This is a genomic window from Synechococcus sp. NB0720_010 (assembly GCF_023078835.1).
In the GTDB taxonomy this organism is placed as follows: Bacteria; Cyanobacteriota; Cyanobacteriia; order PCC-6307; family Cyanobiaceae; genus Vulcanococcus.
The window spans coordinates 1,720,177-1,830,530 of record NZ_CP090898.1; the positions used below are offsets into that span (position 1 = coordinate 1,720,177).

Sequence of the window (110,354 nt, forward strand, 5' to 3'; positions counted from 1 at the left end):
CATGGGTTGGCCCAATGCCGAGGCGGCTGACCTGCAGCGCTGGTACCCCACCAGCGTGCTGGTGACGGGCTTCGACATCATCTTTTTCTGGGTGGCCCGGATGACGATGATGGCCGGCGCCTTCACCGGCCAGATGCCCTTCCAGGACGTCTACATCCACGGTCTGGTGCGGGACGAGAACAACCGCAAGATGAGCAAGTCGGCGGGGAATGGCATTGACCCGCTGCTGCTGATCGAGCGCTACGGCGCCGATGCCCTGCGCTTTGCCCTGGTGCGTGAGGTGGCCGGTGCTGGCCAGGACATCCGCCTGGACTACGACCGCAAGTCGGACACCTCCGCCACGGTGGAGGCCTCACGCAACTTCGCCAACAAGCTCTGGAACGCCACCCGCTTTGCCCTGATGAACCTGAGTGGGGAAACCCCCTCCAGCCTGGGTGAACCGGATCCCGCGGCCCTGCAGCTGGCGGACCGTTGGATCCTCTCGCGCCTGGCCCGGGTGAACCGCGACAGCGCCGAGCGCTACGGCAGCTATGGCCTCGGCGAGGCGGCCAAGGGGCTCTATGAGTTTGCCTGGAATGAAGTTTGCGACTGGTATGTCGAGCTGATCAAGCGCCGCCTGAACCCGGGCGAGAACCCCAGTGCCGAAGCCCTGGCCGACCAGCGCACGGCCCGCCAGGTGCTGGCCAAGGCACTGAATGAATTGCTGGTGATGCTGCATCCCCTGATGCCCCACCTGAGCGAGGAGCTCTGGCATGGCCTGAACGGCGAGCCCGAAGAGACGTTCCTGGCCCTGCAGCCCTGGCCGGCCCTCGACGTCTCGGCCCTGGATGACGAGCTGGAGTCGTCGTTCGCTGAGTTGATTGAGGCGATTCGGGTGGTCCGCAACCTGCGCGCTGTCGCCGGCCTCAAGCCCAGCCAGGGCGTGCCGGTGCGTTTCGTCACCGGTCGCTCTGAACTGGCCTCGGTGCTGACTGCCGCCACCGCCGACATCACTGCGCTAACCCGCGCGGAGCGGGTGGAGGTGTTGGACCCGGCCGCCGCTGATGCCAACCCTGCCGCGAAGGCCCTGGCCGGCGTGAGCGGTGAGCTTCAGGTCTTGCTGCCGATCGACGGACTGGTGGATCTCGAGGCGCTGCGGGGCCGGCTGGAGAAGGACATCGCCAAGGCCGAGAAGGAGATCAAGGGGCTCTCGGGTCGCCTCTCGAACCCCAACTTCGCCTCCAAAGCCCCACCTGAGGTGGTGGCCGAGTGCCAGGCCAACCTGGCGGAAGCCCAGGCCCAGGCCGATTTGGCCCGCAAGCGTCTGGCCGACCTCGGTTGATGGATTGGCAGAGCTGGCTTCCGGTTCTGCAGTCCCCTGCGGGGGCGCTGCTGTTCATCCCCCTCTATGGGATTTGGGTGACGCTGTTGCTGCCGGGGGTCTGGGCCTCGATGCTGGCTGGAGCCTTGTACGGCACCTGGTGGGGCAGCCTGATCGTCTTCGTGGGGGCCTGCCTCGGGGCTGAAGCGGCCTTTCTGCTGGGACGGACCTGGCTGCGGGACTGGGCGATGCGCCGGCTGGAGGCCTTCCCCAAGCTGCAGGCGGTGGAGCAGGCGGTCAGCCGCGAGGGCCTGAAGCTGGTGCTGCTGACCCGCCTCTCGCCGGCGTTTCCCTTCTCCTTGCTCAACCTGGCCTATGGCTTGAGCGAGGTGAGCCTGCGCGACTACACGATTGGCCTGATTGGGATCATCCCCGGCACGATCCTGTTCTGCGGTCTGGGGGCCCTCGCCGGTGATGTGGCCCGCTTCGGCGAGGTGCTGAGCGGCGAGGCGGATCCCTTCACCTGGGCCCTGCGGGTGGTGGGCATCGCCGCGACGGTGGCCTCGGTTTGGCTTGTGGGCCGGGCCGCCCAGCGGGCCTTAAAAGCAGCTCAGCCTTCCGACTGATCCGGCAGCGGCCAGTCGCGCAGCGCCCCGATCAGCACGAACCAGGCCAGGCGCAGCTTGGCGAGGGGGCCGGGGCGCGCGGCGAGATCGGCGAACTTGGCGCGGCCGCATTCGGTCTTGATCCAGCGGTAGACGGCGGGTTGGCTCATGGGGCAAGCAGGGCTTGGAGGCTGGCTTCATCCAGCACCGGAATCCCGAGACTCTCGGCTTTGCTCAGCTTGCTGCCGGCTTCCTCACCCGCCACGACATAGCTGGTTTTTTTGCTGACCGAGCCGGTCACCTTGCCGCCCGCGGCCTCGATCAGGGCCTGGGCCTGACTGCGGCTCAGGCTCGGCAGGGTGCCGGTGAGCACGAAGGTCTGGCCGGTCAATGGCGCAGGACCGCTCGGCTCGGGTTGTTCCTCGTCGCCGCTGGCCAGGCTGAAGCCCAGGCGCTCGAGGCTGGTCAGCAGCTCCTGGTTGGCACCGGTGGAGAACCACTGCTGCAGGCTCTGGGCGATCTCAGCGCCGATGCCATAGACGGCGGTGATCGCCTCGGGGGTCTCGGTGGCGGCGGTGGCGAGGTCCGCTGCACTGGGGAAGGCCTTGGCCAGGGCTTTGGCGTTGACCTCGCCCACATGGTGGATGCCGAGGCCGTAGAGCTGGCGGTGCCAGGGCTGTTGCTTCGACTCCGCCAAGGCCGCCACAAGGTTCTCGGCGCTCTTGCTGCCCATGCGCTCCAGGCTGCAGAGCAGGGCGCCATCCAACCGGTAGAGGCCTGCGATGGAGCCCACAAGGCCCCGGTCCACCAACTGCTCAATCAACTTGCTGCCCAGGCCATCGACATCGAGGGCGCCTTTGCTGACCCAATGGCGCAGGGCGCCGCGCAGGATCGCCGGGCAGCTGCTGTTCACGCAGCGGGTGGCGGCTTCCCCTTCTTCGCGGACCAGCCCGGAGCCGCACTCCGGGCAGGTGTGGGGTAGCTCCAGTCGCTCAGCGGCAGCCGGGCGCAGCTCCGGCAGGACCCGTACGACCTCGGGAATGATTTCGCCGGCCTTGCGAACGACGATCGTGTCCCCGGCGTGGAGATCGAGCTCCAGCAGTCGATCGGCGTTGTGCAGGGTGGCGCGGCTGACGCTCGTGCCGGCCAGGGGTACAGGTTCAAACTCCGCCACTGGGGTGATGACTCCGGTGCGTCCCACCTGGCAGCTGAGACGCAGCAGTTTGCTGGGGGCCTCCTCGGCGGGGTACTTCAGGGCGATGGCCCAGCGGGGGGCCTTTTGGGTGAAGCCGGCCGCGTCTTGAAGGCGCAGGTCGTTGAGCTTCACGACGACGCCATCGGTGGCGTAGTTCAGCTGGCGGCGGCCCTCGTCCCAGTGCTCGAAGAAGGCCTCGACCGCTGCTAGATCCGGCAGTAGGGCGGCGTTGGGGTTGACCTTGAAGCCGGCCTGCTTGAGCCAGTCGAGGGACTCCCATTGGCTGGCGGGGCCCCCGCTCCAGTCCGGCGGCAGGTGCAGGGTGTAGGCGAAGAAGTCGAGTTTGCGCGCGGCAACCACCTTGGGATCAAGCTGCCGCAGGGTGCCGGCGCAGGCGTTGCGGGGGTTGGCGAAGAGGGCCTCGCCGCGGGCCTGACGCTCGCTGTTGATGGCCGCAAAGGTGCCATCGGGGATCAGGGCTTCGCCGCGTACCTCCAGCCAGGCCGGCGGGTTCTCCAGCTGCAACCGCAGCGGAACTGAGGCGATCGTGCGGACGTTGGCGGTGATCTCCTCCCCTTGCTCTCCATCGCCGCGGGTGGCGGCCCGCACCAACAGCCCGTTCTCGTAGCTGAGGGCCAGGGCATTGCCGTCGATCTTGAGCTCACCGACCATCGGCAGGGCGGTGCCGGCCTCGCGGTCCAGCACCTTGAGTAGGCGGCCGTACCAGGCCTCGAGCTCATCGGTGTTGAAGGCGTTGTCGAGGCTGAGCAGGCCGATGCGGTGGCGCACGCTGCTGAAGCCCGCCGCCGGCGCTCCCCCGACGCGCTGGGTTGGGCTATCGGCGCTGATCAGGCTGGTGTCGGCGATCTCCAGGTCCAGGAGTTCGCGATAGAGCCGGTCGTAGACCGGGTCCTCCATCACGGGGGCATCGAGGACGTAGTACGCGTGCGCGGCTCGGTTGAGCAGGTCACGCAGTTCGCTGGCGCGTGCCTGGGTACCGCTGGTGGTGCTGCTCACGGCAGGGCGTGATCAGGCAGCGGCCATCTTTTGGATGCGATCGACCTTCCAGTCGTCCTCGACTTTCACGAAGGTGAAGTCCAGGGGCAGCTCGGCGTTGTCTTCGGCCTTGAGCTTCACGGTCAGGGTGATCTGGTCTTCTTGGATCCGGGGACGGCCGGACTTGAGGTTGCGGTACTTGTTCAGCTGCAGGCCGGCCAGGAAGCGAATGAACTGCTGCCGGTTCACGTGGGAGCGGTAGTTCTTGGTGGTCAGCAGGTAGGCGGCGTCGATCCGGCCGGAGGCCACCTGGGTGAAGAACTGCTTGATGACCGGATTGATCCCCCGGGCATTCAGCACCAGCTTCACGGCGCTGATGGTCCAGTAGAGGAGGAGGGCCCCGGCGCCAGCCAACAGGGCTTTGGTGCCGATCTGAGAGATCAGGGCCGTATTGAGGTCCATCGCGCCCGGGACAGTTGTATGCGGCCCACGAGTCTGACTGACGGCCCCGTCAGAATGCGGCGCAGCCGTCCAGCTCCTCCGGCGTGCCCCTTGCACCGCTGCTGCCGCTGTATCACCGCCTGAACCGCGAGCACTTCGACGGTTCCCTGGCCAGCGCCGATGGCACCAGCCTGGTGAGCGTGCGCTGGAGTGACGGGCGGATGCGCCGCAGTGCCGGTCTCTACCGCTACGGGCCCGGCGTCAGTGAGATCGTTCTCTCGCGCCCCTTGCTGGAGCCGCTGCCGCTGGAGGCCTGCCTCAGCACGCTCTGCCACGAAATGATCCACGCCTGGATCCATCGGGTGGTCCGCGCCGATGAGGTCCATGGACCCCAGTTCCGGGCGCGGATGGCGGCGATCAACGGGGCCCAGCAGGAGTTCCAGGTCAGCGTGCGCCATAGCTTTCCGGTGCCGGCGCAACCGGCGAAGTGGCTGGCCCGCTGCCCCGGTTGCGGCCTGCAGTCCCCCTACCGCCGTCGCCGTCAGGGGGTGGCCTGCCGTCAATGCTGCGACCGTTTTGAAGGCGGCCGTTGGAGCGCCCGTTTCCAGCTGGTCTTCGAGCGCTCCGCCGCCTAAGTTCCGCCCATGGCCACGGTTCTTTGGGTTTGGCAACTCAGCGGCGTCTCGATCGCCCTGCTGGGTCTCGGGCGTGAGCGCTGGTTGCGTGCCCGCCGCCTGGGGCGGGGGTAGGCCTCACTAGCCTGATTGGATGCGCGACTCCTACGACGACTGGTCCCCTGAGCGACCGGAGCGCCCGGCCTACCGCCGCGGGGAGCGAGGCCTGGACCAACGGATGGACCAGTGGGTGTCAGCCGGCCGCCAGCTGGTGGACGGTGTCTCCGGCGCTCGTCCAGGTGGTCGCCGTGCCTCCTCGGGCCTTCGCCTGGATCAGGTCGGACGTTGGGTGGAGGACAAGATCGACTGGCTTCTGGAAGATGACGACGGCTGGCGGGAGTCCTGGGAGGAGCCCTCGGCGCCCCAGAGCCGTCGCCAACCCTTAGATGCGATCTCCCGCCGAGGTCGATCTGCTCGCCCCGCAGTGGCCCCCGCGCCCGTGCGCGCTGAGGCTCAGCCGCAACCCAGTGCCCCTGCCTCGTCCCAAGAACCCGTCGACCCCGACGCTTGGCCAGAAGACGAGAGCTTCACGCTGACCCGCTGGAAGCGGGAGGCCAGCCCACGGATCTCAGATCGCAGCGTGGAGGTGGTTGATCCTCAGCCGTTCGATGCGGGTCTGGGTAGATCGCTGCCCCGCTCAACCCGGCGACGCGTCCGCTGAACCTGGTGCTTGGAGCGCCGGGTGCCGGCTTTCCGATCCTGCACTTGGAAGGGGCAGCCCTGCTGGCGCAGTTGGGCGTTCACCGGCGCGATCAAATCGCGGGGAACGTCCTCGGCCATTTGCTCGACGCTGGTGCTGATGGAGGCGCAGCCGTCCGACAGCAGTTCCAACAGAGAGGCCCACTGCTCGACAAGGGTCCGCTGGGGAGGGCTGGTGCTGGTGTGGGGCCGTCTGCGAGAGCGGCTCCTGAAGGGAATCACGGTCATGACCATCCGATGCGTTAGGTCAATCATCCCGCCAGCACAAAACCCCGCAACCTGTCAATCCTTTTTTCGTTCAACTCGTAACACTTGTTGGAAAGTGTTATGGAGTTTTGTGTTCGGCAGGGCCCAGCCAGCGCTCCAGCAGTGGTGAGAACACCTCACGGATCACGGTGAGTTCCCGGCCTCCACGAAAGAAGCGGTAATGGCGGCTCCAGTAGGGGCCTGGGATCCCAAACCCCTCTTCCAGAGATGGTGCCTGGACCCGGGCCAGGCCATCGACCTCGCGGTAGAGCTCGGCGCGGTTGGCGGTGAGGCTGGTCCAGATCGGCTGGTTGCGGGCCTGGAGGTGTTGTTCGGCTTGCTCTTGGTTCCACCAGCTCTCAGCCCAGGCCAGGGTGAGGGGGCCGCAGCGCAGCCAGACCTGCCTGCGCACCAGCGGTGGCTCGAGCTCTTCCACCTCCAGGGGGGCTTCGCTGGCCACCTGCTGATCGGCCCGCATGGCGATCACCTCCACCTGGACGGGTTGTCCCGTTAGGGATTGCAGGTGGCGGGTGGGGCTGCCATCCCCCAGCAGCAGCAGGCGCCAAGGACCGCTGAGTTGGGGGCCGCCGCTGACGGCATCGGCGCAGAGGCCCGCGGCCACGGCCTCAGGCGCGGCTTGCCAGAGGGGCTGGGGCGAGGGCCAAAGCTCAGTGGCTTGATCCGAACTGCTCAGGGGCTTGGCTTTAAAAACCTGCCCCGATGCTGACGCGCCGGCGCACGCCACTGCGTTCGATCACGGCCCCATCGCTCTGAATCGAGACCAACCGCCAGCCGCTGCTGCCGATCTGCTCTCCGATCAGGGCGTTGCTTGAGCTCTTGCCCTGTTGAAAAATGGCCGAGCCCCGTTGGCCGGGGATCTGGACGACACCCACCAGCTCCGGCAAGGCTTCTGCTGGGGCCGCGGACTCGCTTGGGAGGGCCGAAAGAGGCGGGAGCTGCGTGATCCAGGCTTCCTCTGGCGGCGGTGGCGGCAGGACCTCGCTGCTGGCGGGTTCTTGGTTTGGAGTGAGGTTGCGCAAGTCGCTGAGCAGGCGGGCGTTGCGCTCGAGCCGGAGTTGCCGTTGTGCGCTACTCCAGCCCTGATAGAGGCCAAGGCCGGAGCCCAGGGTGCAGAGAATCAGGCCGGCCAAGAGCCACTGCCTGGACTGCAGGCGCAGGATTGGGCGGGTCCGGTTGGCTTCGGTCGACGTTGTCTCGCGAACGTCGACCTCAATGGCGTCGTTGAGCTCGGCCTGCTGCGCGGAGGCCGGTTGAAAGACCCGATCCATCACCTGCTCGGCCTTGAGCTCCCAGTAGGCCTTGGAGGTGTTGATGGAGCGGATCGGGCCCACGCGGCATAGCGCTGTGGGTGAACCCTATCGGCTTTGCGGAGTGCTGACGAGGGTGTTGTTGCGGCGACTGTCTAATTCCAACCAGAGCATCAGAGCCGTCACATCGGCATGGCTGACTCCAGGAATCCGTGAGGCCTGCCCCAGGTTGCTCGGTGCGATGGCGCTGAGTTTCTCGCGGGCCTCCCGCGAGAGGGTGCCGATCTGCTCGTAATCGATTCCCTCGGGGATGCGGCGCTCGGCTTGCTTTTTCAGTTGATCGATTTGCTGCTGTTGCCGGGCCAGGTAGCCGCTGTATTTGATGTCGATCTCGGCCCCCTCACGTACGTCGAGGGGGAGCTCGGCTTCGGCGAGGCCATGGCGCACGAGATCTGCGCTGTGGAACCCCGGACGCCGCAGCAGGTCCGCCAGGGTGATCGATCCCTTGATGGCCGCCTTGGTTTCCTCGGCGACGGCAGCCGCCACAGGGTCGCTGACCTTCAGGCGGACGCTCTCGAGGCGTTGTTTCTCGGCTTCGATTCCGTCCTGTTTGCGCTGGTAGATCTCCCAGCGACGGTCGTCGATTAACCCCAGCTCACGGCCCAAGGGCGTCAGCCGGCGGTCGGCGTTGTCTCCGCGCAGCACCAGCCGGTATTCGCTGCGGCTGGTCAGCACCCGGTAGGGCTCCCGCAGATCCTTGGTGATCAGGTCATCGATCATCGTGCCGATGTAGCTCCCTTCCCTGGGGAAGTGCACCGGCTCCTGCTGGCGCAGTTGACGCACGGCATTCAGGCCCGCCACCAGGCCCTGGGCTGCGGCTTCCTCATAGCCGGTGGTTCCGTTGAGTTGCCCGGCGCTGAAGAGTCCCTTGACCCGTTTGGTCTCGAGGGAGGGTTTGAGCTGGGTGGCGGGCAGGTAGTCGTAATCCACGGCATAGGCCGGCCGCAGCATCACGCACTGCTCCAGCCCGGGCAGGGTGCGCAGCAGTTCCAACTGCAGCCGCTCCGGAAGTCCCGTGGAGAACCCCTGGACATAGATCTCCGGTGTGTCTCGGCCTTCGGGCTCCAGGAAGATCTGGTGGCTGTCCTTGTCAGCAAAGCGCACGATCTTGTCCTCGATCGAGGGGCAGTAGCGGGGCCCTTTGCTATCGATCACCCCGCCGTAGATCGGCGTCAGGTGCAGGTTGTCTTTGATCAGTTGGTGCGTGGCCGCGGTGGTGCGGGTGATGTGGCAGCTCATCTGCTCACCGCTGACCCAGCTGGTGGGATCAAACGAGAAGAAGCGATCGGCGGCGTCGCTGGGTTGCTCCTCCAGTTGATCGAGGGCGATGCTGCGGCGATCCACCCGTGCCGGCGTGCCGGTCTTCAGGCGATCGGTCTGGAAGCCCAGCTCCTGCAGGGTCTCGGTCAGGCCCTCGGCCGCCTGTTCACCGGCCCGACCCGCGGACATCGATTGATGGCCGACCCAGATCTGTCCGCCGAGGAAGGTGCCGGCGGTCAGGATCACGGCCCCGGCGCTGTAGGTGCTGCCGAAGTAGGTCCGCACGCCCTGGATCGCGGCGTCCTCGACCACCAGTCCGGTGACCATGGCCTCGCGTAGGGCCAGGTTTGGGGTGTGCTGCAGCAGTTGCAGCATCTGCCGGGAGTACTGGCGCTTGTCGGTTTGGGCGCGCAGGGCCCAGACCGCTGGACCGCGGCTGGCGTTGAGGACCCGTTTCTGCAGCGCGGTGGCGTCGGCCAGCCGCCCGATCACGCCGCCGAGGGCATCCACCTCGTGAACCAGCTGGCTCTTGGCCGGACCGCCCACCGCCGGATTGCAGGGCTGCCAGGCGATCCGGTCGAGATTGAGGGAGAAGAGTGCGGTGCTGCAGCCCAATCGGGCGGCGGTGATCGCCGCTTCACAGCCGGCATGACCGCCGCCCACGACGATCACGTCGAAGTGCTCGATCGGGGCGAAGTCAGCGGACACCATCGTTCGACGCTACGGCGCCGCCAGGTTGCGGAAGCGGGTGAATTGCGGCTCAAACAGCAGCTTGACCGTGCCCACCGGCCCGTTGCGGTGCTTGGTCACGATGATCTCGGTGATGCCGCGATCGGGGGTGTCCGGGTTGTAGTACTCGTCCCGGTAGATCATCAGCACCAGGTCGGCGTCCTGCTCGATCGAGCCCGATTCCCGCAGGTCGCTGAGCATCGGCCGCTTGTTGGTGCGTGATTCCACGCCACGGCTGAGCTGGGAGAGGGCGATCACCGGCACGTTCAGCTCCCGGGCCATTTGTTTGAGGCCCCGGGTGATCCGCGAGAGCTCCTGGACCCGGTTATCGGATCCGCTTCCTTCCATCAGCTGCAGGTAGTCGATGATCACGACCCCGAGCTCCTTGCCGCTCTCGGCCATCAGCCGGCGGCAGAGGGATCGCATCTCCAGTACGCCGGCATTCGGCTTGTCGTCGATGTAGATCGGCATCTGCCCCAGGGTGCTGATGCCCTGGCCCAGCAGGGGCCATTCCTCCGGCTGCAGCCGACCGGTGCGCAGACGACCGCTTTCGATGCCCACCTCCATCGCCAGCAGTCGATAGGTGAGCTGCTCCTTGCTCATCTCCAGGGAGAAGACGCAGACCGGCAGGTTGTGGAGCTGGGCCACGTTCTTGGCCAGGTTCAGCGTGATGGCGGTTTTGCCCATGGCGGGGCGGCCGGCCACGATGATCAGGTCGCTGCGCTGCAGCCCCTGGGTCATGGCATCGAGGTCGTAGAAGTTGACCGGGATGCCGGCCACGGCCGTTCCCAGGGAGCGGCTTTCGATCTCGTTAAAGGTGGCCGTCAGGATTTCCGCCGTTGGGGTGAGGCCAACGCTGGGCTTCTCCTGGCTGATGGCAAAGATCTTCTGCTCGGCCTCATCCAGCACCTGCTCCATGGGCTTGCCCTGATCGAAGCCCAGCTGAATCACCTCGTTGCCGGAGCGGATCAGCTGACGGCGAAGGAACTTGTCCATCACCAGGCGTGCCACCTGGTCGATGGAGGCGGTCGAGAGGGTGCGCTCCACCAGCTCCACCAGCCGGCCGCTGCCACCCACCTTCTCCAGGGCTCCGGTGTCCGCCAGCCAGGCGGTCATTGCCGTGAGGTCCGTGGGCTTGCCCTGGCCATGGAGCATCAGGGCGGTGCGATAGATCTCCCGGTGGGCGGAGAGATAGAAGGCCTCCGGCTGCAGCACATCGGCGACGCGGCCGATGGCATCAGGGTCCAGCAGGATCCCGCCCAGCACGGCTTCCTCGGCCTCGAGGTTTTGGGGGGGCACGCCATCGGGCATCGCCTCGAAGCGTTCGTCCTCCCGCGGTCTGCCCCGGGGCGCCGCGCGACCGCCGCCGCCCTCATCGGCGTCGCTTTGGCTCAGGGGAACGCTCACCATTGCTTTGGCCGGGGCTTCAACGAAAAAGCCGCCAGTCCCGTTGGGGCCTGACGGCGAAGGGGTTGCTCATTGTGGCGGGAACGGGTCGGTTCGCCCAGACCACGCTGAACGGTTCTTAGTGGCTGACCACTTCGAGGTTGATCTCAGCGGTGACGGCGCTGTGGAGCTTGACCTGCACCTTGTAGGTGCCGGTGCGGTGGATTTCGGGGACGATGATGTCGCGGCGGTCCACTTCCTTCTTGGTGGCGGCCTCGATGGCCTCGGCCACGTCGGCGTTGGTCACGGTGCCGAACAGCACGTCATCGCCACCGGTCTGCTTCTTGACGGTGAAGCGGCCGATGGTGTCGAGGGCGGTGCGGAAGTCCAGGGCTTCCTGCTTGAGGGCAGCCTGACGCTCAGCTTCCTTGGCGCGGCGGTGCTCCACCTGCTTCAGGACCGCGGGGGTCAGGGGAACAGCCTTGCCTTGGGGCAGGAGGAAGTTGCGGGCATAACCGGGGGCAACGTCCACCAGGTCACCGTTCTTGCCCAGGCTCAGGACGTCCTCGCTGAGGACTACGGATACACGCTTAGCCATGGGGATGCAGTCGAACGATCATCGAATTTGGCGATTGATCAGACTACGCCACCACTTGCAGCCTGTGCTAGCAGCGGCCTAGGCAGGCGCACCTGGGTGGCGAGTCCCAGCCGTTGCAGCAGCCGGATGTGCATCCAGGTGAGGTCCGGTTCGCGCCAGCCCCAGCCGTGGCGCGCTGAGTGGGGGTAGGCGTGGTGGGTGTTGTGCCAGCCCTCGCCGAAGGTCAGGGCGGCCACCCAGGGGTTGTTGCGGGAGCCGTCGCCGCTGTCGTGCCGGATGTAGCCCCAGCGGTGGGTGGCGGAGTTCACCAGCCAGGTGCAGTGGTAGACGACCACCAGGCGGAGGGGAATGCCCCAGAGCACCAGGGCCCAGCCGCCGGCGCCGCTGACCGTGCCAATCCAGAAGAGCAGTCCCGCCAGGGGCAGCTGCAGCGCCAGAAACCAGCGGTTCAGCCAGCGGTAGTAGGGGTCCTTGGCCAGGTCCCCCGTGAACTGGGGCACGGCCTGCTCAGCGGGGATATCCCGGAACATCCAGCCCATGTGGCTCCACCAGAAGCCCTGGTGGCTGTTGTGGTGATCTGAATCCGTATCCGAAAACTTGTGGTGGTGGCGGTGCAGGCCCACCCAGTCAATGGGGCCGTGCTGGCAGCTCAGGGCGCCGCAGGTGGCGAAGAAGCGCTCCAGCCAGTGGGGCAGCCGCAGAGCCCGGTGGGAGAGCAGTCGGTGGTAGCCGATGGTGACCCCCAGGCAGGCCGTGACCCAATAGAGGATGGCCAGGGTGCTGGCGGCTTCCCAGCTCCAGAAGCGTGGCAGGAGGGCGACGAGGCCCAGGCCATGCAGGGCGGCCATGAAGCCGATCACTCCCCAGTTGCGGGGCAGCTGGTTGATGGGCGTTTGGGCGTGGTTGGCCCAGACGCTGCTGCGGCTGATGGTGGCAGTCATCTCCCTCCTCTCGATACGGACGCGATGTTCTCGCTAAAATGGTAGCAGTACGGATCCGTATCGAGTGAATTATCGGGACGAACTCGAAGCAGGCCGTGACGCGTTTGGGCATCTGATCAAGGTGTGGCACGAGCGGAACGGCTGGAGCCAAAGGGTTTTGCCCGCCCTGGCGGAGCGCCTGGAGCTCGGCCGTGTCCACAATTCCCAGCTCTCCAACCTGCGTAACCGCAAGTTGACCTCCCCCGGGCCGGAGCTGTTTGTGGCGCTGGGCCGGATCAATGAATTGCTGGCGGCCCAGGGCCCGGCTGGACTCTCGCCAGAACTCGAGCAGCAGATCAGCGATCAGCCGGAGTTGCTCGCGGCCCTGCAGTCCTCGGCGCTGCCCCTGTTGAGTGATTCCGATGAGGCCTTAGGCCCAGCCCAGCTCTTCGAGATCTTTGTCGGCCTGCGCCAGCCACCGGGGGCCTTTGACCTGCGCATTGATGTCGCCGAGGCGGCGGGCTTGAGTGCCGCCTTGGCGGAGCTGCTGACCGCTGGTCGTCCCTGGCGGCTGTGCAGAGAGCAATTGATCGCGGCCTACCCCGGGGAGAAGCGACAGAGACGGGAGCGCTTCGCTGAAGTGATGGCCGGCCAGCGGGAATACAGCGCCGAGGAGTTGGATGCCGAACTGGCGGACCTGCGCCGGACCCTGGCGGTGCTGGGGGCGGCGGATGAGCAGGAGCTCAGCGCCGATCAATTTTTGGATCTCCTGCGCCAAAAAGCCCGACTGCTGGAGCAGCCGGGCCAGGGGGAGGAGGAGTCCGATCTGGCGGAGGCGATCCGCCGCCAGTTGCAGGCTTAGCCGCTGTAGCGGGCTTCGCGCACCCGCTTCGCCCAGCCCAGCTTGCGCAGCAGCTTGATGTGCTGCCAGGTGATGTCGAACTCGAACCAGCGCAGGCCATGACGGGCGCTGGAGGGGTGAGCGTGGTGGTTGTTGTGCCAGCCCTCGCCAAAGCTCAGGATCGCCACCCACCAGCAGTTGCGGGAGAGATCCGGGCAGTCGAAGTTGCGATAGCCAAAGGCGTGGGTGGCGGAATTCACCAGCCAGGTCACGTGATAGACGATCACCAGGCGCAGGGGAATCGCCCAGAGCACCAGACCCAGGCCGCCGCCATGGACTTGGGCCGCTTCGCCGTACCAATACAGGGCTGCACCCAGGGGGATCTGGAGCAGGAGGAACCAGCGATCCAGCCAGCGGTAGAGCGGATCCTGGAGCATGTCGCCGGTGAAGCGGTGGATCTCCTTGATCGCTGGGATCTCGTGGAGCATCCAGTCGCTGTGGGCCCACCACAGGCCGCGGGCGGCGTCGTGGTGGTCGTTCGGTTGGTCAGAGAACTTGTGGTGGTGGCGGTGGAGGCCGACCCACTCGATCGGACCGCTCTGGCAGGCCAGCGTGCCCATGACCACCAGCACCCGCTCCACCCACTTCGGAGCAACAAAGCTCCGGTGGGCCACCAGGCGGTGCAGGCCCAGGGTGACGCCGATGACGGTGGTCCAGTACAGGACTGCGAGTACGGCAACCCCTTGCCAGCTCCAGTACTGGGGCAGCAGCGCAAAGACAGCACCAACGTGGATCGCCAGCATGAAGCCGGTGGTACCTGACTTGTATTTCCTCTGACTACGGGGAAGTTGTGCACGGGGCACCACCAGGGCGGCGCGCATCCGAGCCTCTTGGGCGGCGGTATACCCATTGGATCCGCTGGCTTGGTCCGACCCCTCGCGCTGAGAAGGGTGGGCCGCCGCAGCGGTGTCGGGGGCTTGGACCAAGATGAACTCCTTGAAGGGGCGCAGGCGTCGGGTCGCTGTGGTGCTCCAGCAAGGGAGCCTGCGCACCAATGGCCTGGGATGTCAGTCGGCTGTAGCCAAGACATCAGTTTGAAAAATCTAGACGGCTGGCCCACCGTCACGCGGGAGCAGCATGGGTTCACCTGTGGATGGCCATGACCTCTCCTCACCAGGCCTGGGCTGCTGATCAGTTGGCCGTTGCCCTGGAGCGCACGGCGCCGGTGGCCCAGGAGCGTCGGGCGGGCATCAAGCCCCGGTTGCAGCGGGTGCTCGACGCCTTTGCGGCGGAGCGATTGGGGGTGCACCATTTCGCCTCCGTCAGTGGCTACGGCCATGGGGACCTGGGCAGGGAGGTGCTCGACCGGGTCTTTGCCCGGGTGCTGCAGGCCGAGGCCGCCGCGGTGCGCCTGCAATTTGTGAGCGGCACCCATGCCATCGCCGCTGCCCTCTATGGGGTGTTGCGGCCCGGTGATCGGCTCTTGGCCCTGACGGGGCGTCCTTACGACACCTTGGAAGAGGTCATCGGCATCCGGGGCGAGGGGCAGGGGTCCCTGGCGGAGTTCGGTGTGGCCTATGACGAGCTGGATCTCCTCCCCGATGGGAGCGTCGATGAGGCGGGAATCGCTGGGGCACTGGCTGTGCCCACCCGCATGGTCCTGATCCAGCGCAGCTGCGGCTACAGCTGGCGCCCATCCTTGACCGTGGCGCAGATCGCTCGATTGGTGGAGCGGGTCAAGGCGGTTCAGCCTGGCTGCCTGGTGTTCGTCGACAACTGCTACGGCGAGCTCGTTGAGCTGCAGGAGCCCACGGCCGTCGGAGCGGACCTGATGGCGGGCTCCTTGATCAAGAACCTCGGCGGCACGATTGCTCCGACGGGCGGCTACGTCGCCGGGCGCGAGGAGCTGGTGGAGCAGGCCTGTTGCCGGCTGACCGCCCCGGGCATCGGTAGTGAAGGGGGAACAGGCTTTGACCTGCATCGCCTGCTCTTCCAAGGACTGTTTTTGGCGCCGCAGATGGTGACCGAGGCGCTGCTCTGCGCTGAGTTGACCGCAGCGGTGTTTGACGGCTTGGGCTACGCGGTCAAGCCCCTGGTGGGAGGGGTGCGCAGCGATGTGATTCAGGCGGTGCGCCTGGGGTCCCCCGAACCGCTGAAGGCCGTCTGCCGCGCCTTTCAGACCTGTTCTCCCGTGGGCTCCTACCTCGATCCGATCCCAGCACCGATGCCCGGCTACGCCAGTGAGTTGGTGATGGCGGGCGGGACCTTTATCGATGGCAGCACCAGTGAGTTCTCCGCCGATGGCCCCCTGCGGGAGCCCTACGTCCTCTATGCCCAGGGCGGCACCACCCAGGCCCATGCGGAGCTCGCCTTGGAGCGGGCCCTGCTGGCGTTAGCTGAATCCCATTACAAGGGTGGCCCTGGGAACAGCCGCGCCTCGGCAAATTCGACAAAATGAGAGCCACTTTTGCTGCGGCGCGGCCCATGGGTCTGCACTATCCCGATGACTGCCGCTATTCCGACAGTCACGAGTACGTGAAGTCCGAAGGGGAGCTGGTGCGCGTCGGCATCAGCGCCTTTGCGGTCGATCAGCTGGGGGACATCGTCTTTGTGGAGTTGCCCGAGGTGGGGGACAGCCTCAGCCAGGGCTCCAGCTTCGGTTCGGTGGAGTCGGTGAAGGCCGTGGAGGACATGCTCTCCCCGATCGATGGCACCGTGGAGGCCCGCAATGAGGCGGTCCTGGCGAGCCCCGAGGAGCTGCAGAACGATCCCTATGGCGAGGGTTGGTTGCTGTTGGTGCGTCCGAGCGCACCGGCCCAGATCGAGGCTCTGATGGATGCCGCGAGCTACGGCGCCAAGGTCGACGGTCACTGATGGAGTTGAGCGCCTTCGTTCAGCGCCACATCGGGCCCACGCCCGCTGAGCAGCAGTCGATGCTGCGGGATCTCGGCCTGCCTGACCTGGAGGCCTTGGTGCGCCAGGTGGTCCCCGAGCCGATTCGTCTGGAGCCTGCCCAGGCCCTGGAGGGTTTGCCGGCGGGTTGCCAGGAGTCCCAGGCCCTAGCTGAACTGCAGCAGATTGCGGCGGCGAACGAGGTCCGCCGTTCCCTGATTGGCCTGGGGTACTACGGCTGCATCACCCCGGCGCTGATTCAGCGCCATGTCTTTGAAAACCCCGCCTGGTACACCGCTTACACCCCCTACCAAGCGGAAATCAGCCAGGGGCGCCTTGAGGCACTCCTGAATTTCCAGACCCTGATCAGCGAGCTCACCGGCCTGCCGATCGCCAACGCGTCGTTGCTGGATGAGGCCACGGCGGCGGCGGAGGCCATGGCCCTGAGCCTGGGGGCTTGCCGCAACCGCAAGGCGCGCCGATTCCTGGTGGATGAGGCGGTCTTCCCTCAGACCTGGGCGGTCCTGGAGACCCGGGCGGAACCGCTGGAGCTCGAACTGGAGCGGGTCAATCCCCAGGCACTCCTGGAGCGGCCCGAGGCGTTCAGCGACGCCTTTGGTCTGCTGCTGCAGCTGCCGGGGACCTCGGGAGCGCTCTGGCACCCGGGTGAAGTGATCGCCGCTGCCCGGGCCGCAGGCGTGATCGTGACGGCGGCTGTGGATCCCTTGGCCCAGGTGCTGATGGCACCGGTGGCCGAGCTCGGTGTGGAGATTGCAGTCGGAAGCACCCAGCGGCTGGGCATTCCCTTGGGCTTTGGCGGCCCCCATGCGGCGTTCTTTGCCACGACTCCTGCCCACCAGCGCAAGATTCCAGGCCGTTTGGTCGGTCAATCGGTCGATGCCGAGGGGCATCCGGCGTTGCGCCTGGCGCTGCAGACCCGTGAGCAGCACATCCGCCGCGACAAGGCCACCAGCAACATCTGCACCGCCCAGGTTTTGTTGGCGGTGATGGCCAGCTTCTACGCGGTGCACCACGGCCCCGATGGCCTGACGGCGATCGCCCGGCGTCTGGTGCTGCTGCGGGAACTCTTGCGGCGTGGCCTCGAAGCCCTGGGCTATCCACCCGAGGCGGCCCCGGGCCTCGACACCCTGCGGGTGCACTGCCCGGATGCGGCGGACGTGATCGCGCGGGCGGCGGCGGCGGGCTTCAACCTGCGGCCTGAGGCCGACGGGTTTGCCATCAGCCTCGATGAGCTGAGCGACCTCGAGGAGCTGCAGCGGCTGCTCTCCGCCCTGGCGGCCCTGCCGCAACGGGCCCCGGATCTGGCCCAACTCGAGCACGCCCTGCTGCAGGAGAGCCAGGGACAACCGATTGAGGAGCGCCTCTGGGGAACCCTGGTGCCCCGTCGCTCGCGCCCATGGCTGCAGCAGACGGTCTTCCATCGCTACCGCAGCGAGACGGAGTTGCTCCGCTACATCCAGCGGCTCGTCTCCAAGGACTTCTCCTTGGTCCACGGGATGATCCCGCTGGGGAGCTGCACGATGAAGCTCAATGCAGCGGCAGAGCTGCTGCCGGTCAGCTGGCCAGGGTTTGCGGGTCTGCATCCCTTCGCGCCGGCGCACCAGAGCGCGGGCTACCGCCGTTTGGTGGCGGACCTCGAGCATTGGTTGTCGGCGATCACGGGCTTTGCCGGGGTGTCCCTGCAGCCCAACGCCGGCTCACAAGGGGAATACGCCGGCCTACTGGTGATTCGCGCCTATCACCGCAGCCGCGGCGACCAGCAGCGCCGGATCTGCCTGATCCCCACCAGTGCCCATGGGACGAACCCCGCAAGCGCCGTCATGGCTGGTTTGACGGTGGTGGCCGTGGCCTGCGACGACCAGGGGAACATCGACCGGGCGGATCTGCAGGCCAAGGTCGAAACCCACAAGGACGAGCTGGCGGCCCTGATGGTCACCTACCCCTCCACCCATGGTGTCTTTGAGGAGGGCATCCGTGAGATCTGCGCCTTGGTGCATCAGCACGGCGGACAGGTGTATCTCGATGGCGCCAACCTCAATGCCCAGGTGGGCCTGGCGAAGCCCGGGATTTATGGAGCGGATGTCTGCCACCTGAACCTCCATAAGACCTTCTGCATCCCCCACGGCGGTGGCGGTCCGGGGGTGGGGCCGATCGCTGTGGCCTCACACCTGTTGCCCTTCCTGCCGGGCCATCCGTCTTCGGAGGCCTGTGGGGGTGATCAGGCCATCGGACCGGTGAGTGCGGCCCCCTGGGGTAGCGCCAGCATTCTTCCGATCAGCTGGATGTATATCCGGATGATGGGCGGCGCGGGCCTGCGCCAGGCCAGTGCCGTTTCCCTCCTGGCCGCCAATTGGTTGGCCCATCAACTGGAGGATCACTTCCCGGTGCTTTATCGCGGCCAATCCGGACGGGTGGCCCATGAATGCATCTTTGATTTGCGGCCGCTCAAGCGCAGTGCCGGATTGGAGGTTGATGATCTCGCCAAGCGCCTGATGGACTACGGCTTCCATGCCCCCACGGTCAGTTGGCCGGTGGCGGGAACGGTGATGGTGGAGCCCACCGAAAGCGAGGGTTTGGCGGAGCTGCAGCGCTTCTGTGATGCGATGGCCGCCATCCGTGCAGAGGCTGCAGCGATTGAGTCTGGGGCGATGGATCCTGAGAACAATCCCCTTAAACGTGCCCCGCATACGTTGTCAGCGGTGACGGCGGATGTTTGGGATCGTCCCTATAGCCGTCAGCAGGCGGCCTACCCCCAGGGAGAGGCGCAGCAGCAGGGCAAGCTTTGGCCGGCGGTGGCTCGCATTGATAACGCCTTCGGTGATCGCAACCTGGTCTGCACCTGCCCATCGGTTGAGGAAATGGCCGTTTCCACCTCAACAGCAGCTTGATTAGGGTTTAAATTCTTTGGCAAAGGGAAAAGTGCAGAATTTCTTTCTGCATCGTCCCTTGATTTCCTCTCAAAATCTGCTGCAACTGCAGTCATCGCTGTAGTCCAGGGGGCCCATGAGCGACGAGACCAAAACAACGACCCTCGAAGATCAGCCGGCAGTGAAGTTGCCTTCTCTGCAGGGCAGCCTCCATCAAGCAGCCGTGACCGGTCAGACCCTGCGGGTCGAGGGCACCAACGTTGTGCGGGTTCCCTTCGGTGTTCGCCGCCCGCGCCGCACCCGTCCTGCTCGCCCTGAGCATTGGGCCACCGTGGTGCTGCCTTTCCAGGCTGGTGGTTCTACCCCGCCCCCGCCGCAGGCCGCCTAACTGGCGTTCTGGTCAAGGCGCCAGTCGATCAGCGCCTTGACGTCTTCCACTGAACTGGCTGGGGCCCGGAAGGGCAGCAGCTTCATGGGGCTGCGTTCGGGCCTGACCATCCAAGAGAGATCCTTCTGGGGGATCAGTACGAAGCCGCGATAGCGAACAATCCAGCGCTGAGAAGTCGGACTGGCTTTGGGCAGAGCTCCCATCCAGCGGCAGTGGCGTCAGATCTTCATTTCAGCCCTTGTCAGGCTGAGCCCCCCTGAATTCAGGTTTTCTTCCGCTGCAGATCACGAGATCTTGCAGGGCGCTCAGTAGTTGGCGCCGCTGCGGCGTTGGTGAACGGCGGTGGTGGCCTCCGCATCCAACAGTGCTCCCGATCCCACCTGGGCATAGATCAGCCAGTGGTCGCCGCATTCCATGCGCTGTTTGACGCTGCAGTCGAGCCAGGCCAGGGCCTCGGGAAGGATCGGTTGACCGCCAGGGCTCTGCTCGAGCTCCAGGCCTGCGAAACGATCGGCCCCCGGGGCAAAGGGCTGCAGGAATTGCTTCATCGGTCCGCTCTCGCGGCCGCAGGCCAGGACGTTGAGGGCGAAGGAATCACCAACGTGCAGCAGGGCCTCCACGGCCCGATCCTTGGCGACGGCCACAGTCAGGCCCGGCGGGCTGAAGCTCGCCTGGCTGACCCAGCTGGCCACCATGGCGCCGCTGAGTTGACTTTCGCCAGCACCCTTGCGCGTTGTCAGGACGCAGAGGGATCCCACGACGCGGCCCAGGGCGAGGACGGCCGGGTTGCTGCGGCTTTCGCTGAGGCCACCACTGGTGGAGCTGCGGCGTTGGGCCTTGCGTTGCGCTGTGATCAGGCTGCGGCCCAGGCCCGTTCCGGTTTCCTCCAGGGTCTTGATCGTGGCCGCATCGGGACTGAACTTCACCCGCACCGGCTCAAAGGCGAAGCTGAAGCCGCCGTCGCGCAACTTGCTCTCCAGCAGATCGATGGCTTCACCGCTCCAGCCGAAGCTGCCGAAGACCCCAACCGGCTTGGAGCGATCACCCTCTGCCAGCACCGTGCCGAGGGCGGAGACGATCGGCGTTGGGGCATGGCCGCCGAGGGTGGGGGAGCCGATCAGCAGGGCATCGCAACTGCGGATGGTCTCCAGCAGTTTTTCGGCCGGGGTGAATTCGCAGTTGACGCTCTCGACCCGCACGCCGGTGCGGGAGACCCCTTGGGCTAGGGCGTCGGCGATGGCGGCGGTGTTGCCGTAGGCGCTGGCAAAAAGCAGCGCCACCGAGAGGCTGGAGCGCTCCTGGGATTCACCCCAGCGCCGGTAGTCCACCAGCAGGCTGCGCCAGCTTTCGGCGATGGCCGGGCCGTGTCCCGGGGCGATGCAGCGGATGGGCAGCTCATCGATGCGGTTGAGCACCGCTTCCACCTGCCGGGCCATCGGGGCCATCAGGCAGTCATAGAAGTAGCGACGGTCTTCTTCGGTGCTGCTGCGGTTGGCTTCGGCCCACTCCTGGCTGCAGAGGTGCGCCGAGAAGAACTTGCCGCTCATCAGCAGGCCGGTGCTCTCCTCAAAGGCCATCAGCGCCCCGGGCCAGCGCGGGGTCGGAGCGGAGAGCAGGTTGATCCTGTAGCCGTCCGCGCGTTCAAGGCTGTCCTCACCGCGGACCACGGTCAGGGGCGGCAGCTCCGGCAGGGCGGGCGCTTCCTGTTCTGTGGGTTTGCGCTGGGCCCAGAGGTCCTGCAGCAACTTGGCGCCCGGGTTGGAGGCGATCAGCCGGAGCTTCTGCCAGCGGCGGGCCAGCTCGTGCAGCAGCGCAATCCGGTTGGGGTTGACGTGGCTGACGACCACCTGGAGCTCGCTGTCGCCAGGAACCAGCTCCGCCAGTTGCTCCAGGTAGGGCTCGGCGAAGGAGGCGCCGGGGGGGTGGACCAGCAGGGCAGCGGCTTCGCTGCTCGGGAGGAAGAGGAAGCTGTTGGCGCTGGTGCCCCGCTCGAGGCCGTACTCCACCTCAAAGCGCAGGCGCTTGGGGCTGAGGCCCCGCAGGCAGATCAGGCCGGGTTCGATCGGCAGCTGAATGACCTGCCGTTCTGCAGTGGCGCCGGCCATCAGTAGTGGTTCCCCACTTTGCGGTGGTGAACAGCCGTGCGCGCCTCGGTGTCAGAGACGTTGCCCTGCTCAACCTCGCCGTAGATGATCCAGTGGTCTGGGCCCTCCATCCGCTGGCTGACGCGGCAGCCGAGGAAGGCCAGGGCATCGCCCAGGACCGGTCCGCCGTTGGCGACGCCATCGAGGGTGTTGACCCCGGCAAAGCGATCGGCACCCGGTGGGAAGCGCTTGAGGAAGTGGCGCATCAGGTCCTGGTAGTTGTCCTCCCGCAGGATGTTCAGCACGAAGCGATCACCCACCTGCAGCAGCGCCTCGATGGCGCGGTCTTTGGCCACGGCCACGGTGATGCCGGGGGGATCAAAGCTGGCCTGGCTGACCCAGCTGGCCACCATCGCTGAGGCCCTCTCGTCCTGGCGTGCGGTCACCACATAGAGACCGCCAGAGAGACGCCCGAGGGCCTTGTCCAGGTCGCCATCAAGGGACTTCATCGCGGCGATGGTCTTGGCCCGGGTCAGGAGTTGTCCGAGGTCCGTGCCGGCTTCCTCGCAGCGCTGGTAGTCGTTGCCGTCGGGAACCTGGCGCACCCGCAGGGGCTCGAAGGCTTCCTTCTGGCCCATGCTGCGTAGCTGCGTGGCAACAGCATCAATCGGTTCGTCGTTGCCGCCGTAGGCGTCGTAGCTGCCGATCCACTGCTTGGGTTTGAGGGCCGCCAGCAGGGTGCCGATGGAGGCCTGCAGCTCCGGGTCGGGGTTGGCCGGCCAGGTGGGAACCACAACGGCGCTGGCCTCGCCGATCAGGGCGCTGAGTTCCTGGGCGTCGGTGGCCCGCAGGTCCACCAGTTGCACCTGGGCTTCGGCTTTGCCAATGCCACGGGCGATGGCCTGGCTGAGGCGGTCGCAGAAGCCGTATTGGCTCAGATAACAGACGGCGGCGTAGGCCTCGCCTTTGCTGCGGTCGCTGCTCCAGTCCTTGTAGTCCCCCATCCAGAGGTTGAGGTGGTGGCGCAGCAGCGGTCCGTGCCCGGTGGCAATGGTGTTGATGGTGCCCTCGAGGCCATCCATGCGCTTCATGGCCTGGAGGACGCTGCGGGCGTTGGGGCCCATCAGGCAGTCGTAATAGAAGCGGAAGTCGGGAGCGAGGGCGCCGGGGTCCACATCGAAGCTGTCCTCGGAGCAGTAGTGCATCCCGAAGGCATCGCAGGTGTAGAGGATCCCGGTGCCGTGGTCGAAGGAAAAGATCGTGTCCGGCCAGTGCAGGTTGGGGGCACTGAGGAACTCGATGCGGTGCTGAATGCCGCTCTCGGGGTTGGTGCCCAGGTCCAGTTCCTCGCCGCTTTTGACGGCCCGGCTCTTAAAGGGGCGATGCACCTGGTTCTCGAGGAACTGAATCGCCACCTTCGAACCCACGACCTCAATGTCCGGGTTGAGGTCAATGACGTGGCCGACTAGGCCGGAGTGGTCCGGTTCGGTGTGGCTGACGATCAGCACGTCGATGGCCTTGGGATCGATTTGCTCCTTGAGGAGCTCGAGCCAGATCCCTTCGAACTTGAGGTGGCTGGTGTCGATCAGGGCGGTGCGCTCACCGCGCACCAGAAAGCTGTTGTAGGTGGTGCCGTTGCGCAGGCCGAACTCAATGTCGAAGCGGCTGCGGTCCCAGTCCAACGAGCGGATGGTGCTGGTGTCCTTGGCGATGGCCTCGCACTGCAGGCTGAGCCGGGGCGTGCTTGCAACGACAGCCATGGGATCACCAGGTGGGCAGCTGAACTCTACGGAGCTTCTCTGGAGAGCTGGCTGATCCAGCCATCCCTTCCAGTCACAAAAAAGCCCTGGCTTGCGGCCAGGGCTGGGTCCCGTCTCTCTCTGGTTGGTGTGATCGTTCTGGTCGCTTAGCCCTCCACCTTCACCGAGACGGTGCTCATGGTTTGGGCCTTCGGCGCCGTGACCAGCAGCAGGCCATCGCGGTAGTGGGCTTCGAGGCCCTCCCGCTCGATGCCGGAGGGGAAGCGGAAGCTGCGGCTCCAGGTGCCATAGCGGAATTCGCTCAGGAGCGGCGCTTGGGCCTCGGCGGCCTCCTCGGGGGCAAGGCGCTCGGCGCTGATGACGAGGGTGCGATCGGTGGCTTTGACATCGATCGAGTCGCGCTTCACGCCCGGCAGTTCCAGGGTGATGGCGAAGCCAGCCTCGGTTTCACGCACTTCGGCGGCGGGCACGCGCTCGGCGGTGTGCAGTTGCTGCTCGAGTTGTTCGAACAGATCAAAGGGTGATTGGCGCAGGGTCAGCATGGCTGTTCCTCCAAGACTTGACTGGGCGGGGTGATGACCCGCAACGCCAATGTGGCTCCGCTGAATGACAACCAAGAGGGCGCAAACCGACCCTTTCAGTACGGCCCTCACCCCTCGGGTTCGGTTGCTACACCTTGGTTTTCGTAGGAGCCGAACCGCCCCTTAGAGCCACCACCAGTCGCTGAAGGCCGCGGCTTGACCGCAGGGCCGCCCATCGGCGTCCTGGAGGCACCAGAGCCGGGCGTTGTGGATCTGAAAGCGCCGGCCGCTGCGGCTGATGCGGATGCCGCTGTACCCCTCGATCGCTTGTTGGCTCAAGGCCTGCTGCAGCGCCAGCGCGCGGCTTTGGCGCTCCTGCGGTTCAGCGGTCAGTCGCGAGGGCATGCCGACCATGGCACTCCAGGGGCGCTCCCAGAGCTGCAGGGCTGCTGCGTTGGCGTAGGTCAGGCAGGGGTCGCTGCTGCCGTCATGGGCTAGGACGACGAGATCGGCTGAGAAGAGTTCCTGGGCCGACGCTGCCAGGGGCCGGCCAAAGGCTTGGTGGTGGGATCGCAGCAGTTGCTGGGCCAGTTGGCGTTTGCCAGGGGTAAGCCAGGGGGCCGGCGCCTGCTCGAGTTGTGGTCGCTGATCGCTCAGGGACACCTCAGTCGTCTTGCTTGCTGCCGGCAGCCATGGCGGTGGCCATGGCCGTGGCACTGAAGCTGGCGCCCTGGGCCTTGAGGTGCTCGACGAATTGCTTGCCGGCCTCCGGGAAGCGGCCGTCCTCCGCCAGGGGGATGGCTCCGGCTTCATCCAGGCCGGTGTCCCCCTCCATGGCCGGGGTGATGACCACCAGGCCGGGGTCGAGGGCGGCTCCGTAGCGCCACCAGCGTTTGGGCTCGCGGATGGAGATGGGCGCGGGGTGCAGTTGGGGCGCATTGGCCTGCTCTGCGTCGGGGTTGGCCTTGGCCTCCTTGGCTTTCTTGGCCAGCAGGGCCCGGCGCTTGACCGCCAGGTCGCTGAGCAGCTGGGCGCGGGTCCGGCCCCGAAGCTGGAAGAGGACGAAGGGGTCTTCGCTGAAGCGCTCCCCCATCAGGTAGTAGACGGCGCTGACGTGCTTGCAGGGGTTGACCTTGTCCGGGCAGGTGCACTCGCTGCGCACCTCCTGCAACTTGAAGGGAAAGAGCCGCTTGCCGCTGGCGGCGAAGGCGCGCTCGATGTCCTGGGGCATGACCCCGGCCAGCAGCTGGGCGGACCAGCGGGCCTTTTGACCGAGGGCCTCGAGGACGTAGTTCCAGTCCTCGTCGTTGAGGACATCGAGCCAGAGTTTCACCTTGTAGGGGTCCTCGCCGCTGCCCTGCACCCGGGCGTGCACACGGCGCCCCTCAAAGCGAATGGAGAGGACGTTGCCCTCGCGGGCATAGGCCCAGGCCCGCTCCAGGCGTTTCTTGAAGCGGTAGCCGTTGATCAGCTCCATCCACTGCTCAACCCACCAGGGCTGCTGGCTCAGGCCCTCATCGCCGAGCTGGGTGGTGATGCCGTTGGAGGGGGAGGTGAAGGTCACAAAAGATGAGCGAAGGCTCAAAGAAAGGTTAACGCGCGACTATTCATTTGAAATTCCCTCTAAGCATGGGATAGATCCAGGCTTTTCTGCGGTTTTATTTTTTCTGATCTATTTTCTTCAACATGGGGCGATTTCAGCGGATCCAGACTTGGAACCTCACGGATGATACTGATTTGCAGTCAACATTGCCGGTACCCACTGGTCGCACAACGCAAGTGGCATTTGCCAGGTCAGGTTTTAAAAGTGCTGTAATTCAAAAGATCGCTAAGATCGCAAATGTCTACCAGTTTGTTGATGTAGGCGCAAATCTTGGTCAGACAATGCTCGAGGTTTTCTCGAGTAATAACAACATTGAGTATTTTGGTTTTGAGCCAAATCCACAAGCATTTTCATGCCTGCAAGAGCTCGCCGCAACAATAAAAGTCAATGCTAATCTGTTCCCTTGGGCTTGTGGTACTGATTGCAGTCCAGCCAGCTTTTATAGCTCTTCAATTGAAGACTGCAGCGCGACCCTGCTCCCTGAGATACGCCCTGATACGTATTTAAAATCTAAGCCAACACATATCGCAAGCTATCCACTCGATATTTCTCTAAAGTCTCATCAACTCTCCTCATGCTTTATAATGAAAGTGGACGTAGAAGGTTTTGAGAATGAAGTCTTGTCCGGCGCTGAAAATTTAATAGCGGCAAAAAGACCATTTATCTTTTGTGAAGTATTGCATGCTCATCGTGACTCGGAAATAGGACTAAATAATGCACGCAAGGCATTGTTAGAGTCTTTTCTTGTGGGTGTTAACTACAGTATTTTTCAGATTCACCTCTCTGCAAGCGATCGCAATACTTTTCAAGGGTTAAACAAAATCAAGACTCTCCCAAAAAATCTGCTTTGGAAGAGCGCTCCACACACCTGTGATTTCATGTTCGTACCAAGTGAGCTTGAAGAAGGTCTACTTGCTTCAATTTAGATGTCTACTTTTGCTGGTAGACAGAGGTTTTGATATTCCCTCCAAAGCCATAGTAATTTAAAGTTTCTTTGTACAAAGTAAGATTGTGCTTGAATCCTTTTTGAGTGATGTCAACACCGCTCTTTAGCGAAAGTCGCGTGTGTGGTGTACCCGACTCAATATCTAAGTTCGCGACAAACTTATCAGATGGAATATGTTCTGTAATTGCCACAAAACTAGACACGCCGTCCAAATTTGACAGAATCTTCTGGATGTCACTATTTGACAAGTGCTGAAACACCTGACGGATGAAAATTATATCGCACTCTTCCGGGATAAACGTTCTTGCATCAGCACAAACAAAAGTAACTCCATTTTGAATGAATGAATTACGACAGTAGTCGATGACTTTCTGCGATATATCTATGGCCATGATAGATTTGCACTTTGGTGCTATTTTCGAACCGATATTAAAATCGCCACATCCTAAGTCAACTGCATTACATACTCCAGAAAGTCTTTCCGATTCTAGAAAAGCTCCGACTGTATCAATATATGCATTGACAAGTGGTTCATGCCAAGAACCTGGACCAGAACTTAGCTGTTTTCCCCAGAGACCATTAGCATAGATTTGGTCGAAGCGATTGGCTAAATCACTCATGCTTTAACAGCTCGAAGAACAAATGACTGGCCACCAATAATGTTATTGAATAAATACGCGTACGAGTCAAGCTTTCCTGGGTCAAAGCTACCTAGAACATTCTTGATGTGGTTAGCACAGTCAGGATCAATATAGCTCTGAGATGAAATAATGCGAAAATCGACATCGTATATTAAGGCCAAAGGTGTTTTGGCATCACCTTGTTGAATGAGTCTCTTGCAAAATTCCTTGTCTAGCATTTCTAGACCTTCACGGTCAATCGATTTCTGGTGCGTGAAATCGACAATCTGCCAACGGTGGAATGGGTGAGGGCATAAGACCTTTAGCTCGCCCTGGTCTTTCATTATTCGATAGATCTCTTTTAATATTCGAAAGAAATCATTCGGACGAGCAGGGAGATGTTCAAGAACTGAATTCATTATTATTTCATCAATAGATGATGACTTGAAAGGGTAAGGTGTGTTTTCTAGGTTTAAGAGCAAATCTGGCTCACAATGCTCTGATTGATCAATGTTGACATAGCCTCTTAGTTTCTTGTTCCCGCAGCCAAGGTTAAGCTTCATTTTTTAATCTCTTTGCTCTGTCATCATCATTTTAATCGCTTTATCTGGCTGTGCGCTAGGGCTAGCATCGTCTTGGGCCAGGACTAGGGGGGTATTTTTGCGTGAGTAGTGATTAATCATGTATTGGCAGTTTCTGTGAGTGTCAGAGCTTGTTGTAGTGGATACATTTAAGGGGTCAAGTAGATACTCTCGATCTTCGAAGATGGAGTAGACCAATCCCTCTTGATGGGGCATGATCACACGATAGCTCTTATTGCTAATTAGCGATTTTTGATTGATGTAGTCTTGGATTGCTCTCGAATAGGCTATCGGGCCAGTGAGCTCTAAAACAGCCATCCTTCCAAATGTGTGTTTTGACCATCTGGGGAATTCAAGAATATTACGTGTCACAGCTTTAATAGCAGATTCAAGAAACGGATGTCTTGGTCGGCCAATAATAAACCACTGTTGATATTCTCCGCCTTTGATGTCGTTCACCTGCTGGTGGAGACCCCATCCAGCATGTGGCTCTTGTGCACCGTTGTCCCACTGCCCGAGTATGTATTCATCACCCTTTCGGACTAAGTCTCTTAAAGGAACTTTTGATGTGGACTTGATGTCCAGATACATTCCTCCAAACTTATATATTAAGCAGTAGCGAACTAGATCGGCTCGTGCCGCGCCGTAGTCGGGATTAAGCCTCTTGTATGCTTCGTATACGCGTCCAGGGTAGTACTTGCCTAAGAACGAGTCGCAATCGTTGTCGCTCAAGCAACTGTATTCCCACTCGGAATTGCGCTGCAGCAGAGACTCTCTCTCTTGTCTGACTAAGTCAATTGACTGATGTTCGGCAGAGCAGGTTGAAAACAGAAGATAGGGGATATTCATTGATGATCCGAGTGTCTCACATGAAAAAATCGTCGAGCACTCTTGTGACTTCTGCAGAATCAACCTTTCGCATTCTTGGAGTTTCTCCCTGTTTTCTCATCTGCTTTTTGTCAAAGGTGTTTGACTCATGTGAAATGCAGATCATTGTCTTCTCAGGAGCAAGTTGCGCCATTGGAATTGTGTAGTTGTTTAGGAACTCTTTCTCTTCATTGCATGATGACTCGTTGTCATAAAAATGGCTTTGAGCAAACCTTCTGGTCATCGCAAATGTTCCTGCTGTGGCGTGGTTTGCGCCAAATGGACCAGAGAGCCAGAGCGTCCTGTCATGTAAGAAATAAATCAGTAGAGATGTGCTTCCAGCAAGTTCTTTGCCTTCTTGGATGAGGCGCTCGATTGCATGTCTGACTCTTTGGGGATGATAAAAGTCGTCATCATCCATGTAGACTATGTAGTCGTGGCTGCAAAGCTTGTGAGCAACATTCCGCTTCTTGCCCAGTTGCATTTTTTGCTTCACCCTCTGGTACTTAATCTTGATTCCAGTTGTACTCGTAAGTGTAAGGTTGTGTTTGTACTCACTGGAATCGTCCAGTATCAGCCATTCAATCTTTTCCGGTGGATAGTCCTGTGCCTCCACGCATTTCTGGAGTCGCCTAACATGCGACTCTCTGTTGTGAGTCAATGTGCATATTGATACGGTAGGCAAGTCCTTTTCGGCTGTTTTTCTTTTGTGCTGATCTGGAAATAGCTTGCTGTGCAGGGGTTTGGGAATAATGTAATTAGGGAAGCATCTCGAAGTGTTTCCGCGGTGAATTATGTGCAGGCAAATGCCAGATCCATCTTGAGTTAGATGTATTTTTTTCTTGGCGGCAATGAGTTGTTCGACAAATATTGTGTCCTCTCCAATATCTCTATCCGGGAAAGATGACCCAGTCCAGCAGTCTTTTTTGTAAAAGTAGCTGAATCCATAGCCTGTTAAGAAAGATCTGAGGGCGTTTTTGGTGAAAGTGTCCTTTTTGTTTTGGACATCTTCTGTTCCGCAAAAAATATGATGTGCAGACTTGAAGTCGGTTGTATCCCAGAAGCCGAGAGTGTTGCTTTCTTGGTGGAGTGCAAACCAGCCGCCAAGTTTCACAAAGTCGGCATGGTTGCTTTGCATTTCCCCATGCATCCAGCTGAGGTAGTTCGGCGCGTAGTAATCGTCGTCGTCGAAATGCGCAATGATTTCGCCTGTGCTTTCGCTGACAAGTGCATTTCTCTTGGTGCCAATGCTCAGCTTCTGGCTTCGATGCCAGTATTTGACGTCGCTGTGGCTTTTTGCGAGATCCTTGAAGTTTTCGTCTTCTTGCTCGCTGTCATCGAGTACAAGGAGTTCTTTGTTTGGCCATGTTTGATTTCTGTACAGCTCAAGGAGCTGTGGAAGAAATGAAGCCCTATTCCGCGTCGGCACGATGACGGAAATCTTGGGCATCTCGGTCATGGGGCGTTCCTCCTGGCTACTCGCCTGCAGTTAGTCATCACTGAGGGTGACGAGTTCTTTGAGTTGGCTTACGTCCATGCCGCCGAGCCAATCCTCACCGGAGCCAACGATGTCTTCGGCGAGTTTGGACTTCTCCTTGATCATTCGGTCGATGCGCTCTTCGACTGAGCCACTGGTGATGAACTTGTGCACCATCACCCGGTTCTGCTGGCCGATCCGGTAGGCGCGGTCTGTGGCCTGGTTCTCCACGGCGGGGTTCCACCAGCGGTCGATGTGGAACACGTGGCTGGCCCGGGTCAGGTTCAGGCCGACGCCGCCGGCCTTGAGGGACAGCAGGAACAGTTGCGGGCCGCGGGGGTCGTCCTGGAAGCGGTCGACCATGGCCTGGCGTTCGGTCTTGCTGGTGCTGCCGTAGAGGAAGGGCACCTCTTGGCGCCACTTGTGCTCGAGATGGGCCTTGAGCAGATGGCCCCATTCGGCGAATTGGGTGAAGAGCAGGGCCCGATCGCCCGCTTCCATCACCTCCTCGAGGATTTCCTCCAGCCGCTGCACCTTGGCGCTACGGGCAGCGAACTCCTTGAAGAAGCTGGCATCCGCGTCGGCTGGGTCCTGCTTGAGGGCCAGGGCCGGGTGGTTGCAGATCTGCTTGAGCTTGGTGAGCAGCGCCAGCACCTGACCGTGCTTCTGGCCCAGGGGCGACCGGGCGATGGCATCGAGGCTCTCGTCCACGGTCTTGGAGTAGAGCTTCTTCTGCTCGGGGGCCAGGCCCACCCATTCGCTCAGTTCCACCTTCTCGGGCAGGTCGGAAATGATCGATTTGTCGGTCTTCAGGCGGCGCAGGATGAAGGGGCCGACGCGGCCCTTGAGGTCCCGCAGCGAGGACATGTCGCCGTAGCGCTCGATCGGCATCCGGTAGCGCTGGCGGAAGAAGGGCTCATCGCCGAGCACCTTGGGGTTAAGGAAGTCCATCAGGGCCCAGAGCTCGCTCACCCGGTTCTCCACCGGTGTGCCGGTCAGGGCGATGCGGAAGCGGGGACCCTTGCCGGGGCGCCCCATGTCCCGGGCAGCCATGGACTGCTTGGCGGCGTGGTTCTTGATCGCCTGGGCTTCATCGATCACGACCCCCTGCCAATCGACCTTGTCCAGCAGTTCGCTGTCCCGCTGCAGCAGGCCGTAGGTGGTCAGCACCAGGTCCACACCCTTCAGCGCTTTTTTCAGGGCCTCGGGGCTGGAGGGGCGGCGGGGTCCGTAGTGCTCGTTGACCGTCAGATCTGGGGTGAAGGCGGCGGCTTCCCGCTTCCAGTTGGTCAGCACCGAGGTGGGAGCGACCAGGAGCACCGGGCGTTTGAGCTCCTCTTCAGCCTTGAGGTGCTGCAGGAAGGCCAAGAGTTGGATCGTTTTACCCAGACCCATGTCATCGGCCAGGCAGGCGCCCTGATCGAAGCGATGCAGGAAGGCCAGCCAGCCCAGACCGCGCTCCTGATAGGGCCGCAGTTGTCCGGCGAACCCAGGGGGCGCTGGCAGGGGATCGGGGGCTTTCTGCTGGTGGTACTGCTCCAGCACCGCCTGCAGGCGGGGCCCGGCCGTGAAGGCATGGACCGGCAAGCGGGAGAGGGTCTCCCCTTCATTGCCCGTGATCCGCAGGGCGTCATCGAGGCTGAAGGGGGGCTCAGCGGAGCAGAACTTCTCGGCGTTCTTGAGGTCCAGGGGCCGCAGTTCGATCCAGGCCCCCTTGTGCTGCACCAGCGGGCTGCGCTTGGCCGAGAGCTTCTCGAGGTCCTTCAGGTTCAACGTGACCCCGCCGATCATGAATTCCCAGCGCCACTCCAGGGTTTCCCCGAGAGTGAAGCCGCGGGACTTCTCGGGCAGCTCGGCGGTGATGGCCAGGCCCAGGCGGCTGGCCAGGCCACCGGAGAGGCTCGCGGGGAGCACCACCCCGACGCCCACATCCCGCAGGCGGGAAGCGGCGGTCCGCACCAGGACGAAGGCCTCCGCGGGGGTGAGCTGCATCGCCTCAGGGGTGGCGGCATCCAGGCCCCGCTCAAGAGGCTCAAAGGCCAAGAGGGCGCGGCCCAGACCCTCCAGCAGGAGCGCTCCGGGCTGCTCCAGTTGGATCTCACCCAGGGCCAGGTTGCTGTCCCCTGCGGCCCAGACCAGTCCAGCGGGCACCCGCAGGCTGGGGTCGGCTTCCGCCTGGAGGCCGAATTTCAGTTCCCAGAGTTCCTCCCCTTCCGGCGGCGTGAACAGCTCCAGGCAGGCCCGGGCGGGAGCCACCTTGCCGGCGACGGTCTCGCGCCAGTGGTTGCTTGCGCCGCAGAGGCGCTCTTGCTCCTCTTCATCGAGTTTGAGCTTGCCGTCGCGGCTGGCCAGGCCGTCTTCCCAGGCAGACAGCAGTGGATCGAGGCCGGCTGCACCGGGTTGGAAGGCTTCGCGTAGCTGGCCGTCCACCAGCTTGTCGACGATGCTCGCCACCAGCAGCCGGTTGGAGCGGGGGCGGCCGCAGGCCAACTGGGGATCTGGGCTGGAGGCCGCCACCACCTGGGGCATGCGCAAGGCCAGCTCCTCGAGCCGGCGGCGGTCGTCCTCACGGTTCAGCAGCGGGCGCCAGCTGGCCTTGCCATCCGCGCTCTCGGGTAGCCAGCGGCCCCGGGCGATCAGGCTGAGGCACCAGCGCTGGACGTGGCACCACCAGAGCAGGTCATCACCCAGTCCGGCCTCGTAGGCCCCCGAGAGGGGCAGTTGATTGAGCCAGGCGGCAGCGGGGCCCGGTTTGAGGAACCAGCCCTCGACTTGCCAGGGCCACCAGCTCAGATCCTTCGGCAGCGGTTCTCCTGATTGCAGCGGCAGGCCGCTCCAGGCACTGGATTCGCTGCTCTTTTGTCCTTTGCTCAGTTGCTGCCGGCTCGGCAGGGTCAGGGTGACGGTGGCCTGGCGCAGGTCCTCGGACCAGAAGTTGTTCTCGTCCAGCCAGGTGGCCAGATCGTCCAGATCCAGGCTGAGGGGGTGGAACGGCGCCTCAGCTGCCGGACTGAGCGGTTCGGCCACGCGCCAGGTGTCCGCCCAGATCAACAGGCCGGCTGTAGGCGCCTTGCCTTTGGCGAAGCTCCCCGCCGGAACGACGGGCAGCCAGGTGGCATGCAGCAGGCTCATGGAGGCGGGGCCTGGGGATCAGGGGCGCCGCTGGATCGGTTCAACCCGAGTCACGACAAGTCGCGATAGGGCCATCGATCCGTGCAACACCAGCGCGGCGCCGATCAGCGGCAACCAAGCACGAATGAACCCCATCATCACAGTTGGAGCGACCTGAGCCAAGCTCTCGGGCCAAGGTTCCTCCAGCGGCCAGGGCAAAAGGGCCGGTAGGCCCAGGCTGTGGATGCCGCAGACGGCCCCCACCAGGCCCGCCTGCAGGTGGCCGTCATCGGGGTCCACCCGCTGCAGGTGGAAGGCCAGCAGGCCATAGAAAAAGCCGCAGCCCCCGGCCCGGAGGGCTGACTCCAGTCCCAGGGGCAGGCCCAGGGTCAGTGCGCTGAAACCCGCACCGAGGGCCCAGGCGATGGAGCGCAGCCGCAGTTCGGCCCGGCTGTGCTCAGCGGTGGCGGGGGAGGCGGCGCTCATGCTGCGCGATCATGCCCGGTTCAGGCTCGTTTTGCTTCGCCATGGCCGCCGCTCCCCGCACTGGTGCTGAGATCCGTGCGGCCTTTCTCGACTTCTACGAGCAGCGGGGCCACAAGCCGATGGCCAGTGCCTCCCTGGTGCCGGAGGACCCGACGGTTCTGCTGACCATCGCCGGGATGCTGCCGTTTAAGCCGGTCTTCCTGGGGCAGCAGCCCCGCCCGTCGGCCCGTGCGACCAGCAGCCAGAAGTGCATTCGCACCAACGACATCGAAAACGTGGGCCGCACGGCCCGGCACCACACGTTCTTCGAGATGCTCGGGAACTTCTCCTTTGGTGACTACTTCAAGGAGCAAGCGATCCAGTGGGCCTGGGAGCTGAGCACCACGGTCTTCGGCATCAGCCCCAAGAACCTGGTGGTCAGCGTCTTCCGCGAGGACGACGAAGCCGAGGCGATCTGGCGCGATGTGGTGGGGGTGAACCCCAAGCGGATCATCCGCATGGATGAAGCCGACAACTTCTGGGCCTCGGGCCCCACGGGCCCCTGCGGTCCCTGCTCGGAGATCTATTACGACTTCAAGCCCGAACTGGGCGATGAGGGCATCGACCTCGAGGACGACAGCCGCTTCATCGAGTTCTACAACTTGGTGTTCATGCAGTACAACCGCGACGCGGAGGGCAACCTCACGCCGCTGGAGAACCGCAACATCGACACCGGGATGGGCCTCGAGCGGATGGCCCAGATCCTGCAGAAGGTTCCGAACAACTACGAGACCGACCTGATCTATCCGCTGATTGAGACGGCAGCTGGTCTCGCTGGGGTCGACTACCGGCAACTCGATGCCAAGGGTCAGACGTCTCTGAAGGTGATCGGGGACCACAGCCGGGCGGTGACCCAGCTGATCTGTGATGGCGTCAACGCCAGCAACCTGGGGCGCGGTTACATCCTGCGCCGCCTGCTCCGTCGCGTGGTCCGCCACGGACGTCTCCTGGGGATCGACAAGCCCTTCCTGACGGCGATGGGTGAGGCGTCGATTGCCCTGATGCAGTCGGCCTATCCCCAGCTGCTGGAGCGTCAGGAGGTGATCCTCTCGGAGCTCAAGCGCGAAGAAGCACGCTTTCTGGAGACCCTGGAGCGGGGCGAGAAGCTGCTGGCGGATGTCCTGGCGGCCAAGCCCAAGCAGATCTCAGGGGAGCAGGCCTTTGAGCTCTACGACACCTACGGCTTCCCCCTGGAGTTGACCCAGGAGATCGCCGAGGAGCATGGCCTCGCGGTGGATCTGGACGGCTTTGAGCAGGCCATGGAGGCCCAGCGCCAGCGGGCGAAGGCCGCCGCCGTCAGCATTGACTTGACCCTGCAGGACGCCATTGATCAGATGGCCGCCGATTTGGAGGCCACTCGCTTTCGGGGGTACGAGTTGCTGGACCACAGCAGCAGCGTTCAGGCGCTGGTGGTCAACGGTGAGCCGGCGGAGCGGGCCGAGGCTGGCGACAGTGTGCAGCTGGTGCTCGACACCACCCCCTTCTATGGCGAAGGCGGCGGTCAGGTGGGCGACCGCGGCGTGCTGAGCGGTGACGGCTTGATCGTCGCGATTGAGGCGGTGAGCCGAAACCGCAGCGTCTTTGTCCATAGCGGCCGGGTGGAGCGCGGCAGCGTGAGCGTCGGCGATGTGGTCCATGGCCAGGTGGATCGGACCTGCCGCCGGCGGGCTCAGGCGAACCACACGGCGACCCACCTGTTGCAGTCGGCGCTGAAGCAGGTGGTTGATCCGGGGATTGGCCAGGCCGGTTCCCTGGTGGATTTCGATCGCCTGCGCTTTGACTTCCACTGCCCCCGGGCGATTACGGCTGCTGAACTCGAGCAGATCGAGACCTTGATCAACGGCTGGATCGCCGAGGCCCATAGCCTCGAGGTGCAGGAGATGGCGATCGAGAAGGCCAAGGCCGCCGGTGCGGTGGCGATGTTCGGGGAGAAATACGCCGATGTGGTCCGGGTCGTCGATGTTCCCGGGGTCTCGATGGAGCTCTGCGGCGGCACCCACGTCAGCAACACCGCTGAGATTGGCCTGTTCAAGATCGTCAGCGAAAGCGGCGTGGCCGCGGGCATCCGCCGCATCGAGGCCGTGGCGGGTGCGGCGGTGCTCGCTTACCTCAATGAGCGCGATGCGGTGGTGAAGCAACTCGGCGAGCGCTTCAAGGCCCAGCCGGCGGAAATCGTCGATCGCGTCCTGACCCTGCAGAGCGAACTGAAGGCCAGCCAGAAGGCCCTGGCCTCGGCCCGTGAGGAGCTGGCACTCGCGAAATCGGCGGCCTTGGCGAGCCAAGCCGAAGCGATCGGCGACTTCCAGGTGCTGATCAGCCGTCTGGATGGCGTCGAAGGCGGCGGCCTGCAGAGCGCCGCCCAGGGGCTGGTGGATCAGCTGGGCGATGGTGCGGCCGTGGTCTTAGGCGGTCTCCCGGATCCCTCGGATCTGGGCAAGGTGATCCTGGTGGCGGCCTTCGGCAAGGGCGTGATCGCCAAGGGTCAGCAGGCCGGCAAGTTCATCGGTGCTGTGGCTAAGGCCTGCGGCGGCGGCGGCGGCGGCCGGCCCAACCTGGCGCAAGCCGGTGGCCGCGACGGTGCAGCCCTGGATGCCGCGTTGGAGCAGGCCAAAGGCGAGCTGACTGCAGCCCTGGGCTGATCCAGACAGCTCCGGAACCGTTCTCCTGGCGTTGCCAGGGGAGCGCCAGGAGGGGAATCCTGCAGGCAAGGACCGATGCGGGAGAGAACCGATGGCGAGTTCCTTCGAAATTCATGCCCGTCACCACTGGAGTTTCCAGTTGGTGCTGATGGGCAGTCGTCTGCAGCTGGAGGGTTGCCGCGACGGGGATGAACCCCTGCGCTGCTCCACCTGGCTGGAGCCCCAGGACACGCCCCTGGACATGGCCCATGAGCTGATCGCCCATCCCAGCTGCGCTGTTTGAGCGATGCCCACCGCGTTTTCGGTCCAAGAGCTTCAGGCCATTCCGTTTTTCAGCGCGATCAACGAGGAGGACGCTGCCGTTCTGCTGGATCGTCATCGCCTGGTGGAGGTGATGCCGGGGCAAACCCTGGTGATGGAGGCCGATTGGGGCGAAAACCTGATGGTGGTCATCAGTGGCCTGGCCAAGGTGCGCTCCTACAACGCTGATGGCGAGGAGTCGGTCTTGTCCTTGGTCGGTGCGGGGGAGTTGCTGGGGGAGCTGTCGGTCTTGGACGGTGATGCCCGCTCGGCGGATGTGGTGACCCTCTCTCCGGTGAAGCTGTTGAAGTTGCAGGGCACTGGGTTTCAGAGGGTGCTGCAGGCCAACATGAGCCTGGCTCTGGGAATCGCGCGACTCGAGGCTTCGCGCTTGCGGGATCTCAATCGCCGTTTCGGCGTTCAGAAAAGCGATGCGACAACGCGGCTACTGGATGCCTTGGCCTACCTGGCGCGCAAGAGCAGCGCTGAAGACAACCCTTTGGCACTGATGCCGCCTCTCTCCCAAGGAGAGATCGCGATCTTGGCGGGGTTGGCTCGGGAAACGGCCTCGCGAACGATGAGCAAATTGCGCAGCCGTGGGGTCGTGAATGAAGAGAACGGCTGCATGCAACTCACGTCTCTCGAGCCCCTGCAGAAACGTGGCTTGATCGCTTAGGCCTCCCCGATGCTTTCGAGGTGATCGGCTGCTAGGGCCATGGAGTGGCTGTATGCCCGTAGCGCCTCACAGCTGCGGGTCAGTTGTTCACGGTCTCCGGCCTGCACAGCAGAAATGCCATCGAGGAGAAGCCCCATAATTTGGTTGCTCTTGAGGCAGCGCTGGCAGATCAGGGCCAGGATCTCAATGGTGAGATCGGCATCAAACAGCATCGCTTGGAGCATCTCGTTGCCATCCACCGCGATCAATTTCGCGGGTCCATTGATGACGCGCACATCCGCGGAGTGAACCCCATTGCCGAAGAGCCCCATCTCGCCAAGGATCTCCTCGGCTTCGACAATCGCCAGGGTGTGTGGCTGGTTCTCTCCTTGCTTGAGCTGAACCGCGACCGTGCCTTCCATGAGCAGAAGGATGCGTTCCGCGATGGCGCCCTGCTCCATCAACAGTTCGCCCTCCTCGGCGATGTGTTCTCGTGCGGTCAGGTCATTGCCATGAGATGCCAACAGCAGCTTCATCCGCTCGCGGACGACACTGAGTTGTGGCTCAAGCCCCCACATCGTTAGATGAATTCAGCAATTGTGAATGGGCTGCTGCATTCAGGGGTGTCATTGCGGTTGGCTGTTGTGTAGCGGGTTGCTTCGGAAAGGCCTGAGGCACTGGGCTTATAGACAATTCCTGTTCCATTGGGATCTCTGCACACATAGGTGTACGTAACCACTTCTTCTTCAACGGGTTGTTCAACCACGGGTGGCTTGGGCAGCTTGTCCTCAGGAATCACGAGGTTGTTGTCTGCCCGCAGTCTTGGGAAGGGGGTTTGGGCCGCAATCATCCAGTCAACGCCGGTGATGGCCTGCAGGCTCGAGCTGGTGGAGCCATAGAGACGTTTGTAGCTCTCGGCGATCGCGTGACTCTCGGGGAGGAGGTTCTGCCCCTCGAGGTTGCTGACCACCAGCTTTGAGAAGCGTTCACGGCTGATGGCGCCCTTGCGGATCAGGTCGCCATTGCTGTTGAAGCTGGCTTCCTCTCCGGCCGCGATCACGGTTGCACCGGCTTGGCTCAGCAACTGCTCGCCCACGTCGCTATGCACCCGCTGTTGGCGTCCAATGGCGACCTGAATCGGCTGACCGTTGTTGAAGCTCTGGTTCTGCCAGGGCAGAGGCGACTTCTGCCTTGGGGAGGGCAGGTTGGGATCGCGAACAAACCGACCGGCCGTGGCAAATCGGTAGGTGATCTGGCCGCCGACCACCGTGTCCAGCAGCTCGTCGTACTGCCCGTAGACATTCATTTCCAGGGCATTGCCGACGGGTACGTTCACTCCGATCCGTCCACCGCCGTATTGGTTCCCTAAGCCGTGCATCACATAGGGCGCCAGGGAGAGATGGATGGAGCGCTCCCCGAGGTTCACAACGGGAATGCCCACCCGCGCGATCGCAAAGCCCAGGCTGTCCTCGCAGTTGTCTGAGGGGATGCCGCCATTGGCACTGAACTGCCAGCGGTTGAGCTCAATCTGACCGCCCACGGCGATCTGGGAGTGGAAGCAGCCGGGGATCTGCCAGCCGTCGTAGCCCACCAGGAGCGTGTTGGAGCTTTGGTTATTGGGGTCGTACCAGGTGTAGCCCACTTCGCTGCTGGCACCCCAGAAGCCATCGAAGTTGCTGGATCCCGTGCTGTAGCTGTACAGCAAGGAACTGCTGTTCTCTTGGATGATCGGCGTGAAGAAGCTCAGGTCGCCCAGGACCAGACCAGCCGCTTGGCCCAGGCTGGTTCCGCCTGCATTGCTTCCCCAGGCACTGGATCCCAGGCCGACCACGGGGCTCAGGCTCGGGTAGGTCGAGAGAATGTTGATCTCCTCTTCTGCCGCCATCGCGGTCTCGATCGCTGCGGCTTCGCCAACAGTGGCGGTCCCGGTCAGCACAGCCAGGTCGTAGCCGCCGTCCTCGGTGCTGCTCAGCACATAGGTCGTGCCGCGAACGCCCAAGACCTTGCTGCCGAGGCAGCTGGCCTGAGGGCCATTGACCAGCACGCGTCCACTGTTCAGGCGGAAACACTCCTGGCCCAGGGTGATCAGGCTGTTCTGACCCAGGAAGCCGATGGCTCGCTTGTCAAAGAGGAGTTCAGTCCGGCTGGAGCCGGTGCTGATTTGTTGTCCGCGATCGGCCGTCTGGTTGACCTTGGCCTGTTGTTTGTCGATGTAGACCTCGCGTCCGTCGATGATCCGGCGGACCGTGGCGCTGTCAAAGGGTGCGGCGAGGGCACTGCCCATGAGCAGCGGAGCCACAGCCAGACCTTGAATCAGGCGTCTGCTGAGACCCATCACTGCACCCTGTGGTGGACGCATTCAACTTCGATCAGCTGCCTTGGGCACAGGGTTGGTGACGCTTGCCAGCGCGTACACGTGTTGGGCGGTCTGGCCTCGGATCTCGAAGCGGCCCAAGTCCTCGAGGGGCCACTGGTCACGCACTAAGTCGGCGACCCCCTGACTCATCACGATCGTCCGCTGGCACTGTTTGGCGACGGCTTCCAGGCGGCTGGCGGTGTTCACCGCATCTCCGATCACGGTGTAGTCCATGCGGCGGCTGGAGCCGATGTTGCCGCTAATCACAGTGCCAAAGCTGAGCACGATCACCTGCTGCCAGCTGGTCTCGCCCTGTTGCTCCCAGGTCTGGTTCAGGCTGCGTAGGCGAGCTTCGATCTCCAGTGCGGCTTCGATGGCGGCTGAGGCCTCCGCTTGGTTGCCGCGGTGGATGGGGGCTCCAAACACCGCCAGGGTGGCGTCGCCGATGAACTTGTCCACCGTGGCGCCTTGCCCGTGCAGCGCCTCAACGACTTCGCTGAAGTAGACGTTCAGCCGCTCCACCAGTTCGACCACCCTGCCGCTGCTGGACATGGCTTGGGTGTAGGCCGTGAACCCCCGGATGTCGGTCATCAGGACAACGACCTCGGTCAGCTTCCCCCCCAGCAAGCCATCAGCTTCTTCCGGTTGATTGGCGATCTCGCTGGCCACCGCAGGTGAGAGATAGCGGCTCAGGCTGCGCTTGAGCCTGCGCCGATTGAGCTGCAGATTGACGGTGGCCTCCGCGCTGCTCACCACACCGACAGCGAGGGTTCCAAGGGACAAGCTGATGACGCGCAGGGCGATTCCCCACTGGCTGATCAACAGGACGCCGCTAACCACAAGGGCTGCAGCGATCGCACCTGTGATCCCCAGGCGCCTCAGGGGCCGAGTCCAGCGCTGACTCAGTAGACCGACCCCAATCACGCTCGCTCCTGTGAACAGCGACCAGGCGATCGAGCGGGGCTGGAGCCAGAGCACTCGTTGCTCAAGGCGGTTGCCTAATTCGGTGGCATGAATTTCCACCCCGGGCATGCCTTCCGTTCCGGCAAAGGGGGTGTGATGCAGGTCCTGGAAGATCGCTGCCGTGGGGCCAACGAGCACCAAGCGATTGCGCAAGCGCCCCGAGGCGTTCAGGTGTTGATAGCTACGGGGCTCCAGCAGTTCCCAAATCGGGATGGTCTCGATCGTGCGCGGTGGTCCGTAGGGGTCCAACAGCGGCCTCCAACCGGTCCTGGTCGTCGTCTCAATGGTTGGCTGGCTGCTCTGTTGCAGCAGGGCCGAGCCCAGGCTTGGTGGCACCTGGGGGCCCAGCGTCTGGCGCAGTTGCTCGGCGTAGTGATCTGGGCGAAGACGAATCGAGCCATCGGGGTTCAGGAACCCATTCAGCAGTCCCTGGGGTACTTGCGCGAGCGCTTGAACCGGGCTGGCCAGGCTCAATCCAGCCACTGAGCCGCGGCTTTCCAACACCTGCGCTCCGAGGACGACCTTGCCGCGATGTTTCCTGAGTCCTTGTGCGAAGGCCTGGTCGTCAGCAGGTCCGTACCCACTGGGGGTATCGAAGAGCAGGTCGAAGCCCACCGCTTTAGCGCCGCTCTCAAAGAGCCGGTTCAGAACCAGTGCATAGATGGCCCGGGGCCACGGCCAGCTCTGCAGGCGTTGCAGTTCCGCTTGCTCGGCCAGGTCGGCATTGGCGGTTTGTTGCAGGCTGAAGTCGTCAATCGCGACGATTGCCAGTTCAGGCGGGGCCGGCCGGGGGCCTCTGAGCTCCTGACTGATCTCGGTGAGCTGATACTCCGCTTGCTCGAGCGGTTCCGGCCACAACCAAGGTGCCGCCGCACTAAGGACTCCCAGTCCCAGGATCAGGCTCTTGCGCCGTAGCCAACCTCCAATGGATGTCGTAGCCAGGCGTGTCATCAACCCGTCCTTAGCTCTGCAGGTAGGTCGTTTGCCTCAGGCTCGTCTCCAGGTGATCCATCAAACGGCGGGCCTCCTGGATTTTGAGGGTTCCTTTTTGGATGGCTGACTCGCTGGTCACCCGGAGTCGCTCCAGCAGCACTTCCGGATCGTGCTCCATCGCCTCGAGCACCTCGGCATTGGTATCCCCGCGCACGACGTGGTCGACCTGGTAGCCGCCTCCTGGTGAGAGGCGGATGTGGACAGCATTAGTCGCGCCAAAGAGGTTGTGGAGATTGCCCATGACCTCTTGATAGGCCCCGCCGAGGAACATGCCGATGAGGTAGGGCTCATCGGGTCTAAGCGCATGCAACTCAAGCAGGGGCTTGCTTTGTCCCTGGGCGATGAAGCGCGCCAGTTTGCCGTCGGAGTCGCAGGTGAGGTCGGCGAAGTGCCCCAGCTGGTCCGGTTGTTCGTTCAGCCGGTGAATCGGCAGCAGCGGGAAGAGTTGCTCAATGGCCCAGCTGTCGGGGGCGGAGCGAAAGACCGACAAGTTGGCGTAGAAGGTGGCGGCCAGCTCGGCCTTGAGGTTGCTCAGCTCCTCAGGGATTGCTGCGTTGCTGGGGAGTTTTTGTGCAATCGCCTGGGCGCAGGCCCAGGTGAGCTGCTCGGCTACGGAGCGTTCCGGAAGGCTGAGGTAGCCCAGGCGGAAGGCGTTGAGCGCATCGTCTTTGAATTTGAGGGCGTCGTTCCAGGTTTCCTGCAGCTTGGAGAGATCCCGATCGCCCTGGCCATCGACAGCTTCGATCTCAGCAAGGGTCTGGCGCAGGTTGCGGACTGTCAGGGCTTCTTCGCCTTCAGCCTCAGGACAGCCGCTGGGCACGGTGCTTTGGCCCAGCACGTTGAACACCAGCACCGAGAAGTGGCTGGCAATGGCCCGCCCGCTCTCGCTGACAAGAGTGGGAACCGGGACTCCGTGGGGTTCGCAGCATTCACGAACCGTGGCGACGACGTCGTTGGCGTAGTTCTGCAGCGAGTAGTTCGTTGAGGCTGAGGTGGCCGTGCGGCTGCCGTCGTAATCCACCCCCAGGCCGCCCCCCACATCGAGGAAACCCATGGGGGCGCCAAGCTTGGTCAGCTCGACATAGATCTGTCCGGCTTCCTGCAGGGCATCCTTGAGCACGGCGATGTCGTTGATCTGACTGCCCACATGGAAGTGGAGCAGCTTCAGGTCGTTCAGCAGGTTGGCCTTCTTCAGGGCCTCGACCGTGGCCAGCAGCTCGGGGATGGCCAAGCCAAATTTCGCCTTGGCGCCAACGGAGCTTCCCCAGCGGCCGGTGCTGCGGCTGGAGAGCTTGGCGCGGATTCCAATGAACGGGGCAGCACCCAGCTCCTGGCTGGCCTGGATGATGCGCTCGACCTCGTCGGCCTGTTCGATCACCACAACGGGTTGGCGACCAAGCCGGCGGGCCAGGATCGCCGTCTCGATGTAGCGCTGGTCCTTGTAGCCGTTGCAGATCAGCAACGCCTCGGGGTCATCCACCAAAGACAGGGCGATCAGCAGTTCCGCTTTGCTGCCGGCCTCCAGGCCGAAGTGCCAGCGCTTGCCGCACGTCACCAGCTCTTCGACGACATGGCGCTGCTGGTTGCACTTCACGGGGAAGACCCCCTGGTAGCGGCCGGTGTAGCCGTATTGCGCGATGGCGCGCTCAAAGGCCCCGTGCAGTCGCTCAAGCCGGTCTTCGAGGATGTCGTCGAAGCGGATCAGCAGGGGAAGCCCCAGGCTGCGGCCTTCCAGTCCCTGGACGAGATCCAGAAGATCAAGGCTGCCGCCCCGCTCCCCCTTGGGTTGCACGCTGATGTGGCCGCGGGCATTGACCGAGAAATAGGGATCACCCCAGCGGTCGATGCCGTAGAGGGCTGCGCTGTCAGCTGCGCTCCAGCTGGTGTTTTCAGCGGAGACCATCAAGCCGGCGGCGGGGCAATGGCAGAAATCTAAGGACTCACGCCCGGGGTGCCAGCTGTGCTTGCCAAGCGGTAGGGCGGCCACGGACGATGGGCCGGATCAGATGTTTTTTTGTCATGGCTGCCGAGCGCACCTTTATTGCCATCAAGCCCGATGGTGTTCAGCGCGGTTTGGTGGGTGAGATCCTCGGCCGCTTCGAGCGCAAAGGCTTCAAGCTGGTGGGCCTCAAGCAGCTCACCCCCAGCCGTGAACTGGCTGAGAGCCACTACGGCGTGCACCGCGAGCGTCCTTTCTTCGCAGGCCTGGTGGACTTCATCACCTCCGGCCCCGTGGTGGCGATGGTCTGGGAAGGCGATGGCGTGATCGCCAGCGCCCGCAAGCTGATCGGCGCCACCAAGCCTCTCGAGGCTGAGCCCGGCACCATCCGCGGCGACCTGGCCGTCAATATCGGCCGCAACGTGATCCACGGCTCCGACGCCCCCGAAACCGCTCAGTTCGAGATCGGTCTCTGGTTCCAGGCCTCTGAGCTCAGCGACTGGACCCCCTCCGATCAGGGCTGGCGCGTCGAGGGCTGATCCCTCCAGCGATTTCAACCTTGCCCCCCGCGAGTGCGGGGGGCTTTTTTATGCCCAAAGACTCAGCAGTAGGACCCAAAGCAATTTGCAGAGCAGGTGGAGGCTCTGATCCACACCGATGCGATAGCGGTGCTGGCACTTGCCGTAGTCGATCAGGGTGTGGGCGCCCCATTCGGCCAGGCCCAAGGCCGGAACCCCGCTCAGGAGAGCCACGATCAGGCCATGTATGGCGGCATGGCCGGTGAGCCACCACTGCCAAGGGAGGGTGTTGTCCTGGCCGCGGCACTTCTCGGCGGCCATGCGGTCGCTCTGCAGTCCAAAGTCCCCCAGGAAATGGCCCATGGACAGGAGGGCCAGGAGTTCAAGACCGTCTTGAAGAGGCATCAGCGACGGATCTGCCAAGACCGAACAGCGTGCATAGGTTGACGGGGAGTTCCCCAACTGTCGCTGATGCAAGCGGAATCGCTGCAGTTGTTGCAGGCCATTGATGACGGGGTGGCTGGTGTTTTTGAAGGGGTTCAGGCCAGAACCTTTGCCGCAGGGGAAGAACTCGTCGCTGAAGGAGCATCCCTCGATCGACTGCTCCTGGTGTCCTCCGGGGTCTGCCGGGTCAGTTGGCAGGGCCTGCCCGAATCTCAGCGGCCCTGCCTGGGGCCTGGTTCCGTCATTGGTGACGTCTCGTTGTTGCTGGGGGGTGTGACGAGGGCGCGCATCGTCGCGTTGGAGTCCGTTGATTGCTTGGAGCTACCGAAGGCGTCTCTTGAGGAGGTCACGCGCAGCAATCCAGCCTTGGCTCTACGCATTTATCGGGCCTTGGCATCGATTAATGCCCAGCGATTGATCCAGCAAACACACCACCTGGGTCTGCTCCAATCGCCGCCCTTCGCTGAGCCCAAGCATTTGAACGCCAGGGTGGGTCAATCCATCCGTCAATTCAAAGATGCTGCTGCTGCCTTTGAGGCGGATCTGAGGCGTACACAGCGCAACCCTGATTTATTGGTCGCTCTCAAAGAAGCCTTCCGTGGCGTTGTGCTTGTCGTCCATGAGGTGTTTCCCGCCCTCTCGGGAGCTGAGCCGGCTTTGGATTGTGCGTCGCTCCAGATCCTGCGCACAGAGTTGCTTCCCTATTTGCTGCTGACTCGGTCTGCTGAGCGGATGTATCGCAAGCCGCGCGGCTATGCGGGTGATTTTTTGACGATTGACTGGATGTATGCCGATGAACCAGGAGGTGCTGGTGAATTGGGTGTGGAACTCGATCGCTGTTTTTTGGACGAGCCGGCTGCCCAGGCGGTGCGAAATCGGCGGGGGTTGCTGCGGGAAGAGTTGCAGCGCTCCTTAGATCTATGCGCGGAGAGGCCTCTGCGGGTGACGAGCTTGGCCTGCGGTCCGGCGGCCGAGATCTTTGATCTTCTCCAAGATCCGCAGTTGGCGAGCCAGTTGGAGTTGACCTTGGTTGATGTGGATCAGCAGGCCTTGGATCACGTCCGTGCGCGGCTGGACCGTGAGCAGATTGAGCAGCATTTGCCTTTGCCCATCCGACTGGAGCGGCGCAATCTCTTGCATCTCTGCATCGGACGGCAACGCCTGGAGCTCAAGCCCCAGCACTTGATGTATTCGATTGGCCTGATTGATTATTTCGATGATCGAATCGTGACCCGACTGCAGGCCTGGATTCATCAAAGCCTGGTGAGCGGCGGACGTTCCATCTTGGGGAACTTTCACCCAGACAACAGCACGCGCGGCCTGATGGATCAGCTATTGGATTGGCGCCTGATTCACCGCGACCAAGCGGACATGGAGCGCCTCGCTCAAGCGGCAGGCTTTGCCCCAGGCGCGACCGAGATGCGCTTAGAGCCCGCAGGAGTCAATCTGTTTGCGATTTCAACGCGCGGGTGAAACGGCGGTAGCTGAACGCCTCCAACAGCTCCTGCTCATTGGTTGTGAGCGGTTCTGACATGACGCAGGACTTGAGCAGCTGCGCAGTGATGGCCGCCAGCAGCACACCATTGCGGTGGTGTCCCGCCGCCAGCCAGAGGCCCGAGATGGAGCTGCCTCCCAGCAAGGGGCCTTCGTCGGGGGTGCAGGGCCGGAAGCCCCACCAGCGCTCCATCGGCGGCCAGTGTTTGGCCTCGGGGAGGAGCGCCGCAATGCCCGCCTGTAGTTGCCTCTGGCCGAAGGGCGTCAGCCCGGTGGTGAATCCAGCGTCTCGTTCGCTGGTGGCTCCGACCACCAGCAGGCCGTCTTCTCTGGGCACCAAATAGGTGCCTGGGCCAAAGATCACCCGGGGCAGGGCGTCTTTGGGGCCCTGCAGCGAGAGCATCTGCCCTTTGACCGGATAGATCGGCAGCTCTGGCAGCAGGTCGGCACTCCAGGCGCCGCAGCAGAGCACGGCCTCACGGGCATCGATGGTCTGGAGGTCGCCTTCGGCGTTGCGGACGCGGATCCCCCGAAGTGTCTGGTCCCGCTGGAGCAGTTCCAGGACTTCAACGCCCTCCTGGAAGCGGACACCCAGGTCGACACAGGAGCGCTCCAGCGCGCGCATCAGTTGCCGGCGGTTATCGATTTGTCCGTCCTGCTGGAACAGCAGTCCGGCCCGCCAGCCGGGTCCAATGCCGGGGATTTCGCGTTCGAGGGCTGCACGATCCAGTGCTTGGCCCCAGGGAGCGGTGGGATAGATGTCGCGCTCCGCTTCTGAGGCGAAGGGCACCACGATTCCGCAGTCCCGCAGACCGCAGGAGAGGCCGCTGTCGGCTTGGATCTGCTCCACCCAGCCGGGGATCCGCCGCAGGCTGTCTTGGCCGAGGCGCAGCAGATCACCGCTGAGCCCTTCGGCATGGGGCGCGAGCATTCCGGCGGCTACAAAACCAGCGGCTTCGCTGCGCTGGCGGCTGAGCACTTCAACGGAGCGACCTGCCCGGGCGAGCTGATGGGCCAGGGCGAGACCCATGAGGCCGCCACCGAGGATCAGAACTCCGTTGCCCTGGGCGGCTGTCATGGCCGATCCAACCCGAACCGCCAGTGTTTCAGGTGATGCGCAGGGCTGACCAGCGGCCCTTCCATAGGATCAGGCGATTGACGGAGTTGGGACATGGCAGCTGAGGCCGCCTGGGAAGCAGTGATCGGCTTGGAGACCCATGTGCAACTGGGGACCAACAGCAAGATCTTCACCGGCGCCTCCACCACCTTTGGGGACGATCCCAATACCCATATCGATCCGGTGGTGTGCGGCCTGCCGGGAACCCTTCCGGTCCTGAATCAGAAGGTGCTGGAGTACGCCGTGAAGGCCTCCATGGCTCTCAATCTGAATATTGCTGAGCACAGCAAATTCGATCGCAAGCAATATTTCTATCCGGACCTGCCCAAGAACTACCAGATCTCTCAATACGACGAACCGATCGCCGAGGACGGTTGGATTGAAGTTGAGGTGGCTGAGAAAGGCAAAGACACCTACCTCAAGAAGATCGGGATTGAGCGTCTCCACATGGAGGAGGACGCCGGCAAATTGGTTCACGCTGGTAGCGATCGTCTCGCCGGTTCAACCCACTCGTTGGTGGATTACAACCGGGCTGGTGTGGCCCTCGCTGAGATCGTGAGCAAGCCCGATCTGCGCACCGGCCGGGAGGCGGCGGAGTACGCCTCCGAGATCCGCCGGATCATGCGCTACCTGGGCGTCAGCGACGGAAATATGCAGGAGGGCTCCTTGCGCTGTGACGTCAACATCTCCGTGCGCCGCGGGCCGGATGCGCCTTTCGGCACGAAGGTGGAGATCAAGAACATGAACTCCTTCTCGGCCATTCAGAAGGCCTGTGAGTACGAGATTCAGCGTCAGATCAAGGCCTACGAAACGGGTGAACCGATCGTTCAGGAGACCCGCCTTTGGGATGAGGGCAAGCAGCTCACCAAGAGCATGCGCAGCAAGGAGGGTGCCAGCGATTACCGCTACTTCCCCGATCCCGATCTGGGCCCGATTGAGGTCAGTGCAGAACTGCGCGAGGGCTGGCGCTCTGAGCTGCCCGAGCTGCCGGCTGCCAAGCGCCACCGCTACGCCGAAGACCTCGGTCTGTCCCAGTACGACGCCCGTGTGCTGACGGACGAACGTCCGATGGCGGAATTCTTTGAGGCAGCTGTGGCCACCGGAGCGGACCCCAAGGGTGTGGCGAACTGGATCACCGGTGACATTGCTGCCTACGTCAATGCCAACCGTCTCAGCTACTCCGAACTGGCCTTCCGCCCGGAGCAGGTGGCGGAGATGGTGAAGCTGATCGACGGCGGCAAGATCAGCGGCAAGATTGCCAAGGAAATCCTTCCCGAGTTGCTGGAGAAGGGTGGCTCACCGGCCAAGATCGTCGATGAGCGGGGTCTGGGCATGATCAGCGACCCTGCCGCGATCACCGCGATCGTTGAAGAGCTTCTGGCTGCTCACCCTGAGGAGGTGGAAGCGTTCCGCGGAGGAAAGAACAAGCTGCAGGGCTTCTTTGTTGGTCAGCTGATGAAGAAGACCGGCGGTAAGGCTGATCCGAAACTGGCCAACCAGATCCTGAGCCAGAAGCTCAAGGGCTGAAGAAGACCCTCCAGTTGATCTCGTTATTCTTGATCTGAGCTGAATCGGAAAATAAAAATCCCCTCCTCAGGAGGGGATTTCGTCCTTTGCAGGTTGCTTAGTTGCAATTGGGTCGCGACTGAATATTGGAGGGCCTGGCGGACCTAGACCAAGTGGTGTTTTTGGTGCTTCCGGCGATGCGCTGTAGGCGCCCATTGGAGTAACGGAGAGTGGCGTTGGCTGATCTGTTGTCGCAGTAGTTTTTCCAGCGTCCTGTGATGGTGTTGCCCTTGATGGTTCCGTCGTAGAGGTTGAGAACGGAGCCATCGTTATTGAAGCCCTTCATCTGGAAGGTTGTGCCACTGGTCTGGATGGAGTAGTAGCCGCTGTTGTTGCCCTTCCACCAGCCATCAAGGCGTACTTGTTGTGTCTGTGGAGGCTGTTGTGTGACGATTTCGCCGCTCCAGTTGCCCCGCGGTTCGTCGTCGCAGTTCCCGTATTGACCTCTAAAGCCGCTTCCGCTGAACTCAAGGGTGGCTCGACCCCAGTAATAAGAACCTGAGATTGGATAGTTGCACCGGCGACTGCTGCCATCCTTTCGAATCCAGTGGCCTGAAAATTGACCTGAGCTCGATTTGCTCCCATACAGAAGGGCTTTGCCGTCGAGATAGGTTCCTCCCCAATTGTTGCCGTTAATTCGATTTATCTTTACGACGCCCCAATTGCTTGAGTAGGTCTCTGCTTGGGCGCTAGTCCCTAAACTCAAGAGCCCTGCGGTTGCCGTAATGCAAGCGACTCGAAGGGAAAAATGTTTAATGAGACGGGACTGCATTGTCTTGAGGCTTTGACCCTGTCACATTAAATACATATCTCGGAGGAGTTTCTTCGCTTTATGAAATCTTTGGATCAGCAAGTGTTGATATTTTGTTGCGTTTTAGTGTCTTTTCTACCGCTGCACTTAGTTGGTGGCTGTGCTGTCGGTTGTCGATGATGACGTCGGCGCACTTGCGTTTGACCTCTAGTGACCATTGGCTCGCGATCCGTTGTTGGGCCGCTTCCTGACTGATTGCATCGCGTTGTATCAGGCGTTCCAGTTGCTGCTTCTCGTCGCAGTCCACCAGCCAGATCTCGCTGCAGAGCTCTTGAAGTCCCGCTTCAAAGAGCAGGGGAATCATCAACACCACTGCTGATTCAGCTGCGAGTTCAGCGAGCGCCAGCTCAAAGCGCTGGCGGACCAGCGGGTGAACGAGTTGCTCTAGCCAGCGCTTGTCAGTCGGATTGCTGAAGACAATCGAGCCAAGGGCTCCTCGATCGATTGTTGGGCACTCGGGGCCTGTGCCACTGGTTCGAACCGCGTCGCCGAAGCGTTCCAGCACTGCTGCAGCACCGGGGCTGCCAAGTGCCAGGGCCTCACGGGCGTACTGGTCGGCATCAAGAACAGGTAGCCCTTCTGCTTCGAGCAGGCGCCCCACCGTGCTTTTGCCCGTGGCGATGCCGCCAGTCAGGCCAATGCGCCGTTGTTGCCCTTGCCAGCGGGGCCCCTGACCCATGGGGAGTCACTGATCTGCCTGCACTCAGAATTGCAGGAGTTGATGCGGCTCACCAGCTGTGACCTACGCCTGGCGGTTGATTGATGGTGGTGTGGCCGCACCTGCGGGCTTTCAGGCGTCGGGGATCACGGCGGGCCTGAAGGCCTCGGGGAAGCCGGACCTCTCACTTGTGCTGGCACCCGAGGGCGCGGTCTGTGCCGGCACCTTCACAACATCCTTGGTGCGAGCGGCCTGCGTGGATCTCTGCGCCGATCGCCTGGCCTCCAGAGGTGGTATCGCCCGAGCGGTGCTCACGAATTCCGGTCAGGCCAATGCCTGCACCGGCGACCGCGGCCTGGTTGACAGCATCCGTGCCACCCAGGCCGTGGCTGATCGCCTGGGGCTTTTGGCGGAAGAGGTCCTGATCTGCTCCACCGGGGTCATTGGTGTCCCGATCCCCATGGAGACCCTGCTGCAGGCCATTGACCCGTTGACGGACGCCCTCAGTTCAGAGGGTGGCGCAGCGGCGGCCACCGCGATCCTCACCACCGACCTGATTGATAAGCAGATCGCTCTGGAGGCGGACCTCGGTGGCCAGACCGTTCGCATCGGTGGGATGGCCAAGGGGTCGGGAATGATTCACCCGAACATGGCCACGATGCTCGGCTATCTCAGCTGTGATGCCGGCGTCCCCGCTGAGGTCTGGCAGGGGATGGTCTCCCGCGCGGTGCAGCGCTCCTTCAACGCCATCACGGTTGATGGCGACACCAGTACGAACGACACCTACCTGGCTTTTGCCGCTGGCGCTCCTTTAGATCCAGCCCAGTACGCGGCCCTGGAGGAGGGGGTCACCGCGGTCTCTCAACACCTGGCCAAAGCCATCGCCCGCGATGGTGAAGGGGCCACCTGCCTACTGGAGGTCCAGGTGGACGGGGCGGCCACGGAGGCCGATGCGCTGGCCATCGCCCGCACGGTCTGCGGTTCCTCCTTGGTCAAGACGGCTGTCCATGGCCGTGACCCCAACTGGGGCCGGATTGTCGCTGCCGCGGGTCGTGCGGGAGTCCCCTTCGATCCTGCTGCCGTCGCGCTCTGGCTCGGGGAGCATCAGCTGATGGCAGCTGGCCAACCCATGGCCTTTGATCGGCCGGCCGCCTCGGCCTACATGCGCGATCGGGCTGCCGGCGCTTACCTCTTGAATGACACCGTTGCGATTCGCCTCTCGGTCGGTGCTGGCCCTGGGAGTGGACGCGCCTGGGGCTGCGATCTCTCGGATCAGTACGTGCGCATCAACGCCGACTACACGACCTAAGAGCAGGCCTAGCATCAGCCACCAACGTCCCTGCTGAGATGGCCAAGGCCGGAGCACCCCAGAAGCAGGCTCCCAATGGTCTCCCCAGGATCTGGATGGGCCCTTTGGTCGCTGGGGTGAGCTTTGCCTTGGCCTACGGCATCACGCAGCGACTGGCCGCGATCAACCTCGGCGATGTCATTCGCCTCAGTCCCCGCTTTGAGCAGAAGCAGACCCCTGGGGTGACGCTCAAGGACATGCGCCTGCGCTACGGCGAGCAGCCCTCTGAACTGCGCTCAGATCTTGACCCCCAGCAGCTCGAGCTCTGGCGCAAGGCCCAGGAGCAGGCCGATGCTGACCAGAAGGCCAAGGCTGAGGCCGAGGTCAAAGCCGAGCGTGAAGCTGCTGCGAAAGCTGCGCCAGCTGTGGCCCCAAAACCAGTGGCTTCAACTGAAGAGCCCGCAGCGCCGGAGCCCAAGCCTGTCGTTGAGGCGCCTAAACCCAAGCCCACGCCGAAGCCGAAACCTCAGGTCCAGTCGCCTGCACCGCGTCCGCAGCCTGCAGCACCGGCTCCGCAGCAATCGGTTCCCCTCTTGGATTTGCCCCCCCTTCAGTAACTCTGATCTGCCACGATTTGGGTGACTCTCAAGCGGCCGGCCATGAGTGAGCCTCAGACCCTGGTGCAGGCGGCCCTCAATCGTCTGAGCGCCCGCCTGGGAAGTGGTTTGGCGGACGCCGCAGCTGGTCTGGCGGTCCTAGCCCAGGACGCCCCCGAGCGATTGCGTCAGGAATGGGACCTGTTTAAAGAAGAGGTGGAGCTCGAAGCCCAGCGGCTGGAGCACGGAGATCAGGAGGTGCCGGCAGCGGAGTCCCCGATGGCTTCGTCTTCACCAGCGGCAGATCCCCAGACGCAGATTGATCAGCTGCGCGCCCAGGTCACGCGGCTTGCCCGCCGCCTCGAGGAGCCCGCTTGATGCGTCGCCTTGGCCCGGCCCTGGCGAGCGCCCTTCGCTCCCTACGGATCTGGGGTGCCGTTCTGCAGTTGTTGGCCTTCCTCTGGTGGGATGCCCAGTCCTGGAGCTATCCAGGGGGCGTCAGTGAGGAGGGGCAGGAGCGTCGTCAGAAGCGTCGTGCCCGTTGGCTCACGGCCCAGTTGTTGGAACTGGGCTCAGCCTTCATCAAGCTCGGTCAGCTCCTTTCGGCCAGGCCGGATGTGCTGCCGGCCAGCTGGGTAGAAGAACTCTCACGGTTGCAGGACAGCGTCCCGGCCTTCTCCTTCGACACGGCCCAGTCGCTGCTCGAGCAGGAGCTGGGGGAGCGCTGCGCCGAGATCATTGATATTGAGGAGCAACCCCTCGGGGCCGCCAGCCTGGCCCAGGTCCATCGCGCCAGCCTTCGCAGTGGCCGGCAGGTGGTCTTCAAGATCCAACGCCCCGGGCTGGAGCGCCTGTTCCGCCTCGACCTCGAGGTCATGCAACAGGTCGCGGCGGTGCTGCAGCGCCATCCCCAGTGGGGCGTCGGACGCGATTGGGTCTCCATCGCTCAGGAATGTCGTCGTGTGCTCCTGCGTGAGCTCGACTTCCGTCTGGAGGCCGAGCACGCCGCCCGCTTCCGGCAGCAGTTTCTCGATGATCCGGGCATTCGAATCCCAGCGGTGGTCTGGGAACTCACCACCCGGCGGGTGCTCTGCCTCGACTACGTCCCCGGGATCAAGATCAACGACCGCCAGGCCCTGATCGAGGCTGGCATCGACCCTTCGGCGGTCGCCGAGAAAGGTGCTGCCAGTTACCTGCAGCAGCTGGTGCGCTTCGGCTTCTTCCATGCCGACCCCCATCCCGGCAACTTGGCCGTAGCCCGTGATGGGGCCCTCATCTACTACGACTTCGGCATGGTCGGGACCTTGTCTCAGCGCCTCCGCAGTCGCCTGGGGCGGATGGTCACGGCGGCGGCGGCCCGCGATGCCTCGGGCTTGGTGCGTGAGCTGCAAGCCGCTGGGGTGATCGCCCCTGACATCGATCCCGGTCCGGTCCGTCGCCTCGTGCGGGTGATGCTCGCGGAGGCCCTGACCCCTCCCTTCTCCGCCAACATCCTCGACAAACTCTCCGGCGACCTCTACGAGTTGGTCTATGGGCAGCCCTTCCGTCTGCCCCCGGAGCTGATCTTTGTGATGCGGGCCCTCTCCACCTTTGAGGGGGTCGGCCGCAGCCTGGATCCCAGCTTTAGCCTCGTCGCTATCGCCCGCCCCTATCTGCTTCCCCTCATGACCGCCAGCGGCAACGGCCCCAACGACCTCTTCAACCAGTTGGGTCGCCAAGCGGTGGAGGTGGGCAGCCGTGCCCTCGGTCTGCCCCAGCGTCTGGAGGACAGCCTCAGCCGAATTGAACAGGGCGATCTCCAGGTTCAGATCCGTGCCGGCGAGACCGACCGTCTGCTGCGTCGGTTGGCCCTGAGCCAGCAGAGCGCTGGCCAGTCGGTCCTGCTGGGTGCCTTTGCCGTCGCAGCGGCCCTGCTCGCCTCCAGCGCCAGGCCGCTGCTGACGATCATTCCCGTCGTGGCCGGGGTTCCGGTGGGTCTCAGCTGGTTGAAGCTGCAGGCCCGCCTGAAGCGCGATGCCCGCATCGACAAGCTCGGCAATTCCTAAGCGCCGCCCATAAAAAAATCCCGGGCTGGCTGATCCAGGTCCCGGGATAGCGATTGGGTTGGAGCCTGGCTCCGGTTGGCCTCAGGCCTTGCCGCGGGGGCCGCGGTCTTCGGCACCGGCGTAGACGGCCTGGCTGCCCAGTTCGTCTTCGATGCGCAGCAGCTGGTTGTACTTGGCCACGCGCTCACTGCGGCTGAGGGAACCGGTCTTGATCTGGCCGGCGCGGGTAGCCACGGCCAGGTCGGCGATGGTGGTGTCCTCGGTCTCGCCGGAGCGGTGGGAGATCACGCTGGTGTAGCCGGCACGCCCCGCCAGATCGATCGCCTGCAGGGTCTCGGTCAGGGTGCCGATCTGGTTGACCTTGATCAGGATCGAGTTGGCCACGCCCAGGTCGATGCCGCGCTGCAGGCGGGCACTGTTGGTCACGAACAGGTCATCGCCGACGAGTTGGACGGTCTTGCCGAGCTTCTCGGTCAGCAGGGCCCAGCCCTCCCAGTCGTCTTCGGCAACGCCGTCCTCGATCGAGGTGATGGGGAAGCGGTTCACCAGAGCGGCCAACTGGTCGACCATCTCGGCGCTGGTGTAGCTGCCGCCATCGAAGGCGTAGCGGCCGTCCTTGAAAAACTCGGTGCTGGCCACGTCTAGGGCCAGGGAGATTTGGTCGCCGGGGCGGTAGCCAGCTTTTTCGATCGCCTGAACCAGCATGTCGCCGGCTTCGATGTTGCCCAGGTCAGGGGCAAAGCCGCCCTCGTCGCCGACGGCGGTGCTCAGGCCCTTGTCCTTCAGCAGACCCTTAAGGGTGTGGAACACCTCGGTGCCCATCCGCAGGGCCTCGCGGAAGGTGGGTGCGCCGTGGGGCACCAGCATGAATTCCTGGAAGTCCAGGCTGTTGGCGGCGTGGGCGCCACCGTTGATCACATTCATCAACGGCACCGGCAGAAGGTTGGCCATCGGGCCGCCCAGATAGCGGTAGAGGGGCAGGCCAACGCCATTGGCGGCGGCGCGGGCGCTGGCCAGGCTCACCGCCAGGATTGCGTTGGCACCCAGGGCGCTCTTGTTGTCGCTGCCGTCGAGCTCGAGCATCGCGGCATCAACGGTGCCCTGGTCCAGGGCACTCAGGCCGCAGAGGGCGGGAGCGATTTTTTCTTCAACGTTGCTGACGGCCTGCAGCACACCCTTGCCGCAGTAGCGGCTGCCGCCGTCCCGCAGTTCACAGGCTTCGTGGGCACCGGTGCTGGCGCCGCTGGGAACGATGGCGCGGCCACTGGCTCCGCCCTCCAGCATCACCTCGGCTTCCACGGTCGGTGTGCCACGGGAATCGAGAACCTCCCGGGCCACGATGGTGTCGATGACGAGGTCGAGGGTGTCGATCACAGCGGCCTAACGCACAACATGAGTCCTTGCAGGGATCTTATGGGTCGCCCTGCCGGGGGCCTTGGTGACCGTTGGCACCAATCCGCTGACTTTGGTCAGAATGCGGCCGTCAAGAACAGTCCGGATGCGCCTTCTCCACACCATGCTGCGGGTCGGCGACCTGGAGCGCTCGATCGCGTTCTACACCGACATTCTTGGGATGCGGCTGTTGCGCCGGAAGGACTATCCCGGGGGGCGTTTCACCCTGGCTTTTGTGGGCTACGGAGACGAGAGCGACCACACCGTGCTGGAGCTCACCCACAACTGGGACACCAGCAGCTACGACATCGGTAGCGGCTATGGCCACATCGCCCTGGGTGTGGACGACATCGTTGGCGTCTGCGACCAGATCCGCGCCAAGGGGGGAAAGGTGGTGCGCGAACCGGGCCCGATGAAGAACGGCACCACCGTCATTGCCTTCGTCGAGGACCCCGACGGCTACAAGGTTGAACTGATTGAGATGAGCTCTCGCGCCCATGCGGCCTGATTCCTACGCCGCTGGCCCCGCCAGCCTCACCACGGTTCCTGATCGTTTCAGCGATGCCGGCTGGGACCTCCTGCTGGCCAGCCAGGAGCAGGCCCGCCGCTGGCGCCACGGCGAGATGAACGTGGAGCACCTGCTGCAGGTGCTGCTGAATGACGAGCGCTACGCCGCCTGGGTGGATCCCCTGCCCCTCGATGCCTCGCGTCTGCTGGATCAGCTGGATGACTTCTGCGCGGATCAGCCCACCAGCAGTGCCAGGGACCTGTTCGTCGGCGAGGACCTGGAACTGCTTCTGGAGGAGGCCGATCGCCAGCGGGGCCAGTGGGGTTCGCGCTTCATTGATGTCCCCCATCTGTTGGCGGCCCTGCTGGACGATCGCCGCATTGCGGGCGCCCTTCTGCAACAGCAGGGGTTGACCCAGGAGGACCTGCGTCGCTCCGTTCCCAGGCCTGCGCCCGCAGCCAGCAGTCCCCCGCCGCAACCGGTGGTAGAGCCGCCCGCTCCGGCGCGTCCCGCGCCCAGTAGGACAGTCGTTGAGCCCGTCCCCAACGGGGAGAACGGCCTGAAGCTTGAGCAGGAGCCCACGGCCCTCGAGCAGTTCGGACGGGATCTCACCGCCGCCGCCCGGGCGGGTGACTTGGATCCAGTCATTGGTCGCGACACCGAAATCCGGCGTCTGATGCAGGTGCTGTCGCGCCGCGGCAAGAACAACCCTGTCTTGATCGGCGAGCCGGGCGTGGGCAAGACCGCCATCGCTGAGCTGCTGGCCCAGCGGATCGTCGCCGGCGAAGTGCCGGATGCCCTTAAGGGCCAGCGGCTGGTCTCCCTGGACCTGGGCGCCCTGATCGCTGGCGCCAAGTTCCGCGGCCAATTCGAGGAGCGCCTTCGCAGCGTGCTTAAGGAGGTGCGGGAGGCCGAGGGCGCTGAGGCGGGCGGCGTGATCCTGTTCATCGACGAGCTCCACAACGTGGTGGGCCCGGAGCGCTCCAACAGCGACGCCGGCAGCATCCTCAAGCCGGCCTTGGCCCGGGGCGACCTGCGTTGCATCGGTGCCACCACCCCGGAGGAGTACAGCCGCACCGTTGAGAAGGATCCCGCCCTGAACCGGCGCTTCCAGCAGGTCCTGATCAAGGAGCCCAGCCTTGAGGAGAGCACCCTGATCCTGCGGGGCCTGAAGGAGCGCTACGAGTTGCACCACGGGGTGGCCATCACCGATGGCGCTGTCGTGGCCTCGGCTCGGCTTGCCGATCGCTACATCTCCGATCGCTGCCTGCCGGATTCAGCCATCGACCTGATCGATGAAGCCGCTGCCCAGCTGCGGATGGAGGTCACCTCCAAGCCGCGTCTGGTGGAGGAGGCCGAGAGCGATCTACGCCGCGTTGAGTTGGCCCTGCTTTCGGCGGAGAGCGCCCCAGAGGCCGAACGGGTGGCGCTGCAGCAGCAGCGACGGCAGGTCAGCGAGACCCTGCAGGACCTGCAGGAGCGCTGGTCAGCCGAGCGTGAGCAGTTGGCGGAGCTGCGCCAGCTCCTGGCCGATGACGAGGCCCTGCGCCTGCAGATCGCCGAGGCCGAACGCGATGGTGACCTCGAAGAGGCCGCCCGGCTCCAGTACGACCAGCTCCACGGCGTTCAGCAGCGCCGTCATGAGTTGGAGGAGCAACTCCAGGCCAGTCAGCAGAGCGGGCAGTCCCTTCTGCGGGAACAGGTGGAAGAGGGGGACATCGCTGATGTGGTGGCCCGCTGGACCGGGATTCCCGTTCAGCGCCTGCTGGCGGGTGAGCGCCAGAAGCTGCTGGAGCTTGAGCAGCGCCTGGCCCAGCGGGTGATCGGACAAGGGGAGCCCGTCGGTGCCGTGGCCGCGGCGATTCGCCGCGCCCGTGCGGGCATGAAGGATCCGCGCCGTCCCGTGGGCTCGTTCCTCTTCCTCGGTCCCACCGGTGTGGGCAAGACCGAACTGGCCAAGGCCCTGGCGGCGTCCCTCTTCGATGAGGAAGAAGCCTTGGTGCGTCTGGACATGAGCGAGTTCATGGAGCGCAATGCCGTGGCTCGCCTGCTCGGGGCTCCTCCGGGTTATGTCGGCTACGAGGAGGGCGGTCAGCTCACCGAAGCCGTCCGCCGGCGTCCCTATGCCGTGCTGCTCCTTGATGAGGTGGAGAAGGCTCACCCCGATGTCTTCAACGTCCTGCTGCAGGTCCTTGATGACGGACGCCTGACTGATTCCCAGGGCCGCACGGTCGACTTCCGCCACACCGTGGTGGTGATGACCAGCAACCTGGCCAGTCGAGCGATCTTGGATGCCGCCCGCGGCCAGGCCGACGCCTCGGCGCTCGAGGAGCAGGTGGAGCGAGCCCTGGCTAGCCAGTTCCGGCCGGAATTCCTCAACCGCATCGATGAGGTGATCCGCTTCCAGCCCTTGGGGCCGGCCGACCTGCAACGGATCGTGCGCCTCCAGGTGCTCGAGTTGGCGCAGTTGCTCCAAGAGCAGGGACTGGCGCTTCAGGTGGACGAGCCGGTCGTGGCCTGGCTGGCGGAGCAGGGCTACGAGCCGGAATACGGAGCGCGGCCCCTGCGCCGGTTGCTGCGGCGCCAGATCGAGAACCCCTTGGCCACCGAGTTGCTCGAGGAGCGCTTCCTGGGTGCGGCAGCCGTTCAGGTCAGCCTGGGCGAAGGCGAGCAGGCCCTCTGCTTCAAACCCATCTCAGGCCCTGAATAGGACATCCGTTAGTGTGTTTGTTTGCCGGCGCGTGGGCTCAACACGCCGCGCGGCCCGCTGAAGGCTCAGCAGGCTTCATGCTCTGCCCATGAGGCTTGGCCCTGATTTCCCCTGTGGAATCTTCATCCGTGGAATCCCAGACCGAACCACAAGTCAAGTCCGACGAGGCCGCCGCCACTGAACCGGTGAAGACCGGTTTCGTGGCAGACACCGTCGCTGAATTGCGCAAGGTGGTCTGGCCGAGCCGTCAGCAGCTGTTTGGTGAATCAGTCGCGGTGATCTTGATGGTCACCATTTCGGCTTTTGCGATCGCTGCCGTCGATCGCTTCTACAGCTGGGGAAGCTCCCAGGTGTTCCGCTGACCCACTGAATCTTTCGCCCTCTCCTTCCTTTGCCCGTGTCCGACGTCGACTTGACCACTGAAGAATTCGCCGCGGCGGATCTGGCTGCCGACGCCGAACCCGCAGCTCCCGCCGCTGACTCGGAAGGCCGGGCTCTGATTGCCCGCTGGTACGCCGTTCAGGTGGCCTCCAGCTGCGAGAAAAAAGTCAAGGCCACCCTCGAACAGCGGGCCGTCACCCTCGGCGTGGACAACCGCATCCTCGAGATCGAGATCCCCCAGACCCCCGCGGTCAAACTCAAGAAGGACGGCAGCCGCACCAGCACCGAAGAGAAGGTCTTCCCCGGCTACGTCTTGGTTCGGATGGTCCTCGATGAGGACACGATGATGGCGGTGCGGAGCACCCCAAACGTGATCAACTTCGTGGGTGCGGAAGATCGCCGTGCCACCGGCAAGGTCCGCGGTCACATCAAGCCTCGCCCCCTGAGCCGTCAGGAGGTGGATCGCATCTTCAAGCGGGCTGCCGAGAAGAAGCCTGTGGTGAAGGTCGATCTGGCCGAGGGCGATCAAATCTTGGTGACCGCTGGTCCCTTTAAGGACTTCCAAGGCGAAGTCATCGAGGTGTCGGGCGATCGCAACAAGCTCAAGGCTCTGCTCTCGATCTTTGGCCGGGAAACCCCGGTGGAACTCGAGTTCTCCCAGATCAGCAAACAAAGCTGATTCCCGTGCGGCCGTCTCCCTGCGGAGGGCGGCCTAAGGCGGTGCTTCGGTTTTCGGAGTCCGCCGCACACGCTGCCCTAGGGTCGCGGATCCGCAGATTGCTCAAGACGCCAGGACGATGGCAAAAAAAGTTGTAGCTGTGATCAAGCTGGCGCTCGACGCCGGCAAAGCAAACCCCGCGCCGCCGGTGGGCCCTGCCCTCGGTCAGCACGGCGTCAACATCATGGCGTTCTGCAAGGAGTACAACGCTCGGACGCAGGACAAAGCCGGATACGTGATTCCGGTGGAGATTTCGGTCTTTGAAGACCGCAGCTTCACCTTCATCACCAAGACCCCTCCCGCTTCCGTGCTGATCGTGAAGGCAGCCGGAATCGCTAAGGGTGCCGCCACCTCTTCCAAGGGTTCTGTCGGGGCCATCAGCCGCGCACAGCTCGAAGAGATCGCCAAGACCAAGCTGCCCGACCTCAACTGCACCAGCGTTGAGTCGGCCATGCGCATCATCGAAGGCACCGCCCGCAACATGGGCGTGGCTGTGAAGGACTGAGTCTCGGGTTCATCCCTCCCGGCTCATCCATCCTTTCTGTTCCTTAGCGGGGGAGAGCTCCTGAGCTCGTCTGCACCCCATTCCTGACATGCCCAAACTCTCCAAGCGCTATTCCGCCGCCGTCGGCAAGGTTGAAGAACGCGTCTACGCCCCGCAAGAGGCTGTCGACCTGGTGAAGGCCAACGCCACCGCCAAGTTCGATGAGACCGTCGAAGCCCACGCTCGCCTCGGCATCGACCCCAAGTACACCGACCAGCAGCTGCGGACCACCGTGGCCCTGCCCCACGGCACCGGTCAGAGCATTCGCATCGCTGTGATCGCTCGCGGTGAAAAGGTCGCTGAGGCCAAGGCCGCTGGTGCTGATCTGGCTGGTGACGACGATCTCGTCGAAACCATCTCCAAGGGTGAGATGGAGTTCGATCTGCTGATCGCGACCCCGGACATGATGCCCAAGGTCGCCAAGCTCGGTCGTGTCCTCGGCCCCCGTGGTCTGATGCCGAACCCCAAGGCCGGCACCGTCACCACCGACCTGGCCTCGGCCATCAGCGAGTTCAAGGCCGGCAAACTGGAGTTCCGCGCTGACCGCACCGGCATCGTCCACGTGCGTTTCGGCAAGGCCAGCTTTGACGCTGCCAAGTTGCTGGACAACCTGAAGGCACTGCAGGAGACCATCGACCGCAACAAGCCCAGCGGTGCGAAGGGTCGCTACTGGAAGAGCCTGTACATCACCTCCACCATGGGTCCTTCCGTGGAAGTGGATGTGTCTGCGCTGCAGGACATCAAGCAAGAGGGCTGATCGTCCCCGTCCCTCTGCGCAAAGCCCCCGCCCCGGCGGGGGCTTTGTTGTATGTTCTTTCTCTGGCTAATGCCAGAAGGGTTACGCGCCCTACCCAAGACAGCAGGTCGAATTCCTGTTCTGCTCGCAGAACCTGAGTCCTTAAACCCTGCCGAGGTGTCCGCGACAGTTTTTCTCACCAGGGCTCCCTCGGGAGTTCGGGTTGGGTGAAGCGAGCCGCAGCCCTCGAGTACCGCCCGGTACTGGGGTTGCGTTCCCGGCTTGTTCCCCTGATCCGATCCTTAACCATGGGCCGCACTCTGGAGAACAAGCAACAGATCGTCGAAGAGCTGAAGCAGCTCCTTGGCGAGGCCGAAATGGCGCTGGTCCTTGATTACAAGGGTCTGTCCATCAAGGAAATGTCTGATCTGCGGACTCGTCTGCAGGCCAGCAACGGTGTCTGCAAGGTGACCAAAAACACCTTGATGCGCCGTGCCATTGATGGCAATAGCGCTTGGTCGGAACTCGATTCCCTCCTCACCGGTACCAACGCCTTCGTGCTCGTCAAGGGCGACGTGGGTGGTGCCGTGAAGGCCGTTCAGACCTTCCAGAAGGAGACCAAGAAATCGGAGACGAAAGGAGGCCTTTTCGAAGGCAAGCTCCTCTCCCAATCCGAAATCAAGGCCATCGGGGATCTGCCCTCCAAGGAGGTGCTCATGGCGCAGATCGCAGGTGCGATCAACGCCGTGGCCACCAAGGTGGCTGTGGGCATCAACGAAGTTCCTTCCGGTCTTGCTCGGGCGCTCAAGCAGCACGCCGATGGCGAGGGCAAGGCCGACTGAGGCCTGCTCTGCTGAGCTCTCCGATCCGACTGTTTACACAGATCTGTTGCTGATTCCCAACCATGTCTGCTACTACCGACCAAATCCTCGAGCAGCTGAAGTCCCTCTCCCTGCTGGAAGCCTCTGAGCTTGTCAAGCAGATCGAAGAGGCCTTCGGTGTGTCCGCCGCCGCTTCCGCTGGCGTCGTGATGGCTGCCCCCGCCGCTGGCGGTGCTGCTGAAGCTGCTGAAGAGAAGACCGAGTTCGACGTCCACCTCGAGGGCTTCGACGCGGCTGCCAAGATCAAGGTCCTGAAGGCCGTCCGCGAGGCCACCGGCCTGGGTCTGGGCGAAGCCAAGGCTCTTGTCGAGGGCGCTCCCTGCAACGTCAAGGAAGGCGTGGCCAAGGCTGATGCCGAAGCCATGAAGAAGGCCATCGAAGAGGCCGGCGGCAAGGTCTCCCTCAAGTGATCCCGCCGTGGGCTGCTTCGGCAGCCCACTCCTTCAACGAAGCCGGCCCTTTCGGGGGCCGGCTTTTTTGTGTGTAGCGGCGGCTGAGCAATAAAAAAGCCCCGCCGAAGGCAGGGCTTTGAGCCGGAACGCTTCTGGGAGTCTGTCCTCGTTTCGACCCCGGAAGTGGTGTTCCGCACTCCTCACACACCAAAACCTTACCGCCAGAGAAAAAGACCGGGCCGCCGGTTCGGGCCGCTGTCTCAACTGTCCCTGATCAGAATCGTGGCGTCTGCCCGGCGTAAGGGATCACCTGGAGGGCGATGGGGCCATTGCTGCTGCTACTAAGGGCTACCGCTGCTGGACGGTCCTGGCGCCGTTCCGCCTGGGCGATCAAGCCATCGAGGGGTTTGGGGTTGGCGAAATAGACATGGCTCAAGCTGCGCTCGCCGTACATCCGCCGTTCGAGCTGCCAGCCCGGCTCCAGCTTGAGGGCGACAAATCCGCTGCGGTCTCGCAGGGGGATCGCCCCACGCCCCACGACGAGTTCGGTCGGGTGGCTGCCGGACATCGCCAGCAGCACCAGGGTGTTCCCTTGGCTCTCGAGCCTCAGGCGATAACGGGGTGAGACGTCGTCCTCGCCGACCCGCAGGGAATAGCCATTGCTGTCGAGGTAGCGGCTGCAGATCCCGCTGAAGTTGAAGCGGTTGAGGGCCGGATCAATCAGGCCGTCCCGGCGTTCTTCCCAGCACTTTGGTTGGGGTTTGAGCTGCTCGAGCACCAGCAGCTTCCAGTCCTGGTTGCCCACCGGTTGCCCCAGCACGGCCAGACGCTCCTGCTCGAGCGGCTGGCTTTGGAACACCCCTGCGGCGGCTTGGCTGCCCACCAGGCCTGCGCTCAGCAGAGCGAGGCCGGCCCACGGGAGGTAGCTTCGCTGCATGGGATGTCTCCTGGGCTCCTGACGAGAGCTGTGTTGTACCGGATGTTGGGGGACAAGCCCAGTGGTCAGTGATACGCCCAAGGTGGTTGCCGCCGCCTGCGACGGCGCTTGTAGCGGAAATCCCGGCCCTGGCGGCTGGGGTGCGTTGCTGCGTTTTGACGATGGCAGCGTTCAGGAATTCGGTGGGGCGGAGGCCAACACCACCAACAACCGCATGGAGCTGACGGCGGCGCTGACCCTGCTGGAGCGCTTGGCGGTTCTGCCGCGTCACCCCGACCTGAGCATCCGCACGGACTCCAAGTACCTGATCGACGGCTTCAGCAAGTGGATCAACGGTTGGAAGCGCAAGGGCTGGCGCACGGCCTCCGGTAGCCCTGTTCTCAATCGCGACCTCTGGGAGGCCCTCGATGGCGCCCGGATCCAGGGCTTGCCCCTGACCTACGTGAAGGGCCACAGCGGTGATCCCGACAACGACCGCTGCGATGTCATCGCCGTGGCCTTTTCCAAGGGCAACCCGATCCAGCTGGCGGCCGGGGAGGTGGTGGAGGCGGCCCCGGCCCTTGATCTGGCCCCTCCGGCCCTGCAGCAGCTGCTGACCCGCTTGGACTTGGCGGATCGGTTGGCCGAGGGCGACTACGGGTTGAGCCTGATGGAGCTGGCGCAGTTGGTCGAGAAGCCCCTCAAGACCCTGGAGGGACGCGATGGCCCCTGGCGGTGGCGGGATTGGCAGGTCCTTCCCCTGGACGAGGGGCGCTGGCGTCTTCGCCGTGACGCGTCAGGATCAGGGGAGCCCCAAGGCGAGGAGCGAGGAGATGGCTGAGGTCGGCACGGGATCGCTCTACCAACGTTTTGTGGGTCCCCTGCTCCGCCGTGATGACGGTGCCGATGCTGAGCAGCTGAGCCAACTCACACTGCAGGCCCTGGGGCAGGCCTCCCTGCGCCGCAACTGGCCCTTGGTCAGCAGTTCCCTGGCGGGCCTCGGAGCAGAGCTGCAGCGCAAGGACCTGCGGCTGGAGCAAACCCTTTTTGGCTGCCGCTTCCTCAATCCCGTCGGTCTGGCCGCCGGCTTTGACAAGAACGCCGTCGCCGCGGGCATCTGGCATCTGTTTGGTTTTGGCTTTGCCGAACTGGGCACGATCACCTGGCATGCCCAGCCTGGTAACCCCCGGCCCCGGCTGTTCCGTTTGGCGGAGGAGCGGGCCGCCTTGAACCGCATGGGGTTCAACAACCAAGGGGCCGAGGCGGCGCGCCGCACCCTGGAGCGCCAGGCTCTGCCGGCGGCCGGGCAGCGACCGGCGGTCTTGGGGATCAATTTGGGCAAGTCCAAGGTCACCCCCCTGGATCTTGCCCCGGATGACTACGCCTCGTCGTTGGAGTTGTTGGCTCCCCTGGCGGACTACGCCGTGATCAATGTCAGCTCCCCCAACACTCCGGGGTTGCGGGAACTCCAGGACGAAGTCCAGCTGCGTCGCCTGGTGGAGCGGCTGCGGCGTCTGCCGGCCTGCCCCCCGTTGCTGGTGAAGATCGCCCCGGACCTGGAGGACGACGCCATCGATTCCATTGCCCGCTTGGCCTACGAGGAGGGCCTGGCTGGGGTGATTGCCGTCAACACCAGCCTGGATCGCCTGGGCCTGGAGGGCAGGCGCCTGGCCCAAACCGGCAAGACCTTGGCGGAGGAGGCCGGGGGACTGAGTGGTGCACCCCTGCGCCAGCGGGCCCTGGAGGTGATGCGCCGGCTGCGGGTCACCGCTGGCCCAAGCCTGCCCTTGATCGGGGTGGGTGGCATCGACTCCGCCGCGTCTGCCTGGGAGCGCATCACCGCCGGTGCCTCCCTGGTGCAGCTCTACACCGGCTGGATCTACGGCGGGCCTGGCCTGGTTCCGGAGATTCTCGAGGGCTTGAGCCAGCAGCTTGATCGCCACGGTTTCCGCAACATCAGCGAAGCCGTCGGCTCTGGGGTGCCCTGGAGCTGAAATCTCGATAGCTTGCGGATAGAGCAAGCGGAAGGCGAGTGGTGCTCGCAGGAGTTCAAGAGCGCCTCGGCCCCTTGCAAGCCTGGCTGTTTCCGCAGCGGGTCTACCTCGAGCTGCAGGATCAAGCGATCACGGCAATGGTCCTGAGCGGCCGGGGCCTGAGCTGGGTCGATCAGTTGTCCCTGCCGCCGGGGCTCTGCCAGGGCGGACGTCCCGTGTCTGGTTCTGCCCTGGCGGATCTGTTGGGGGATTGGTTGGTGCAGTGCGGCTACCCCGGGGCCAGGATCTGGGCCGTGCTGCCGGGCAGCGCCTGCGAACTACGCCTTCTGCAGGGCAGCGCTCCTGAGCGAATGGCCATGCCCAAGGAGCTGGAGGCCCTGCGTTTGCCTTGGCCCCCGGAGACCGCGGTGGATCTGCTGAGCTGCCCTCTGCCCTCCTCCCCGGGCAGCCGTGTCTCGGTGGCGGTGGAGTCGGCCTTGCTGGAGGACTGGATCGAGGTCTTTGCCGATGCGGGCCTCGGTCTCGATGCCCTCGAGGCTGCTCCGGTCTGTGCGCTGCGCTGCGTCGAGGGCCAGAAGGGTTGGTTGTTGGGACTGGAGCCTGAGCAGAGCTGGTTGCTGCGCCTGGAGCGGGGGGCTCCGATCTGGCAGTGGCGCTTGCCGCCGTTGGAGGAGCTGGAGGCTTTGCAAAGCGAGCTCAACCAATGCCTGAGCTATTGGCAATCCCAGGCTCCTCAGCCGCGCTCGATGGATGTCGTGGTCTCAGCGGCCCTGCCGGCTTCGGCGCTGGAGACCCTGCAGAGTTGTCTTCCGCTGGAGCTCAATGGCCTGGATCCCTTGCGGAGCGACCCAGCGCAGTGGTCTCTGGGTCTGCTCTGGGGGCTGGCCGCGGCGGAGTTGGAACGATGAGCCCTCGTCTTGGCCCCCTCGATTTACTGCAGGAGCGCCGGCGTGCCAGCGGCATGGCTGAGCCAGCTGGGTCCATGCTTCCGGCCCGCCCGCTGTTGCTCAAGGGCTCGGCCATTGGCGGTGGCGTCCTTGCCTTGATGCTGCTCTTGCTGGTGGCGCTGGGGTGGCGCCAGCAGCAGGTGAACGCCGCCCTGGCGAACCTCGCCGGCATCAAGCTGCAGGTCCAGACCCTAGAGACGCGGGTCGGACGGGTGCGGCGGGCCAAGGCTCAGCTGCAGCGCAGCAGCGAGGGCTTGGCCAAGGGTCTGGTGGGGGTGTCTTCCGGCTCGGCCTTGCTGGCTCAGTTGTCCGCGGTCACCCCGGCCGGTGTGCAGCTGACGGAGGTGCGCTCCCAGAACAGCGGCTTACTGCTCAAAGGGGTCGCCGTTGATCCCCAGGCATTCCGACGGGTCAATGGGCTGAGTCTGCTGCTGTCCCAATCGCCTCTGTTTGATGCCGAGTCGGTTCAGGTGGTGAAGCTCCAGCGCGATGGCGCCAGCGGGGGGCCGGTGGACTGGGAGCTCTCCGCTCGCTTCGCGGCCCTGGCTCCGGATCAACAGTTGGCGGTGCTGCAGGCCCTGCAGGCCGACGGTTTGGTGCAGCGTTTGCGTTTGATGCAGTCCAAGGGGGTGCTGCCATGAGCCTGCAACTGCGGCGAGAGCAGGTGTTGCTCGGTGCACCCGTCCTTCTGGGGGTGCTGTTGGCTGCAGCGTTGGGGGGCCTGGTGGCCTGGCCCCGTTGGCAGCGCTTGCAGGCGGATCAGCAGGAGCTGCTGGTGCTGGAGGAGCAACAGCAGCGCTTGCCCTTGCTGCGCCGTCAGCTCGAGAGCTTGGAGCAGCAGCGGGAGCAAGCTGACCGCAGGAATGCCCAGATCCTGGGGTTGATCGCGGGCAGCGGCGAGCTGCAGACGTTCTTGGCCCAGCTCAGTGAACAGGCGGCCCAGACCGGCGTGCTGCTGGATGGCTATGAACCGGTTCAGGCCGTCGCACCGCCCACCAGCAAAAAAAGCAACAAGACCGCGGCTGAGACCCCGCCGGCGGATCCGTTGTTGGCCCCTGGTTTGAAGAAGACCTCGGTGCTGCTGCGCGCCCGCGGCAGTGGCCCGCAGCTGTTGGATTTTCTGCGGCGTCTGGAGCGCCTGAGCCTCCTGGTGGTCCAGAGCGATCTCTCGCTCAAAAGTGGCAACAGCAGTAAAGACAAGGATGGCCGGGTGGTCGTGGAGCCCACGGAATTGCGGCTGAATCTGGGCCTCTATGCGAGAGATCACAGCCCAAGTCAGAAGCCTGGAAAGCCCGGCTGAGCATCGATACCATCCGCCCAACTGGCAAAGGGCAGCGTGGGTTGGCGGCGCACTGGGATCTCAGCCCTGATGGCTGCTGCCGCGATGACGGCTCCAGCGCTGGCGCTGCCGCAGTCCAGCGCCTCTGCTCCCGCGCCGTCCGTCGCGCCGTCCGGGGGGGCTCTGCTGCTGCAGTTGCGCCGTGGCGCCAACAGCGTGGACGTGGTGGTCGAGGGCACCGGTGCGGCTCCGCTGCTGCGGCAACGCCAAACCGCGGCCGGTTGGCAGGGGCAACTGCAGCTGAGTCAATCCGCCTCCCTGAAGGTCGGCCCGCAAACGCTGACCCTGCCGGAGGCCGGCCTGAAGCGCGTGAGCATCAGGGGGAGCGGGCGCGAGTTTGAGCTGGAGGTGGTGCCGATGCCGGGGGCACCGGCCTCCAAACCGGTGGTCAGCGCCGATGGCCGCAACCTGATCTTGAGCTTCAGCGCCCCCAGCGAGTTGGTCTCGAAGACCGGCACCTTCAACCTCAATCAGCCCGGCTCGGTGCCCCAGCCGCGCTATGCCCCGCCCCTGCAACCCAGGGCGGTGGCGCCGCCCCTGGGCGACATGGCCGTGGGAACGATGGTGCTGCGCAACCGCAGCTACCTCAACCTCAGCGGCCCGCCGGTGACGATGACCCTGCGCAACGCACCGGCCAAAGACGCCCTGATGGCCCTCAGTCAGATGGGTGGCTACGGCTTCGTCTACGTCGACGATGAGGAGCGACCGGGTGCTCAGGCCAGCGCGGGCCCGACGGTTTCGCTGTCTTTCCGCGGTGAGGCCTACAGCAAGGCCTTGAACTCGGTACTGCTGGCCTCGGGTTTGCAGGGGCGGATGGAAGGGAATCTGTTGCTGGCGGGTCCCTCGGTCATGGGCAAGACCTTCGGCACCCAGATGTCCAAGGTCTATCGCCTCAACCAGGCCTCAGCTGAGTCGGCCGCCAAGTACTTGGCCAGCCTGGGGGCGCGCATCACCCAGGTCACAACGATCACCAATGCGGTGACCTCGGGGCAGCCCGTGGCGAACCAGGTGGCTGGTGGCGAGCAAACCCAGCAGACCAAGAAGGAGCAGATCACCACCACGGAGACCTATGGCGCCTCCACCGGTCCCCTGCGTGGCTTGATTGGGACGACCGATTCACGCCTGCGCACCATCACCTTGGTAGGTGATTCGCAGTTGGTTTCCGTCGCTGAGAACTACCTCCGGCAGATCGATCTGCGCCAGCGGCAGGTGGCGCTGTCGGTGAAGATCCTGGATGTCACCTTGAACAACGACACCAGCCTTTCGAACTCCTTTGCCTTCCGCTCCGGCAGCAACTTCGTTGTCAGTGATCGGGGTGAATTCTTGGGTGCCTTTGGTGGCTTGCTGCCGCCGCAAGGGGATCAATTCAGTACGATCGCAGGTGGCGCTGCGAGCGCTAAGTCTGAAACTGTGACGGCTACCGGCCGGGACGCAACAGTTGCGACCACTGAGATTCCTGCTAACAGTCCTGCCCCAATTAATCCAGGCTTTGCTTATCCATCTGGCAATGCCAACAACTACAACTACTTCGATTTCGTTCGAGGTCTGATTGAGTCGAATACGACCAAGGTGCTGGCTTCCCCGACCCTGATCATTAACGAGAATTCCGAACCGATCGTTTCCGGTAAGGCAGTCACCGTTGGTGGTTCGGGTACGGCCGCACTCAATACGGCCTCCATTGGTCGCCCCTTTGCCAATGAGTCTTTTGTGACTGTGGGGGCCCAGGAGATTGTTAGTTACACCGTGCAGGCCGGGCAAAACGGTGCCCCAAATAGCTGTCAGCCGGAGTTTGGGACGGCTGGTTTGACCTTTGGTGCGCGCGTCTCCCGCATTGATGACAACGGCTTTGTCACCTTCTCGATGTCACCGGAGATTTCGGCGGTGATTGCGACGGACGTGCGCATTGAAGGCTGCGGCACGGTCAATACCTTGACGACCCGTCGCTTGGATACGGGGGAGGTACGCGTGCGCGATGGCCAGACCTTGATCCTGACAGGTGTGATTTCTGATAACGACCAGGCCGTGGTGCGCAAGTGGCCCGTGCTTGGGGATATTCCGTTTGTTGGTCAATTCTTCAGGGATTCGATCAACAGGCGTGAGAAGCGCGAGCTGGTGATCTTGGTGTCGCCGCGCATCATCCGTGACGACAACGGCGGCAACTTCGGTTACGGCTACCAAGCCGCGACGCCTGAAGCCCGTCAGCTGGTCTCCCCGTACTAAATCGAGCCTGGTAGGGCGGCCTTGGCGGCGATCGGCGCCACCATCTTGAAGGCGGCCATCAGTCCCCCCAGCAGGGCGCTGCCCATGCCATTACCTCCCTTTGCTTTCTTGCTGGGCTTGAGCAGGGTGGTTGCTGCCTCCTCCAGTGACTTGGCCTGCTGGAGCGCCCCCAGCTCGCTGTAGAGCCTGCCGGCGTAGCGGAGGTCCTGGGCAGCCAGGCTGAATTGGCCCTGCTCGGCGCGACTGACCCCCCGGGCCATCCAGCTCACAGCGGCGTTGGGGAGCCGTTCAATCGCCTGGCTGAAGAACTGCTCGGCCTCTGGAAAACGGCCGGCCTCCGCCGCTTGAACACCAGCGTTATGGAGGGCGGCATAGCTATGGACTGCCGCGCCGACCCCGCGAGCCCCTTGCCAATGGCTGCCCTCGAGGGCGCCGGGGTCCAGTCGTGCACCGGAGAGGTCGCTGTTGCGTAGATCGGTCCCCTCCAGCACTGAGCCCCGGAGATCCGCTCCCCGCAGAGATGCGCCCGCCAGGCTGGTGAACCGCAGGTTGCTTTCCCGCAGGTCGGCTCCATCCAGGCGCGCTCCGCTGAGGTTGGCCCGCTCCAACTGGGCCCCTTGAAGCTGTGCGTCCCGCAGGTCGGCATGGACCAGGTCGGCGTCATGCAGCATGCAGCGCTCGCAGGAGCGTTGATCCAGGGTGCGAATCACCGCTTGGTCATCGGCCGCCTGGGCGGCTCCGCTGACCAGCACCAAAGCCAGGCCGGCCAGATGGAGACGCAGACGAGCCATGGGCTGGTGCGGCCGAACTGGCGCTGTTCTAACGGTCATCTCTCCCCCCGTCGATCAGGCTGGGGAGATGGAAGCCCACGGCGGCAACTTGGAGGCAACGGCACGGCGCTTGGGCTGCCGGCCGGATCAGATCCTGGATGCCAGCGCGTCCCTGGCGCCCTTTGTCCTGCCGCGGGCGGCCCGGCGGGCCCTGCGGCAGATGGATCTGCGGGCCTATCCCGACCGCAGTCACTGGCGGCTGCGTCACCAGATCGCGCGGCTGCATGACTTGGATCCGGAGCTGGTGCTTCCGGGCAACGGTGCGGCGGAACTGTTCACCTGGGCTGCCCGTGATGCGGCCAGCGGCGGTCTGTCGCTGTTGCCCCAGCCCGGCTTCGCTGACTACGCGCGTGCTCTTCAGTGTTGGGGCGGCCTGCAGCGGCCCATGGCCCTTCCCCTGGAGTGGGAGGCCTCGTTCCCGCAACCGTTTCCAGCTGACGCCGCTGCGGAGGTGCTCTGGATCACCAACCCCCATAACCCCACCGGCCAGCTCTGGAGCCGCGCGTCCTTGAGGCCGCTGCTGGCCCGTCACCGCTTGGTGATCTGCGATGAGGCCTTCTTGCCATTGGTGCCAGGCGGGGAGCAACAGTCCCTGATTCCGCTGGTGGCCGAGCACCCCAACCTGATCGTCATCCGCAGCCTGACCAAGCTGTACGGAATTGCGGGGGTTCGGCTCGGCTATGCCGTGGCCCAGCCCGAGCGGCTGCAGCGCTGGGCCGGCTGGCGGGATCCCTGGCCCATCAATGCCGGGGCGGGAGCGCTGGCCGATGCCCTGCTCAGCGATCCCCGCTCTTACCAGCGCTGGTGCTCGCGCGTGCAGGCCTGGGTGGTGCAGGAGGGCCAGTGGCTGCAGCAGCGCCTGCGGGCGTTGCCCGGCATTCACCCGTACCCGTCAGCGGTCAATTACCTGCTGCTGCGCGCTGAGCAGGGTTCCCTGCAGCCCCTTCGGGAGGCGTTGGAGCGGCGACATCGCATCCTGGTGCGCGATTGCCGATCCTTCGCCGGGCTCGGCGAGTCCTGGTTGCGGATCGGCTACCAGAACCGCTCCGGCAATCGGCGCCTGCTGCGGGCCCTAGGCGCTGAGCTCCTGCAGTAGCCCTGCGATCAGTGCTTCGGCATCGCGGACGGCCAGCTGCTCCATGCCGCGGCGTAACTGCAGCAGTGGGTCGATCACCGGATCGCAGCCCCGAAGCCTGGGACCGAGTAGACGCCAGAGGGTGCGCTCCAGGGCCGGGTGTTCAGGGGGGTGCTGCCAGACGATGACGGCCGCGCCGACGGCCGCGGCGGCACCGGCGTTGGCGTCCTGGTGTTTGTCCGCCGCTTGGGGGTAGGGGACCAGGATCGTTGGACTCCCGCAGACCGCCAATTCGCTCAGGCTGCCGGCACCCGCACGGCTGATCACGAGATCGGCGTGTTGCAACAAGCCGGCCACCTCGTCGCTGAAGGGGCGCTCGGCGTAGCGGGGGTGTTGCAGTTGACCGCTCTCGGGGTCGTTGTTGCCGCTGAGGTGGACCACCCGGCAGCCCAGGTTCAGCAGTCGGGGCAGCAGGGGCCGGACCATGCGGTTGAGCCCCACGGCACCCTGGCTGCCGCCCATGACCAGCAGCAGGGGGCCCGCTCCTGCCGGCACCCAACTCGGGAGTGGTGCGGCGTGCAGAAACTCCCTGCGCACGGGGGTACCCGTGACCCGCGGGCGGCAGCCCTGCAGCCGCTCCGCCGCCTGGGGCAGTCCGACGGCGACCTGGCTGCAGAGCCGCCCGAACAGGCGCGTCACTTTTCCTGGGACGCCATTGGATTCATGCAGCACCACCGGCACCCCGCACCAGCGGGCCGCCAGGATCGCCGGTGCAGCGATGTAGCCGCCGGTGCTGAAGACCAGACGGATGCGTTCCCGGCGGATCAAGCGCCGCACCGTGACCGTGGCGCCCAGCAGGCGCAACAGGTTGCTGAGCTTGCGCAGTCCCCGGCCCTGAAGGCCGCCGGCATCGACGGTGTGCAGCCGGTACTCCTGGGGAACTAGCTCGGTCTCCAGCCGGTCGGGAACCCCGAGCCACTGGATCTCCCAGTCCGAGGGCAGAGCCTGGGCCACGGCGAGGGCTGGGAAGAGATGCCCGCCGGTGCCGCTGGCAGCGATCAACAGGCGTGACATGGGCATCGCTGATGAGCGCGCCTAACTTAAGGGCACCTCCCCGTTGAGCTCCCGTGCAGTTGCGCTCCTTCCTGGCTGCCGCCCTCGCTCTGGCGGGTCTGGCCATGGGGGCTCCCCTTCGGGCGGCGCCCAGCCTGCAGGCCCTGCAGGAGGCCCTGAACAACGGCTCCTCATCGGAGATCTCGGCCCTGCTCGAGGCCGGTAATGGCCTGGATCCCGCGTTGGTGTTGCAGCGCCGCGACTTCTTGCGTGCCCAGTTCCCCGATGCCAGTTGGCAGGTGAGCCCCGGGGTCTCCCTCAAGGACGGACGGCCCACCACCCTCGTCACCGTTGCCGGTAGCCGTAAGCAGGGGCCCTACAAATTCCGCTTTGAAGCCACCCAGAAGCTGGTGCTGGGATCCAGCGGCGATCGCTTCAACAGCCAGGACGTGATCGAATCCAATTCGATCCTGCGCAGCGGTGACCCCAACCTCAAGGTCAGCCTGTTGATTCCCGATGCCGTGCTGACCGGGCAGCGCTACGATCTCGACGTGATCTTTGACGACCCCCTCAACGGTGCGGTGGTGGCTGGAGCGATCAAGCCCGTCACTGTCAGCGAGTTGCTGCGGCTGCAGGCTCCTGACCTGCAGCTTGAGGCCCTCGGTGGCGGCGGCCTGTTCAAGACCGTGCAGGCCCCCTTCCAGCCGGGCAGTCAGACCTGGGCGGTGCTGTTGGTTCACCCCAAGGGGATCGTGGCGGCGTCCAAGCAGGTCCGGGTGGTCGCCAAGCGCTCTGAGCTCACCCTTTAAACCAACGGGCCAGCGCGGAGACATCCAGCTCACCGCAGCCCTGCTCGATCAGGGCGTCCTCTAGGGCAGCTACCCGTTCGCAGATCGGCAGCTCCAACTGAGCCTCGGCCGCGGCATCCAGGGCGATGCCGAGGTCCTTGCGGTGCAGGGCCAACTTGAACCCCAACGGATAGGAGTCGTTGATCATCTGTTGGCTCCTGTTCTCCAGGGCCCAGGAGCCAGCGGCGCCGCCCTTTAGGGCCTCCACCAGTGCGTCTTGCGGTAGCCCCAGACGATCGGCGAGGGCCAGGGCTTCAGCGACGGCGGCATAGCTGCCGGCCACCAACACCTGATTGACCGCCTTGGCCTGTTGCCCTGCTCCCACGGGGCCGAAGTGATGCAGGCTGCCGCCAATCACCTCCAGCAGCGGCCGGGCCCGCTCGAGCTGGTCCAGCTCAGCCCCGATCAACACCCGCAGGGTTCCGGCTTCGGCTCCTTCGGTGCCGCCAGTCACCGGAGCATCGATGTAGTCCACCCCCTGGGTCGCGAGCTCGCCGGCGAGGCGTTGGCTGGTGCCTGGGCTGATGGTGGAGCAGTCGATCACCAGCGCCCCAGGCTGCAGGTGGCCCTTCGCCAGGGCCAGCACCTCCTCGACCGCCTGGTCATCGCTCAAGCAGAGCAGCAGCAACGGCGACGCGGCCGCCGCCTCAGCCACGGTCGCCGCTCGCTGGGCACCCGCCGCCTCCAGGGATTGTGCGGGAGCGGCAGTGCGGTTGAAAGCGGTCAGGCTCCATCCGGCCCGCAGCAGGTTGCGGGCCATGGGGGCACCCAGGGCTCCAAGGCCCAGACAGCTCACATCAGTTGGCATGGGCTGGTTTGGAGAGGGTGTTGAGTTCGCCGCGATCCAGGCTGCCATTGCCGTTCTGGTCGATGGTCTGGAAGTGCTTGCGCAGCCAGGGGTAGCCCTGGGCTTCCTGTTGGTCGATGCGGCCATCGCCGTTCTGGTCGGCCTTACGCAGGACCCGCTCGGCGCGCGGGGGCGGCACCTTGTTACTGGGCTTGAGATCCGCAGGGGTCAGGTAGCCGCGGCGGTTCTGGTCCAGGCGGTCGAAATGACGCTGGAGGTAGGGCTGCCCTTGAACCTCCTGGCGCTCGAGTCGTCGGTTGCCGTCCCGGTCCAGTTGCTCGAAGAGCTGTTGCAGGCGCCGTTCATAGGCCTTGAGTTCCTGCGGCGTCTGAGCCTGTAAGCCCAGGGGGAAGGCCAACAGCAGGCTGGCGCCAGCGGCAAGCAGGAAACGGGAGCGGTCGCGCCTCATGGCATCAGGCTATGGAGCCCTGCTCGCTGCAATCGGCCTGGCCGCTCGGCAAGGTGTGACCAGATCTGTCTAGCGCGATTTCCGCAGCTTGATCTCCATACAGTCAGGACAGATGTTGCGCCTGCAGTCCCATGGCCGTGCCTGCACGGAGCACTCCCCAACGCATCTGGGTGGTGGATGACGATGCGGAGCAGCGGCGTTTGGTCGGCACCTATCTGACCGATCAGGGCTACGACGTTCGCTGCCTCAGTAGCGGTGAGCAACTGATGGTGCGGCTGGAGAGCCAGCGGCCCGATTTGGTGGTGCTCGACGTCATGCTTCCGGGGGATGACGGCCTGACGCTCTTGCGCCGGCTGCGCGACGGCGGCGATGACCTGCCCGTGGTGATGCTGACGGCCAAAGGGGACGGCATCGATCGGATCATTGGCCTGGAGCAGGGGGCCGACGACTATCTCGGTAAACCCTTCCTGCCTCGGGAGTTAACGGCGCGCATTGAGGCGGTCCTGCGGCGCCGGGTGGCCCTGCCTGCGGGCACGCCGCTGGCGGAGGGGCAGGTGGTGGAGTTCGGCGAGAACCGGCTGGATTTGGCCAACCGCAGCTTGGAGCGCGATGCCCATCCCGTTGTGATCACCAGCGGGGAGTTCAGCCTGCTCGCGGCTTTTGTCCAGCACCCCCATCGGCCCCTGTCCCGGGAGCGTCTGATTGAGTTGGCCCGGGGTCCGGAATCGGAGACCGACAGCCGCAGCATGGATGTCCAGGTCTCCCGGGTCCGCAAGTTGGTGGAGCCCGATCCCACACGGCCCCGCTACCTGCAGACGGTCTGGGGTTACGGCTACGTCTTTGTGCCCGATGGCCAAGCACGCACCCGTTAAGTACGTCCTGGCGGGCGCGGGCATCTCCGCCCTGGCTCTGGTGGTTCTGCAATCGCTGCTAGCCCAGCGCTTGGAGCGGGCGCAGATTGCCCAGATGGGTCCCGAGGTGGCCTTCAACCTGAAGCTCGGAGAGTTGGCACTCGATCGCCTGCCGCCCGAGGCCCTGGCCCGTCTGAGTGGATTGCCGTTGCGGGTCGGTCCCTTCCCTCCCGTCAGCGGCGATGGACGTTTGCAGCGGCAAGCGCGTCTGCTGCAGCAGGAGCTCTGCCAGCGGGTGCGGCCCTGTCCGCCGGTGCTACCGGCCCAAAGTCTGGCGCCCGGCCTGTGGGTCGAGTTGCTGTCGCCCCTGGAGCCGATCTGGTTGTTCACCCCCGTGGGGCCGGCTCAGCGCTGGCCCCCTGATCCCCTCCTGCTGGGGTTGTCCTTGTTGACCGGGAGCATCTCTGCCTCGTTTCTGTTCCTCTGGCGCGAGGTGCAAACCCCCCTGCAGCAACTGGAGCAGGCCCTGGGCTCCGTGGGGCGCTCCGGCCAGCAGCCCGCTCTGCCGGAGCGGGGGGCTCGGGTGGTTCGTTCATTGACGGGCCGCTTTAACGCCATGGTCGAGCGCCTGGCCAGCAACGATCGTGAGCGCGCAACGATGCTCGCGGGCATCGCCCATGACCTCAAAAGTCCCCTGACGCGTCTGCGCTTGCGTTTGGCGGACCAGCGGCCAGCGGAGGCGGACCTGGATGCGCTTGAGCGCATCACCAGTCAGTTCCTGTTATTTGCCGGCGGAGGGGATGCGGAGCCGCCGGTGCAGTTGCCCCTGGATCAGTGGTTGGCGGAGTTGACCGCTCCCCTTGAGGCGGACCAGGTGCAGCTGGATTTCATCCCCTTGGAGGCGCGGGTGCAGCCGGTGGCCCTGGGACGAGCGGTGGGGAATTTGATCGAGAACGCCCTGAGCCATGGACAGGCTCCGCTGCGGTTGGTCCTGCGTCCGGAGGCGGCGGAGGGTTTTCGCATTGAGGTCTGGGATCGAGGCGATGGCATTCCTGTCGAGCAGTGGGCCCAAGCCTTGATGCCGTTTCAGCGCTTGGACCGGGCCCGGGGTGGCAGCGGCCACTGCGGATTGGGGCTCGCCATTGCGGCCCGGGTCGCCGCCAGCCATGGCGGGGGGCTGAGCCGCCTGCAGTCGGAGCAGGGCTTTGCGGTGGTGCTCAGGGCCCACTCCCTCGCGGCGGCCTAGCTCAGTCGGATTTGGTCACAGTTGGCGCCCGGCTTCGTCACAGCTGGGCTGTCCATTCCGCGCAGCCTGTGGGGGCACGTTGTTTTGACCGACATGTCAGCCGGTTTGCGCCTGTTTCAACCGTGGTCGAGGGCCTTGCAGCTGGGTCTGGCGCTCTGCTTGAGCACCAGCATCCCGGCCATGGCCGAGGGGCGTTCCGCGTTTGCGGAGGTGGAAGCGGAGGCCCTCTCCAAACTGAGCCGTCAGCAGCGCCATCGCTATTTCGATGACCTGCGGGCGCTGCAGCGCCGCCGTTTTGATCAACGCCAGGCGGATCTCTCCCGTTTGGAGGGTTGCCTGAATCGCACGGCCAAGGCGAAGGCATCGACCTGTTTTGAGCGGCAAACCCGAAAGGGGCACGCGCGTTGGCGGCGCGAGCTCCAGGCCTTGCGGCAGCGCTACAACCTGCCGGTGCCGCCGAGCCATCACCACCGCCCCTCCTGAGGCATAAAAAAAGGGGCCCCTCGGGGCCCCAGTCGCTGAATCGCCAGTGGAGATCAGGCTTCGTCGAGGGCGGCCACGCCGGGGAGGACCTTGCCTTCCAGCAGCTCGAGGCTGGCGCCACCGCCGGTGGAGATGTGGGACATCTTGTCGGCCAGGCCGGCCTTCTCCACAGCAGCCACGGAGTCACCGCCGCCGATGATCGTGCAGCAGCCCTTACCGCTGATGTCAGCCAGGGTGGTGGCGATGGCGTTGGTGCCGGCGGCGAAGGCGTCGAACTCGAACACGCCCATGGGGCCGTTCCAGATCACGGTCTTGCAGTCAGCCAGGGCGTCCTGGAAGACCTTGACGGAATCGGGACCGATGTCCAGGCCCATCCAGCCGTCGGGGATGGCATCCACCTTGGCCACCTGGCTGTTGGCATCGGGGGCGAAGTTGTCAGCCAGCACCACGTCGGTGGGCAGCAGGAACTGAACGCCCTTGGCAGCAGCCTTGGCCTCGAGCTCCTTGGCCAGCTCCAGCTTGTCCTCTTCCACCAGGCTCTTGCCGACGGCCATGCCGCGGGCCTTGTAGAAGGTGAAGATCATGCCGCCGCCGACAAGGATCTTGTCGCACTTGTCGAGCAGGGCCTCGAGCACGCCGATCTTGGAGCTCACCTTGGAGCCGCCGACGATGGCCGCCAGGGGACGCTTGGGCTCATCGATGGCGCCCTGCAGGTACTGCAGCTCCTTCTCCATCAGGTAGCCGGCGACGCTGGGGCTCAGGTACTGGGTCACGCCCTCGGTGGAGGCGTGGGCACGGTGAGCGGCACCGAAGGCGTCGTTGACGTACACGTCAGCCAGGCTGGCCAGCTTCTTGGCGAAGTCGCCTTCGTTCTTCTCTTCTTCGGCGAAGAAGCGGACGTTCTCCAGCAGCACGACGTCGCCATCGGCCATCGCAGCAACCTTGGCCTCGGCGTCAGGGCCGATGCAGCTGTCGGTCTTCACCACGCCCTTGCCCAGCAGTTCGCTCAGGCGAGCGGCCACGGGGGTGAGGCGCATGCCCTCGTTCACCTGACCCTTGGGACGACCGAAGTGGGCCGAGAGGATCACCTTGGCGCCCTTGCCCACCAGATCATTGATGGTGGGGAGGGCAGCGCGGATGCGGGTGTCATCGGTGATGGCGCCGGCATCGTTCAGGGGAACGTTGAAGTCGACCCGAACCAGCACGCGCTTGCCGCGCAGCTCGTCAGCGGAAAGGCTGGCCAGGGAGCGCTTCGCCATGGGTGAGACAAGGGGGTAGAGGTCGGGCGAATTTAGCGGGCCAGTCAAGGGTTGCCCCGTTATCGCGCTCTGCGATGGCTTTGCTGGCCCCCCGCGCTGTCGGCGCTAGACAGAGGGTGCACCGGCCAGCCGGCCATGTTTGAGATCGTTCTCTTCCCCATCGACCGCAGCCGCCAGGCTGCTGAAACCGCTGCCTTCGCCCTGAAGTTGGCCCAGCAGCACGGCAGCCGTTTGGTGCTGCTCTCCGTGGTTGAGCCCGGTCAAGACGATCCCGCTGCTGTGGCTGCGTTGTTAGAGGACGCCCGCGGTCGCTTCCAAGAACAGGGCGTCAGCTGTGAGGTGCTCGAGCGCGAAGGAAAGCCGGCTTTTGTGATCTGTGATGTGGCCGATGAAATCAATGCCGATGTGATCGTGATGGGGACCCGCGGGCTGAGCCTCGAAGCGGAGGACGCCCCCAGCACGGCCTCCCGTGTGATTCAGTTGGCCCCTTGCCCCGTGATGGTGGTGCCGTGAGTGAGCTGCTGAGTAGCGCGGCCCCGTCGATTCAGTGGTATCCGGGCCACATCGCCAAAGCAGAGCGCGCGCTCACCGACAACCTGGCCAAGGTCGACTTGGTGATCGAGGTTCGCGATGCCCGCATCCCGACGGCCACCGGCCACCCCCGTTTGCAGCGTTGGATTCAAGGCAAGCAACATCTGCTGGTTTTGAACCGCCGCGACATGATTCCAGTGGCGGCGCGGGAGGCTTGGGACGCCTGGTTCCGCGGCCAAGGCCAGACCCCTTGGTGGAGTGATGCCAAGGCCGGCACGGGGGTCAAGCAGCTCCAGCAGGCGGCGATTCGAGCGGGGGACTCCCTCAATGAGCGGCGCCGGAATCGCGGCATGCGCCCAAGGCCCGTGCGGGCGTTGATGCTGGGGTTCCCCAACGTCGGCAAGTCCGCCCTGATCAATCGCTTGGTGCGCCAAAAAGTGGTGGACAGTGCCCGCCGCGCTGGCGTGACCCGCAGCCTGCGCTGGGTCCGGCTTGGCCAGGACTTGGACCTGCTGGATGCACCAGGGGTGTTGCCCCCTCGCCTGGATGACCAGCTCGCTGCCCTGCGTCTGGCGCTCTGTGACGACATCGGCCAGGCGGCCTACGACGGAGAGGCCGCCGCCATGGCCTTTGTCCACATGCTCGCGGCCTTGGAGGCAGCGGAGACCTCCGGGGTCAAGCCCGGCCTGCTGGAGCGTCGCTATGGCATCCCGGTCGAGACGCTGTCAGGGGAGGGCGCGCCCAAGCCGGATGTCCATGGCTGGTTAACGGGAGCGGCTGAGCGGCACACCAGTGGCGACACGGTGCGAATGGCCCAGCGGTTCCTCGATGACTTCCGCCGGGGCATGCTCGGACCGATTGCCTTGGAGTTGCCGTGAGTGGTTTTGGGGAAGGTGAAGGGGAGCTGCTGACGCTCACCTACCCCAAACCTCTGCCGATGCGATTGGACCGCTGGCTCGTGGCCCAACGCCCCGAGCAGAGCCGGGCCCGGATTCAGAAGTTCATCGATGCGGGCTATGTCCGCGTCAACGGAGTCACGGGCCGCGCCAAGACCCCCCTGCGTCTGAACGACACGGTGGAGTTGTGGATGCCGCCGCCGGAGCCCCTTCCCTATCTGATCCCCCAGGACATCCCCCTGGATGTCCTCTACGAGGACGAGCACCTGATCGTGCTCAACAAGCCGGCCGGGCTCACGGTCCATCCCGCCCCTGGGAACAAGGACGGGACCCTGGTCAATGGCCTGCTGCATCACTGCCCCGATCTACCGGGAATCGGCGGCGAGATGCGTCCGGGGATCGTTCATCGCCTGGATAAGGACACGACGGGCTGCATCGTCGTGGCCAAGAGCCAGGAGGCCCTGGTCAAGCTGCAGGTGCAGATCCAGAAGCGTGTGGCGTCCCGGGAGTACCTGGCGGTGGTCCATGGGGCGCCGGCTGGGGACAACGGAACGATCGTTGGGGCCATCGGCCGCCATCCCGCCGATCGCAAGAAGTACGCGGTGGTCCATGACGGCTCCGGGCGCCATGCCTGCACCCACTGGACCCTGCTGGAGCGCCTGGGCGATTACGCCCTGATGCGCTTCAAACTCGACACCGGCCGCACCCACCAGATCCGGGTTCACTGCGCCCACATCGGGCATCCCATCGTTGGGGATCCGGTTTATTCCCGCTGCCGCAAGTTGCCGTTGACCCTGCCCGGTCAGGCGCTCCATGCCTTCCAGCTGGGTCTGGATCACCCGATCCGTAAGGACCGAATGCTGTTTGAGGCCCCCCTGCCGGAGGTGATGGAGAAGTTGCTCAAGCTGCTGAGGCGGCGGGCAGGCGTGGACACGCCTCCACCAGAGTCCGAGTGATGGCGGCCTGGGGCTGGCTGAGCAGCTGATCACCGGGGCCTTCTTCGACGATCTTGCCGCCATCGAGCACCACGACCCGCTGGCAGAAGCCACTGGCCACCGCCAGGTCGTGGGTGACAAAGATCAGCCCCAGACCGAGGCGGTCCTGGAGGGAGCGCAGCAGCTGCAGTACCTCGGCCTGGACTTCGGCATCGAGCATGCTCACGCTTTCGTCGCAGAGCAGCACCTGCGGTTCCAGCACCAGGGCCCGTGCGATGGCGACCCGCTGTTGTTGACCGCCGGACAGCTGGCGGGGCAGGCGCCCCTCAAAGGCTTCGGGCGGCTGCAGGCCAACGGCCTCTAGCCAGTGCCGGGCTTGTTCACGGGCGGCCGCTGGGCTGGCGAGCCCATGGATCAAGAGTGGATCGGCAATGGCCTCCCCCACGGTCATCGCTGGGTTGAGGCAGGCCAGCGGGTCTTGAAAGACCATTTGGATGCGCCGCCGGGCCTGGCGCAGGGCCTCACCCCGCAGGCGCATCAGATCAACGCCCTTGAGCTTCACGCTGCCGCCCCGGACCGGCGTCAGCCCCATCAGGGCGCGGCAGAGGGTGCTCTTGCCGCAACCGGAGGCGCCAACGACGCCCACGGTTTCGCCGTGGCGCAGTTGCAGGCTGACCCCGTCCACGGCCCGGTACCAGCGGGACTGCCAGGGCAATCCCGGCAGGGGATGCCAGCAGCGCAGTCCCTCCAGCTCCAGCAGGGGAGAGGCATTGGACGGGGCGGGTGTGACACCGCCTTCCCGGGCCCGCGCGGCCCCCACGAGCCGTTGGGCCAGGGGCGATTGGGGTTGGGTGAGCAGGGTCGTCGCTGGGGCCTGCTCCACCAGTCGGCCCTGGTCCAGGACGGCGATTTGATCGCACCAGCGCCCGGCCATGGCCAGGTCATGGCTGATCAGCAACAGGGCGCTGCCGGCCTCCCGGCAGAGGTCGCAGAGCTCCTGCATGACCTGCCCGGCCACGGCCACATCCAGGCTGGTGGTGGGTTCATCGGCAATGACCAGGGCGGGGCGCAGGGCCATGGCCAGGGCAATGGCGAGACGCTGTCGCATCCCGCCGCTGAACTCGTGGGGATAACTGCTGTAGCGCTCCTTGGTGATGCCGACCCGCTGGAGTAAGGCCCGAGCCCGTTCACGGATTCGTGCCTGCTGCCAGGCCGGGCGGTGTTCGCTGAGGGTGTCGGCCAGGTGCTCGCCGATCGTCATCAGGGGGTTCAGCCGGGTCATCGGGTCTTGGAAGACCAGGCCGACCGCCTCGCCCCGCAGCCGCCGCAGTTCGGAGCGCCTGAGGGTCCTTGGATCCCTGCCCTTGAGCAACAGTCCGCCTTGGCAGCGACTGCCCTGGGGGAGCAGTTGCAGCACGGCTCGGGCCACCGTGCTTTTGCCGCAGCCGCTGGGTCCCACCAGGGCGAGGCGCTCACCCGCGTTCAACTGGAGATGGAGGCCGTCGAGGGTGTTGCTTTGGCTCCCCGGGTAGCGCACGCGCAGGCCTTGCAGCTCCAGGACCGCACCGGGATGGGCTGGGGCGGCCATGGTCAGGCAACAGCACTCCACCCAGGCTGGCAGGTGCGGGAAGGGCAAACCCTCACCTGTGGTCGGTTTGTGAGGGCCACTGCATACGATGGTGGAAATCGCAGAGCGCAATGCTCCAGGCGGTGCCCGGTACGGCAGAACGGTCCGCCTCCAGTGGGGCAGCGGCTGCTGCTGAACGCCAGGGCCCAGGAGCGGCGCTCGGCAGACGGATCATCAACAGCCCCGCGGACTACGGCATTGAGCTGCCGGCGTGGCTGCACACCTGCATTGAGCACGTTCCCCCTGGGGTCGGGGAAAGTTGCCCCACCGACACCGAGGCGCTGCTGGCCTCAGCCTTCGACTTCGCGTTTCAGCTCCATGACGGCCAGGTGCGGGCCAGCGGGGAGCCCTACATCTGCCATCCCGTGGCGGTCGCTGATCTGCTGCGTGACATCGGTGCCAGTGCGGGGGTGATCGCCGCTGGATTCCTCCATGACGTTGTCGAGGACACCGAGGTCACGCCAGAGGAGATCGAGCAGCACTTCGGCTCTGAGGTGCGGGGCTTGGTGGAGGGGGTCACCAAGCTGGGGGGCATTCACTTCACCAACAAGACCGAGGCCCAGGCCGAAAACCTGCGCCGGATGTTCCTGGCGATGGCCAGTGACATCCGCGTGGTGCTGGTGAAGCTGGCTGATCGCCTGCACAACATGCGCACCCTCGGTGCACTCAAGCCCGAGAAGCAGCAGCGGATTGCCCGTGAAACGCGTGAGATCTACGGCCCCTTAGCCAACCGCTTGGGCATTGGTCGCTTCAAGTGGGAGTTGGAGGACCTGGCCTTCAAGATCCTCGAGCCCGAGGCCTTCCGCGACGTGCAGCAGCAGGTCTCCAGCAAGCGCAGTGACCGCGAGGAGCGCCTGGGGGTCACCGCCGACATCCTCAGTGGCAAGTTGTCATCCGTGGGGTTGGGTGAGTGCGAGGTCAGTGGACGGCCCAAGCACCTCTATGGCATCTGGAACAAGATGCAGACCCAAGGCAAGGCTTTCCACGAGATCTACGACGTGGCGGCACTGCGGATCATCTGCCCGAACGTCGAGAGTTGCTATCGCGCCTTGGCGGTGGTCCATGACACCTTCCGCCCGATTCCTGGTCGCTTCAAGGACTACATCGGGCTGCCGAAGCCCAATGGCTACCAGTCCCTGCATACGGCGGTCATTGGTCGCCATCGGCCGATTGAAGTCCAGATCCGCACGGCCGAGATGCACCGGGTGGCGGAGTTCGGCATCGCAGCCCACTGGAAATACAAAGAGGGCGGATCCCCCGCTGCCACCGGATCGGATGCCGAGCGCTTCAACTGGCTGCGGCAGCTGGTGGATTGGCAAAAAGATGGCGTGGGGGAGGACAGCGGGGACTTCCTGCGCTCGATCAAAGAGGACCTCTTTGATGAAGAGGTGTTTGTCTTCACTCCCGGTGGAGATGTGGTGGGCCTGCGCAATGGCTCAACTCCAGTCGACTTTGCTTATCGCATTCACTCCGAGGTGGGGAACCACTGCCAAGGAGCCCGCATCAACGATCGGCTCTGCCCTTTGGCAACGCCGCTGCAGAACGGCGACTTCGTTCAGATCCTGACTTCCAAGACGGCTCACCCCAGCCTGGATTGGCTCAACTTCGTGGCCACGCCCACGGCGCGTAATCGCATTCGCCAGTGGTACAAGAAGAGCCATCGTGAGGAGAACATCCAGCGCGGCACCGACATGCTCGAGCGCGAGCTGGGCCGTGATGGTTTTGACGCCCTCCTCAATGGCGAGGCGATGGCGAAGGTGGCGCGCCGTTGCAACCTCGTCGGCACCGAGGATCTGCTCGCGGCCATTGGCTTTGGTGGCGTCACCCTCCATCAAGTCTTGAACCGCCTGCGGGAGGAGCTGCGCCTGGCCACCGAGGCCGAGGCCCCGGTCATCAGCGATGAAGAACTCGCCCGCAACCTCACCCAGCAAGGGGAGCAGACCTCGGGGCCATCGACTCCCCTGACGGGCCATGGCGATGCCAGCCCGATCCTGGGTCTCGAAGGCCTCGAATATCGCTTGGGCGGCTGTTGCAGTGCCCTCCCTGGCGAGGCGATTGTCGGCACGGTCGCCCTCGGCAACCACGGCATCACCATTCACCGTCAGGATTGCTCCAACCTCGGTTCAGTGCCGGCTGAGCGCCGTCTGCCGGTGCAGTGGAATCCCCAGGTCAGTGATTCCCAGCGTCGCCGTTATCCCGTTCAACTGCGGATTGAGGTGCTCGACCGGGTGGGTGTGCTGAAGGACATCCTCACGCGCCTGTCCGACCACCGCATCAATGTCAGCGATGCCCGGGTTCGCACCAATCCGGGCCGCCCTGCACGCATTGACCTGAAGGTGGAGCTGGAGAGCGCGAATCAGCTGAGCAACACCATGGATCAGATCCGCTCGATGGCTGATGTGCTCGACATCGCCCGCGCCGGCATCGGCTAATCCGTGTTGCCTTTTGAGGCGGCGTATCTAACTTTCAAATAGTCGAATCACGCGAATGCGTCGCGTCCTTGGGTTCCTTTTTGCGGCCTTGTTGATAGTGGGCCTATGGACGGGAGCAGCCATTTCCGCCCAGGCTGCAGGCCTCCCAGCATTTGCGTTTCCCTTTTCCAAACAGCCTCTGACGCGGTACGACGGGGGGACGACCAAGCAGGTTGGGACCTATAACTTTCCCGTCAGTGAGGCGATGGCTGGCGTCTATATGACGTTGGAGCCTGGCGCGCTGCGGGAACTGCATTGGCACGCCTTTGCCGCGGAATGGGCCTATGTGATTGAGGGACGTACCCGGATCACCCTCACGAGTCCTGAAGGTGAAGTGCAGATCGCCGATGTTGATGCCGGTGGACTGTGGTATTTCCCCAAGGGTTGGGGTCACAGCATTGAGGGACTTGGCCCCGGGGAGGCCAAGTTTCTGTTGGTCTTCAATGATGGCTCGTTCAAGGAGGGATCAACCTTCTCGATCACCGGCTGGATAGCCAATACCCCAGTCGCCTGGGTCAGTCAGAACCTTGGGCTGACGCCGAAACAGGTGAAGGAGCTGCCGGACAGGCAGGTTTACATCACCCGCAAGCCGCCGCGTCCAGGTCCGTTGGCGGAGACCGTCTCCCGCGACCCCAGCTTCAAACGCATGACGGAAAGTCATGTTTTTGATCTCGGTGGCCAGCCCGAGCAGTCCCGTGAAGATGGGTCTTGGTTGAAGATCGCCAGCGCACAAGAGTTCCCGGCCAGCTTCAACATGACTGGCGCGATTGTGCATCTGGAGCCTGGAGCGCTGCGCACGATGCACTGGCACCCGAATGCAGCGGAGTGGCAATACGTTCTGAATGGTTCCTACGACCTCAGTGTTTTTGCCTCTGAAGGTCAGGCGAGTGTGAGTCGTCTCAAACGCGGTGATGTTGGTTATGTGCCTCGGGGCTATGGCCATGCCTTGATGAACACCTCCAGCGGAGCGACAGATGTCTTGGTGGTCTTTGACAGCGGTAGTTATGAGGCCATCAATCTCAATGACTGGTTAGCGGCTAACCCGGACAGTGTTGTGGCCAATAACTTCGAAATTCCTCGATCGCTCGCCCAGCAGTTGCCCAAACGCAACGCCGATTTCGCTCCGAATTAGGCGTTGATGTTGGGTCTCTCCCTGGGTGGAGTGTTGCTGTGGTTAAGCCTGGGCTTTCTCCTGGGGTTCTGGGAGTGGCCCTATCAACTGTTGTCCGAGCTTGGATTCGAGCTGCAGCAGCGGCTTTGGCCTGGACCGACCCCGTTGGGAGTGGTGCTGGTCTTTGGCGGCACTGTGGCCCTGGTCGGTTTGGCCTGGGGACCGTTGGCCCGTGGTCGTAGCGGCGGCCTGACCCCTGTCCTGGCGGCCCAGCAGGACTCTGATCAGCCAGCTCTCCAGCAGGTTCTCTCGCTGAAGACTCAGCTTTATCGCCTGCCGTTGTTGGTGCTGACTCGCCTCAGTGGCGGAACGGTCGGTGTGGAGTCTCCCTCCGCTTCGCTTGGGGCCTCCTTCCTCCTGGCTTGTCGCAGCCGCTGCTCCCCATTGGCGGCCTTGCCCTTGCCACTCCTGCTGGCCATTGGCGGCGGCGCAGGTTTGGGTGCGGCCTTTCGTTCGCCGTTGTTGGGTGCCGCCTATGCGATCGAAGAATTAAGCCGTGAGAAGGGCCTGCGCTTGGTCCTGCCCACCCTTCTCTTGGCGGGTACGGGAGCGCTAGTGAATTCGCAGCTGGGTCAGCCCGCCCGCCTGGATGGGTTGCGCATGGATGCTCTGCCTTTGAAACTCTGGCCCTGGGTGCTGTTGCTCACCGTGTTGGCGTCGACCCTGGGCGGTTTGTTTGTTCGTTGCTTGATCCCACTCTCGGTTTGTTTGACGCCATGGTTCAAGCGCACGCCCTGGCGCTCGTCCCTGGGGATTGCACTGGTCTTGACGCTGGTGGCTTGGCTCAGTGGTGGTTTAAGCCTCAATGACGGAGGGCTTCTGCTGGGACCAGCGCTGGCGGGCAGCGTGACTGTGCCCTCGGCCACCCTGATTTGGCGTTGGATCGCGTCGTTGTTGAGCATTGCCGCGGGTGTCCCGGGCGGCTTGATGCACGACACCATGACCCTGGGCTCCCTATTGGTAGGAGTGCTGCAGTCGCTGCCTGGTGTCGCCCCACTTCCGGCGACGGCTATTGCTCAGTTGGCGGCCGTTGGTGCGACCGCTCTGTTTGCCGGAGCCAACGGCACGCCATTGTTTTGTGCTCTGTTTGTGTTCACCCTGCAGGGGGATTCCGCACTCTTGCCCGTGCTGTTGCTGGTCAGCGCCGTCAGCACCGCTTGGGTGGGGATGTGGCGCGGACCCACCTGGAATGAGGCGCAGTTAGAGACCGCCATGGCGCACCACACCCGATGAGCCTCCAGGTTCTGCTGGCTGATACCCCCGAGCTACGGGAGGCCATCTATGCACTGCGCTACGTGATTTATGTGGAGGAGATGGGCAAATCGCCTCCGGCCGCAGATCACCAGCGACGCTGGATTCGCGATGGTCTGGATGCCACCGCCCGTCTCTACGCCGTTCAGGACGAGGCCGGCACCTTGGTGGGCACGCTGCGCCTCAATCGACTGAGCGATCTGAGTGACCCGACCACAGAGCTGGCGCCCCTCCCGATCGCGACGCTGTTGGAGCGTTTCCCTCCCGAGGCGATCTCCCACACCTCACGCCTGATGCTCCTGCCCGCCTGGCGCGGAGGGGCTGCGCTGGGGTTGCTGTTCAACCGTTGCTACGGCGATGCAGCTGAAGCCGGAGTCCGCGTCGATCTCTGCCACGCCAAGCCTGGTCTGGTGGAGCTCTATGAGCAGTTGGGTTATCGCCGCTTCTGTCCAGGCCTCGATCTGAAGGGGGTGGGGTATCAGGTGCCGATGCTGCTGGCCTTGCATGACCGCGCGCATCTGCGTGAGAGCCGTTCACCGCTGCTCCGTCACCCGGCTAGCCGCCAGGGTGAAGACCCTTGTGGTGATGCCACCTGGATGGCCTCGATCGCGGAGAGCTATCGCGGTCTCAATCACCGCCTGGTGGAGCCCGATGCGTTCTGGGGTGCCGTGGGTGATGCCCTGCGGGAGGGCGAGCAGGAGATTCCTCTCTTCCGCGGCCTGAGCGAGGAGCAATCGCGAGCCTTGCTCAAGACGGGGACCGTGCTCAGCTGTCAGCCCGGTGATCCCCTGGTGAGGGAGGGGGAGCCGCAGCAGGAGCTGTTTGTGGTGCTGGAGGGCGTCGCGGAAGTGTGGCGAGAGCAGGAGGGGCATCGGCTCTCCTTGGCGTTGCTGGAGCGGGGCGCTGTCTTTGGAGAAATGGGCTTCCTCGGACGCTCGCGTCGCAGTGCCGATGTGATCGCCGTGACGCCGATGCGGGTGCTGGTGCTCACCCAGGCTTTTTTGAATCGTTCCATTCGGCATCAACCGGATGCCGCGGCATTGCTGCTCCGTAACCTCTCGATGGTGCTGGCGGAGCGGTTGGCTCAGACCACCGATCGCCTCTGGCAGCTGAGCCAATTCACTTGAACGCCCCAATTCCGATGGCCGCTGTCTCCTCCGCCGGCTCCTACGACTTCAACGCCCTCGGCAGCGCGAGCGGAGAGTTGGACCGTCTGCAGCTGCAGGCCCGACGCTCCGCGGAACTGGAGCGCGGGCTGCTGCTTCAGATGGGCTTGCAGGACGGTCAGGAGGTGCTCGATCTGGCCTGTGGTCCCGGTGTGATCAGCCGCCTGATTGCTGAGACCCATCCCGCCAGCCGGGTGACTGCGATGGACCTCAATGGCGAGCTGCTGGATGCCGCGCGTCAGGAAGCTGCGGCCGCCGGCCTGGAGCGGATCACCTTTGTGCAGGGTGATGTCTACGCACCGCCGCTGGAGCCCGGCCGCTTCGATTTCATCTACGCCCGGCTGCTGTTTCAGCACCTGGAGGATCCGCTGCGGGCGTTGCAGGCGGTGCGCGCACTGCTCAAGCCCGGCGGCAAGCTCTGCATCATGGACATCGACGATGCCTGGCTGAGCCTGGTGCCTGAACCCGAGGGCTTCCGGGCTTTCACCGAGGCTGCGGCCCGTGCCCAGGCCAAGCAAGGGGGCAATCGCAACATTGGCCGCGAGCTGGGCGGCCTGCTCGAGGCGGCGGGCTTCAGCGATGTGAATGTGCACGTCGAAACCGTGAACTCGCGTCAGCTCGGCATGCGCGCATTCCTCGACATCACCCTCGGCTTCAAGCGCCTGTTGCTCAGCGGCGCCGAGCTCGAGGCTGCGTCCAGCACGCTCGCCGCTGCGGATGCCTTGGTGGATGACCCCCAGGCCTGGGCCTTTGTGGGCGTCTTCCTGGCCAGCGGTTCTCGTCCCTGAGTGTTGGGCGGGTTGGGTTCTGATCCCCCGACACAGGCCAGGCCCTGTGGCGTGCACTACAGCTCGGCCCGGTAGCTGCGCTTACGACTGAGCCACGCTGCAGCTGATGCCATGACCTCCGAACAGGCCGCTCAACTGATTGATGATGCCCTCGATCTGGTGCATCAGCGGTTGATCTCCCTGGAGCATGAGGAGCAGAGCCAGGCCCACCAGGCCCTGATGGAGGAGTTCCGCGAGTGGCGTCATCCACCCGGCGGGCAAATCGACTTGATGGTCTGCCCGGGGTTCTCCGCGAGCTAAGGCAGCGAAACGAGACACTGGAGGCATGTCCTCCGACACGATCGCCGCCGTTGCCACCGCCGTCGCTGCAGGCGAGGGCAGCGTCTCGATCGTGCGGATCTCCGGGCCCGAGGCGGAGGCCATCGGTGAACGCTTGTTTGAGGCCCCCGGCCAGCAGGTGTGGGAGAGCCACCGCGTGCTCTACGGCCATGTGCGCGACCCCGGCAGCGGCGAGCGGGTGGATGAAGCTCTGCTCCTGCTGATGCGGGCTCCCCGCAGTTTCACCCGCGAGACCGTTGTTGAGCTGCACTGCCACGGCGGGGTGATCTCCGTGCAGCGCGTGCTGGAGCTGGTGCTGGCCGCCGGCGCTCGGCGCGCCATGCCGGGCGAATTCAGCCAACGGGCCTTCCTCAACGGCCGGCTGGATCTCACCCGGGCGGAGGCCATCAGTGAGTTGGTCACAGCTCGCAGCCGGCGTGCGGCCCAGTTGGCGATGGCGGGCCTCGATGGGGGCCTGGAGCGCCAGATCAGTGCCCTGCGGCTGCGCCTGCTCGATCAACTGGCGGAGTTGGAGGCGCGGGTGGATTTTGAGGAGGACCTGCCCCCCCTGGATGGTCAGGCGGTGGCTTCGGAACTGCAGGCGGTGCGCAGCGCTCTGCAGGAGCTGGTGGCCGATGGCGAGCGCGGTCAGGTCCTGCGGGAGGGGCTGAAGGTGGCGATCGTGGGCCGCCCGAACGTTGGCAAGAGCAGCTTGCTGAACCTGCTCAGCCGCAGCGATCGCGCGATTGTGACCGACTTGCCCGGCACCACCCGCGATCTGGTGGAGAGCGAGCTGGTGCTGAAGGGGGTCCCGCTGACCCTGCTGGACACCGCTGGGATTCGTGACACCGAGGATCGTGTCGAGCAGATCGGCATCGAACGCAGCCGCGGCGCGCTGCAGGCGGCGGATGTGGTGCTGCTGCTGTTTGACCGGGCTCAGGGTTGGCTGGCGGAAGACCAGGCACTGTTGGATTCCCTCCCACAGGGCATCCCCCGTTTGGTGGTGGCCAACAAGGCGGATCAGCCCGCGGCGGAGCCTGCCGCCCATGCCGACGTTTGCATCAGTGCGTTGACCGGCGAGGGCCATGAAGCCCTGGTCGATCGCCTGCTGCAGAGCTGCGGCCAGGGCGGTGACCAGGGTCTGCAGGTGGCCCTGAATCGACGCCAGTTGGATCTGGCGGTGTCAGCGGCGGCCAGCTTGCAGCGCACCCTCGAGGCGGGTGAGCAGCAGTTGCCTTGGGACTTCTGGACGATCGACCTGCGGGCTGCGGTGCGCTCCCTCGGGGAAATCACTGGGGCCGAAGTGACCGAGGCGGTCCTCGATCGAATCTTCTCGCGCTTCTGCATTGGCAAATAGGACCAAGAGCTCGGGCAAGCTGCCCCTGGGTCCATCACGCTGAGTTCATGATGAGCGCCGCACCCCTGACACTGACGCCGGCTCTTCAGCAGCAGCTGCGCGACTGGTTGCAGGAGGACATCGGCCGCGGCGACCTCAGCGCTGCAGCCCTACGCCCTGGTCGTTGTCGGGCCCATTGGATCAGCAAGGCCCCGGGGGTGTTCTGCGGCGGCCCGCTCCTGGACTTCGTTTTTCGTGAGCTGGATCCGAAGGCCAGCGTGGAGCTGCTCGTGGCCGATGGAGACGCAGTGACCCCTGGCCAATGCCTGTTGAACGTGGAGGCCGAGGCGGCGGCCTTGGTGGCGGCAGAGCGCACGGCCCTGAATCTGGCGATGCGCCTCTCGGGGATCGCCACGGCCACTTCCCGGCTGGTGGCTGAACTGGAGGGAAGTGGCGTCCGGCTGGCTGACACCAGGAAGACCACGCCCGGTTTGCGGGTGCTGGAGAAGTACGCCGTGCGCTGCGGCGGTGGGGTGAACCATCGCCTCGGCCTGGATGACGCGGCGATGTTGAAGGAGAACCATCTGGCCTGGGCCGGTGGGGTCGCTGCAGCGATCGCCGCTGTTCGCTCAGGGGCACCTTGGCCGGCGCGCGTCATCGTGGAGGCCGAGACCTCCGCCGAGGCCCAGGCCGCGATTGAGGCCGGAGCCGATGGGGTGTTGCTCGATGAGTTCAGCCCCGAGGCCCTGCTGGAGCTCGTCCCCCAGCTGCGGGCCCTGACCAGCCGCCCTGTGGTGCTGGAGGCTTCGGGGGTGCAGCCGGAGCAGCTTCGGGCCTATGCCGCCACAGGACTGGATTTGATTTCAACCAGTGCACCGGTGACCCGCAGCAGCTGGCTGGACCTGAGCATGCGCTTCTCCAGCTGAGTTCATTCCCGCGGAGAGGGATGATCTGAAGATCTCCCCCGCATCTCCATGCTTTGCATCGCCCAGTCCCTGGAGAACCAGCTGCGCGATGCCATGCAACGGGCATTTCCTGAGGCGGCGGGGGCGGGCCAGGCCTTCGATCCCCAGCTCGCGCCGGCCAGCAAGCCCGAATTTGGTGATTTTCAGGCCAATGGCGCCTTGCCCCTGGCCAAGCCCTTAGGCCAGCCCCCCCGCAAGATTGCCGAGGCGGTGGTGGAGCAACTCAAGGCGGACGAGGGCTTCATGGCCCTCTGCCAGGAGCCGCAGATTGCTGGCCCTGGCTTCATCAACATCACGCTTCAGCCCGAGCGTCTGGCGGCGGAGGTGCAGCAGCGCCTCGGGGATGCCCGCCTTGGCGTGCCGGCTGTGGAGCAGCCCGCTCCTGTGGTGGTGGACTTCTCCAGCCCCAACATCGCGAAGGAGATGCACGTGGGGCACCTGCGCTCCACGATCATTGGCGACTCCCTGGCCCGTGTTCTGGAGTTCCGCGGACATCCGGTCCTGCGGCTGAACCACGTCGGCGATTGGGGCACCCAGTTCGGGATGCTGATTACCCACCTCAAGCAGGTGGCCCCGGAGGCTCTGGAGACCGCCGATGCGGTGGACCTGGGCGACTTGGTGGCCTTCTACCGCGAGGCCAAAAAGCGCTTCGATGAGGACGAGGCCTTCCAGACCACCTCACGGGAGGAGGTGGTGAAGCTGCAGGGGGGCGATCCGGTCTCCCTAAAGGCCTGGGGGCTGCTCTGTGACCAGAGCCGCCGCGAGTTCCAGAAGATCTACGACCGCCTGGACATTCGCCTGAGCGAACGGGGGGAGTCCTTCTACAACCCCTATCTCGAGGGAGTGGTTCGCGACCTGGAGGCCACGGGGCTGTTGGTGGTGGATGACGGAGCGGGTTGCGTCTTCCTCGAGGGGGTGAGCGGTAAGGACGGCAAGCCCCTGCCGGTGATCGTTCAGAAGAGCGATGGCGGCTTCAACTACGCCACCACCGACCTGGCGGCCATCCGTTATCGCTTCGGCTCAGCCCCGGAGGGTGATGGAGCCCGCCGGGTTGTGTACGTGACCGATGCCGGTCAGGCCAACCACTTTGCGGGGGTGTTTCAGGTGGCCCGCCGCGCCGGTTGGCTCCCCGAGGGGGCCCGTCTGGAGCATGTGCCCTTCGGTCTGGTGCAGGGGGAAGACGGCAAGAAGCTGAAAACCCGCGCCGGTGACACGGTGCGCCTGCGGGATCTGTTGGATGAGGCCGTGGAGCGCTCAGAGGCGGACTTGCGTCGCCGCCTGGAGGAGGAGGGCCGCAGTGAGGACGAGGCCTTCATCGCTCATGTGGCCAACACCGTCGGACTGGCGGCGGTGAAGTACGCCGACCTCAGCCAGAACCGAATCACCAACTACCAGTTCAGCTTTGATCGGATGCTGGCCCTGCAGGGCAATACGGCTCCCTACCTGCTCTACGCCGTGGTCCGCATTGCCGGGATCGCCCGCAAGGGCGGCGACCTGGATGCGGCTTCCGCAGGGGGGCTTCAATTCAGTGAACCTCAGGAATGGGCCCTGGTGCGGGAGCTGCTGAAGTTCGATGCGGTGATCGCCGAGGTGGAGGAGGAGTTGCTGCCCAATCGCCTCTGCACCTATCTCTTTGAACTGAGCCAGGTCTTCAACCGCTTCTACGACCAGGTGCCTGTGCTCAAGGCTGAGCCAGAGGCCCTGCCGTCTCGCCTGGCCCTTTGCCGTCTGACCGCCGACACCCTCAAACTGGGTTTGGGTCTGTTGGGTATCCCAACGCTGGATCGGATGTGATGGAGCAACCGTTGCCATTGGCTCGCCCCGAGGTGGAGAGCCTGCATGCCTACAGCGCCCCCCTGGAGGGACGCCGAAAGCTCCTGCGGCTGGATTTCAACGAGAACACCGTCGGCCCAAGCCCCCGCGTTGTTGAAGCGCTGCGCTCCATTCCCGCCGATCACATCGGCATCTATCCGGAGTACGACGGTCTTCGCGAAGCGGTGGTCGCCAACCTTGGGCTCCCGCTGCAGCCCCAGCAGGTCGGTCTATTCAATGGCGTTGATGCGGCGATTCATGCCGTCTTCCACGCCTATGGCGACCGCGGTGAGACGTTGCTCTCCACCTCGCCAACCTTTGGTTACTACACCCCCTGCGCTCAGATGCAGGGGATGGTGATTGAGGCCGTTCCCTACGTCGGGGAGTCCTTCGCGTTCCCTCTGGAGGCGATTCGCGAGCGCCTGCAGGCCCTGCAGCCTCGTCTGCTTCTGATCTGCAACCCCAACAACCCCACGGGAACTCGCTTGGCTCCGGAGCTGATCCTTGAGCTCGCGGCCGCGGCTCCGGCAACCCTGGTGGTGGTGGATGAGCTCTACGAGGCCTTCACCGGTGACAGCGTGCTGCCCACGGCCGATTTCGCCGCCACTCCGAATCTGCTGGTGCTGCGCTCCTTGGCCAAAACCGCCGGCCTGGCGGGGCTGCGCATCGGCTTTGCCATCGGACATCCCTCGGTTGTGGATCGCATCAGCCGCGTCACGGGGCCCTATGACATCAACAGCTTTGCGGTCACCGCGGCCTTCGCGGCCCTGAAGGATCAGGCCTACGTGGATGCCTACGTGCAGGAGGTGTTGCAGGCCCGCACCTGGATGGCCCAGCAGCTCCAAGCAGCTGGAGTGCGCCACCACATCGATGGCGGGAACTATCTGCTGGTGTGGCCGAAGAACGATCCAGCACGGATCGATCAGGGGTTGCGGGAGGCGGGAATCCTGGTGCGGGCGATGACCGGCAAGCCGTTGATTGATGGCTCACTGCGGGTCAGCCTGGGAACCACAGCGCAGATGCAGCAGTTCTGGGCGGCCTATGCCGCCCTGGAAGGACTCGCGGCCTAGCGCATGACGTCGATCTGGGTGCCCTCGCCGAGCTTGCCCGGCAGGCTCAGCACCCGGCCGACCCGTTTGACGCTGGTGCCCTTCATGGCCTCCAGGAAGGGCTCGACGCTGCTCTGGTCGCAGTTCGCCGGGGTTTTGCCGCTGACGTACTGCACGGGGATCACCCGCTTGGGAGCTAGCTCACGTACCACCGCCGCGGCTTCCGCCCCGTCGTAGACCTTGGCGCCGCCGCCGACACCGATGATCAGCACGTCAGGCTTGCCCAGGAGGACCCGATCCTCAGGACTGAGCTTGGCGGCCGTGCCACCGAGGTGGGCAAAGCTCAGACCGCCCTGGTTCCAGCGCCAGAGGGTGGCCTGGCCGAAGCGCCGACCGCCAAAACGGTCGTGGGGTGCGGAGATGCCTTCGATCTTGAGGCCGGCGAGGCGGTAGGAGCCCGGTTGGCTCAGAAACTTTCCTTTCGCCACTGGAGCGCCTTCATCCAGCAGCAGGCTGCTGGCGAGAATCACATTGGCGCTGACCCGGGGTTCCGCCAGTCCTGAGGCGCAGGCCACGGCCTTGAACGGGTTCACCAGAACCTTGGCGCCACCGCCTTGGATCAGCAGGGCGCTGTGGCCGTAGCTGGTGATCGTCACACCGGTGTTGGCACTCGCTGCCAGGGGCAGGGCGACGGCTGCGGCAGCCAGGGTGCGGATCAGCAGGGCCATGGAGCAGCTGGAGTTGGGCCGAACGTTAGCCGGCTGCCGCTTGGGCCAGGAAATTCCCCAGGAGCTGATGACCGCTCTGGGTGAGGACGCTTTCCGGGTGGAACTGCACCCCCTGCAGATGGGGGTACTCCCTGTGGCGCAGGCCCATGATCGTGCCGTCTTCGAGCCAAGCGGTGATCTCGAGGCAGTCGGGCAAGGACTCCCGCTCGGCAATCAGGCTGTGGTAGCGGGTGGCCGTTAGGGGGTTGGGCAAGCCGGCGAAGACCCCAGCTCCCTCGTGGAGCACCGGTGAGGTCTTGCCATGCATCAGCTCCTTGGCTCGGATCACCTTGCCGCCGTAGACCTGGGCAATGGATTGATGGCCCAGGCAAACCCCCAAGGTGGGGATCCTTGGGCTGAGTTCCCGCAGGACATCGAGGCAGACCCCGGATTGATCCGGGTCGCCGGGGCCCGGCGAAATCAAGATGGCGTCGGGGTTGAGCTCACGGATCTGCTCCAGGCTCAAGGCGTCGTTGCGCTCGACCCGCAGGTCTTCAGTGATGGGGTGGTCGGCCGCCAGTTCACCCAGGTACTGCACCAGGTTGAAGGTGAAGCTGTCGTAGTTGTCGAGAACGAGAAGCATCAGCCCTCCAGCCAGGGCACCATTCAAACGCCCAGACGGACCAAGAGGGCGGGGAGCACCAGCAGCGCCGCGATCACCAAGGAACTCAGGGCCGCCACCAAGACCGCTGCGGCGGCGCAATCCTTGGCGATTCGAGCCAGGGGGTGAAATTGCCGGCCGATGGCCAGGTCGACCACCGCTTCGGTGGCGGTGTTGATCAGTTCCAGCACCAAGACTGCGGCCACGGTCAACACCAGGACGGCCAGTTGGGGCAGGGGCAGCTGCAACCAGAGGCCCAGGCCAAAGACACAGGCCCCGGTCACCACATGGATGCGGAAATTCCGCTGGCTGCGGAAGCCGTAGATCAGGCCCTGGGCGGCATAGCGAAAGCTGGCCGGCAGATCACTGGCGACCTGCCAGGCTCCGAGCCGCCGCACCTTATTGCCAGCACCAGTTCCCGCCTCGCTCGCCTGATGCAGGCCTCGCCTGGAGGTTGGTTCCGGGTCCTGGGGTTGAAGCATGGGCAAAGGCGACTGGTGCAGCCCTTTGGCCGCACCCTACCGCTGCTGGGTCCCGGCGAGAAGCTGCTGCTGCCTCTGCAACATCGCCTCGAGGCTGGCGTCGTCGGGATGGTCCCAGCCCAGTAGGTGCAGCAAGCCATGGGTGGCCAGGAACAGCAGTTCCTCCCGCAGGCTGTGCCCGTGTTCCGGGGCCTGCCGCGCAGCGGTTTCGACGGAGATGACGATGTCGCCGAGTTCCAGGGCATCGAGCAATCCCTCCTCCCCGTCGAAGTCGGGCATGGGGATCGCTGGGGCGTCGTCCAGGCCGTCGTCCTGGGCGGCGAAGGCCAGCACGTCCGTCGCCCCTTCCTTGTCACGCCAATCGCTGTTGAGGGCAGCGATCTCTTCGTCGTTCACCAGGCTCAGGCCGAGGCTGTAGGCCGGCGCCTGGAGGGACTCTGGGAGTTCGCCCTTGAGCTGGCTCAGCCAGCCGTTGATCAGTGCATGCCAGGGCTCGATCCCCTGGATCGGATCGCAGAGCTCAGCGGCAGACTCAACCAGGGCTTCCGGTAGATCCTCCGCGGCCTCAAAGGCCAAATCCAGGTCGGGTTCGGCCGTCATCGCTTCAGGCTCCAGGTACTTGGGGTTTGCCCAGCCAGGCCACCAGGACGATGAAGCCGACAAACCCCAGGGCGGTCAGGCCGAAGTGGAACAGGCTCAACTTGCCCTTGCGCACCATGTTGCGCATCGCCAGTTTCGTGAAACTGGGGTTCTCACCGGCCGCGCCGGAGGTCTCTTGCGTCGTGGCATCAGTCATCGCTGCTGGCTCCGGCCACTTCAACGCCGGCATGCAGCAGGCTCTGGATGAAGGGATCGAGATCGCCATCCATCACGCCTTGCACGTCGGTGGTTTCGTGCTGGGTGCGCAGGTCTTTCACCATTTGGTACGGGTGGAAGACGTAGTTGCGGATTTGGTTGCCCCAAGCCGCTTCGACGATGTCGCCGCGGATGTCGGCGATCTCAGCGGCGCGCTGCTCCTGGGCGATCACCAGCAGCTTGGCCATCAGCAGGGCCATGGCCTTTTCCTTGTTCTGGAGCTGGGAGCGCTCCTGGGTGCAGCGCACGAACAGACCCGTCGGGATGTGGAGGATGCGCACGGCGGTCTCCACCTTGTTCACGTTCTGGCCGCCGGCGCCGCCTGAGCGTGAGGTGGTGATCTCCAGGTCCTTTTCGGGAATATCCAGCTTCACCTCCTCCTCGATCTTGGGCATCACCTCCACGCCCGCGAAGCTGGTTTGGCGCTTGTCGTTGGCGTTGAACGGTGAGATGCGCACCAGCCGGTGGGTGCCCTTCTCGTTGCGCAGATAGCCGTAGGCGTAGCGGCCCTCGATTTCAATCGTGCAGCTTTTGATCCCCGCCTCTTCCCCGTCGCTGAGTTCGTCCACGGTCACCTTCATGCCGTGGTCTTCGGCCCAGCGGGTGTACATCCGCATCAGCATCAGCGCCCAGTCCTGGGCGTCGGTGCCGCCGGCGCCGGCATTGATGCTGATCACGGCCCCCTCTTTGTCATAGGTGCCGCTGAGTAGGCGCTCGAGCTCCCAGCGATCGAGGTCCACCCGCAGCTTCTTCAGCGCTGCGTCCGATTCGCTGAGTAATTCGTCATCGGGCTCGAGCCCATAGATCTCAACCGTGGCCTCGGCGTCGGCCACGGCCCCCTGCCACTGGCTCAGCTGCTCGAGCTGGGCTTTCACCTCATCGAGCTGGCGCATCTTGGACTGCGCCAGCTTTTGGTCATCCCAAAAATCCGGCTGGGAGGCCAGTTGTTCGAGATCCTGTTGCCGTGCTTTCAGTGCAGCGACGTCAAAGACAGTCCTGGGCATTGCCCAGGCGGTCAGTGAGCTCAGAGAGATCGCGCTTGAAGTCGGTGAGGTCGAGCACCAGGCCGAGAGGAACTTGGTTTGACCGTATCAGCGCAGGCCTTGGGCGGGTCGGCTTCCCGTCCAAGACCCTCAAATCTCGCTTCTAGGATTTCGAAACGCTTGAGAAGTGGCGCCATGCCGACGGTTGAGATCTACACCTGGCGCGCCTGTCCGTTTTGCATTCGCGCCAAGGCGCTCCTGGATCGCAAGGGTGTGACCTACACCGAATACGCCATTGACGGCGATCAGGCCGCCCGCCGGGCCATGTCTGAGAAAGCGGGTGGACGCACCAGTGTTCCCCAGACCTTCATTAACGGTGAACACGTCGGCGGCTGTGATGACCTCTACGCCCTTGAGCGCAGTGGCCAACTCGATGCCCTGCTGGGAGCCTGAGCTTGAGCGCTCTCACTAGCGGTCTGCCCGCGCAGCTGTTTGTGATCGATCCGATCGCACGGCTGCGTCCAACCAAAGACTCCAGCGTCGCCCTGATGCAGGCGGCCCAGCGCGCCGGTCAGCAGGTCTGGGTCTGTACGCCAGCCCAGCTTTCCGTTCAAGGCCAGGACGCCCTGGTGCAGGCCCAGCCGATTCGCCTGGCTGAGATCAAGCCAACGGCCAGCGGTTGGGACCTCCCGGACCAGTGGTTTGAAGCGGATGAGCCCCGCTGGCTTCCCCTCAGCAGCTTTCCGCTGGTGTGGATGCGCAAGGACCCACCGGTGGATGAGGCGTACCTCTACGCCACCCACCTGTTGGAGCTGGCGGAGCGCCAGGGGGTGCGGGTCCTGAATCGCCCCGCTTCGCTACGGGCTTGGAACGAAAAGCTGGGAGCGCTGCGTTGGAGCCATCTGATGGCCCCCAGCCTGGTCAGCGCTGATGTGGAGCAACTGGCGGCCTTTGCTGCGGACCACGGTGATGTGGTGCTCAAACCCCTCGGCGGGCGAGCCGGTCAAGGGGTCGTGCGCAGCCATGGAGCAGCGCCGGGTTTAAAGGCCCTGCTTGAGCTGGTCACGGCCCAACAGGCCCTGCCGGTGATGGTCCAGGCCTTTCTCCCAGCGGTGACGGCCGGTGACAAGCGCATCCTCTTGGTGGATGGTGAGCCCCTGGGGGCGGTGAACCGAAAGCCCGCGGCCGGGGAGTTCCGCAGCAACCTCGCGGTGGGTGGCTCGCCCCAGGCGACGGAACTGACGGAGCGGGAGCGGGAGATCTGCGCGGAGTTGACCACAAGCCTGCGGGCAGAGGGGCTGTTCTTCGTCGGCATCGACGTCATTGATGGACGCCTGAGTGAGATCAATGTCACCAGCCCCACCGGCGTGCGTGAGGTGGAGCGTCTGAGCGGTATCCCCCTGGCCGATCAGACGCTGGAGCGCCTCCTAGCTGGGTAGGGGGGCTAAAACACCAAAAGTAAGTCGTTGTGTGGGTAATACCCTTGGCGGGTGGAGTTCAGGTTGACTTCATAGAGACGCTTGATGTCTTCGAGCGAGACTTGTTCAAAGAAATCCTGATGACTGGTGGTTCTCATAAGGAGAACCTTCTCGCACTGATCGATTGCTTCATAAAATAGTTCTGGGCCTTCCTTGGTTCTTTGCAGCCCGTAAGGCCAGAATTCAACAACTGCGAACCTATGACACTCTTTGTGGAGGGTCTTGGTTCCACCTTTGAGTACATGCCCTTCGTGTCCTTGGGTGTCGATCCACGCAAGAGTTTTGTTGGGTGAGAGGGTATGTGCATAGCGATCTGTTAAAGAGTCGAGCTTGAAAACGGTTGTTCTAGCGGTCCTTCTCTTGGACTCGTTGTCTACTTCTTTCGCATTTTTGGGGATCCTTGGATCTCGCACGCGATGATCGCCGCAATTTCTTGAGCAGAGCTCAAGTTCAGCGTCCCCGTCAAAATCGCTTACTGCAGCATTGATCGCGCTGAAATAAGGGCTTAAGTTGTTGAGAGAGATGTTTTTCTGTAGAAGTTCAAAATTGATCGGGCTCGGCTCAATTGCAATGCATGTTTGGTAGAGCTTGCTTTTAAGTGCATAGATTGAATACAGGCCAATGTTGGCGCCGATATTTAAAAAGTTCTCAGGCGAAAATCCCCACTTTTCCACAAGGTGCTCCGTCGTAAGCCGGATATTGTGCTCGTGATAGTGACGATTTCTCTTTAGTTCGTTTGTTAAGTAGTCCTCTTTGAGGCAAAATAATTGAAACAGCCGTGTCTTTATAAGTGTATGATTGCTCGTTCCTTGGTCGCGCCTGGCTAGTCGCTGTTTGAGCCACTTGAGGCTGGCTCTGTGGCCATGATTATTGCCTTCTGCAGTCCAGTATCTTGCAGGCATATAAAGGGACTCGGTGTCGTATATTTCCTCTAGGCAGTGAAGTAGTTCATTCTTTATGAAAAATGCATTTACACCGCTAATATTGCATGAGACTAGTGTGAATCCGAGATTGCTCATCATCTCGACCCATGACTGCAGGGATGAGCCGTAGTAGTCATCTCCACCCCATTGATGATTGTTCTCGGGGGTGAGTTTTAGCGCTATTGGAGGCCTGAACTTTGCATTGTACTCAACGCAGATTAATTTTGGATTTAAGGTTTGTATGAACGTTGGGGCTATTTCTTCGTCATAGCCATCGATGTCAATGCTCAGGAAGTCTAGTGAATCTGTTCCAAGGAATCCCTTGCAGCGTTTCGGCAGTTCGTCTTCACTTGGCGAAATGAGCTGTTCTATGACAAGGAGATCGTCGAAGCTGCGCCCTCCAATATTAGTTGCAATGAAATCGATATTGGATTTTGAGCCGTCAATCCATACCCCGCGGTAGCCCTTTAGCAAGAGCAGGTGAGAATTGTTTTCTGTCCCATTGCCGCATCCTATCTCGACAAAAGTTTTGCTTTCGGCGGAAACATTTCCTATCCTCTTCAGGCAGTATTCAATAATTCCGTCCTCATCCGTTTGTGAGTAGCTCTTCCATCCGTGCAGGATGGGATTGTGAGGTGTCCTCTCTCTGATCACCGTTTTTATTTCGGTGATTGCTTGCTCTATCTGTAGCTCTTTGCTCACGATAAACTTGCTGAGGAGTGTGGTTGCCTGGGTATAGCTTATCCATTCCTTGGTCTGATGCCTTTGTTTTTGCGAGTCTTGACTTGGGGTATGTTTTTGCGTTCTCTATCCCCACCCCATCCCCCCTTGGCCGATCAGACGATGGAGCGCCTCCTAGCTCGGTAGGCCTGCTCCGCAGTGATCGCAGAACTGAGCTTCAGCCCTGTGGCTCGTGGTGTGGCACTGCCCGCAGCTGCGCTGCACCAGGGTCGGTTGCAACCGCTGCATCTGCTGGAATTTGGCTCCGACGATTCCAGTGGGCACGGCAATGATGCTGTAGCCCAGGAGCATCACCAGTGAGGCCACAAGCCGGCCGAGGGGGGTGACGGGAGCGACATCGCCGTAGCCCACGGTCGTGATGGTCACGACGGCCCAGTAGATGCCGATCGGGATGCTGCGGAAACCGCTCTCGGGGCCTTCGATCACGTACATCAAGGTGCCGATTAAGACCACCAGCGCAACGATCGTCAGCAGGAACACCGTGATCTTGCGGCGGCTCTGGACGAGGGCCTGACGCAGCTGATCGGCCTCGGTGAGATAGGCCCCCAGCTTGAGGATCCGGAATACCCGCAGCAGGCGCAGCACCCGGATGATCAGAAAGGCCTGACCGATGGGGATGCCAATGGTCAGGAGGGGCGGAATGCTCGAGACCAAATCCACCACGCCAAAAAAGCTGCGGGCGTAACGCAGGGGCGTGCGGCTGCAGAGCAGGCGCAGCAGATACTCCAGGCTGAAGAGGGTGGAGAAGACCCACTCGGCGCCGCTGAACCAGGGGCCAAACAGGGTGTCCAGCTGGCGATCACTTTCCAGAGCCACCAGCAGCACGCTGGAGCCGATGGCGATCAGCAGAGCGAGGTCGAAGTTTTTCCCGGAGGGGGTGTCGGATTCAAAGATCACCCGCTCCAGTCGGGTTTTGCCCAGCCCTTGGCGCAGCCCCAGGGCAGCCAGCAGGCAGAGGGCTAAAAGGACCGTGCCCACCCCCAGCTGCATCAGCGCAGGCTCTCGCTGTGGGGCAGATCGAGTTGCTGTTGCAGGACCCCCAGCTTCAGGGCGACTTCCGCCAGCTCGCGCTCAACTGCGGATCCGCGCACCAGGCCAGCGCCGGCGGTGAGCTCGAGCCGGCGGCCCTGGAGGCTGCCGCTGCGGATGGCGACGCGCAGTTCCGTGTCCCCTTCGCTGTCGATCCAGCCGATCGGTGCGGCGTAATAGCCCCGCTCGAAGGGTTCCAGGCTCCGCAGGGCAGCCATGGCCTCGCGGCGGGGAAGGCCGGCTACCGCTGGGGTGGGATGCAGGGCGGCCGCCAGGGAGAGCGGTTGTTGGTCCTCGAGCGCCGCACTGATGGGGGTGTGCAGATGCACCAGCTGCCCGTGCCGGGCCAGTCGCGGGTGACGCGGTCTGCGGGTGGTCAGGCCTGCGGCGCGCAGGACGTCGGTGATCGCTTCGACCACGAGTTCGTGTTCACGCCGGTCCTTGTCGGAGCGGGTCAGCAGCTCGGCCGTCGGCCCCACCGGCGCCGTGCCGGCCAGGGCGTCGCTGCGCAGTTGTCCCTGGCGCACCGTCAGCAGTCGCTCGGGCGAGGCGCCCAGCAGGGCTGGACCTCCAGCCTGCTGCCAGAGAAAGCGGCAGCTGCCGGGTTGGCGCAGCCGGAGTTGGGCCAACAGTTGGAGCGGATCGAGCGGTTGATCCAGCAGCAGCTGTTGGCGCACCGCCAGCACCAACTTGCGCAGGCGACCCTCCTCGACCAGCTCCACGCCCCGCTGCACCACCGAGCGGTAGCCCTCCTGCCAGGAGGAACGGCTGGCGATGGCCGGACCGGGGGCATGCCCCTGGTCGGCGCTGGGATCGGAGGGCAGGGCACCCAGGCGCTCGGCCTGCTCCCAGAGTTCTTCGGCGACGCTGCGGGCGCTGATGTCCCCGCCGAGGTTGCGCTGCAGCCGCAGCCAGCAGTGGCGCCCCTGCTTGCTCAGCTGCCAGCGGGGCAGGACCGCCTGAACGCCAGGGACCCCTTCGCCTTCGTGCAGGGGGCTGTCAAAAAACGAGAACGCCAACAGCACCCTGGGCCGTGCCAGGGGCGGGCAGTGTTGCGGTGCGGCCAGGCGATTGAGGCTGACGGCACTGAAGCGCTGGGCTAATTCGAAGCGCCGGGGACCGCTGAGTTCCAGGCTGTTGCAGCGTCCGCTGGCGGCGAGGCACAGCCCGGGGGCGCTGTCCCAGAGGAAGCGAAACCGCTCTCCCTCTTCCAGCTGGCTGAGCAGCGCCATCGGATCCCGGCTGGGGATCGCCACGGCCAGGCTGAGCACGCCCTCTCCCTCGAGCTGGCGCTCACCCGCCTGGGCGGCGGTCAGCAGATCGCTGAAGCTGGTTGTGACGCTGGTGGGGGCCTGCAACCGAAACGGGCCGATGCGGCTGCTCAAATGTATGGGCCTTCCCGCACCTCGAGTTGCCCCTGCCCGCTGACGAGCCTCAGGTCGTCGCAAGCCTTCATGCCCCTGCCGCCGAGCGCAGGCGCCTGTGGAAGGCTGCGATCAAGTGGCCGATGTATGCCGTGGCCGTGATGCCAGTCCTGCTGGCCGCCGGTTGGCGCGTGCAGCAGGAGCTCCCGGTGCGGCTGGATCAGCTGCTGTTGTTTCTGCTCGCGGCCGTGCTGCTGCTGGCTTGGGAGAACCTGGCCAATGACGTCTTTGATGCGGACACGGGCGTCGATGCCCACGGGAAGCCCCATTCCTTGGTGAATCTCACGGGCCGGCGGGATCGGGTGTCGCTTCTGGCCAATGGAGCTCTGTTGCTCGGCCTGCTGTTGATGGCCCTGGTGGCTGCGCGCAGCCATGGCGCCGTGCTGGCCCTGGTGCTGGCCTGCTGCGGTCTGGGCTACCTCTACCAAGGCCCCCCGTTCCGCCTGGGCTATCGCGGTCTGGGAGAGCCCCTTTGCTGGTTGGCCTTCGGTCCCTTGGCGACGGCCGCCGGCTTGATGGCCGTCGCCCCAGCGGGCGCAGCGGCGGTGCCATGGCGGGCAGCCCTGGAGGTGGGCAGTGGTCCGGCCTTGGCGACGACCTTGGTGCTGTTCTGCTCCCACTTCCATCAGGTGGAGGAGGACGCCGCCCATGGCAAACGCTCTCCTGTGGTGCGCCTGGGCACGGGACGGGCGGCGGCCCTGGTGCCCTGGTTTGTGGCGGGTTGCCTGGCGTTTGAGTGGGCGCCGGTTCTGGTGAACCATTGGCCCTTGACCGCTCTGCTGGGGGCGGCGGGCTTGCCTCCAGCCCAGGCCCTGATTCGCCTGCTGCGGGAGCACCACCGCGAACCCGAGCGCATCAGTGGCAGCAAGTTTTTGGCCCTGCGTTTCCAGGCCCTCAACGGCTTGGGTCTGGCCCTGGGCTTGGCCTTGGGCTGATGCAACTGCAGTGGCGGCCCTATCGCTTCCAGCTGCCCAGTGCCTTGGTCAGTGCCCAAGGACGCTGGCTCGAACGACGGGGTTGGCTGCTTCGTTTGCAGGGACCGGGCGGCTGCTTGGGATGGGGGGAGGTGCCCGAGCTGCCCGCCGCCTGGATCAAACCTGAGCCAGGGCGGCTTCCGCTGCAGCAGGCCCTCGAGCAATTCCCGCTGGAGCAGGAGCGCAGCGGACTCGAGGCGCAGCTGCCCGAGCTGCCCAGTGCCCTGGCCTTGGGCTTGGGGATGGCCCTGGCTGAGCTGGATGGCCTGGGCGAGGACTGCTGGCTCCAGGCGCCCACCTCCGCCGAGCTGCTGCCAGCTGGTTCGGAGGTTCTCCCGGCCATGGCGGCCCTGCTGGAGCGTTCATCCGCGGCTCCCCGGACTGTGAAGTGGAAGGTGGCGGTCGGCGCTGATGCCCAGGAGCGCACGCTGTTGGATCGGTTGCTGCAGCAACTCCCACTGAATTGGCACCTGCGCCTGGATGCCAACGGCGCCTGGGATCGTCAGACGGCCCAGGACTGGGTGGAGCGCCTGCACGGCGAGTCGCGCTTGCAGTGGCTGGAGCAGCCGCTGGCTCCCGCTGATGTCCAGGGGCTGAGGGCCCTGGCGGAGCGCGTTCCAGTGGCCCTCGATGAAGCCCTGCGGCAGTGCCCGGAGCTCTATGGCGCCGACTGGACGGGCTGGCGCGTGCACCGGCCCCTGGCGGAGGGCGATCCGCGTCCTCTGCTTCAGCAGTTGCAGCGGGGCCTGCCCCGCCTGGTGGTCAGCACGGCCTTCGAGACAGGGATTGGCCGGCGCTTTCTGCATCACCTGGCTGGTCTCCAGGCCCTCGGCCCCACTCCGGTGGCCCCGGGCCTGGCGCCCGCCTGGCAGCCAGAGGGCCCCCTGTTCAGCGCCGATCCCCAGCAGGTTTGGGAGGCGGCAGCCCCATGAGCCCTTTGCAGTTGCTGCTGGATCAGGGGGACCGTGCGGCCTTGGCCGAGCAGCTGCGGTTGAGTTGGCGCGATGGACTGACCACGGCGGTGGTGGCGCCCCAGGAACAGGAGATGGTGGCGCCCCTGTTGGAGGCAGCCCTGCCGGCCGACCTGGGCCCGGGAGTCGTGCTGGGCACCGGCGGCAGTGCCGGCGCGCGCCGCTGGTGCCTGCAGCCCTTGGCTGGCCTGCAGCGCGCGGCCACAGCCACGGCCGAATGGCTCCTGGGCGTCGGCCTCGATCCGGGGGACTGTGAGCTGCTCAACCCCCTGCCGCTGCACCACATCAGCGGCCTGATGCCCCTGGTGCGGGCCCAGCAGTGGCGGGTGCCGATGCGTTGTTTGCCGCCGCAGTGGTTGCGGGACCCGGCGCTGCTTGTTGAAAACGCCCCCCTCGATCGCAAGCGGCCGGCGCTGGTCTCGCTGGTGCCGACGCAGCTGCAGCGGCTGCTGGAGGATCCCCGCGCTCTGGCCTGGTTGCGCGGCTGTGCCGTGATCTGGGTGGGTGGAGCGGCCTTGCCAGAGGCGCTGGCGGAGGCCTGCCGGTGCGAGGGCCTGTCCTTGGCCCCCTGCTACGGCAGTACGGAGACGGGGGCGATGGTGGCGGCTCAGTTGCCGCAGGCCTTTTTGGCGGGTCAAAGCGGATGCGGCCAGCCGCTGTCCCATGCCGAGCTGCAGGTTGACCCCTGCACTGGCGCCCTGCAGATCCGCGGCGAGAGCCTGGCGGCGGCCCTCTGGTCTGGGGAGGCCTGGGAGCCCCTGCCGTTGCAGCAGGGCTGGTGGAGCAGTGGCGACCGCGCCCGCCTTGATGCGGGTGGTCTTCAGCTGCTGGGCCGGTTGGATGGTGCGATCCAAAGCGGTGGGGAAACGGTGTTCCCTGAGCAGGTGGAGCTGGTGCTGCTGCAACGGCTGAAGGACGCGGGTTTGCCGATCGAGTCGCTGCTGCTGCTTCCGGTAGAGGACCCCCTGTGGGGCGCCCGCTTGCTGGCCCTGGTGCGGCCGGCCGGACCGCAGGACTGGCCAGCGCTGGAGCGCGCTCTGCAGCGCTTGGCTGAGCTGTTGCCTCCGGCCCAGCGGCCCCGTCAGTGGCTCTGCTGTGAGGCCTTGGAGCGCAATGCCATGGGCAAGTGGGAGCGCCAGCGCTGGCGCCATTGGCTCCAGTCCCTGCCGTGACAGATCCAGCGGCCTTTGCTAGAAGCGGCCTGTGGCGGGAGGACCGATGGTCGAGAGCAACCTCACCGAAGCCAGCAATAAAAAGCTCGCGGCTGGCTTGCTGGCGATCTTTTTGGGCTCATTCGGTGTGCACAAATTCGTGCTGGGTTACAACACCGCTGGGCTGATCATGTTGCTGGTCACGGTGTTGACCTGTGGCATCGCTGGTTTTGTGATGGGCGTGATTGGAATCATTGAGGGAATCATCTACCTCACGAAGACCCCAGAAGAATTTGAGTCGATCTACATCCAGAACAGCAAAGAGTGGTTCTGAGGTGTGGCCTTGAAGTCGGCCCATCGCTGGATCCTGCCGCTCTCCGCTCTGGTCAGTGTGGGCTTGTTCTCAACGGTTCCTGCCCAGGGATTCCACCCCTTTGCCTTGCTGGCGAGTTTGCTGCCGCTGCAACTGGCTGCGCTGTTCTGGTGTCTCGGCGTTATCTCTAAAGGGGCTGAATCCCGCCTTGTAGGGCAGAGGCTTCCAGCCAACGATTGATCCCTGGCGGCAATTCACAGCGTTGCCGGCCGTCGCTGCGGATGGCCCGATGGCGTGTGAGCCCCTCAGCGACCAGCTGGTCGTCGCTGCTGAAGCTGTAGCGCACTTCAAAGCAGCCCGGATCGAGCCGCGTCGGTTTCAGGCTGATGGCCAGCGGGGATCCGCAGACCAAAGGGCGGCGGAAATCGGCGCTGCAGTGAACGATCGGTAGGCCCACCTCTGGAGTGCACCCAGGGGTCGGGAAAATCTCGGCTGCGTTGAGGCCAAAGCGCTCGAGGCTTTCTTCATAGGCCTCATGGCACCAGCGCAGGAGCTGTTGAAAGTGCATGACCCCGGCGGCGTCGGTTTCACCGAAACGCACGCTGCGGCAAAGCATCAACCAGCTGTTCGGATTCATTGCAGGCCGAAGTCAAACCCGCGAAGGGCTCTGCACGATGGGTTCAGTTTGAGGGATGACATGGCCTCGCCGCTGGCTACGGAATCACCCAGCATTAATCGGGCCTGGGAAGCCTTTGTTGCTCACGTGCCTGCGATTTTGTTGGCCTGGATCGCGGCGATGGGCATCAGCGTGATCGGCACGGTGGTCTATTTCGTGATCAGTGCCTTGCTGACGATGCTCAGCGGCGCCGACCCCAATGGCGGTGGAACGGTGTTGGCCATGGTCCTGGGGCAGCTCGGTCAGTTGCCCTTCATGGTCCTCTCCAGTTTCGTCGGGGTGTTGCTTGCGGCTATTCCCGCTCTCTATTACGAACGCGGTGAGGTGATTACGGTTCAGGCTGCCTTTGCAGCGCTGTTCGAGAAGCCCTGGCGTTACCTCTGGGCTGGTGTTCTGTTTACGGTCCTGGTTCTGGTGGGCTTCCTCTTTTGCGTGCTTCCAGGGGTGTTGATTTTGTTCGTCACCCCTCTCTATGTGAATCGCATTTTCAACACTAACTTGAGCGTGACCGATGCTTTTGCCGCGTCGGTCCAGGCCCTCTTTCGCTCTCCCCAGGGGATCCAGTATTTGGGTCTGGAACTGCTCACGACCCTTCTTGTTCTGGTGGTGTCGATCTGCACCTGTGGTTTCGGCGCGCTTTTGGCGCTACCGGTGAGCTCTTTTTACCTGCAGAATGCCGCTTACAGCAAGGGTTTAATTAGTTCGTGATTGGTTGGAGCTCTACGCCTTGTAGCTTGTTCTTCGCCTCTCTGTAACCGGCTTCGAGCGCTGTGTCGCAGCAGCTCCAGTCGAGGAGCCCTGCTGACATCAGGTCTGGTTTGAGTACACAGTCCGCAAGATGTTCCGCGTCGTCTGACTTTTGTCGTGCAGCGCCCAGAATGGAATACAAGATTGTGTCGGTTAGTAATGGCATCGATCGCTTGGCCAGGCCGGCCCTGGATAGCCATTGAATGATGGCGCCTTTGCTATCGGCAAGCGTTGGGATCGTGCGTTGGCCCTCTCCATGGTCGAGAGAGATTGCGATCACGACTCCTGAAGTTGAGCTCCGCGCTTCGGTAATCGGAAGGTTGTCAATAACGCTGCCGTCAACGTGAAGAGAACCATCCTCCATTTGGACCGGTGGAAGTATGCCTGGAATCGACATGCTCGCGATCACGCGATCCAGTAGGTTCCCAGCCGACCAGGCTGTCAGATGGTTTCTTGAGATATTTGTGGAAAGTGGTCGAAAAGGAATCCAGGTGTCGTGAATGTCGAAACTGCTGTAATCGGTCTTGAGTTGTTCGAGGCCTGTGCTGTACTGAAGAAGGGAGTGGAATGACGGGGAAAAAGAGTAGGGAGAGCCATCGACAAAAATCACTCTCATGTACTTATAAATAGCCTCCCAGGGCATCTCAAAGGAGCAAAGCATGCCAACGAAGGATCCAATACTGACCCCGTAGATCAAATCAAGTTCTAGTGCTCTTGTCTCTTGAAGAGCCTTGATGGCGCCGACATGTGCGAAGCCCTTGGCTCCTCCGCCCCCAAGTACCAAAGTCGTTGCGATTCCAAGGATGCACCGCGCCGCTCTTAAGGCGTCGGTTTGACAATCTTTGCGCACATTGTAGACATGGTGAACTGTTAGGCTGCTTGCCCTTTCTTGTAGCGGATCGGGTTTTTCCTGCTCCGATGGCCAGAGTCGAATGAGGTCAACCACTTCATCCTTTCTGGTGGATATCTGGGCACTAATCTCATTGCCGCTGATCAAAAGAAGGTTGGCATCAATGAGCTTTAGGTTGGAAGCCGAGATCAGTGTGTGTTCGTCAATGAGGAATGCGACTGAGCGTTCATTCTCGATCGATCGAGTGATATCGGCGATTTGTTCCTCGTGTGGCCATGTGCCTCTGCGTTTGTCAATGATGTCGATCTTTTTTGATTGAGAGAGTGCGTCGCAGAGTTGCTCCGCTCCGCTGGAGTCGGTGCGATTCAGGCTGTCTCTGATCACAATGAGCCTTGCGCCATGGCCCTTGTTCAGTGTTCTTCCTCTCGAGGCCTCGCGTGCGATTGAGGCCAGCATTCTTTTGCAGAGTCTCGGTGATTGATCCAGTAATTGGTTGAACGCGTCGCTGTCAATGGAAGCAAGAGTGCTCTCCGTTGTGGCGATCGCGGTTGCTGATCTCGCATTGCCGCAGAGCATTGCGTATGTTCCAAAGAGGCTTCCTTTTGAAGCCCTGTGAAATGGCGTTTTCGTT

109 protein-coding genes and 1 pseudogene (2 of these 110 only partly in view) are annotated in these 110,354 nt (G+C 63.9%); 59 read left to right on the top strand and 51 right to left on the bottom strand.

What is annotated here, in order from left to right; genetic code table 11:
• Both LY254_RS09040 and LY254_RS09045 read left to right on the top strand, forming a co-directional pair.
• Nucleotides 1-1,321, top strand: the final stretch of a protein-coding gene (locus tag LY254_RS09040; protein ID WP_247476734.1) for a valine--tRNA ligase. It extends 1,427 nt beyond the left edge of the window; the window shows 1,321 of its 2,748 coding nt (coding positions 1,428-2,748); its start codon lies off the left edge, out of view; its stop codon occupies nt 1,319-1,321.
• Entirely contained in the window at nt 1,321-1,926 is a 606-nt protein-coding gene (locus tag LY254_RS09045) for a TVP38/TMEM64 family protein (RefSeq protein WP_247476735.1), read from the top strand. Before LY254_RS09040 ends, LY254_RS09045 begins: the two co-directional genes overlap by 1 nt.
• Here LY254_RS09045 and LY254_RS09050 read toward each other — a convergent pair.
• Genes LY254_RS09050 through LY254_RS09060 form a run of 3 tightly spaced genes read right to left on the bottom strand, consistent with a single transcriptional unit; the run spans nt 1,911 to nt 4,558 of the window.
• A complete protein-coding gene (locus tag LY254_RS09050; protein WP_247476736.1) occupies nt 1,911-2,075 on the bottom strand; it encodes a hypothetical protein in 165 nt (54 codons plus the stop codon). The genes LY254_RS09045 and LY254_RS09050 overlap by 16 nt on opposite strands.
• Entirely contained in the window at nt 2,072-4,117 is a 2,046-nt protein-coding gene (ligA, locus tag LY254_RS09055) for an NAD-dependent DNA ligase LigA (protein ID WP_247476737.1), read from the bottom strand. The genes LY254_RS09050 and ligA overlap by 4 nt, the downstream gene beginning before the upstream one ends.
• A gap of 12 nt (nt 4,118-4,129) precedes the next feature.
• Nucleotides 4,130-4,558 (bottom strand): DUF4864 domain-containing protein, encoded by a 429-nt coding sequence (locus LY254_RS09060; RefSeq protein ID WP_010313615.1) that lies wholly within the window; start codon nt 4,556-4,558, stop codon nt 4,130-4,132.
• A gap of 83 nt (nt 4,559-4,641) precedes the next feature.
• Between LY254_RS09060 and LY254_RS09065 the strand changes: the two genes are divergently transcribed.
• Together LY254_RS09065 and LY254_RS09070 are read left to right on the top strand one after the other, a co-directional pair.
• Complete coding sequence (locus tag LY254_RS09065) at nt 4,642-5,172, top strand: SprT family zinc-dependent metalloprotease (RefSeq protein WP_247476739.1); 531 nt, start codon at nt 4,642-4,644, stop codon at nt 5,170-5,172.
• A gap of 133 nt (nt 5,173-5,305) precedes the next feature.
• Nucleotides 5,306-5,872 (top strand): hypothetical protein, encoded by a 567-nt coding sequence (locus LY254_RS09070; RefSeq protein ID WP_247476741.1) that lies wholly within the window; start codon nt 5,306-5,308, stop codon nt 5,870-5,872.
• On the opposite strand, the gene LY254_RS09075 is transcribed toward LY254_RS09070, so the two are convergent.
• From LY254_RS09075 to LY254_RS09105, 7 genes are all read right to left on the bottom strand, one after another.
• Nucleotides 5,809-6,165: a hypothetical protein gene (locus tag LY254_RS09075; RefSeq protein ID WP_247476743.1), complete on the bottom strand. Its 357-nt coding sequence runs from the start codon at nt 6,163-6,165 to the stop codon at nt 5,809-5,811. The genes LY254_RS09070 and LY254_RS09075 overlap by 64 nt on opposite strands.
• Nucleotides 6,166-6,235: 70 nt before the next feature.
• Entirely contained in the window at nt 6,236-6,778 is a 543-nt protein-coding gene (locus tag LY254_RS09080) for a chorismate lyase (protein WP_247476744.1), read from the bottom strand.
• 82 nt (nt 6,779-6,860) lie between these two features.
• Complete coding sequence (locus tag LY254_RS09085) at nt 6,861-7,508, bottom strand: hypothetical protein (RefSeq protein ID WP_247476746.1); 648 nt, start codon at nt 7,506-7,508, stop codon at nt 6,861-6,863.
• A gap of 24 nt (nt 7,509-7,532) precedes the next feature.
• The gene (mnmG, locus tag LY254_RS09090; RefSeq protein WP_247479840.1) at nt 7,533-9,452 is read right to left on the bottom strand and encodes a tRNA uridine-5-carboxymethylaminomethyl(34) synthesis enzyme MnmG; all 1,920 of its coding nucleotides are present in this window, start codon (nt 9,450-9,452) and stop codon (nt 7,533-7,535) included.
• Between the two features lie 12 nt (nt 9,453-9,464).
• Entirely contained in the window at nt 9,465-10,883 is a 1,419-nt protein-coding gene (gene dnaB, locus LY254_RS09095) for a replicative DNA helicase (protein WP_010313598.1), read from the bottom strand.
• Between the two features lie 115 nt (nt 10,884-10,998).
• The gene (gene rplI / locus LY254_RS09100) at nt 10,999-11,457 is read right to left on the bottom strand and encodes a 50S ribosomal protein L9 (protein ID WP_010313595.1); all 459 of its coding nucleotides are present in this window, start codon (nt 11,455-11,457) and stop codon (nt 10,999-11,001) included.
• A gap of 38 nt (nt 11,458-11,495) precedes the next feature.
• Nucleotides 11,496-12,398: a fatty acid desaturase gene (locus tag LY254_RS09105; protein ID WP_247476747.1), complete on the bottom strand. Its 903-nt coding sequence runs from the start codon at nt 12,396-12,398 to the stop codon at nt 11,496-11,498.
• 64 nt (nt 12,399-12,462) lie between these two features.
• On the opposite strand from LY254_RS09105, the gene LY254_RS09110 reads away from it, so the two are divergent.
• A complete protein-coding gene (locus tag LY254_RS09110) occupies nt 12,463-13,239 on the top strand; it encodes a hypothetical protein (protein ID WP_247476748.1) in 777 nt (258 codons plus the stop codon).
• On the opposite strand, the gene LY254_RS09115 is transcribed toward LY254_RS09110, so the two are convergent.
• Entirely contained in the window at nt 13,236-14,099 is an 864-nt protein-coding gene (locus LY254_RS09115; protein ID WP_050778407.1) for a fatty acid desaturase, read from the bottom strand. The two genes, LY254_RS09110 and LY254_RS09115, sit on opposite strands and share 4 nt — an antisense overlap.
• Before the next feature lie 272 nt (nt 14,100-14,371).
• Between LY254_RS09115 and LY254_RS09120 the strand changes: the two genes are divergently transcribed.
• From LY254_RS09120 to LY254_RS09135, 4 genes are all read left to right on the top strand, one after another.
• Nucleotides 14,372-15,676, top strand: a complete 1,305-nt coding sequence (locus tag LY254_RS09120) for a methionine gamma-lyase family protein (RefSeq protein WP_247476749.1) — start codon at nt 14,372-14,374, stop codon at nt 15,674-15,676.
• Nucleotides 15,677-15,702: 26 nt separating this feature from the next.
• Nucleotides 15,703-16,092 (top strand): glycine cleavage system protein GcvH, encoded by a 390-nt coding sequence (gcvH, locus tag LY254_RS09125; protein WP_010313585.1) that lies wholly within the window; start codon nt 15,703-15,705, stop codon nt 16,090-16,092.
• Nucleotides 16,092-19,019: an aminomethyl-transferring glycine dehydrogenase gene (gene gcvP / locus LY254_RS09130; protein ID WP_247476750.1), complete on the top strand. Its 2,928-nt coding sequence runs from the start codon at nt 16,092-16,094 to the stop codon at nt 19,017-19,019. The genes gcvH and gcvP overlap by 1 nt, the downstream gene beginning before the upstream one ends.
• Before the next feature lie 115 nt (nt 19,020-19,134).
• Nucleotides 19,135-19,386: a hypothetical protein gene (locus tag LY254_RS09135; protein ID WP_010313581.1), complete on the top strand. Its 252-nt coding sequence runs from the start codon at nt 19,135-19,137 to the stop codon at nt 19,384-19,386.
• Here LY254_RS09135 and LY254_RS09140 read toward each other — a convergent pair.
• The 6 genes from LY254_RS09140 to LY254_RS09165 form a co-directional block, all read right to left on the bottom strand.
• Nucleotides 19,383-19,589 carry a hypothetical protein gene (locus LY254_RS09140; protein WP_247476751.1) on the bottom strand — a complete coding sequence of 69 codons (207 nt, stop codon included), beginning with the start codon at nt 19,587-19,589 and terminating at the stop codon, nt 19,383-19,385. The two genes, LY254_RS09135 and LY254_RS09140, sit on opposite strands and share 4 nt — an antisense overlap.
• Nucleotides 19,590-19,691: 102 nt before the next feature.
• Nucleotides 19,692-21,491: a diflavin flavoprotein gene (locus LY254_RS09145; RefSeq protein WP_247476752.1), complete on the bottom strand. Its 1,800-nt coding sequence runs from the start codon at nt 21,489-21,491 to the stop codon at nt 19,692-19,694.
• Nucleotides 21,491-23,230 (bottom strand): diflavin flavoprotein, encoded by a 1,740-nt coding sequence (locus tag LY254_RS09150; RefSeq protein ID WP_247476753.1) that lies wholly within the window; start codon nt 23,228-23,230, stop codon nt 21,491-21,493. Before LY254_RS09150 ends, LY254_RS09145 begins: the two co-directional genes overlap by 1 nt.
• Nucleotides 23,231-23,376: 146 nt before the next feature.
• Nucleotides 23,377-23,772, bottom strand: a complete 396-nt coding sequence (locus tag LY254_RS09155) for an Hsp20/alpha crystallin family protein (RefSeq protein WP_247476754.1) — start codon at nt 23,770-23,772, stop codon at nt 23,377-23,379.
• A gap of 162 nt (nt 23,773-23,934) precedes the next feature.
• Nucleotides 23,935-24,414, bottom strand: coding sequence for an MEKHLA domain-containing protein (locus LY254_RS09160; protein WP_247476755.1), 480 nt, complete (start codon nt 24,412-24,414; stop codon nt 23,935-23,937).
• 1 nt (nt 24,415) lies between these two features.
• On the bottom strand, nt 24,416-25,315 hold the full coding sequence (locus LY254_RS09165; RefSeq protein WP_247476756.1) for an SWIM zinc finger family protein: 900 nt from the start codon (nt 25,313-25,315) through the stop codon (nt 24,416-24,418).
• Nucleotides 25,316-25,530: 215 nt separating this feature from the next.
• Between LY254_RS09165 and LY254_RS09170 the strand changes: the two genes are divergently transcribed.
• Entirely contained in the window at nt 25,531-26,280 is a 750-nt protein-coding gene (locus tag LY254_RS09170) for an FkbM family methyltransferase (protein WP_247476757.1), read from the top strand.
• Between the two features lie 4 nt (nt 26,281-26,284).
• Here LY254_RS09170 and LY254_RS09175 read toward each other — a convergent pair whose 3' ends face one another.
• The 7 genes and pseudogenes from LY254_RS09175 to LY254_RS09200 all read right to left on the bottom strand — a co-directional run bounded on the left by LY254_RS09175 (nt 26,285) and on the right by LY254_RS09200 (nt 33,442).
• Complete coding sequence (locus tag LY254_RS09175) at nt 26,285-26,920, bottom strand: trans-aconitate 2-methyltransferase (RefSeq protein WP_247476759.1); 636 nt, start codon at nt 26,918-26,920, stop codon at nt 26,285-26,287.
• Nucleotides 26,917-27,483: a methyltransferase domain-containing protein gene (locus tag LY254_RS09180; RefSeq protein WP_247476761.1), complete on the bottom strand. Its 567-nt coding sequence runs from the start codon at nt 27,481-27,483 to the stop codon at nt 26,917-26,919. The genes LY254_RS09175 and LY254_RS09180 overlap by 4 nt, the downstream gene beginning before the upstream one ends.
• 3 nt (nt 27,484-27,486) lie before the next feature.
• A complete protein-coding gene (locus tag LY254_RS09185) occupies nt 27,487-28,092 on the bottom strand; it encodes a hypothetical protein (RefSeq protein ID WP_247476762.1) in 606 nt (201 codons plus the stop codon).
• A 39-nt stretch (nt 28,093-28,131) separates the two neighbouring features.
• A pseudogene (locus LY254_RS13095) lies at nt 28,132-28,350 on the bottom strand (hypothetical protein); the annotation flags it as partial.
• A gap of 16 nt (nt 28,351-28,366) precedes the next feature.
• Nucleotides 28,367-29,818, bottom strand: a complete 1,452-nt coding sequence (locus tag LY254_RS09190) for a glycosyltransferase family A protein (RefSeq protein ID WP_247476764.1) — start codon at nt 29,816-29,818, stop codon at nt 28,367-28,369.
• A gap of 39 nt (nt 29,819-29,857) precedes the next feature.
• Nucleotides 29,858-32,977 (bottom strand): DEAD/DEAH box helicase, encoded by a 3,120-nt coding sequence (locus LY254_RS09195; protein ID WP_247476766.1) that lies wholly within the window; start codon nt 32,975-32,977, stop codon nt 29,858-29,860.
• 18 nt (nt 32,978-32,995) lie between these two features.
• Nucleotides 32,996-33,442 carry a hypothetical protein gene (locus LY254_RS09200; RefSeq protein WP_247476768.1) on the bottom strand — a complete coding sequence of 149 codons (447 nt, stop codon included), beginning with the start codon at nt 33,440-33,442 and terminating at the stop codon, nt 32,996-32,998.
• 41 nt (nt 33,443-33,483) lie between these two features.
• On the opposite strand from LY254_RS09200, the gene alaS reads away from it, so the two are divergent.
• The 3 genes from alaS (at nt 33,484) to LY254_RS09215 (ending at nt 37,096) form a co-directional block, all read left to right on the top strand.
• Nucleotides 33,484-36,120 carry an alanine--tRNA ligase gene (alaS, locus tag LY254_RS09205; protein ID WP_247476769.1) on the top strand — a complete coding sequence of 879 codons (2,637 nt, stop codon included), beginning with the start codon at nt 33,484-33,486 and terminating at the stop codon, nt 36,118-36,120.
• Between the two features lie 91 nt (nt 36,121-36,211).
• Nucleotides 36,212-36,403: a hypothetical protein gene (locus tag LY254_RS09210; protein WP_247476771.1), complete on the top strand. Its 192-nt coding sequence runs from the start codon at nt 36,212-36,214 to the stop codon at nt 36,401-36,403.
• Nucleotides 36,404-36,406: 3 nt separating this feature from the next.
• Nucleotides 36,407-37,096: a Crp/Fnr family transcriptional regulator gene (locus LY254_RS09215; protein WP_247476773.1), complete on the top strand. Its 690-nt coding sequence runs from the start codon at nt 36,407-36,409 to the stop codon at nt 37,094-37,096.
• Here LY254_RS09215 and LY254_RS09220 read toward each other — a convergent pair.
• From LY254_RS09220 to speA, 4 genes are read right to left on the bottom strand one after another with little or no spacing between them, the layout of a single operon-like run.
• Entirely contained in the window at nt 37,093-37,611 is a 519-nt protein-coding gene (locus LY254_RS09220) for a cyclic nucleotide-binding domain-containing protein (protein WP_247476774.1), read from the bottom strand. The two genes, LY254_RS09215 and LY254_RS09220, sit on opposite strands and share 4 nt — an antisense overlap.
• Before the next feature lie 44 nt (nt 37,612-37,655).
• Nucleotides 37,656-39,410 carry a hypothetical protein gene (locus LY254_RS09225; protein WP_247476776.1) on the bottom strand — a complete coding sequence of 585 codons (1,755 nt, stop codon included), beginning with the start codon at nt 39,408-39,410 and terminating at the stop codon, nt 37,656-37,658.
• Nucleotides 39,411-39,434: 24 nt separating this feature from the next.
• Complete coding sequence (locus LY254_RS09230; RefSeq protein ID WP_247476777.1) at nt 39,435-41,345, bottom strand: CHASE2 domain-containing protein; 1,911 nt, start codon at nt 41,343-41,345, stop codon at nt 39,435-39,437.
• Between the two features lie 10 nt (nt 41,346-41,355).
• A complete protein-coding gene (gene speA, locus LY254_RS09235; RefSeq protein WP_247476779.1) occupies nt 41,356-43,290 on the bottom strand; it encodes a biosynthetic arginine decarboxylase in 1,935 nt (644 codons plus the stop codon).
• Between the two features lie 116 nt (nt 43,291-43,406).
• Here speA and ndk point away from each other — a divergent pair, with 116 nt between their 5' ends.
• Nucleotides 43,407-43,865 (top strand): nucleoside-diphosphate kinase, encoded by a 459-nt coding sequence (gene ndk / locus LY254_RS09240; RefSeq protein WP_247476780.1) that lies wholly within the window; start codon nt 43,407-43,409, stop codon nt 43,863-43,865.
• A 48-nt stretch (nt 43,866-43,913) separates the two neighbouring features.
• On the opposite strand, the gene LY254_RS09245 is transcribed toward ndk, so the two are convergent.
• Nucleotides 43,914-44,249 carry a DUF3307 domain-containing protein gene (locus LY254_RS09245; RefSeq protein ID WP_247476781.1) on the bottom strand — a complete coding sequence of 112 codons (336 nt, stop codon included), beginning with the start codon at nt 44,247-44,249 and terminating at the stop codon, nt 43,914-43,916.
• Between the two features lie 66 nt (nt 44,250-44,315).
• Here LY254_RS09245 and LY254_RS09250 point away from each other — a divergent pair, with 66 nt between their 5' ends.
• Nucleotides 44,316-45,761: a cyclic nucleotide-binding domain-containing protein gene (locus LY254_RS09250; protein ID WP_247476782.1), complete on the top strand. Its 1,446-nt coding sequence runs from the start codon at nt 44,316-44,318 to the stop codon at nt 45,759-45,761.
• Here LY254_RS09250 and LY254_RS09255 read toward each other — a convergent pair.
• On the bottom strand, nt 45,730-46,860 hold the full coding sequence (locus tag LY254_RS09255; protein WP_247476783.1) for an FAD-dependent oxidoreductase: 1,131 nt from the start codon (nt 46,858-46,860) through the stop codon (nt 45,730-45,732). The genes LY254_RS09250 and LY254_RS09255 overlap by 32 nt on opposite strands.
• A 93-nt stretch (nt 46,861-46,953) precedes the next feature.
• Here LY254_RS09255 and gatB point away from each other — a divergent pair, with 93 nt between their 5' ends.
• On the top strand, nt 46,954-48,426 hold the full coding sequence (gatB, locus tag LY254_RS09260; protein ID WP_247476784.1) for an Asp-tRNA(Asn)/Glu-tRNA(Gln) amidotransferase subunit GatB: 1,473 nt from the start codon (nt 46,954-46,956) through the stop codon (nt 48,424-48,426).
• Between the two features lie 97 nt (nt 48,427-48,523).
• Here the strand turns inward: gatB and LY254_RS09265 are convergent, their stop codons facing one another.
• Nucleotides 48,524-49,237, bottom strand: coding sequence for a hypothetical protein (locus LY254_RS09265; RefSeq protein WP_247476785.1), 714 nt, complete (start codon nt 49,235-49,237; stop codon nt 48,524-48,526).
• Nucleotides 49,238-49,295: 58 nt separating this feature from the next.
• The gene (gene coaE / locus LY254_RS09270; protein WP_247476786.1) at nt 49,296-49,955 is read right to left on the bottom strand and encodes a dephospho-CoA kinase; all 660 of its coding nucleotides are present in this window, start codon (nt 49,953-49,955) and stop codon (nt 49,296-49,298) included.
• A 58-nt stretch (nt 49,956-50,013) separates the two neighbouring features.
• On the opposite strand from coaE, the gene argJ reads away from it, so the two are divergent.
• From argJ to LY254_RS09290, 4 genes are read left to right on the top strand one after another with little or no spacing between them, the layout of a single operon-like run.
• A complete protein-coding gene (gene argJ / locus LY254_RS09275) occupies nt 50,014-51,243 on the top strand; it encodes a bifunctional glutamate N-acetyltransferase/amino-acid acetyltransferase ArgJ (RefSeq protein WP_247476787.1) in 1,230 nt (409 codons plus the stop codon).
• A gap of 38 nt (nt 51,244-51,281) precedes the next feature.
• The gene (locus LY254_RS09280; protein ID WP_247476788.1) at nt 51,282-51,839 is read left to right on the top strand and encodes a hypothetical protein; all 558 of its coding nucleotides are present in this window, start codon (nt 51,282-51,284) and stop codon (nt 51,837-51,839) included.
• A 42-nt stretch (nt 51,840-51,881) separates the two neighbouring features.
• Nucleotides 51,882-52,196 carry a hypothetical protein gene (locus LY254_RS09285; protein ID WP_247476789.1) on the top strand — a complete coding sequence of 105 codons (315 nt, stop codon included), beginning with the start codon at nt 51,882-51,884 and terminating at the stop codon, nt 52,194-52,196.
• A complete protein-coding gene (locus tag LY254_RS09290; protein WP_247476790.1) occupies nt 52,196-53,863 on the top strand; it encodes an AarF/ABC1/UbiB kinase family protein in 1,668 nt (555 codons plus the stop codon). Before LY254_RS09285 ends, LY254_RS09290 begins: the two co-directional genes overlap by 1 nt.
• Before the next feature lie 81 nt (nt 53,864-53,944).
• Here LY254_RS09290 and eno read toward each other — a convergent pair whose 3' ends face one another.
• Complete coding sequence (gene eno, locus LY254_RS09295) at nt 53,945-55,237, bottom strand: phosphopyruvate hydratase (protein ID WP_010313534.1); 1,293 nt, start codon at nt 55,235-55,237, stop codon at nt 53,945-53,947.
• Between the two features lie 124 nt (nt 55,238-55,361).
• Here eno and gloA point away from each other — a divergent pair, with 124 nt between their 5' ends.
• The 8 genes from gloA to rplL all read left to right on the top strand — a co-directional run bounded on the left by gloA (nt 55,362) and on the right by rplL (nt 62,143).
• Complete coding sequence (gene gloA, locus LY254_RS09300; RefSeq protein ID WP_010313533.1) at nt 55,362-55,763, top strand: lactoylglutathione lyase; 402 nt, start codon at nt 55,362-55,364, stop codon at nt 55,761-55,763.
• Nucleotides 55,753-58,473, top strand: a complete 2,721-nt coding sequence (locus LY254_RS09305) for an ATP-dependent Clp protease ATP-binding subunit (protein ID WP_247476791.1) — start codon at nt 55,753-55,755, stop codon at nt 58,471-58,473. The genes gloA and LY254_RS09305 overlap by 11 nt, the downstream gene beginning before the upstream one ends.
• A 128-nt stretch (nt 58,474-58,601) precedes the next feature.
• Nucleotides 58,602-58,835 carry a preprotein translocase subunit SecE gene (gene secE / locus LY254_RS09310; RefSeq protein ID WP_232197212.1) on the top strand — a complete coding sequence of 78 codons (234 nt, stop codon included), beginning with the start codon at nt 58,602-58,604 and terminating at the stop codon, nt 58,833-58,835.
• Between the two features lie 35 nt (nt 58,836-58,870).
• Nucleotides 58,871-59,533, top strand: coding sequence for a transcription termination/antitermination protein NusG (gene nusG / locus LY254_RS09315; RefSeq protein WP_371820457.1), 663 nt, complete (start codon nt 58,871-58,873; stop codon nt 59,531-59,533).
• 118 nt (nt 59,534-59,651) lie between these two features.
• Complete coding sequence (gene rplK / locus LY254_RS09320; RefSeq protein ID WP_010313529.1) at nt 59,652-60,077, top strand: 50S ribosomal protein L11; 426 nt, start codon at nt 59,652-59,654, stop codon at nt 60,075-60,077.
• Nucleotides 60,078-60,165: 88 nt separating this feature from the next.
• Nucleotides 60,166-60,873 (top strand): 50S ribosomal protein L1, encoded by a 708-nt coding sequence (rplA, locus tag LY254_RS09325; protein ID WP_247476792.1) that lies wholly within the window; start codon nt 60,166-60,168, stop codon nt 60,871-60,873.
• 287 nt (nt 60,874-61,160) lie between these two features.
• On the top strand, nt 61,161-61,694 hold the full coding sequence (rplJ, locus tag LY254_RS09330; protein ID WP_010313525.1) for a 50S ribosomal protein L10: 534 nt from the start codon (nt 61,161-61,163) through the stop codon (nt 61,692-61,694).
• A gap of 62 nt (nt 61,695-61,756) precedes the next feature.
• Entirely contained in the window at nt 61,757-62,143 is a 387-nt protein-coding gene (rplL, locus tag LY254_RS09335; protein ID WP_010313523.1) for a 50S ribosomal protein L7/L12, read from the top strand.
• Nucleotides 62,144-62,399: 256 nt separating this feature from the next.
• Here the strand turns inward: rplL and LY254_RS09340 are convergent, their stop codons facing one another.
• On the bottom strand, nt 62,400-63,062 hold the full coding sequence (locus tag LY254_RS09340; RefSeq protein ID WP_010313520.1) for a DUF3747 domain-containing protein: 663 nt from the start codon (nt 63,060-63,062) through the stop codon (nt 62,400-62,402).
• 82 nt (nt 63,063-63,144) lie between these two features.
• Here LY254_RS09340 and LY254_RS09345 point away from each other — a divergent pair, with 82 nt between their 5' ends.
• From LY254_RS09345 to LY254_RS09370, 6 genes are all read left to right on the top strand, one after another.
• Nucleotides 63,145-63,882, top strand: a complete 738-nt coding sequence (locus tag LY254_RS09345; protein ID WP_247476793.1) for a ribonuclease H — start codon at nt 63,145-63,147, stop codon at nt 63,880-63,882.
• Complete coding sequence (locus LY254_RS09350; RefSeq protein ID WP_247476794.1) at nt 63,875-65,035, top strand: quinone-dependent dihydroorotate dehydrogenase; 1,161 nt, start codon at nt 63,875-63,877, stop codon at nt 65,033-65,035. Before LY254_RS09345 ends, LY254_RS09350 begins: the two co-directional genes overlap by 8 nt.
• Nucleotides 65,036-65,073: 38 nt before the next feature.
• The gene (locus LY254_RS09355; protein ID WP_247476795.1) at nt 65,074-65,943 is read left to right on the top strand and encodes a hypothetical protein; all 870 of its coding nucleotides are present in this window, start codon (nt 65,074-65,076) and stop codon (nt 65,941-65,943) included.
• Nucleotides 65,940-66,623: a PilN domain-containing protein gene (locus tag LY254_RS09360; protein WP_247476796.1), complete on the top strand. Its 684-nt coding sequence runs from the start codon at nt 65,940-65,942 to the stop codon at nt 66,621-66,623. Before LY254_RS09355 ends, LY254_RS09360 begins: the two co-directional genes overlap by 4 nt.
• Nucleotides 66,620-67,282, top strand: a complete 663-nt coding sequence (locus LY254_RS09365) for a hypothetical protein (RefSeq protein WP_247476797.1) — start codon at nt 66,620-66,622, stop codon at nt 67,280-67,282. Before LY254_RS09360 ends, LY254_RS09365 begins: the two co-directional genes overlap by 4 nt.
• 69 nt (nt 67,283-67,351) lie before the next feature.
• Nucleotides 67,352-69,541: a general secretion pathway protein GspD gene (locus LY254_RS09370; protein WP_247476798.1), complete on the top strand. Its 2,190-nt coding sequence runs from the start codon at nt 67,352-67,354 to the stop codon at nt 69,539-69,541.
• Here LY254_RS09370 and LY254_RS09375 read toward each other — a convergent pair.
• Nucleotides 69,538-70,332 (bottom strand): pentapeptide repeat-containing protein, encoded by a 795-nt coding sequence (locus LY254_RS09375; RefSeq protein WP_247476799.1) that lies wholly within the window; start codon nt 70,330-70,332, stop codon nt 69,538-69,540. The genes LY254_RS09370 and LY254_RS09375 overlap by 4 nt on opposite strands.
• A 67-nt stretch (nt 70,333-70,399) precedes the next feature.
• On the opposite strand from LY254_RS09375, the gene LY254_RS09380 reads away from it, so the two are divergent.
• Nucleotides 70,400-71,467 carry a histidinol-phosphate transaminase gene (locus LY254_RS09380; protein WP_247476800.1) on the top strand — a complete coding sequence of 356 codons (1,068 nt, stop codon included), beginning with the start codon at nt 70,400-70,402 and terminating at the stop codon, nt 71,465-71,467.
• Here LY254_RS09380 and LY254_RS09385 read toward each other — a convergent pair.
• The gene (locus LY254_RS09385; RefSeq protein WP_247476801.1) at nt 71,444-72,520 is read right to left on the bottom strand and encodes a glycosyltransferase; all 1,077 of its coding nucleotides are present in this window, start codon (nt 72,518-72,520) and stop codon (nt 71,444-71,446) included. The genes LY254_RS09380 and LY254_RS09385 overlap by 24 nt on opposite strands.
• Before the next feature lie 53 nt (nt 72,521-72,573).
• On the opposite strand from LY254_RS09385, the gene LY254_RS09390 reads away from it, so the two are divergent.
• Nucleotides 72,574-73,308 carry a hypothetical protein gene (locus tag LY254_RS09390; protein ID WP_247476802.1) on the top strand — a complete coding sequence of 245 codons (735 nt, stop codon included), beginning with the start codon at nt 72,574-72,576 and terminating at the stop codon, nt 73,306-73,308.
• On the opposite strand, the gene LY254_RS09395 is transcribed toward LY254_RS09390, so the two are convergent.
• Nucleotides 73,298-74,155, bottom strand: coding sequence for an NAD(P)-dependent oxidoreductase (locus LY254_RS09395; RefSeq protein ID WP_247476809.1), 858 nt, complete (start codon nt 74,153-74,155; stop codon nt 73,298-73,300). The genes LY254_RS09390 and LY254_RS09395 overlap by 11 nt on opposite strands.
• A complete protein-coding gene (locus LY254_RS09400) occupies nt 74,145-74,603 on the bottom strand; it encodes an EF-hand domain-containing protein (protein WP_247476810.1) in 459 nt (152 codons plus the stop codon). The genes LY254_RS09395 and LY254_RS09400 overlap by 11 nt, the downstream gene beginning before the upstream one ends.
• A 131-nt stretch (nt 74,604-74,734) precedes the next feature.
• On the opposite strand from LY254_RS09400, the gene LY254_RS09405 reads away from it, so the two are divergent.
• From LY254_RS09405 to LY254_RS09415, 3 genes are all read left to right on the top strand, one after another.
• Nucleotides 74,735-75,475, top strand: a complete 741-nt coding sequence (locus LY254_RS09405) for a response regulator (RefSeq protein ID WP_247476812.1) — start codon at nt 74,735-74,737, stop codon at nt 75,473-75,475.
• Nucleotides 75,453-76,700 (top strand): ATP-binding protein, encoded by a 1,248-nt coding sequence (locus LY254_RS09410; RefSeq protein ID WP_247476814.1) that lies wholly within the window; start codon nt 75,453-75,455, stop codon nt 76,698-76,700. The genes LY254_RS09405 and LY254_RS09410 overlap by 23 nt, the downstream gene beginning before the upstream one ends.
• Nucleotides 76,701-76,859: 159 nt before the next feature.
• Nucleotides 76,860-77,183: a hypothetical protein gene (locus LY254_RS09415; protein WP_247476816.1), complete on the top strand. Its 324-nt coding sequence runs from the start codon at nt 76,860-76,862 to the stop codon at nt 77,181-77,183.
• A gap of 53 nt (nt 77,184-77,236) precedes the next feature.
• On the opposite strand, the gene pgk is transcribed toward LY254_RS09415, so the two are convergent.
• Nucleotides 77,237-78,442, bottom strand: coding sequence for a phosphoglycerate kinase (pgk, locus tag LY254_RS09420; protein ID WP_247476818.1), 1,206 nt, complete (start codon nt 78,440-78,442; stop codon nt 77,237-77,239).
• A gap of 135 nt (nt 78,443-78,577) precedes the next feature.
• On the opposite strand from pgk, the gene LY254_RS09425 reads away from it, so the two are divergent.
• Genes LY254_RS09425 through LY254_RS09435 form a run of 3 tightly spaced genes read left to right on the top strand, consistent with a single transcriptional unit; the run spans nt 78,578 to nt 80,825 of the window.
• Nucleotides 78,578-78,955, top strand: a complete 378-nt coding sequence (locus LY254_RS09425; RefSeq protein ID WP_247476820.1) for a universal stress protein — start codon at nt 78,578-78,580, stop codon at nt 78,953-78,955.
• On the top strand, nt 78,952-79,851 hold the full coding sequence (gene ylqF, locus LY254_RS09430) for a ribosome biogenesis GTPase YlqF (protein WP_247476822.1): 900 nt from the start codon (nt 78,952-78,954) through the stop codon (nt 79,849-79,851). Before LY254_RS09425 ends, ylqF begins: the two co-directional genes overlap by 4 nt.
• Complete coding sequence (locus LY254_RS09435) at nt 79,848-80,825, top strand: RluA family pseudouridine synthase (RefSeq protein WP_247476823.1); 978 nt, start codon at nt 79,848-79,850, stop codon at nt 80,823-80,825. Before ylqF ends, LY254_RS09435 begins: the two co-directional genes overlap by 4 nt.
• Here the strand turns inward: LY254_RS09435 and LY254_RS09440 are convergent.
• Nucleotides 80,770-82,392 carry an ABC transporter ATP-binding protein gene (locus LY254_RS09440; RefSeq protein ID WP_247476824.1) on the bottom strand — a complete coding sequence of 541 codons (1,623 nt, stop codon included), beginning with the start codon at nt 82,390-82,392 and terminating at the stop codon, nt 80,770-80,772. The two genes, LY254_RS09435 and LY254_RS09440, sit on opposite strands and share 56 nt — an antisense overlap.
• Before the next feature lie 110 nt (nt 82,393-82,502).
• On the opposite strand from LY254_RS09440, the gene LY254_RS09445 reads away from it, so the two are divergent.
• The 10 genes from LY254_RS09445 (at nt 82,503) to LY254_RS09490 (ending at nt 94,779) form a co-directional block, all read left to right on the top strand.
• Nucleotides 82,503-84,863 carry a bifunctional (p)ppGpp synthetase/guanosine-3',5'-bis(diphosphate) 3'-pyrophosphohydrolase gene (locus LY254_RS09445; RefSeq protein ID WP_247476825.1) on the top strand — a complete coding sequence of 787 codons (2,361 nt, stop codon included), beginning with the start codon at nt 82,503-82,505 and terminating at the stop codon, nt 84,861-84,863.
• 55 nt (nt 84,864-84,918) lie between these two features.
• Complete coding sequence (locus LY254_RS09450) at nt 84,919-86,034, top strand: cupin domain-containing protein (protein WP_247476826.1); 1,116 nt, start codon at nt 84,919-84,921, stop codon at nt 86,032-86,034.
• Between the two features lie 6 nt (nt 86,035-86,040).
• Nucleotides 86,041-87,306, top strand: a complete 1,266-nt coding sequence (locus tag LY254_RS09455; RefSeq protein ID WP_247476827.1) for a chloride channel protein — start codon at nt 86,041-86,043, stop codon at nt 87,304-87,306.
• Nucleotides 87,303-88,451 (top strand): cyclic nucleotide-binding domain-containing protein, encoded by a 1,149-nt coding sequence (locus LY254_RS09460; RefSeq protein ID WP_247476828.1) that lies wholly within the window; start codon nt 87,303-87,305, stop codon nt 88,449-88,451. The genes LY254_RS09455 and LY254_RS09460 overlap by 4 nt, the downstream gene beginning before the upstream one ends.
• On the top strand, nt 88,448-89,278 hold the full coding sequence (locus LY254_RS09465) for a class I SAM-dependent methyltransferase (RefSeq protein ID WP_247476829.1): 831 nt from the start codon (nt 88,448-88,450) through the stop codon (nt 89,276-89,278). The genes LY254_RS09460 and LY254_RS09465 overlap by 4 nt, the downstream gene beginning before the upstream one ends.
• A gap of 111 nt (nt 89,279-89,389) precedes the next feature.
• Nucleotides 89,390-89,578 carry a hypothetical protein gene (locus LY254_RS09470; RefSeq protein WP_247476830.1) on the top strand — a complete coding sequence of 63 codons (189 nt, stop codon included), beginning with the start codon at nt 89,390-89,392 and terminating at the stop codon, nt 89,576-89,578.
• Between the two features lie 25 nt (nt 89,579-89,603).
• Nucleotides 89,604-90,953: a tRNA uridine-5-carboxymethylaminomethyl(34) synthesis GTPase MnmE gene (gene mnmE, locus LY254_RS09475; RefSeq protein WP_247476831.1), complete on the top strand. Its 1,350-nt coding sequence runs from the start codon at nt 89,604-89,606 to the stop codon at nt 90,951-90,953.
• Nucleotides 90,954-91,003: 50 nt separating this feature from the next.
• Entirely contained in the window at nt 91,004-91,858 is an 855-nt protein-coding gene (nadC, locus tag LY254_RS09480) for a carboxylating nicotinate-nucleotide diphosphorylase (protein ID WP_247476832.1), read from the top strand.
• Between the two features lie 48 nt (nt 91,859-91,906).
• Nucleotides 91,907-93,691: an arginine--tRNA ligase gene (gene argS / locus LY254_RS09485; RefSeq protein ID WP_247476833.1), complete on the top strand. Its 1,785-nt coding sequence runs from the start codon at nt 91,907-91,909 to the stop codon at nt 93,689-93,691.
• On the top strand, nt 93,691-94,779 hold the full coding sequence (locus LY254_RS09490) for a histidinol-phosphate transaminase (RefSeq protein WP_247476834.1): 1,089 nt from the start codon (nt 93,691-93,693) through the stop codon (nt 94,777-94,779). Before argS ends, LY254_RS09490 begins: the two co-directional genes overlap by 1 nt.
• Here the strand turns inward: LY254_RS09490 and LY254_RS09495 are convergent.
• The 6 genes from LY254_RS09495 to prfB all read right to left on the bottom strand — a co-directional run bounded on the left by LY254_RS09495 (nt 94,776) and on the right by prfB (nt 98,525).
• Complete coding sequence (locus LY254_RS09495) at nt 94,776-95,486, bottom strand: MBL fold metallo-hydrolase (RefSeq protein WP_247476835.1); 711 nt, start codon at nt 95,484-95,486, stop codon at nt 94,776-94,778. The genes LY254_RS09490 and LY254_RS09495 overlap by 4 nt on opposite strands.
• Before the next feature lie 25 nt (nt 95,487-95,511).
• On the bottom strand, nt 95,512-96,108 hold the full coding sequence (locus LY254_RS09500; protein WP_247476836.1) for an aminodeoxychorismate/anthranilate synthase component II: 597 nt from the start codon (nt 96,106-96,108) through the stop codon (nt 95,512-95,514).
• Between the two features lie 23 nt (nt 96,109-96,131).
• Nucleotides 96,132-96,608: a diacylglycerol kinase family protein gene (locus LY254_RS09505; RefSeq protein WP_247476837.1), complete on the bottom strand. Its 477-nt coding sequence runs from the start codon at nt 96,606-96,608 to the stop codon at nt 96,132-96,134.
• A gap of 36 nt (nt 96,609-96,644) precedes the next feature.
• Nucleotides 96,645-97,208, bottom strand: coding sequence for an rRNA maturation RNase YbeY (gene ybeY / locus LY254_RS09510; RefSeq protein WP_247476838.1), 564 nt, complete (start codon nt 97,206-97,208; stop codon nt 96,645-96,647).
• A 4-nt stretch (nt 97,209-97,212) separates the two neighbouring features.
• Complete coding sequence (locus LY254_RS09515) at nt 97,213-97,404, bottom strand: DUF3285 domain-containing protein (RefSeq protein WP_247476839.1); 192 nt, start codon at nt 97,402-97,404, stop codon at nt 97,213-97,215.
• Nucleotides 97,397-98,525 (bottom strand): peptide chain release factor 2 gene (gene prfB, locus LY254_RS09520; RefSeq protein ID WP_247476840.1). Its coding sequence is split into 2 segments (ribosomal slippage): nt 97,397-98,449 and nt 98,451-98,525, totalling 1,128 coding nucleotides; the frame shifts between segments, so codons are not numbered across the junction. Before prfB ends, LY254_RS09515 begins: the two co-directional genes overlap by 8 nt.
• 116 nt (nt 98,526-98,641) lie before the next feature.
• Between prfB and grxC the strand changes: the two genes are divergently transcribed.
• Together grxC and gshB are read left to right on the top strand one after the other, a co-directional pair.
• The gene (gene grxC / locus LY254_RS09525; RefSeq protein ID WP_247476841.1) at nt 98,642-98,899 is read left to right on the top strand and encodes a glutaredoxin 3; all 258 of its coding nucleotides are present in this window, start codon (nt 98,642-98,644) and stop codon (nt 98,897-98,899) included.
• Between the two features lie 2 nt (nt 98,900-98,901).
• Nucleotides 98,902-99,885: a glutathione synthase gene (gshB, locus tag LY254_RS09530; protein ID WP_247476842.1), complete on the top strand. Its 984-nt coding sequence runs from the start codon at nt 98,902-98,904 to the stop codon at nt 99,883-99,885.
• 5 nt (nt 99,886-99,890) lie between these two features.
• On the opposite strand, the gene LY254_RS09535 is transcribed toward gshB, so the two are convergent.
• From LY254_RS09535 to LY254_RS09545, 3 genes are all read right to left on the bottom strand, one after another.
• Nucleotides 99,891-101,549 carry an FkbM family methyltransferase gene (locus tag LY254_RS09535; RefSeq protein ID WP_247476843.1) on the bottom strand — a complete coding sequence of 553 codons (1,659 nt, stop codon included), beginning with the start codon at nt 101,547-101,549 and terminating at the stop codon, nt 99,891-99,893.
• A 153-nt stretch (nt 101,550-101,702) separates the two neighbouring features.
• Complete coding sequence (locus LY254_RS09540; protein WP_247476844.1) at nt 101,703-102,578, bottom strand: ion transporter; 876 nt, start codon at nt 102,576-102,578, stop codon at nt 101,703-101,705.
• Nucleotides 102,578-104,002: an isochorismate synthase MenF gene (locus LY254_RS09545; RefSeq protein ID WP_247476846.1), complete on the bottom strand. Its 1,425-nt coding sequence runs from the start codon at nt 104,000-104,002 to the stop codon at nt 102,578-102,580. Before LY254_RS09545 ends, LY254_RS09540 begins: the two co-directional genes overlap by 1 nt.
• A gap of 122 nt (nt 104,003-104,124) precedes the next feature.
• On the opposite strand from LY254_RS09545, the gene menA reads away from it, so the two are divergent.
• The 4 genes from menA to LY254_RS09565 are packed head-to-tail and all read left to right on the top strand — an operon-like array spanning nt 104,125 to nt 107,471.
• Nucleotides 104,125-104,976: a 2-carboxy-1,4-naphthoquinone phytyltransferase gene (gene menA / locus LY254_RS09550; protein WP_247479846.1), complete on the top strand. Its 852-nt coding sequence runs from the start codon at nt 104,125-104,127 to the stop codon at nt 104,974-104,976.
• Nucleotides 104,976-105,947, top strand: a complete 972-nt coding sequence (gene menC, locus LY254_RS09555) for an o-succinylbenzoate synthase (RefSeq protein ID WP_247476848.1) — start codon at nt 104,976-104,978, stop codon at nt 105,945-105,947. The genes menA and menC overlap by 1 nt, the downstream gene beginning before the upstream one ends.
• A complete protein-coding gene (locus LY254_RS09560; RefSeq protein WP_247476849.1) occupies nt 105,944-107,158 on the top strand; it encodes an AMP-binding protein in 1,215 nt (404 codons plus the stop codon). The genes menC and LY254_RS09560 overlap by 4 nt, the downstream gene beginning before the upstream one ends.
• Before the next feature lie 46 nt (nt 107,159-107,204).
• Nucleotides 107,205-107,471 (top strand): TM2 domain-containing protein, encoded by a 267-nt coding sequence (locus tag LY254_RS09565; protein WP_010313418.1) that lies wholly within the window; start codon nt 107,205-107,207, stop codon nt 107,469-107,471.
• Between the two features lie 166 nt (nt 107,472-107,637).
• Here the strand turns inward: LY254_RS09565 and LY254_RS09570 are convergent, their stop codons facing one another.
• Nucleotides 107,638-108,087 carry a thioesterase family protein gene (locus LY254_RS09570; protein ID WP_247476850.1) on the bottom strand — a complete coding sequence of 150 codons (450 nt, stop codon included), beginning with the start codon at nt 108,085-108,087 and terminating at the stop codon, nt 107,638-107,640.
• A 60-nt stretch (nt 108,088-108,147) separates the two neighbouring features.
• Here LY254_RS09570 and LY254_RS09575 point away from each other — a divergent pair, with 60 nt between their 5' ends.
• Complete coding sequence (locus LY254_RS09575) at nt 108,148-108,834, top strand: hypothetical protein (RefSeq protein ID WP_247476851.1); 687 nt, start codon at nt 108,148-108,150, stop codon at nt 108,832-108,834.
• On the opposite strand, the gene LY254_RS09580 is transcribed toward LY254_RS09575, so the two are convergent.
• Nucleotides 108,824-110,354: the 3' portion of a cyclic nucleotide-binding and patatin-like phospholipase domain-containing protein gene (locus LY254_RS09580; RefSeq protein ID WP_247476852.1), read on the bottom strand. It continues 194 nt past the right edge of the window; 1,531 of the gene's 1,725 nt are visible here — the last part of the coding sequence; the start codon falls outside the window, past its right edge; the stop codon is at nt 108,824-108,826. The genes LY254_RS09575 and LY254_RS09580 overlap by 11 nt on opposite strands.

What these genes read in the sequence shown, in the direction of transcription:
- LY254_RS09045 (WP_247476735.1), top strand. Translation starts at nt 1,321, where the DNA reads ATGGATTGGCAGAGCTGGCTTCCGGTTCTGCAGTCCCCTGCGGGGGCG.
- LY254_RS09050 (WP_247476736.1), bottom strand. Translation starts at nt 2,075, where the DNA reads ATGAGCCAACCCGCCGTCTACCGCTGGATCAAGACCGAATGCGGCCGC.
- LY254_RS09060 (WP_010313615.1), bottom strand. Translation starts at nt 4,558, where the DNA reads ATGGACCTCAATACGGCCCTGATCTCTCAGATCGGCACCAAAGCCCTG.
- LY254_RS09070 (WP_247476741.1), top strand. Translation starts at nt 5,306, where the DNA reads ATGCGCGACTCCTACGACGACTGGTCCCCTGAGCGACCGGAGCGCCCG.
- LY254_RS09075 (WP_247476743.1), bottom strand. Translation starts at nt 6,165, where the DNA reads ATGATTGACCTAACGCATCGGATGGTCATGACCGTGATTCCCTTCAGG.
- dnaB (WP_010313598.1), bottom strand. Translation starts at nt 10,883, where the DNA reads ATGGTGAGCGTTCCCCTGAGCCAAAGCGACGCCGATGAGGGCGGCGGC.
- rplI (WP_010313595.1), bottom strand. Translation starts at nt 11,457, where the DNA reads ATGGCTAAGCGTGTATCCGTAGTCCTCAGCGAGGACGTCCTGAGCCTG.
- LY254_RS09105 (WP_247476747.1), bottom strand. Translation starts at nt 12,398, where the DNA reads ATGACTGCCACCATCAGCCGCAGCAGCGTCTGGGCCAACCACGCCCAA.
- LY254_RS09115 (WP_050778407.1), bottom strand. Translation starts at nt 14,099, where the DNA reads ATGCGCGCCGCCCTGGTGGTGCCCCGTGCACAACTTCCCCGTAGTCAG.
- LY254_RS09120 (WP_247476749.1), top strand. Translation starts at nt 14,372, where the DNA reads ATGGCCATGACCTCTCCTCACCAGGCCTGGGCTGCTGATCAGTTGGCC.
- gcvH (WP_010313585.1), top strand. Translation starts at nt 15,703, where the DNA reads ATGGGTCTGCACTATCCCGATGACTGCCGCTATTCCGACAGTCACGAG.
- gcvP (WP_247476750.1), top strand. Translation starts at nt 16,092, where the DNA reads ATGGAGTTGAGCGCCTTCGTTCAGCGCCACATCGGGCCCACGCCCGCT.
- LY254_RS09135 (WP_010313581.1), top strand. Translation starts at nt 19,135, where the DNA reads ATGAGCGACGAGACCAAAACAACGACCCTCGAAGATCAGCCGGCAGTG.
- LY254_RS09140 (WP_247476751.1), bottom strand. Translation starts at nt 19,589, where the DNA reads ATGGGAGCTCTGCCCAAAGCCAGTCCGACTTCTCAGCGCTGGATTGTT.
- LY254_RS09145 (WP_247476752.1), bottom strand. Translation starts at nt 21,491, where the DNA reads ATGGCCGGCGCCACTGCAGAACGGCAGGTCATTCAGCTGCCGATCGAA.
- LY254_RS09150 (WP_247476753.1), bottom strand. Translation starts at nt 23,230, where the DNA reads ATGGCTGTCGTTGCAAGCACGCCCCGGCTCAGCCTGCAGTGCGAGGCC.
- LY254_RS09155 (WP_247476754.1), bottom strand. Translation starts at nt 23,772, where the DNA reads ATGCTGACCCTGCGCCAATCACCCTTTGATCTGTTCGAACAACTCGAG.
- LY254_RS09175 (WP_247476759.1), bottom strand. Translation starts at nt 26,920, where the DNA reads ATGAGTGATTTAGCCAATCGCTTCGACCAAATCTATGCTAATGGTCTC.
- LY254_RS09180 (WP_247476761.1), bottom strand. Translation starts at nt 27,483, where the DNA reads ATGAAGCTTAACCTTGGCTGCGGGAACAAGAAACTAAGAGGCTATGTC.
- LY254_RS09185 (WP_247476762.1), bottom strand. Translation starts at nt 28,092, where the DNA reads ATGTATCTGGACATCAAGTCCACATCAAAAGTTCCTTTAAGAGACTTA.
- LY254_RS09190 (WP_247476764.1), bottom strand. Translation starts at nt 29,818, where the DNA reads ATGCCCAAGATTTCCGTCATCGTGCCGACGCGGAATAGGGCTTCATTT.
- LY254_RS09195 (WP_247476766.1), bottom strand. Translation starts at nt 32,977, where the DNA reads ATGAGCCTGCTGCATGCCACCTGGCTGCCCGTCGTTCCGGCGGGGAGC.
- LY254_RS09200 (WP_247476768.1), bottom strand. Translation starts at nt 33,442, where the DNA reads ATGAGCGCCGCCTCCCCCGCCACCGCTGAGCACAGCCGGGCCGAACTG.
- alaS (WP_247476769.1), top strand. Translation starts at nt 33,484, where the DNA reads ATGGCCGCCGCTCCCCGCACTGGTGCTGAGATCCGTGCGGCCTTTCTC.
- LY254_RS09210 (WP_247476771.1), top strand. Translation starts at nt 36,212, where the DNA reads ATGGCGAGTTCCTTCGAAATTCATGCCCGTCACCACTGGAGTTTCCAG.
- LY254_RS09215 (WP_247476773.1), top strand. Translation starts at nt 36,407, where the DNA reads ATGCCCACCGCGTTTTCGGTCCAAGAGCTTCAGGCCATTCCGTTTTTC.
- LY254_RS09220 (WP_247476774.1), bottom strand. Translation starts at nt 37,611, where the DNA reads ATGAAGCTGCTGTTGGCATCTCATGGCAATGACCTGACCGCACGAGAA.
- LY254_RS09225 (WP_247476776.1), bottom strand. Translation starts at nt 39,410, where the DNA reads ATGGGTCTCAGCAGACGCCTGATTCAAGGTCTGGCTGTGGCTCCGCTG.
- LY254_RS09230 (WP_247476777.1), bottom strand. Translation starts at nt 41,345, where the DNA reads ATGACACGCCTGGCTACGACATCCATTGGAGGTTGGCTACGGCGCAAG.
- speA (WP_247476779.1), bottom strand. Translation starts at nt 43,290, where the DNA reads ATGGTCTCCGCTGAAAACACCAGCTGGAGCGCAGCTGACAGCGCAGCC.
- ndk (WP_247476780.1), top strand. Translation starts at nt 43,407, where the DNA reads ATGGCTGCCGAGCGCACCTTTATTGCCATCAAGCCCGATGGTGTTCAG.
- LY254_RS09245 (WP_247476781.1), bottom strand. Translation starts at nt 44,249, where the DNA reads ATGCCTCTTCAAGACGGTCTTGAACTCCTGGCCCTCCTGTCCATGGGC.
- LY254_RS09250 (WP_247476782.1), top strand. Translation starts at nt 44,316, where the DNA reads ATGCAAGCGGAATCGCTGCAGTTGTTGCAGGCCATTGATGACGGGGTG.
- LY254_RS09255 (WP_247476783.1), bottom strand. Translation starts at nt 46,860, where the DNA reads ATGACAGCCGCCCAGGGCAACGGAGTTCTGATCCTCGGTGGCGGCCTC.
- gatB (WP_247476784.1), top strand. Translation starts at nt 46,954, where the DNA reads ATGGCAGCTGAGGCCGCCTGGGAAGCAGTGATCGGCTTGGAGACCCAT.
- LY254_RS09265 (WP_247476785.1), bottom strand. Translation starts at nt 49,237, where the DNA reads ATGCAGTCCCGTCTCATTAAACATTTTTCCCTTCGAGTCGCTTGCATT.
- coaE (WP_247476786.1), bottom strand. Translation starts at nt 49,955, where the DNA reads ATGGGTCAGGGGCCCCGCTGGCAAGGGCAACAACGGCGCATTGGCCTG.
- LY254_RS09280 (WP_247476788.1), top strand. Translation starts at nt 51,282, where the DNA reads ATGGCCAAGGCCGGAGCACCCCAGAAGCAGGCTCCCAATGGTCTCCCC.
- LY254_RS09285 (WP_247476789.1), top strand. Translation starts at nt 51,882, where the DNA reads ATGAGTGAGCCTCAGACCCTGGTGCAGGCGGCCCTCAATCGTCTGAGC.
- LY254_RS09290 (WP_247476790.1), top strand. Translation starts at nt 52,196, where the DNA reads ATGCGTCGCCTTGGCCCGGCCCTGGCGAGCGCCCTTCGCTCCCTACGG.
- gloA (WP_010313533.1), top strand. Translation starts at nt 55,362, where the DNA reads ATGCGCCTTCTCCACACCATGCTGCGGGTCGGCGACCTGGAGCGCTCG.
- LY254_RS09305 (WP_247476791.1), top strand. Translation starts at nt 55,753, where the DNA reads ATGCGGCCTGATTCCTACGCCGCTGGCCCCGCCAGCCTCACCACGGTT.
- rplK (WP_010313529.1), top strand. Translation starts at nt 59,652, where the DNA reads ATGGCAAAAAAAGTTGTAGCTGTGATCAAGCTGGCGCTCGACGCCGGC.
- rplA (WP_247476792.1), top strand. Translation starts at nt 60,166, where the DNA reads ATGCCCAAACTCTCCAAGCGCTATTCCGCCGCCGTCGGCAAGGTTGAA.
- rplJ (WP_010313525.1), top strand. Translation starts at nt 61,161, where the DNA reads ATGGGCCGCACTCTGGAGAACAAGCAACAGATCGTCGAAGAGCTGAAG.
- rplL (WP_010313523.1), top strand. Translation starts at nt 61,757, where the DNA reads ATGTCTGCTACTACCGACCAAATCCTCGAGCAGCTGAAGTCCCTCTCC.
- LY254_RS09340 (WP_010313520.1), bottom strand. Translation starts at nt 63,062, where the DNA reads ATGCAGCGAAGCTACCTCCCGTGGGCCGGCCTCGCTCTGCTGAGCGCA.
- LY254_RS09350 (WP_247476794.1), top strand. Translation starts at nt 63,875, where the DNA reads ATGGCTGAGGTCGGCACGGGATCGCTCTACCAACGTTTTGTGGGTCCC.
- LY254_RS09360 (WP_247476796.1), top strand. Translation starts at nt 65,940, where the DNA reads ATGAGCCCTCGTCTTGGCCCCCTCGATTTACTGCAGGAGCGCCGGCGT.
- LY254_RS09365 (WP_247476797.1), top strand. Translation starts at nt 66,620, where the DNA reads ATGAGCCTGCAACTGCGGCGAGAGCAGGTGTTGCTCGGTGCACCCGTC.
- LY254_RS09370 (WP_247476798.1), top strand. Translation starts at nt 67,352, where the DNA reads ATGGCTGCTGCCGCGATGACGGCTCCAGCGCTGGCGCTGCCGCAGTCC.
- LY254_RS09375 (WP_247476799.1), bottom strand. Translation starts at nt 70,332, where the DNA reads ATGGCTCGTCTGCGTCTCCATCTGGCCGGCCTGGCTTTGGTGCTGGTC.
- LY254_RS09380 (WP_247476800.1), top strand. Translation starts at nt 70,400, where the DNA reads ATGGAAGCCCACGGCGGCAACTTGGAGGCAACGGCACGGCGCTTGGGC.
- LY254_RS09385 (WP_247476801.1), bottom strand. Translation starts at nt 72,520, where the DNA reads ATGTCACGCCTGTTGATCGCTGCCAGCGGCACCGGCGGGCATCTCTTC.
- LY254_RS09395 (WP_247476809.1), bottom strand. Translation starts at nt 74,155, where the DNA reads ATGCCAACTGATGTGAGCTGTCTGGGCCTTGGAGCCCTGGGTGCCCCC.
- LY254_RS09400 (WP_247476810.1), bottom strand. Translation starts at nt 74,603, where the DNA reads ATGAGGCGCGACCGCTCCCGTTTCCTGCTTGCCGCTGGCGCCAGCCTG.
- LY254_RS09405 (WP_247476812.1), top strand. Translation starts at nt 74,735, where the DNA reads ATGGCCGTGCCTGCACGGAGCACTCCCCAACGCATCTGGGTGGTGGAT.
- LY254_RS09410 (WP_247476814.1), top strand. Translation starts at nt 75,453, where the DNA reads ATGGCCAAGCACGCACCCGTTAAGTACGTCCTGGCGGGCGCGGGCATC.
- pgk (WP_247476818.1), bottom strand. Translation starts at nt 78,442, where the DNA reads ATGGCGAAGCGCTCCCTGGCCAGCCTTTCCGCTGACGAGCTGCGCGGC.
- LY254_RS09425 (WP_247476820.1), top strand. Translation starts at nt 78,578, where the DNA reads ATGTTTGAGATCGTTCTCTTCCCCATCGACCGCAGCCGCCAGGCTGCT.
- LY254_RS09440 (WP_247476824.1), bottom strand. Translation starts at nt 82,392, where the DNA reads ATGGCCGCCCCAGCCCATCCCGGTGCGGTCCTGGAGCTGCAAGGCCTG.
- LY254_RS09445 (WP_247476825.1), top strand. Translation starts at nt 82,503, where the DNA reads ATGCTCCAGGCGGTGCCCGGTACGGCAGAACGGTCCGCCTCCAGTGGG.
- LY254_RS09450 (WP_247476826.1), top strand. Translation starts at nt 84,919, where the DNA reads ATGCGTCGCGTCCTTGGGTTCCTTTTTGCGGCCTTGTTGATAGTGGGC.
- LY254_RS09455 (WP_247476827.1), top strand. Translation starts at nt 86,041, where the DNA reads ATGTTGGGTCTCTCCCTGGGTGGAGTGTTGCTGTGGTTAAGCCTGGGC.
- LY254_RS09460 (WP_247476828.1), top strand. Translation starts at nt 87,303, where the DNA reads ATGAGCCTCCAGGTTCTGCTGGCTGATACCCCCGAGCTACGGGAGGCC.
- LY254_RS09470 (WP_247476830.1), top strand. Translation starts at nt 89,390, where the DNA reads ATGACCTCCGAACAGGCCGCTCAACTGATTGATGATGCCCTCGATCTG.
- mnmE (WP_247476831.1), top strand. Translation starts at nt 89,604, where the DNA reads ATGTCCTCCGACACGATCGCCGCCGTTGCCACCGCCGTCGCTGCAGGC.
- nadC (WP_247476832.1), top strand. Translation starts at nt 91,004, where the DNA reads ATGAGCGCCGCACCCCTGACACTGACGCCGGCTCTTCAGCAGCAGCTG.
- argS (WP_247476833.1), top strand. Translation starts at nt 91,907, where the DNA reads ATGCTTTGCATCGCCCAGTCCCTGGAGAACCAGCTGCGCGATGCCATG.
- LY254_RS09490 (WP_247476834.1), top strand. Translation starts at nt 93,691, where the DNA reads ATGGAGCAACCGTTGCCATTGGCTCGCCCCGAGGTGGAGAGCCTGCAT.
- LY254_RS09495 (WP_247476835.1), bottom strand. Translation starts at nt 95,486, where the DNA reads ATGGCCCTGCTGATCCGCACCCTGGCTGCCGCAGCCGTCGCCCTGCCC.
- LY254_RS09500 (WP_247476836.1), bottom strand. Translation starts at nt 96,108, where the DNA reads ATGCTTCTCGTTCTCGACAACTACGACAGCTTCACCTTCAACCTGGTG.
- LY254_RS09505 (WP_247476837.1), bottom strand. Translation starts at nt 96,608, where the DNA reads ATGCTTCAACCCCAGGACCCGGAACCAACCTCCAGGCGAGGCCTGCAT.
- ybeY (WP_247476838.1), bottom strand. Translation starts at nt 97,208, where the DNA reads ATGACGGCCGAACCCGACCTGGATTTGGCCTTTGAGGCCGCGGAGGAT.
- LY254_RS09515 (WP_247476839.1), bottom strand. Translation starts at nt 97,404, where the DNA reads ATGACTGATGCCACGACGCAAGAGACCTCCGGCGCGGCCGGTGAGAAC.
- grxC (WP_247476841.1), top strand. Translation starts at nt 98,642, where the DNA reads ATGCCGACGGTTGAGATCTACACCTGGCGCGCCTGTCCGTTTTGCATT.
- LY254_RS09540 (WP_247476844.1), bottom strand. Translation starts at nt 102,578, where the DNA reads ATGCAGCTGGGGGTGGGCACGGTCCTTTTAGCCCTCTGCCTGCTGGCT.
- menA (WP_247479846.1), top strand. Translation starts at nt 104,125, where the DNA reads ATGTATGCCGTGGCCGTGATGCCAGTCCTGCTGGCCGCCGGTTGGCGC.
- menC (WP_247476848.1), top strand. Translation starts at nt 104,976, where the DNA reads ATGCAACTGCAGTGGCGGCCCTATCGCTTCCAGCTGCCCAGTGCCTTG.
- LY254_RS09560 (WP_247476849.1), top strand. Translation starts at nt 105,944, where the DNA reads ATGAGCCCTTTGCAGTTGCTGCTGGATCAGGGGGACCGTGCGGCCTTG.
- LY254_RS09565 (WP_010313418.1), top strand. Translation starts at nt 107,205, where the DNA reads ATGGTCGAGAGCAACCTCACCGAAGCCAGCAATAAAAAGCTCGCGGCT.
- LY254_RS09570 (WP_247476850.1), bottom strand. Translation starts at nt 108,087, where the DNA reads ATGAATCCGAACAGCTGGTTGATGCTTTGCCGCAGCGTGCGTTTCGGT.
- LY254_RS09575 (WP_247476851.1), top strand. Translation starts at nt 108,148, where the DNA reads ATGGCCTCGCCGCTGGCTACGGAATCACCCAGCATTAATCGGGCCTGG.